The 112,244-nt window shown below is 67.0% G+C and carries 96 protein-coding genes, 1 tRNA gene and 1 pseudogene; 37 read left to right on the forward strand and 61 right to left on the reverse strand.

Annotation, left to right across the window (positions count from 1 at the left end):
• The coding region (locus LT948_RS26035; protein ID WP_232197126.1) for a hypothetical protein at positions 1–121 on the forward strand (121 nt) is incomplete at its 5' end.
• A gap of 139 nt (positions 122–260) precedes the next feature.
• Here LT948_RS26035 and mexS read toward each other — a convergent pair.
• Positions 261–1,280: an oxidoreductase MexS gene (gene mexS, locus LT948_RS26040; RefSeq protein ID WP_023091717.1), complete on the reverse strand. Its 1,020-nt coding sequence runs from the start codon at positions 1,278–1,280 to the stop codon at positions 261–263.
• A 220-nt stretch (positions 1,281–1,500) separates the two neighbouring features.
• On the opposite strand from mexS, the gene mexT reads away from it, so the two are divergent.
• The 4 genes from mexT to oprN all read left to right on the forward strand — a co-directional run bounded on the left by mexT (position 1,501) and on the right by oprN (position 8,515).
• Positions 1,501–2,415, forward strand: a complete 915-nt coding sequence (gene mexT / locus LT948_RS26045; protein ID WP_003089829.1) for a multidrug efflux system transcriptional regulator MexT — start codon at positions 1,501–1,503, stop codon at positions 2,413–2,415.
• Between the two features lie 230 nt (positions 2,416–2,645).
• Positions 2,646–3,890, forward strand: a complete 1,245-nt coding sequence (gene mexE, locus LT948_RS26050) for a multidrug efflux RND transporter periplasmic adaptor subunit MexE (RefSeq protein WP_003103549.1) — start codon at positions 2,646–2,648, stop codon at positions 3,888–3,890.
• 21 nt (positions 3,891–3,911) lie between these two features.
• A complete protein-coding gene (gene mexF, locus LT948_RS26055) occupies positions 3,912–7,100 on the forward strand; it encodes a multidrug efflux RND transporter permease subunit MexF (RefSeq protein WP_003089834.1) in 3,189 nt (1,062 codons plus the stop codon).
• Entirely contained in the window at positions 7,097–8,515 is a 1,419-nt protein-coding gene (gene oprN, locus LT948_RS26060; RefSeq protein WP_003089836.1) for a multidrug efflux RND transporter outer membrane subunit OprN, read from the forward strand. Before mexF ends, oprN begins: the two co-directional genes overlap by 4 nt.
• Positions 8,516–8,669: 154 nt before the next feature.
• On the opposite strand, the gene LT948_RS26065 is transcribed toward oprN, so the two are convergent.
• On the reverse strand, positions 8,670–9,185 hold the full coding sequence (locus LT948_RS26065) for a DinB family protein (protein WP_003089838.1): 516 nt from the start codon (positions 9,183–9,185) through the stop codon (positions 8,670–8,672).
• A 58-nt stretch (positions 9,186–9,243) separates the two neighbouring features.
• On the reverse strand, positions 9,244–10,122 hold the full coding sequence (locus LT948_RS26070) for a LysR substrate-binding domain-containing protein (protein ID WP_003089840.1): 879 nt from the start codon (positions 10,120–10,122) through the stop codon (positions 9,244–9,246).
• Positions 10,123–10,249: 127 nt separating this feature from the next.
• On the opposite strand from LT948_RS26070, the gene LT948_RS26075 reads away from it, so the two are divergent.
• From LT948_RS26075 to LT948_RS26085, 3 genes are read left to right on the forward strand one after another with little or no spacing between them, the layout of a single operon-like run.
• Positions 10,250–10,882: an ankyrin repeat domain-containing protein gene (locus tag LT948_RS26075; protein WP_003109549.1), complete on the forward strand. Its 633-nt coding sequence runs from the start codon at positions 10,250–10,252 to the stop codon at positions 10,880–10,882.
• A 17-nt stretch (positions 10,883–10,899) separates the two neighbouring features.
• A complete protein-coding gene (locus LT948_RS26080; RefSeq protein ID WP_033996163.1) occupies positions 10,900–11,355 on the forward strand; it encodes a nucleoside deaminase in 456 nt (151 codons plus the stop codon).
• Complete coding sequence (locus tag LT948_RS26085) at positions 11,352–12,578, forward strand: CynX/NimT family MFS transporter (protein WP_019486591.1); 1,227 nt, start codon at positions 11,352–11,354, stop codon at positions 12,576–12,578. Before LT948_RS26080 ends, LT948_RS26085 begins: the two co-directional genes overlap by 4 nt.
• 43 nt (positions 12,579–12,621) lie before the next feature.
• Here LT948_RS26085 and LT948_RS26090 read toward each other — a convergent pair whose 3' ends face one another.
• The gene (locus LT948_RS26090) at positions 12,622–12,789 is read right to left on the reverse strand and encodes a hypothetical protein (protein ID WP_003089849.1); all 168 of its coding nucleotides are present in this window, start codon (positions 12,787–12,789) and stop codon (positions 12,622–12,624) included.
• A 103-nt stretch (positions 12,790–12,892) separates the two neighbouring features.
• Positions 12,893–14,233, reverse strand: a complete 1,341-nt coding sequence (locus tag LT948_RS26095; RefSeq protein ID WP_033996162.1) for a leucine-rich repeat-containing protein kinase family protein — start codon at positions 14,231–14,233, stop codon at positions 12,893–12,895.
• A gap of 117 nt (positions 14,234–14,350) precedes the next feature.
• Between LT948_RS26095 and LT948_RS26100 the strand changes: the two genes are divergently transcribed.
• A complete protein-coding gene (locus LT948_RS26100; protein ID WP_003131306.1) occupies positions 14,351–15,604 on the forward strand; it encodes an SMI1/KNR4 family protein in 1,254 nt (417 codons plus the stop codon).
• Between the two features lie 3 nt (positions 15,605–15,607).
• On the opposite strand, the gene LT948_RS26105 is transcribed toward LT948_RS26100, so the two are convergent.
• Positions 15,608–16,225 (reverse strand): immunity protein Imm33 domain-containing protein, encoded by a 618-nt coding sequence (locus LT948_RS26105; RefSeq protein WP_003089860.1) that lies wholly within the window; start codon positions 16,223–16,225, stop codon positions 15,608–15,610.
• 251 nt (positions 16,226–16,476) lie between these two features.
• Complete coding sequence (locus tag LT948_RS26110; RefSeq protein WP_022580469.1) at positions 16,477–17,823, reverse strand: OprD family porin; 1,347 nt, start codon at positions 17,821–17,823, stop codon at positions 16,477–16,479.
• Between the two features lie 362 nt (positions 17,824–18,185).
• On the opposite strand from LT948_RS26110, the gene LT948_RS26115 reads away from it, so the two are divergent.
• The gene (locus LT948_RS26115) at positions 18,186–18,404 is read left to right on the forward strand and encodes a hypothetical protein (RefSeq protein ID WP_033938693.1); all 219 of its coding nucleotides are present in this window, start codon (positions 18,186–18,188) and stop codon (positions 18,402–18,404) included.
• A 157-nt stretch (positions 18,405–18,561) separates the two neighbouring features.
• On the opposite strand, the gene catA is transcribed toward LT948_RS26115, so the two are convergent.
• From catA to LT948_RS26130, 3 genes are read right to left on the reverse strand one after another with little or no spacing between them, the layout of a single operon-like run.
• Positions 18,562–19,494: a catechol 1,2-dioxygenase gene (gene catA, locus LT948_RS26120; protein ID WP_009314156.1), complete on the reverse strand. Its 933-nt coding sequence runs from the start codon at positions 19,492–19,494 to the stop codon at positions 18,562–18,564.
• 44 nt (positions 19,495–19,538) lie between these two features.
• Positions 19,539–19,829, reverse strand: a complete 291-nt coding sequence (catC, locus tag LT948_RS26125) for a muconolactone Delta-isomerase (protein ID WP_003089864.1) — start codon at positions 19,827–19,829, stop codon at positions 19,539–19,541.
• 31 nt (positions 19,830–19,860) lie between these two features.
• Complete coding sequence (locus LT948_RS26130; protein ID WP_003139111.1) at positions 19,861–20,982, reverse strand: muconate cycloisomerase family protein; 1,122 nt, start codon at positions 20,980–20,982, stop codon at positions 19,861–19,863.
• A 161-nt stretch (positions 20,983–21,143) separates the two neighbouring features.
• On the opposite strand from LT948_RS26130, the gene LT948_RS26135 reads away from it, so the two are divergent.
• Positions 21,144–22,016: a LysR family transcriptional regulator gene (locus LT948_RS26135; protein ID WP_003089870.1), complete on the forward strand. Its 873-nt coding sequence runs from the start codon at positions 21,144–21,146 to the stop codon at positions 22,014–22,016.
• Positions 22,017–22,024: 8 nt separating this feature from the next.
• On the opposite strand, the gene LT948_RS26140 is transcribed toward LT948_RS26135, so the two are convergent.
• Positions 22,025–23,026 carry an AraC family transcriptional regulator gene (locus tag LT948_RS26140; protein ID WP_003089872.1) on the reverse strand — a complete coding sequence of 334 codons (1,002 nt, stop codon included), beginning with the start codon at positions 23,024–23,026 and terminating at the stop codon, positions 22,025–22,027.
• Between the two features lie 316 nt (positions 23,027–23,342).
• Here LT948_RS26140 and antA point away from each other — a divergent pair, with 316 nt between their 5' ends.
• Genes antA through antC form a run of 3 tightly spaced genes read left to right on the forward strand, consistent with a single transcriptional unit; the run spans position 23,343 to position 26,266 of the window.
• The gene (gene antA, locus LT948_RS26145) at positions 23,343–24,737 is read left to right on the forward strand and encodes an anthranilate 1,2-dioxygenase large subunit (protein ID WP_033956484.1); all 1,395 of its coding nucleotides are present in this window, start codon (positions 23,343–23,345) and stop codon (positions 24,735–24,737) included.
• Positions 24,734–25,225, forward strand: coding sequence for an anthranilate 1,2-dioxygenase small subunit (gene antB / locus LT948_RS26150; protein ID WP_015502833.1), 492 nt, complete (start codon positions 24,734–24,736; stop codon positions 25,223–25,225). Before antA ends, antB begins: the two co-directional genes overlap by 4 nt.
• Positions 25,226–25,243: 18 nt before the next feature.
• Complete coding sequence (antC, locus tag LT948_RS26155) at positions 25,244–26,266, forward strand: anthranilate 1,2-dioxygenase electron transfer component AntC (RefSeq protein ID WP_015502832.1); 1,023 nt, start codon at positions 25,244–25,246, stop codon at positions 26,264–26,266.
• Between the two features lie 5 nt (positions 26,267–26,271).
• Here the strand turns inward: antC and LT948_RS26160 are convergent, their stop codons facing one another.
• The 8 genes from LT948_RS26160 to LT948_RS26195 form a co-directional block, all read right to left on the reverse strand.
• Positions 26,272–27,033, reverse strand: a complete 762-nt coding sequence (locus LT948_RS26160; RefSeq protein ID WP_003089880.1) for a 1,6-dihydroxycyclohexa-2,4-diene-1-carboxylate dehydrogenase — start codon at positions 27,031–27,033, stop codon at positions 26,272–26,274.
• Positions 27,034–27,058: 25 nt separating this feature from the next.
• On the reverse strand, positions 27,059–28,072 hold the full coding sequence (gene benC, locus LT948_RS26165; protein WP_033954517.1) for a benzoate 1,2-dioxygenase electron transfer component BenC: 1,014 nt from the start codon (positions 28,070–28,072) through the stop codon (positions 27,059–27,061).
• A gap of 33 nt (positions 28,073–28,105) precedes the next feature.
• Positions 28,106–28,594 carry a benzoate 1,2-dioxygenase small subunit gene (benB, locus tag LT948_RS26170; protein WP_003120077.1) on the reverse strand — a complete coding sequence of 163 codons (489 nt, stop codon included), beginning with the start codon at positions 28,592–28,594 and terminating at the stop codon, positions 28,106–28,108.
• The gene (gene benA, locus LT948_RS26175) at positions 28,591–29,958 is read right to left on the reverse strand and encodes a benzoate 1,2-dioxygenase large subunit (protein WP_033954518.1); all 1,368 of its coding nucleotides are present in this window, start codon (positions 29,956–29,958) and stop codon (positions 28,591–28,593) included. Before benA ends, benB begins: the two co-directional genes overlap by 4 nt.
• Positions 29,959–30,074: 116 nt before the next feature.
• The gene (locus LT948_RS26180) at positions 30,075–31,031 is read right to left on the reverse strand and encodes an AraC family transcriptional regulator (protein ID WP_003109534.1); all 957 of its coding nucleotides are present in this window, start codon (positions 31,029–31,031) and stop codon (positions 30,075–30,077) included.
• Positions 31,032–31,237: 206 nt separating this feature from the next.
• Complete coding sequence (locus LT948_RS26185) at positions 31,238–34,393, reverse strand: efflux RND transporter permease subunit (protein WP_003139106.1); 3,156 nt, start codon at positions 34,391–34,393, stop codon at positions 31,238–31,240.
• A 22-nt stretch (positions 34,394–34,415) separates the two neighbouring features.
• A complete protein-coding gene (locus LT948_RS26190) occupies positions 34,416–35,870 on the reverse strand; it encodes an efflux RND transporter periplasmic adaptor subunit (RefSeq protein ID WP_003109532.1) in 1,455 nt (484 codons plus the stop codon).
• Positions 35,871–35,922: 52 nt separating this feature from the next.
• Positions 35,923–37,209, reverse strand: a complete 1,287-nt coding sequence (locus tag LT948_RS26195; RefSeq protein ID WP_003089893.1) for a TolC family protein — start codon at positions 37,207–37,209, stop codon at positions 35,923–35,925.
• Between the two features lie 512 nt (positions 37,210–37,721).
• Here LT948_RS26195 and LT948_RS26200 point away from each other — a divergent pair.
• On the forward strand, positions 37,722–38,396 hold the full coding sequence (locus LT948_RS26200) for a heavy metal response regulator transcription factor (RefSeq protein ID WP_003089900.1): 675 nt from the start codon (positions 37,722–37,724) through the stop codon (positions 38,394–38,396).
• Entirely contained in the window at positions 38,393–39,811 is a 1,419-nt protein-coding gene (locus tag LT948_RS26205) for a sensor histidine kinase (protein WP_023091710.1), read from the forward strand. Before LT948_RS26200 ends, LT948_RS26205 begins: the two co-directional genes overlap by 4 nt.
• Positions 39,812–39,819: 8 nt before the next feature.
• Here the strand turns inward: LT948_RS26205 and LT948_RS26210 are convergent, their stop codons facing one another.
• The 5 genes from LT948_RS26210 to muxA form a co-directional block, all read right to left on the reverse strand.
• Positions 39,820–40,074 carry a hypothetical protein gene (locus LT948_RS26210; RefSeq protein WP_023097545.1) on the reverse strand — a complete coding sequence of 85 codons (255 nt, stop codon included), beginning with the start codon at positions 40,072–40,074 and terminating at the stop codon, positions 39,820–39,822.
• A 112-nt stretch (positions 40,075–40,186) separates the two neighbouring features.
• Positions 40,187–41,686 (reverse strand): multidrug efflux RND transporter outer membrane subunit OpmB, encoded by a 1,500-nt coding sequence (opmB, locus tag LT948_RS26215; RefSeq protein ID WP_023091709.1) that lies wholly within the window; start codon positions 41,684–41,686, stop codon positions 40,187–40,189.
• On the reverse strand, positions 41,683–44,793 hold the full coding sequence (gene muxC, locus LT948_RS26220) for a multidrug efflux RND transporter permease subunit MuxC (protein ID WP_003089914.1): 3,111 nt from the start codon (positions 44,791–44,793) through the stop codon (positions 41,683–41,685). The genes opmB and muxC overlap by 4 nt, the downstream gene beginning before the upstream one ends.
• A complete protein-coding gene (gene muxB / locus LT948_RS26225; RefSeq protein ID WP_003089920.1) occupies positions 44,790–47,921 on the reverse strand; it encodes a multidrug efflux RND transporter permease subunit MuxB in 3,132 nt (1,043 codons plus the stop codon). The genes muxC and muxB overlap by 4 nt, the downstream gene beginning before the upstream one ends.
• Positions 47,918–49,198, reverse strand: coding sequence for a multidrug efflux RND transporter periplasmic adaptor subunit MuxA (gene muxA / locus LT948_RS26230; RefSeq protein WP_003111498.1), 1,281 nt, complete (start codon positions 49,196–49,198; stop codon positions 47,918–47,920). Before muxA ends, muxB begins: the two co-directional genes overlap by 4 nt.
• A 256-nt stretch (positions 49,199–49,454) precedes the next feature.
• Between muxA and LT948_RS26235 the strand changes: the two genes are divergently transcribed.
• The 3 genes from LT948_RS26235 (at position 49,455) to ptaA (ending at position 53,534) form a co-directional block, all read left to right on the forward strand.
• Positions 49,455–50,888, forward strand: coding sequence for a TldD/PmbA family protein (locus LT948_RS26235; RefSeq protein ID WP_073657104.1), 1,434 nt, complete (start codon positions 49,455–49,457; stop codon positions 50,886–50,888).
• The gene (locus LT948_RS26240) at positions 50,888–52,213 is read left to right on the forward strand and encodes a TldD/PmbA family protein (RefSeq protein ID WP_023111720.1); all 1,326 of its coding nucleotides are present in this window, start codon (positions 50,888–50,890) and stop codon (positions 52,211–52,213) included. The genes LT948_RS26235 and LT948_RS26240 overlap by 1 nt, the downstream gene beginning before the upstream one ends.
• 196 nt (positions 52,214–52,409) lie before the next feature.
• The gene (gene ptaA / locus LT948_RS26245) at positions 52,410–53,534 is read left to right on the forward strand and encodes a pyoverdine biosynthesis transaminase PtaA (protein WP_009314147.1); all 1,125 of its coding nucleotides are present in this window, start codon (positions 52,410–52,412) and stop codon (positions 53,532–53,534) included.
• A gap of 149 nt (positions 53,535–53,683) precedes the next feature.
• Here the strand turns inward: ptaA and tpx are convergent, their stop codons facing one another.
• The 3 genes from tpx to LT948_RS26260 all read right to left on the reverse strand — a co-directional run bounded on the left by tpx (position 53,684) and on the right by LT948_RS26260 (position 56,732).
• Positions 53,684–54,181 (reverse strand): thiol peroxidase, encoded by a 498-nt coding sequence (tpx, locus tag LT948_RS26250; protein ID WP_003089950.1) that lies wholly within the window; start codon positions 54,179–54,181, stop codon positions 53,684–53,686.
• A gap of 134 nt (positions 54,182–54,315) precedes the next feature.
• Positions 54,316–55,665, reverse strand: a complete 1,350-nt coding sequence (locus tag LT948_RS26255; protein ID WP_003113324.1) for an alanine/glycine:cation symporter family protein — start codon at positions 55,663–55,665, stop codon at positions 54,316–54,318.
• A 155-nt stretch (positions 55,666–55,820) separates the two neighbouring features.
• Positions 55,821–56,732 (reverse strand): LysR family transcriptional regulator, encoded by a 912-nt coding sequence (locus LT948_RS26260; protein ID WP_003120066.1) that lies wholly within the window; start codon positions 56,730–56,732, stop codon positions 55,821–55,823.
• 118 nt (positions 56,733–56,850) lie between these two features.
• Between LT948_RS26260 and LT948_RS26265 the strand changes: the two genes are divergently transcribed.
• Complete coding sequence (locus LT948_RS26265; protein ID WP_003113326.1) at positions 56,851–57,846, forward strand: aldo/keto reductase; 996 nt, start codon at positions 56,851–56,853, stop codon at positions 57,844–57,846.
• Positions 57,847–58,034: 188 nt separating this feature from the next.
• Here LT948_RS26265 and LT948_RS26270 read toward each other — a convergent pair whose 3' ends face one another.
• From LT948_RS26270 to LT948_RS26310, 9 genes are all read right to left on the reverse strand, one after another.
• Complete coding sequence (locus LT948_RS26270) at positions 58,035–58,970, reverse strand: phosphatidate cytidylyltransferase (protein WP_003089962.1); 936 nt, start codon at positions 58,968–58,970, stop codon at positions 58,035–58,037.
• 1 nt (position 58,971) lies between these two features.
• The gene (locus LT948_RS26275; RefSeq protein ID WP_023091706.1) at positions 58,972–59,601 is read right to left on the reverse strand and encodes a lysophospholipid acyltransferase family protein; all 630 of its coding nucleotides are present in this window, start codon (positions 59,599–59,601) and stop codon (positions 58,972–58,974) included.
• Between the two features lie 11 nt (positions 59,602–59,612).
• Entirely contained in the window at positions 59,613–60,065 is a 453-nt protein-coding gene (locus LT948_RS26280) for a hypothetical protein (protein WP_023091705.1), read from the reverse strand.
• A complete protein-coding gene (locus LT948_RS26285) occupies positions 60,058–61,407 on the reverse strand; it encodes a phosphatase PAP2/dual specificity phosphatase family protein (RefSeq protein WP_023091704.1) in 1,350 nt (449 codons plus the stop codon). The genes LT948_RS26280 and LT948_RS26285 overlap by 8 nt, the downstream gene beginning before the upstream one ends.
• On the reverse strand, positions 61,407–63,167 hold the full coding sequence (locus tag LT948_RS26290; protein WP_023091703.1) for a bifunctional alpha/beta hydrolase/class I SAM-dependent methyltransferase: 1,761 nt from the start codon (positions 63,165–63,167) through the stop codon (positions 61,407–61,409). Before LT948_RS26290 ends, LT948_RS26285 begins: the two co-directional genes overlap by 1 nt.
• Positions 63,168–63,256: 89 nt before the next feature.
• Entirely contained in the window at positions 63,257–63,892 is a 636-nt protein-coding gene (locus LT948_RS26295; RefSeq protein WP_009314143.1) for a CDP-alcohol phosphatidyltransferase family protein, read from the reverse strand.
• A 134-nt stretch (positions 63,893–64,026) separates the two neighbouring features.
• Positions 64,027–67,692, reverse strand: a complete 3,666-nt coding sequence (locus tag LT948_RS26300; protein WP_033996157.1) for a translocation/assembly module TamB domain-containing protein — start codon at positions 67,690–67,692, stop codon at positions 64,027–64,029.
• Positions 67,689–69,428 carry an autotransporter assembly complex protein TamA gene (locus LT948_RS26305; protein ID WP_023091702.1) on the reverse strand — a complete coding sequence of 580 codons (1,740 nt, stop codon included), beginning with the start codon at positions 69,426–69,428 and terminating at the stop codon, positions 67,689–67,691. The genes LT948_RS26300 and LT948_RS26305 overlap by 4 nt, the downstream gene beginning before the upstream one ends.
• A 133-nt stretch (positions 69,429–69,561) precedes the next feature.
• A complete protein-coding gene (locus LT948_RS26310; protein WP_021264878.1) occupies positions 69,562–70,275 on the reverse strand; it encodes a GNAT family N-acetyltransferase in 714 nt (237 codons plus the stop codon).
• Between the two features lie 144 nt (positions 70,276–70,419).
• Between LT948_RS26310 and xthA the strand changes: the two genes are divergently transcribed.
• Positions 70,420–71,232, forward strand: a complete 813-nt coding sequence (gene xthA, locus LT948_RS26315) for an exodeoxyribonuclease III (protein WP_003089983.1) — start codon at positions 70,420–70,422, stop codon at positions 71,230–71,232.
• Positions 71,233–71,341: 109 nt separating this feature from the next.
• Here the strand turns inward: xthA and LT948_RS26320 are convergent, their stop codons facing one another.
• Positions 71,342–71,773: a VOC family protein gene (locus LT948_RS26320; RefSeq protein WP_024946981.1), complete on the reverse strand. Its 432-nt coding sequence runs from the start codon at positions 71,771–71,773 to the stop codon at positions 71,342–71,344.
• Positions 71,774–71,867: 94 nt separating this feature from the next.
• Here LT948_RS26320 and LT948_RS26325 point away from each other — a divergent pair, with 94 nt between their 5' ends.
• The 4 genes from LT948_RS26325 to LT948_RS26340 all read left to right on the forward strand — a co-directional run bounded on the left by LT948_RS26325 (position 71,868) and on the right by LT948_RS26340 (position 75,577).
• Entirely contained in the window at positions 71,868–72,782 is a 915-nt protein-coding gene (locus tag LT948_RS26325) for a LysR family transcriptional regulator (protein WP_079866882.1), read from the forward strand.
• Positions 72,783–72,841: 59 nt separating this feature from the next.
• A complete protein-coding gene (locus LT948_RS26330) occupies positions 72,842–74,236 on the forward strand; it encodes a substrate-binding domain-containing protein (protein WP_073657102.1) in 1,395 nt (464 codons plus the stop codon).
• A 149-nt stretch (positions 74,237–74,385) separates the two neighbouring features.
• Positions 74,386–75,429 carry a TerC family protein gene (locus tag LT948_RS26335; RefSeq protein ID WP_003104462.1) on the forward strand — a complete coding sequence of 348 codons (1,044 nt, stop codon included), beginning with the start codon at positions 74,386–74,388 and terminating at the stop codon, positions 75,427–75,429.
• Positions 75,386–75,577, forward strand: coding sequence for a hypothetical protein (locus LT948_RS26340; RefSeq protein ID WP_003089995.1), 192 nt, complete (start codon positions 75,386–75,388; stop codon positions 75,575–75,577). Before LT948_RS26335 ends, LT948_RS26340 begins: the two co-directional genes overlap by 44 nt.
• Positions 75,578–75,619: 42 nt before the next feature.
• Here the strand turns inward: LT948_RS26340 and LT948_RS26345 are convergent, their stop codons facing one another.
• Positions 75,620–76,849: an acyl-CoA dehydrogenase gene (locus LT948_RS26345; RefSeq protein ID WP_003089998.1), complete on the reverse strand. Its 1,230-nt coding sequence runs from the start codon at positions 76,847–76,849 to the stop codon at positions 75,620–75,622.
• A gap of 173 nt (positions 76,850–77,022) precedes the next feature.
• On the opposite strand from LT948_RS26345, the gene LT948_RS26350 reads away from it, so the two are divergent.
• Positions 77,023–77,955, forward strand: a complete 933-nt coding sequence (locus LT948_RS26350) for a LysR family transcriptional regulator (protein ID WP_003090000.1) — start codon at positions 77,023–77,025, stop codon at positions 77,953–77,955.
• Between the two features lie 117 nt (positions 77,956–78,072).
• Here the strand turns inward: LT948_RS26350 and LT948_RS26355 are convergent, their stop codons facing one another.
• From LT948_RS26355 to LT948_RS26380, 6 genes are all read right to left on the reverse strand, one after another.
• Positions 78,073–79,200: an acyl-CoA dehydrogenase family protein gene (locus LT948_RS26355; protein ID WP_003090001.1), complete on the reverse strand. Its 1,128-nt coding sequence runs from the start codon at positions 79,198–79,200 to the stop codon at positions 78,073–78,075.
• Between the two features lie 28 nt (positions 79,201–79,228).
• Entirely contained in the window at positions 79,229–80,419 is a 1,191-nt protein-coding gene (locus LT948_RS26360) for an acetyl-CoA C-acyltransferase (protein WP_003158541.1), read from the reverse strand.
• A 17-nt stretch (positions 80,420–80,436) separates the two neighbouring features.
• Positions 80,437–81,204 (reverse strand): 3-hydroxyacyl-CoA dehydrogenase, encoded by a 768-nt coding sequence (locus LT948_RS26365; protein WP_003090005.1) that lies wholly within the window; start codon positions 81,202–81,204, stop codon positions 80,437–80,439.
• Between the two features lie 19 nt (positions 81,205–81,223).
• Positions 81,224–82,891: an acyl-CoA synthetase gene (locus LT948_RS26370; protein ID WP_003090007.1), complete on the reverse strand. Its 1,668-nt coding sequence runs from the start codon at positions 82,889–82,891 to the stop codon at positions 81,224–81,226.
• A 176-nt stretch (positions 82,892–83,067) separates the two neighbouring features.
• A complete protein-coding gene (locus tag LT948_RS26375; protein WP_003131253.1) occupies positions 83,068–84,153 on the reverse strand; it encodes an AraC family transcriptional regulator in 1,086 nt (361 codons plus the stop codon).
• A gap of 68 nt (positions 84,154–84,221) precedes the next feature.
• Positions 84,222–85,916, reverse strand: coding sequence for an AMP-binding protein (locus LT948_RS26380; RefSeq protein WP_003139047.1), 1,695 nt, complete (start codon positions 85,914–85,916; stop codon positions 84,222–84,224).
• Between the two features lie 220 nt (positions 85,917–86,136).
• On the opposite strand from LT948_RS26380, the gene LT948_RS26385 reads away from it, so the two are divergent.
• Both LT948_RS26385 and LT948_RS26390 read left to right on the forward strand, forming a co-directional pair.
• Positions 86,137–86,829 carry an MgtC/SapB family protein gene (locus LT948_RS26385; RefSeq protein ID WP_003102512.1) on the forward strand — a complete coding sequence of 231 codons (693 nt, stop codon included), beginning with the start codon at positions 86,137–86,139 and terminating at the stop codon, positions 86,827–86,829.
• Between the two features lie 136 nt (positions 86,830–86,965).
• A complete protein-coding gene (locus LT948_RS26390; protein ID WP_003090016.1) occupies positions 86,966–87,112 on the forward strand; it encodes a PSPA7_2676 family Cys-rich small protein in 147 nt (48 codons plus the stop codon).
• 39 nt (positions 87,113–87,151) lie between these two features.
• Here LT948_RS26390 and LT948_RS26395 read toward each other — a convergent pair whose 3' ends face one another.
• Entirely contained in the window at positions 87,152–87,694 is a 543-nt protein-coding gene (locus LT948_RS26395) for a DUF4946 domain-containing protein (protein ID WP_003090018.1), read from the reverse strand.
• Between the two features lie 318 nt (positions 87,695–88,012).
• On the opposite strand from LT948_RS26395, the gene srfA reads away from it, so the two are divergent.
• On the forward strand, positions 88,013–88,243 hold the full coding sequence (gene srfA / locus LT948_RS26400) for a stress response facilitator SrfA (protein ID WP_003090022.1): 231 nt from the start codon (positions 88,013–88,015) through the stop codon (positions 88,241–88,243).
• Between the two features lie 74 nt (positions 88,244–88,317).
• On the opposite strand, the gene plzR is transcribed toward srfA, so the two are convergent.
• Positions 88,318–88,605, reverse strand: coding sequence for a type 4 pili assembly inhibitor PlzR (gene plzR, locus LT948_RS26405; protein ID WP_003090024.1), 288 nt, complete (start codon positions 88,603–88,605; stop codon positions 88,318–88,320).
• Positions 88,606–88,773: 168 nt separating this feature from the next.
• On the opposite strand from plzR, the gene ctpH reads away from it, so the two are divergent.
• Positions 88,774–90,480 carry a methyl-accepting chemotaxis protein CtpH gene (ctpH, locus tag LT948_RS26410; RefSeq protein ID WP_021264881.1) on the forward strand — a complete coding sequence of 569 codons (1,707 nt, stop codon included), beginning with the start codon at positions 88,774–88,776 and terminating at the stop codon, positions 90,478–90,480.
• Between the two features lie 114 nt (positions 90,481–90,594).
• Here ctpH and LT948_RS26415 read toward each other — a convergent pair whose 3' ends face one another.
• A complete protein-coding gene (locus tag LT948_RS26415; RefSeq protein WP_073657101.1) occupies positions 90,595–91,089 on the reverse strand; it encodes an anti-virulence regulator CigR family protein in 495 nt (164 codons plus the stop codon).
• A 350-nt stretch (positions 91,090–91,439) separates the two neighbouring features.
• Here LT948_RS26415 and LT948_RS26420 point away from each other — a divergent pair, with 350 nt between their 5' ends.
• Positions 91,440–92,927, forward strand: a complete 1,488-nt coding sequence (locus tag LT948_RS26420) for a SulP family inorganic anion transporter (RefSeq protein WP_073657100.1) — start codon at positions 91,440–91,442, stop codon at positions 92,925–92,927.
• A gap of 9 nt (positions 92,928–92,936) precedes the next feature.
• On the opposite strand, the gene LT948_RS26425 is transcribed toward LT948_RS26420, so the two are convergent.
• The 4 genes and pseudogenes from LT948_RS26425 to LT948_RS26445 all read right to left on the reverse strand — a co-directional run bounded on the left by LT948_RS26425 (position 92,937) and on the right by LT948_RS26445 (position 95,901).
• Positions 92,937–93,764, reverse strand: a complete 828-nt coding sequence (locus tag LT948_RS26425; protein ID WP_003090032.1) for a class I SAM-dependent methyltransferase — start codon at positions 93,762–93,764, stop codon at positions 92,937–92,939.
• On the reverse strand, positions 93,754–94,179 hold the full coding sequence (locus tag LT948_RS26430) for a DUF1641 domain-containing protein (protein ID WP_058150137.1): 426 nt from the start codon (positions 94,177–94,179) through the stop codon (positions 93,754–93,756). The genes LT948_RS26425 and LT948_RS26430 overlap by 11 nt, the downstream gene beginning before the upstream one ends.
• A gap of 22 nt (positions 94,180–94,201) precedes the next feature.
• Positions 94,202–95,499, reverse strand: a pseudogene (locus LT948_RS33400) (hypothetical protein); the annotation flags it as partial.
• A 192-nt stretch (positions 95,500–95,691) separates the two neighbouring features.
• Positions 95,692–95,901, reverse strand: a complete 210-nt coding sequence (locus tag LT948_RS26445) for a hypothetical protein (RefSeq protein WP_003090037.1) — start codon at positions 95,899–95,901, stop codon at positions 95,692–95,694.
• A 255-nt stretch (positions 95,902–96,156) separates the two neighbouring features.
• Here LT948_RS26445 and LT948_RS26450 point away from each other — a divergent pair, with 255 nt between their 5' ends.
• Positions 96,157–97,920, forward strand: coding sequence for a cyclic di-GMP phosphodiesterase (locus LT948_RS26450; RefSeq protein WP_033945096.1), 1,764 nt, complete (start codon positions 96,157–96,159; stop codon positions 97,918–97,920).
• Between the two features lie 58 nt (positions 97,921–97,978).
• Here LT948_RS26450 and LT948_RS26455 read toward each other — a convergent pair whose 3' ends face one another.
• From LT948_RS26455 to LT948_RS26475, 5 genes are all read right to left on the reverse strand, one after another.
• A complete protein-coding gene (locus LT948_RS26455) occupies positions 97,979–98,386 on the reverse strand; it encodes a hypothetical protein (RefSeq protein WP_019682186.1) in 408 nt (135 codons plus the stop codon).
• Positions 98,387–98,504: 118 nt separating this feature from the next.
• Positions 98,505–98,846, reverse strand: coding sequence for a hypothetical protein (locus tag LT948_RS26460; protein ID WP_003120049.1), 342 nt, complete (start codon positions 98,844–98,846; stop codon positions 98,505–98,507).
• A gap of 272 nt (positions 98,847–99,118) precedes the next feature.
• Positions 99,119–99,487, reverse strand: coding sequence for a PA-I galactophilic lectin (gene lecA / locus LT948_RS26465; RefSeq protein ID WP_003102492.1), 369 nt, complete (start codon positions 99,485–99,487; stop codon positions 99,119–99,121).
• Between the two features lie 415 nt (positions 99,488–99,902).
• Positions 99,903–99,989: transfer RNA gene (locus LT948_RS26470), tRNA-Leu, on the reverse strand.
• Between the two features lie 113 nt (positions 99,990–100,102).
• Positions 100,103–101,515: an ATP-binding protein gene (locus LT948_RS26475; protein WP_058150133.1), complete on the reverse strand. Its 1,413-nt coding sequence runs from the start codon at positions 101,513–101,515 to the stop codon at positions 100,103–100,105.
• 76 nt (positions 101,516–101,591) lie between these two features.
• Between LT948_RS26475 and LT948_RS26480 the strand changes: the two genes are divergently transcribed.
• Positions 101,592–102,935 (forward strand): HD domain-containing phosphohydrolase, encoded by a 1,344-nt coding sequence (locus tag LT948_RS26480; protein ID WP_034025961.1) that lies wholly within the window; start codon positions 101,592–101,594, stop codon positions 102,933–102,935.
• A gap of 10 nt (positions 102,936–102,945) precedes the next feature.
• Here LT948_RS26480 and LT948_RS26485 read toward each other — a convergent pair whose 3' ends face one another.
• Positions 102,946–104,553 (reverse strand): methyl-accepting chemotaxis protein, encoded by a 1,608-nt coding sequence (locus tag LT948_RS26485; protein ID WP_003090055.1) that lies wholly within the window; start codon positions 104,551–104,553, stop codon positions 102,946–102,948.
• Positions 104,554–104,664: 111 nt separating this feature from the next.
• On the reverse strand, positions 104,665–105,813 hold the full coding sequence (gene alkB1, locus LT948_RS26490; RefSeq protein WP_003108805.1) for an alkane 1-monooxygenase AlkB1: 1,149 nt from the start codon (positions 105,811–105,813) through the stop codon (positions 104,665–104,667).
• 346 nt (positions 105,814–106,159) lie between these two features.
• Between alkB1 and LT948_RS26495 the strand changes: the two genes are divergently transcribed.
• Complete coding sequence (locus LT948_RS26495) at positions 106,160–106,762, forward strand: nitroreductase family protein (RefSeq protein WP_003090061.1); 603 nt, start codon at positions 106,160–106,162, stop codon at positions 106,760–106,762.
• 64 nt (positions 106,763–106,826) lie between these two features.
• Here LT948_RS26495 and LT948_RS26500 read toward each other — a convergent pair whose 3' ends face one another.
• The gene (locus LT948_RS26500; RefSeq protein WP_003090062.1) at positions 106,827–107,726 is read right to left on the reverse strand and encodes a DMT family transporter; all 900 of its coding nucleotides are present in this window, start codon (positions 107,724–107,726) and stop codon (positions 106,827–106,829) included.
• A 132-nt stretch (positions 107,727–107,858) separates the two neighbouring features.
• Between LT948_RS26500 and LT948_RS26505 the strand changes: the two genes are divergently transcribed.
• Together LT948_RS26505 and LT948_RS26510 are read left to right on the forward strand one after the other, a co-directional pair.
• Positions 107,859–108,296, forward strand: a complete 438-nt coding sequence (locus LT948_RS26505) for an Lrp/AsnC family transcriptional regulator (protein WP_003090065.1) — start codon at positions 107,859–107,861, stop codon at positions 108,294–108,296.
• 14 nt (positions 108,297–108,310) lie between these two features.
• Positions 108,311–108,871, forward strand: a complete 561-nt coding sequence (locus LT948_RS26510; protein WP_003090067.1) for a GNAT family N-acetyltransferase — start codon at positions 108,311–108,313, stop codon at positions 108,869–108,871.
• 31 nt (positions 108,872–108,902) lie between these two features.
• On the opposite strand, the gene kynA is transcribed toward LT948_RS26510, so the two are convergent.
• Together kynA and LT948_RS26520 are read right to left on the reverse strand one after the other, a co-directional pair.
• Complete coding sequence (gene kynA / locus LT948_RS26515) at positions 108,903–109,769, reverse strand: tryptophan 2,3-dioxygenase (protein WP_003090069.1); 867 nt, start codon at positions 109,767–109,769, stop codon at positions 108,903–108,905.
• A gap of 325 nt (positions 109,770–110,094) precedes the next feature.
• Entirely contained in the window at positions 110,095–110,685 is a 591-nt protein-coding gene (locus LT948_RS26520; RefSeq protein ID WP_015502810.1) for an NAD(P)H-dependent oxidoreductase, read from the reverse strand.
• Between the two features lie 423 nt (positions 110,686–111,108).
• Here LT948_RS26520 and LT948_RS26525 point away from each other — a divergent pair, with 423 nt between their 5' ends.
• The gene (locus tag LT948_RS26525; protein ID WP_003108795.1) at positions 111,109–112,149 is read left to right on the forward strand and encodes a hypothetical protein; all 1,041 of its coding nucleotides are present in this window, start codon (positions 111,109–111,111) and stop codon (positions 112,147–112,149) included.
• Positions 112,150–112,244: the final 95 nt, after the last annotated feature.

A 112,244-nucleotide genomic window follows, 5' to 3' on the forward strand; every position in this document is an offset into this window, starting at 1 on the left:
CAACGCCCTGACCGCCTACGCCAGCGCCGAGGACCAGCACATCCGCGCCCTCGGCAACTGGCAGACCTCGCGCCTGCGACTGGCGGCGAGCCTCGGTCGCTTGGGGCTTCAAATGATCTGAAGCCGGATTACAGATATTTTCAAGAAGAGTCGAACTGTCCCTTTGCTCTCCTAACGCGCTGGCGACCAGAGCCCAGAGACCTCTGCCCCCCACGAAAAAGCCCGGCTCGATGGCCGGGCTCTTTCGCTGCGGGTGGTCCTCAATCGGCGACGTGGATCACCACCCGGCCACGCTTCGGACAGGTTTCCATGTAGCGATGCGCCTCGACCACCTGGTCGAACTCGAATACCCGGTCGACCACCGGTTTGAGCAGGCGATCGCGGGTCAGTTGCTCGATGTGCGCGAGGGCCTTGCTCACCGACTCGTCGTTGCGTTCCAGGCCCATCTCCGGATGACCGGTGAAATCCATCAGGCAGTGGCGGTAGAACTGCAGGTGCTTCTTGAACGCGGCGCAGGCCGGGAACGCCGACTCGTTGCCGCCGTTGCAGCCATACAGCACCAGCTTGCCGCGGGTGGCGGAGACATCGCCGAGCAGGGTCATCTGCGGGCCGCCCAATTCGTCGAGGATGACATTGACGCCCTTGCCCTCGGTGAAGCGCTCGACTTCCAGGACCAGGTCCTGCTCGTCGGTCACCACCACCTTGTCGGCGCCCTGCTCGCGGAGGAACTCGCGCTCCTCGGCGGACTTGGTGGAAGCGATCACCCGCGCGCCGAGAGCCTTGGCCAACTGGATCGAGACCGGTCCGTACATGCGCGCCGCCTCGGTGATCAGCACGGTCTGCCCGGCCTTCAACCCGGCCAGGTCGACCAGGCCGAAATAGGCCACCAGCAGGCCGGTGTAGTAGACGCTGGCCTCCACCGGGGTGAGTACCTCGGGGTAGACCGCCAGGGCCGCGCGTGGCATCAGCACCACGTCGCCATAGGCCGGATAATGATCGGGGGTATGGGCGGGGAAACTGGCCACGCGGGAACCCAGCGGCAGGTCGCCGACGCCGGCGCCGGCCGCCAGCACCTCGCCGGCCAGCTCGAAGCCGAGACCGGACGGCAGCGCAGCCTGCTCCGGGGCCAGGTTCTGACGCCAGAGCACATCCTTCCAGCTCACGCCGATCGCCTGGACACGCACCAGGACTTCCCCTGCGGCCGGCGCCGGGGTCGGCAGCTCTTCGCATTTGAGGACCTCTGGCGGGCCAAACTGATGAAAACGGATCACTCGGGACATCGCAAACCTCTGCAGTGCATCACGGGGTGAATAACCTCATGGGTTGTGACTGTATCCGCCCATGCCTGACAAAACCACCCGTCGTTATTGATAATGGCTATGCCTGTCAGTGATCCTATGCCCCTCCGGCACCTCGCCAGGCCCCGCCCCGTCTCGCACGCAAGGCTTGACGGCGAGCCCCCGCGGTTGCAGCCTCTAGCCCCTGGAAACGAGGAACGCCATGAACCGAAACGACCTGCGCCGCGTCGATCTGAACCTGCTGATCGTGTTCGAGACTCTGATGCACGAACGCAGCGTGACCCGCGCCGCAGAGAAACTGTTCCTCGGCCAGCCGGCCATCAGCGCCGCGCTGTCGCGCCTGCGCACGCTGTTCGACGACCCGCTGTTCGTCCGTACCGGACGCAGCATGGAGCCCACCGCGCGAGCCCAGGAAATCTTCGCCCACCTGTCGCCGGCGCTGGATTCCATCTCCACCGCCATGAGTCGCGCCAGCGAGTTCGATCCGGCGACCAGCACCGCGGTGTTCCGCATCGGCCTTTCCGACGACGTCGAGTTCGGCCTGCTGCCGCCCCTGCTCCGCCGCCTGCGCGCAGAGGCGCCGGGGATCGTCCTCGTCGTGCGCCGCGCCAACTATCTATTGATGCCGAACCTGCTGGCCTCGGGGGAGATCTCGGTGGGCGTCAGCTACACCGACGAACTGCCGGCCAACGCCAAGCGCAAGACCGTGCGCCGCAGCAAGCCGAAGATCCTCCGCGCCGACTCCGCGCCCGGCCAGCTGACCCTCGACGACTACTGCGCGCGACCGCACGCGCTGGTGTCCTTCGCCGGCGACCTCAGCGGCTTCGTCGACGAGGAACTGGAGAAATTCGGCCGCAAGCGCAAGGTGGTCCTGGCGGTGCCGCAGTTCAACGGCCTCGGCACCCTCCTCGCCGGCACCGACATCATCGCCACCGTGCCCGACTACGCCGCCCAGGCGCTGATCGCCGCCGGCGGCCTGCGCGCCGAGGACCCGCCGTTCGAGACCCGCGCCTTCGAACTGTCGATGGCCTGGCGCGGCGCCCAGGACAACGACCCGGCGGAACGCTGGCTGCGCTCGCGGATCAGCATGTTCATCGGCGATCCGGACAGTCTCTGAGCCCTCCGGCGGCTACCTGCACGAGGCGTCGCAACGGGGAAATCGATCGCGCACCGCGAGCCTGTGGCTTATTCCATCGAAAGCACTGTCCATAACCATCGACTGTTACAGAAAACGAAAAACCATGTATCACTGTTCGTGATAATCAAAATCTCATCGTTCGATTAGTTCCCTGCCGGAGCAGCCCGCAGACTTCGCCAATCCCGAAAAACCGACTGGCGGAGTCAAGCATGGAACAGTCATCCCACTTCTCCTGGCGCTACCCCCTCGCACTCGCGGCCGTACTGGTCCTGAGCGCCTGCGGCAAGGCCCCGGAAACCACCCAAGGCATGGCGGCGCCCAAGGTCAGCGTCGCCGAAGTCATCGAACAACCGCTGAACGAGTGGGACGAATTCACCGGCCGCCTGGAAGCCCCGGAATCGGTGGAGCTGCGCCCGCGGGTATCGGGCTACATCGACCGCGTGGCCTTCCATGAAGGCGCCCTGGTGAAGAAAGGCGACCTGCTGTTCCAGATCGACCCGCGCCCGTTCGAGGCCGAGGTCAAGCGCCTCGAAGCCCAGCTGCAACAGGCCCGCGCGGCCCAGGCGCGGAGCGTCAACGAAGCCCAGCGCGGCGAACGCCTGCGCGCCAGCAACGCGATCTCCGCGGAACTCGCCGACGCCCGCACCACCGCCGCCCAGGAAGCCAAGGCGGCGGTCGCCGCGACCCAGGCGCAACTGGACGCGGCACGCCTGAACCTGAGCTTCACCCGGATCACCGCGCCGATCGATGGTCGCGTCAGCCGCGCCGAGGTCACCGCCGGCAACCTGGTCAACTCCGGGGAGACCCTGCTCACCACCCTGGTCAGCACCGACAAGGTCTACGCCTACTTCGACGCCGACGAGCGCGTGTTCCTCAAGTACGTCGAGCTGGCCCGCCAGGCCGGTCGCGACACGCGCAGCGAGAGCCCGGTGTACCTCGGCCTGAGCAGCGAGGACGGCAACCCGCACCTGGGCCGGCTGGACTTCCTCGACAACCAGGTCAACCCGCGTACCGGCACCATCCGCGGCCGCGCCGTGTTCGACAACGCCAAGGGCGAGTTCACCCCGGGCCTCTACGTGCGCCTGAAGCTGGTCGGCAGCAAGACCTACGCCGCCACCCTGATCAAGGACGAAGCGGTCGGCACCGACCTGGGCAAGAAGTTCGTGCTGGTCCTGGATGGCGACAACAAGACCGTCTACCGCACCGTCGAGATGGGACCGAAGCTGGAGGGCCTGCGCATCGTCCGCAGCGGCCTGAGCAAGGGCGACCGGATCGTCGTGAATGGCCTGCAGCGGGTCCGCCCGGGCATGCAGGTGGATCCGCAGAAGGTCGAGATGGCCAGCGCCGACACCCTGGCCACCCTCGCGCGCCTGCGGCAGTCGGTCGGCGACAGCGAACCACCGAAGGTGGCGGCGTCCAAGGACAACGCCACTCGCAACGAGCCGCGCGGCTGAGCGCGGCGATAGGAAGAACCGATGAATTTCTCCCAATTCTTCATCCAGCGGCCGATCTTCGCCGCGGTGCTGTCGCTGCTGATCCTGATTGGCGGCGCGATCTCCCTGTTCCAGCTACCCATCAGCGAATACCCGGAAGTGGTGCCGCCGACCGTCGTGGTCCGCGCCAACTTCCCCGGCGCCAACCCGAAAGTCATCGGCGAGACCGTCGCCTCTCCCTTGGAACAGGCGATCACCGGGGTGGAGAACATGCTCTACATGTCCTCCCAGTCGACCTCCGACGGCAAGCTGACCCTGACCATCACCTTCGCCCTCGGCACCGACCTGGACAACGCCCAGGTGCAGGTGCAGAACCGCGTCACCCGGACCGAGCCGAAGCTCCCGGAAGAAGTGACCCGGCTCGGCATCACCGTCGACAAGGCCTCGCCCGACCTGACCATGGTCGTGCACCTGACCTCGCCGGATAACCGCTACGACATGCTCTACCTGTCGAACTACGCGGTGCTCAACGTGAAGGACGAACTGGCCCGCCTCGACGGCGTCGGCGACGTCCAGTTGTTCGGCCTCGGCGACTATTCGCTGCGCGTCTGGCTGGACCCGAACAAGGTCGCCTCGCGCAACCTCACCGCCACCGACGTGGTCAACGCCATCCGCGAGCAGAACCGCCAGGTCGCCGCCGGCACCCTGGGCGCGCCGCCGGCGCCGAGCGATACCAGCTTCCAGTTGTCGATCAACACCCAGGGTCGCCTGGTCACCGAGGAAGAGTTCGAGAACATCATCATCCGCGCCGGCGCCAACGGCGAGATCACCCGTCTGCGCGACATCGCCCGGGTCGAGCTGGGCTCCAACCAGTACGCCCTGCGCTCGCTGCTGAACAACAAGCCGGCGGTGGCGATCCCGATCTTCCAGCGTCCCGGCTCGAACGCCATCGAGATCTCCAACCTGGTGCGGGAGAAGATGGCCGAGCTGAAGCACAGCTTCCCGCAAGGCATGGACTACTCCATCGTCTACGACCCGACCATCTTCGTCCGCGGCTCCATCGAGGCGGTGGTGCACACCCTGTTCGAAGCCCTGGTGCTGGTGGTGCTGGTGGTGATCCTGTTCCTGCAGACCTGGCGCGCCTCGATCATCCCGCTGGCCGCGGTGCCGGTGTCGCTGATCGGCACCTTCGCGGTGATGCACATGCTCGGCTTCTCGCTCAACGCGCTGTCGCTGTTCGGCCTGGTGCTGGCCATCGGCATCGTGGTGGACGACGCCATCGTGGTGGTGGAGAACGTCGAGCGCAACATCGGCCTCGGCCTCAAGCCGGTGGAAGCCACCAAGCGTGCCATGCGCGAGGTGACCGGGCCGATCATCGCCACGGCGCTGGTGCTCTGCGCGGTGTTCATCCCGACCGCGTTCATCTCCGGCCTTACCGGGCAGTTCTACCGCCAGTTCGCCCTGACCATCGCGATCTCCACGGTGATCTCGGCGTTCAACTCGCTGACCCTGTCGCCAGCGCTGGCGGCGGTCCTGCTCAAGGGCCACCACGAGCCGAAGGACCGCTTCTCGGTGTTCCTCGACAAGCTCCTCGGCAGTTGGCTGTTCCGTCCGTTCAACCGTTTCTTCGACCGCGCCAGCCATGGCTACGTCGGCACGGTGAACCGGGTCCTGCGCGGCAGCTCGATCGCCCTGCTGGTCTACGGCGGGCTGATGGTGCTGACCTACTTCGGCTTCTCCAGCACCCCGACCGGTTTCGTCCCGCAGCAGGACAAGCAGTACCTGGTGGCCTTCGCCCAGTTGCCCGACGCGGCCAGCCTGGACCGTACCGAGGCGGTGATCAAGCAGATGTCCGAGATCGCCCTGGCGCAGCCCGGCGTGGCGGACTCGGTGGCCTTCCCCGGCCTGTCGATCAACGGCTTCACCAACAGCCCGAACAGCGGCATCGTGTTCACCCCGCTGAAGCCGTTCGACGAGCGCAAGGACCCGAGCCAGTCGGCCGGTGCCATCGCCGCCGCGCTGAACGCCAAGTACGCCGACATCCAGGACGCCTACATCGCGATCTTCCCGCCGCCGCCGGTACAGGGGCTGGGGACCATCGGCGGCTTCCGCCTGCAGATCGAGGACCGTGGCAACCAGGGCTACGAGGAGCTGTTCAAGCAGACCCAGAACATCATCACCAAGGCCCGTGCGCTGCCTGAGCTGGAACCCAGCTCGGTGTTCTCCAGCTACCAGGTCAACGTGCCGCAGATCGACGCCGACATCGACCGCGAGAAGGCCAAGACCCACGGCGTGGCGATCAGCGACATCTTCGACACCCTGCAGGTCTACCTCGGCTCGCTGTACGCGAACGACTTCAACCGCTTCGGCCGTACCTATCAGGTCAACGTCCAGGCCGAGCAGCAGTTCCGCCTCGAACCCGAGCAGATCGGCCAGCTGAAGGTGCGCAACAACCTCGGCGAGATGGTCCCGCTGGCGTCCTTCATCAAGGTCAGCGACACCTCCGGTCCGGACCGTGTGATGCACTACAACGGCTTCATCACCGCCGAACTCAACGGCGCCCCGGCCGCGGGCTACAGCTCCGGCCAGGCGCAGGCGGCGATCGAGAAGCTGCTGAAGGAGGAACTGCCCAACGGCATGACCTACGAGTGGACCGAGCTGACCTACCAGCAGATTCTCGCCGGCAATACCGCGCTGTTCGTCTTCCCGCTCTGCGTGCTGCTGGCCTTCCTCGTGCTGGCCGCCCAGTACGAGAGCTGGAGCCTGCCGCTGGCGGTGATCCTGATCGTGCCGATGACCCTGCTGTCGGCGATCACCGGGGTGATCCTGGCCGGCAGCGACAACAACATCTTCACCCAGATCGGCCTGATCGTTCTGGTGGGGCTGGCGTGCAAGAACGCGATCCTGATCGTCGAGTTCGCCAAGGACAAGCAGGAGGAAGGCATGGACCGCGTCGCCGCGGTGCTGGAAGCCTGCCGCCTGCGCCTGCGGCCGATCCTGATGACGTCCATCGCCTTCATCATGGGCGTGGTGCCGCTGGTGATCTCCACCGGCGCCGGCGCCGAGATGCGCCATGCGATGGGCGTGGCGGTGTTCTCCGGGATGATCGGGGTGACCTTCTTCGGCCTGCTGCTGACGCCGGTGTTCTACGTCCTCATCCGCCGCTTCGTGGAGAACCGCGAAGCGCGCCGCGCCGCCAACGACAAAGGCCTGCCAGAGGTGCATGCATGATTCACGCGCAGTCGATCCGGAGCGGGCTCGCGCCCGCCCTGGGTCTGTTCAGTCTGCTGGCGCTCAGCGCCTGCACGGTGGGTCCGGACTACCGGACCCCCGACACCGCGGCGGCGAAGATCGACGCCACGGCGAGCAAGCCCTACGACCGCAGCCGCTTCGAAAGCCTGTGGTGGAAACAGTTCGACGATCCGACCCTGAACCAGTTGGTCGAACAGTCGCTGAGCGGCAACCGCGACCTGCGCGTGGCCTTCGCCCGCCTGCGCGCCGCCCGCGCCCTGCGCGACGACGTGGCCAACGATCGCTTCCCGGTGGTCACCAGCCGCGCCAGCGCCGACATCGGCAAGGGCCAGCAACCGGGAGTGACCGAGGACCGGGTCAACAGCGAGCGCTACGACCTTGGCCTGGATAGCGCTTGGGAGCTTGACCTGTTCGGGCGCATCCGCCGTCAGCTGGAGTCCAGCGACGCCCTCAGCGAAGCGGCCGAGGCCGACCTGCAGCAACTGCAGGTCAGCCTGATCGCCGAGCTGGTGGACGCCTACGGCCAGCTGCGCGGCGCGCAACTGCGCGAGAAGATTGCCCTGAGCAACCTGGAGAACCAGAAGGAGTCGCGCCAGCTCACCGAGCAACTGCGCGACGCCGGGGTCGGTGCCGAACTCGACGTACTGCGCGCCGATGCGCGCCTGGCGGCCACCGCCGCCAGCGTGCCGCAACTGCAGGCGGAAGCCGAGCGCGCCAGGCACCGTATCGCCACCCTCCTCGGCCAACGGCCGGAAGAGTTGACAGTGGACCTTTCGCCGCGCGACCTGCCGGCGATCACCAAGGCCCTGCCGATCGGCGATCCCGGCGAGCTGCTGCGCCGCCGACCGGACATCCGCGCCGCCGAACGGCGCCTGGCCGCCAGCACCGCCGACGTCGGCGTGGCCACCGCCGACCTGTTCCCGCGGGTCAGCCTCAGCGGCTTCCTCGGCTTCACCGCCGGGCGGGGCTCGCAGATCGGCTCAAGCGCCGCCCGCGCCTGGAGCGTCGGCCCGAGCATCAGTTGGGCCGCCTTCGACCTCGGCAGCGTGCGTGCCCGCCTGCGCGGCGCCAAGGCCGACGCCGACGCCGCGCTGGCCAGCTACGAACAGCAGGTGCTGCTGGCCCTGGAAGAATCGGCGAATGCCTTCAGCGACTATGGCAAGCGCCAGGAGCGCCTGGTCTCGCTGGTCCGCCAGTCGGAAGCCAGCCGCGCCGCCGCGCAACAGGCGGCGATCCGCTACCGCGAAGGCACCACCGATTTCCTGGTGCTGCTGGACGCCGAACGCGAGCAACTCTCCGCCGAAGATGCCCAGGCCCAGGCCGAGGTCGAGCTGTACCGCGGCATCGTGGCGATCTACCGCTCCCTCGGCGGTGGCTGGCAACCCAGCGCCTGAACCGGCTATCCCCCGGCCGATGGAAATCGGCCACTCCAGCCCCGCGATTGCAGCTCCTGGTCGCGGGGCTTTTTTATGCGCAGCGCGGGGGCTCGGTCGAGCCCCACGTCGTTTCTCGGCGATGGCGTAGAGGCTCGGCGGCCATTGCCGCAGGCTATTCCCGCCGCTCCGGCTGCGCGGAGTGGATATACAGGGTGTAGGTATCCGCCGGCCGGGGCGCGCCCGCCAGGTCGAGGGCATGACCGATGGCGCCGCGATGGTAGGTGCCATGGTTGACGATATGGAAGAGGATCTCCTGGCGCGTCATGCCGCCGTCGCGGCCATCGGCGAAGCGGAAGCGCAGCCATTCGCCGCGACGCTCCAGCGGCAGCTCGGCGACATAGCCGGCGAACCAGGCGGCCGAATCCTCCAGCCGGCGACGCAGGACGTCGTAGCCAGGCACCACCTCGCTGTTGGTCTGTTGGTGGGGCGCCGGCTCGCCCAGCAGGCGCGCCCTGAACAGTTCCTCGACGATCGCCATGTGATTGAGCTGTTGCAAGGCGAAGGCCAGCGAGGCCGGGAACGCCTCGGCGTCGATCCGGGCGATGGCATCGAGGGTGCGGCGGTCGGACCAGGCCTTGTAATTGAAGGACTCGACCAGCAGGTCGACTTGCAGGGTGGGTCGGGACATGTGGCGGGCTTCCGTGTCCATTCGCTGAGGGAGCCGGATCATAGCCCGGAGACAGCGCTCAGCGCTCGCCCTGCAACCCTTCCAGGCGTGCATCGCAGAGGTCGCGCAGGCGGTCGCGGAGGGTGCGCCCGGCGCTGTCCAGCTCGGGCCGCGCGTAGAGCGCCAGCTCCAGGCCAGCGATGGGCGGGAAGCCGGCCTGCGCGCCAAGCAGGCGATGCTCGGGCCCGACGCAGCCCAGCGGCAGCAGGCTGACCCCCAGTCCGGCGCCGACCGCGGCCACCAGGCTGGCCAGGCTGGCGCTGGAATAGCCGATGCGCCAGCGACGCCCGATGCTCTCCAGGGCATGGATCATCTCCTGGCGATACAGCGCGCCGACCGGGAACACCACCAGCGGCACCGGCTCCTCCGGCGAACCCTCGCCGAACGGCCGCGCGGCGCTGCCGAACCAGCCCAGCGGCTCGGCCCAGCGTGCATGGCAGTCGCTGTCGGCCCCCCACTGCTTGACCAGCAGCAGGTCCAGCTCGCCGCTGCGATAGAGGCGCAGCAGGTGATGGCTGAGACCGCTCTCGACCTCCAGGCGCAGTCGCGGACGCTCTTCGGTGAAGCGCGTCAGCACCGGCATCAGCACTTCGCCGGCGAGGTCTTCCGGCACGCCGAGGCGCAGCACGCCGTCGCCATGGGCCGGGCTGAGGGCCTCGCTGGCCTCGTCCGAGAGCCGCAGCAGGCGCCGCGCGTAGCCAAGCAGACGCTCGCCTTCCTCGGTCGGCAAAACCTGCCGCTGGCTGCGGTCGAGCAGGCGGCAACCGAGGTTCTGTTCGAGGCGGATGACCTGCTGGCTGACGGTGGACTGGGTCAGGTGCAGGTGTTCGCCGGCGCGGGTGAAGTTGCCGGTGTCGACAACGCTGACGAAGGTACGGAGCAGGACCAGATCGAGCATGCACACTCCCACTGAAAGGCATTCCATCATTTAATTTCAGCATACATGACATCGACGCCATACTTTTCGCCAACGCCTATCGGAGTCCATCGACATGTCCCTGGCCAATCTATGCAGGAGCGGAGCCATGCTGGTCTGCGCAGCATTCAGCGGAGGCGCCGGCGCGAGCGACGCCGGAGCATTGCTCGAAGCCGCGCGTCGCGGCGATACCGCGCAGGTCGCCAGCCTGCTCGAACGCAAGGTCGAGGTCGACGCGCCCAGCGCCGACGGCAGCACCCCGCTGCTGCTGGCCACCGCCAACGACCACCTGGCGGTGGCGCGCCAGTTGATCGAGGCCGGCGCCGACGTCAACCGGCAGAACAGCCGGCTCGACAGCCCGTATCTGCTGGCCGGCGCCGAGGGCCGCCTGGAAATCCTGCGCCTGACCCTGCTCCACGGCGCCGACCTGAAGAGTACCAACCGCTATGGCGGCACCGCGCTGATCCCGGCCTGCGAACGCGGCCATGTGGAAGTGGTGAAGACGCTGCTGCAAGCCGGGGTCGATCCCAACCATGTCAACAAGCTCGGCTGGACCGGGCTGCTCGAGGCGATCCTGCTGAGTGACGGCGGTCCGCGCCACCAGGAGATCGTGCGCCTGCTGATCGACGCCGGCGCCGACGTCAACCTGGCCGATGCCGACGGCGTCAGCCCGCTGGCCCACGCCCGCCAGCGCGGCCAGGGCGGGATCGAGCGGCTGCTGCTGGCCGCCGGCGCCCAATGAAAGCGAAGGAGAAAGACATGTCTGATGAAACCTTCATGCGCGAGGCCATCGCCCTCGCCCGCGCCAACGTCGAGGCCGGCGGCCGCCCGTTCGGCGCCTTGCTGGTGCGCGACGGGCGGGTCCTGGCCCGCGGCGTCAACCAGATCCACGAGACCCACGATCCCAGCGCCCACGCCGAACTGCAGGCGATCCGCCAGGCCAGTCAGGCACTCGGCAGCCCGCGCCTGGACGGTTGCGTGATCTACGCCAGCGGCCATCCCTGCCCGATGTGCCTGGCCGCCATGCATCTCTGCGGCATCCAGGCGGCCTGGTTCGCCTATTCCAACGAGGACGGCGAAGCGTTCGGCCTGTCCACGGCCACGCTCTACGCCGAGATGGCGCGCCCGCCACAGCGGCAGAGCCTGCCGCTACGCGCCCTGCGTCCTGCCGGCGAAGAGGGTCTGTACCGGCAATGGCGGCAACGCCAGGCATGAGCGCGCGAATCCCTTCCGGCGGCCAGGCCGCCACCGGCGTCGGCGCGGCGGAGGTCAGTTGGGTCGGCCTGCTGGTAATCTTCTGCCTCGGCATCAACCTGCGACCGATCCTCACCGGCATCGGCCCGCTGCTCGAGGAAATCACCGCCGGCACCGGTCTCGGCTTCCAGGGCGCGTCGCTGCTGACGGTGTTGCCGGTGCTCTGCATGGGCCTGGTGGCGCTGTTCCTGCCCTGGCTCGGGCGCTGGCTGGCCGAGCACCGCGGCATCGTCTGCGGACTGCTGGCCATCGCCGCGGCCTGCCTCTGGCGCCTGGAACTGGATAGCGGGCTGGCGCTGATCGCCAGCGCCGCGCTGGCCGGCAGCGGCGTGGCGATCATCCAGGCGCTGGTACCGGGCGTGGTCAAGCGCTGGTTCCCGAGGCGGGTCCCGGCGGCGATGGGCCTCTACTCGGCCTCGCTGATGGCCGGCGGCGGAACCGCGGCGGTGCTCAGCCCGCGGATCGCCGAACACTTCTCCAACTGGCAGGCCGGCCTCGGCGCCTGGGCCGTACCGGCCCTGCTGGCGCTGCTGCTGTGGATGTTCGCGCGGCCAAGGGAGGTGCTGCCGAGCGCTGGCGAGGGGCCGGTCCGGCACTTCTTCGGCAATCGCCGTGGCTGGCTGCTGGCGGTGTATTTCGGGTTGATCAACGGCGGCTACACCAGCATGGTGGCCTGGTTGCCGGTGTACTACCGCCAGCTCGGCTGGAGCGCCCAGGACAGCGGCGGGCTGGTCGGGATCATGACCATCTTCCAGGTGCTCGCCGCGCTCAGCGTGCCGCTGCTGATTCGCCGCCGCCTCGACCGCCGGCCCTGGCTGCTGGCCGCGCTGCTGGTCCAGCTCGGCGGCTTCTGCGGCCTGCTGCTGATGCCGCTGCAGCACGCGGCGCTGTGGGTGGCGTTGATCGGCTACGGCCTGGGCGCCTGCTTCGCCCTCAGCCTGACCCTGACCCTCGACCACCTCCACGAGCCGCGTGCGGCGGGAAGCCTGGCGGCCTTCGTGCAGGGCATCGGCTTCATCATCACCGGCATCGTGCCCTACCTGACCGGCTGGCTGCGCGACGCCACCGGCAGCTTCCAGGCCTCCTGGCTGCTGCTCGCGGCGAGCGTGGTGGCGATGTTGCTGGTGACCCTGCGCTTCGCCCCGTCCGGCTATGCCCGGGCCATGGGCGAGACGCGCGACTGAGCGGCGGACCTCCGCGCCCGCCATTGCGGGCGCGGGTGGCGCTTCAGTAATGGGTGGCGATATAGATGCGGTAGCTGATGATGGCCAGCATGCAGATCACCCCGACCCACATGAGGAACAGGCCGAACGGCGTGTCGCGCTTGGTGAAACCCGTGCCGATGAAGAGCATGCCCAGCACGATGATTGCGAAAGTGACGCCGTAGGAATCCATGTTTACCCTCGTTGGCCGCGTTCCTGACATACTTGTCAGTCTAGCTCCAAGCCCGCTAGAACTGCGTTGATATTTATCAGCCTGCGGTCAATCTCGGGCAAATTCATCGAACTTGAGGAAACGCCTGGCTGCGAGCGGCAAGGTCGCGCAAGATCGCCTGGATCTCGCCGAAGTCCGGCCGCTCGCTCACCCGTGGCAGCGCGCAACGTCGCTGCAACTCGACCAGCGCCGCACGTAGCGAGGCCTGCCCCGGCAGCGCCTCACTGCGCTCGAGCAACTCCTCCAGCAGGCAGGCGAAGGCACGCACTTCCAGACGCCGCAGGGCGCCGGCAAGCACGGCGTCGTCCGGGAGGAAGGACGCGGCGCCGAAATCGCCCAGCAGGCAGGCGCCATCCTCGCGCCAGAGGATGTTATGCGCATAGAAGTCGCCATGGCTGATACCGCGTCCATGCAGATGGGCCATCAACCCGGCGAGCGAGGCCGCCAGGCGCAGCGCCGTGGCCAGCTCGAAGCGCAGTCCCGGCGGATAGACGTCGCGGGTACAGGACTCCAGGCTCGGCGGCCCCGCCAGGTTGCGATAGGCGTCGTCGAGCAGCTCCAGCACCAGCCCGTCGCGCCCTTGCGGATGCCCGGCGAGCCGGCCGAGCACCTCGATCAATTGCGCATGGCGCCCCGCCGCCAGGCAGGCGGCCATCTCGCTGGCAGGGGTGCCATCGCTGGTCACTTCGCCCTTGAACAGCTTCAGCGCCACCGTGCGCGTCGAGCCGTCCGGCTGGCGCCAGCCGGCGCGATGGATGATCCCGGAGGCTCCTTCGCCGATCAGCCCTTCCAGGCTCAGCTCGCTCCAGTCCAGCACGGCGATGCCGCTGTCGGCCAGCGCCGGCAGGCGGCACAACGGGTTGCCGGCGTAGGCCAGCCAGGCCAGGCGCGGCAGCGTCGCCAGCCAGGCCGGCAGGCGCTGGAAACGGTTGGCGGCGATCCGCAGCAGTTCCAGGCCTTCGCAAGCGGCCATGCTCTCGGGCAAGGCCTCCAGGCGGTTGCCGGCCAACATCAGCTTCTGCAACGGCCGGCGGCCCAGTTCCTCGGGCAGCGTGGCAATCCGGTTGTCGGTGAGGATCAGCCAGCGCAGCGCTGGCGGCAGGGCTGCGGCCGGCACCCGCTCGATGCGGTTGGACTTGAAGCCGACCATGCTCAGCGCCGGACAGTCGCCCACCGCCGCCGGCAATTCGGCGAAGTCGTTGGCGGAACAGAACAGCACCTTGAGACGATGCAGCCGGCCGAGGTCGTCCGGTAGGCTGTCCAGGGCATTGCCGCTGAGGTTGAGCACCTCCAGGGAGTCGGCCAGTTCGAAGATTTCCCGGGGGAACTCGCGCAGGCCGCAGGACAGGTCCAGGCGCGTGGCGCCGGCCAGTTCGCCGCTGCGCAGTTGCTGCAAGGTGTGCATGGTTCGACGGACTCCGGCCAGGGCGGATGGAAAGCCGCGCATGATAGCCAAGGCGTTGCGGAACGCGCACCCTCGCCGTGCTAGAGTGGCCGCCCCGAATCGACAGGACCACAGAGAATGGAACTCTCCCCCGCCGAACGCCAACTCCTGCTGGCCCATCGCCTGGCCGTGTTCGACGGCTGCGTGGTATACGACGCCCAGCCGCCGGTGTCCGCCGAACACGTCCAGCGTCTTGCCGAAGGCCTGGCCGGACCGATTCCAGAAGACCTGCTACGCCTCTGGCGCACCTGTTTCGGCGGGCGCCTCGGCTATGACCTGGAAGTCGACTACGACGGCCACCGCCACCCGTTCTCTTTCAGCGAACTGTTCTATCCGGACAGCGACGGCTACCACGACCTCTGGGGCTGGATCGAACATGAGCGCGAGCTGGCGGCGGAAGCCGCGGCAGAAGAAGGCCGCGACTGGAACGGCAAGCTGGCCTACCTGCCGTTCGGTGGCTTCGAGTACCTGGAGCGGCTCTACGTCTGCGTCGAACCCGGCCCCGAGCATGGCGCGGTAATCGCCTGGAGCCACGGCCTGCCGCCGGCCTGGGCCGGACGCCTGCACCAGGATTCGCTGACGCGCCTGGCCGACGATGTCGGCGGGCTGTTCCGCCTGTTGTCCTTCGAACAGGATCCGTTCGATGCCGAGAACGCCTGCGGCGTGGCCGACGAGCTACTGGAAGCGCTGGACGCCCTGGAGGCCGCCGGGGAGCCCGGCAAGGCGCTGAAGGGCCGCCTGGAAGTCCTGCTGCGCCAGCGCATCCTCGACTGGCGGCCGGCCCTCGCCGACGGCAGCCTGGCCGCCGAGCCAAGGCTGCGTCAACTGGCCCTGGCCGAAGCTGCGCAAGACGGCGACATCGACCTGCTGCAACGCCTGCGCGATGCCGGCTGCGACTTCGCCGAAACCCTGCGCGGACGCGGCGGCGTGCTGGAGGCCTGCCTCGCCCGCGGGCGCCTGGAGGCCGCCGGATGGCTGCTCGACCAGGGCGTCGCGGTGCACCAGGACAGCCTGCAGATCGGCGCCGCGCACCTCGATGCGGTCCTGGCCGAACGCCTGTTGCGGCTCGGCGCGGTCTCCGACCCGAATACGGTGCTCCTCGCCCTGCAATACGGCGACGCCGACGCCGCGCGGATCATGGCGCGACCGCTGCTGGAGGAGTCGCCGGCGCGGGCCAGCGCCCTGCGTCTGGCCCTCGCCAGCCGCGCCGAGCGCGAGCGCAGCGACGCCAGGCGGGTCAGGTCGGGAAAGATGGGCAGCAACCGCAGTCCCGACGACTACCTGGCCCTGGCCGAGCGCCTGGAGCGCTTCCTCGCCGAGCTGCCAGGCTGAGGCTCAACCCTCCGGTCCCTGCACCTCGATGAAGGAACCGTCGGCCAGCCGCTCGAACGCCCGTCCCGGCGGCGCGTCGAGCAGCGGCAGGATGCTGTCGTCGGCGTTCAGCACCGAGCCCAGGCTGACGTAGGCGGTGGTCCCGGCGGTATTCATGTAGTCGTCCGACTCGTCGCCGGCCATCAGCCGCCAGCCGCTGTCGTTTTCCTCTTCCGGCGCCTCGCGGTAGAGGTAGCCGACCGCCTTCCCCTCGTCTATCACCCGGCGCGTCACGAAGCAGCGCCGGGCATAGCGCGAGATCGGCGTTTCCCGCGGGTCGTGCTCGGTGTTGATGATGTGCCGCGCCTCGAAGACGATGCGCTCGCCCAGCGACAGGTCGCGGATGTATTGCGGATAGTTGTCCAGGCGGCCGCTGAAGGCGCCATCCGCCTCGATGCCCTCGACCGTCACCCAGAGCCGCTCGGCGCGCGGCGCATCGGGGTTGTCGGTATCGAAGGCGAAGATCAGCTTGACGCTTTCCCCGGCGGCGACCCGGTCGATGGTCTCCGCGTCCGGTTTGTAGAAGGTGTAGGGATGGCGGACAGCGATCGCACTGGCGTCCACCAAGGTCCACGAGGCCATGTCGACTCCCGCTTGGCTGGCTACGCGGCGCCCGTAGCCTGGGCTGCCACGGGCACGCCGGTGCCCGGGCGGCATGGGTGGAATGGCGTGGCCGAGGTTCGGGTCGCGGCGCCCACCGGCAGGCCGAAGCCATGCCCGGCCAGGAACCGCCCTTCGGCCCGCCTACCCAGAGGAAAGTAGCAGCGCCGCCGCGCAGCCGCCAGCAACGGGCTGTCGCAGAGCGCCGCCCCGGACGGGGCGGCGGCGCGCCTTCAGAGGACTTGCAGCGGGTATTCGACGATCAGGCGGACTTCGTCGAGGTCCGACTCGAAGCTGTCGGAGCGCACCGTGGCCTGGCGCACGCGGAACGCCAGGTCCTTGGCCGCGCCGCCCTGCACCACGTACTTGACCTCCACGTCGCGTTCCCAGCGGCCCTGGTTGGTCAGCGGGTTGCCGTTGGCGTCGGTGCGCATGTAGACGCTGTTGGCATTCGAATAATCGGCGTCCCAGCCCTTGCCATAGCGGGTCATGAAGCTCAGCCCCGGCACGCCGAAGGCGGCCATGTCGAGGTCGTAGCGGAGCATCAGCGAGCGTTCCTTGGGCGAGTTGAAGTCGCTGTACTGGATCGAGTTGTCCAGGTAGATGGAGTCGGTCTGGCGCAGGTAGTCGAAGTCGTCGTCGCCGTTGTTGCGCTGGTACGACAGCAGCACCTGGTGCGGGCCGTAGGCGAAGCCGCCGCGCACGCTCCAGATGTCGTTGTCGAGTTCGCCCATCACCTGCCTGCCCTGGTCCTTGACCTTGTAGTAGTTGGCGCCGCCGAGCAGGGACAGCTTGTCGTCCAGCGGATAGTTGAAGCTGGTGCCGGCGTAGTACTGGTCCCAGGCGTCCTTCTGGCGGCTGCCGTAGAGGCTGACACTCCAGTGCTCGGTGGCCTGGTAGTCGCCGCCGGCGTAGGCGACCCACGGCGAGTCGATGCGCCGGCCGGTGTAGAAGCTGTAGAAGTCGTCGCTGCCGCTGGTGCTGTTCGGCTGGGTCATCGAGTTCAGCTTGCCGGCCTGCAGGGTCAGGCCCTTCGCCAGGCTGTCGTTGACCAGGGTGAAGCCACGGAAGCTGGAGGGGAACAGCCGGCTGTTGCCGTACTGGATCACCGGGGTTTCCGGGAACACGTCGCCGACCCGCAGCACGGTGCCATACCAACGCAGCTTGACCGCGCCGCCGGCTCGCGAATAGTCGTCCTGCGGCCGCCCCTGGTCGTCATAGGGCAGCAGGTCGACGCTACCGCCGGCGCCGGAACGCCCGCCGCCGCTGTCCAGGCGCACGCCGAGCTGGGCGAAGGCGTCGATGCCGACGCCCAGCGTGCCCTGGGTGAAGCCCGAGGAGAAGTTGGCCATGAAGCCCTGCACCCATTCCTCGGTGTAGCCGCCGCCCGCCGGGCTCGATTGGCCCTTGCGGAAGTCGCGGTTGAAGTAGAAGTTGCGCAGCAGCAGGTTGACCTCGCTGCCCTCGATGAAACCTTCCTTGCTCCGCTCGGCGTTCTCCTCGGCGACGGCCGAGGCCATCACTCCAGCGCCCAGCAGCAGTGGAAGCGTCCACAGTCGTTTCTTTCCATCCCCTTGCATGGCGATTGCTCCAGATCGGTTCATGTCTGTTTTTCTTCTGCGGCCATGCCTTGCGGCGCTGGCTGTGCGTGAACTTCTGGTCGATCGCGCCCCCGCGCAGTCCTGCCGCAACCGGCATTGACCGTGAGGCTGATTCTGGATCCGGGGAAATGACGCAGACATGAGGCGGGGATTACTTTTCCGCAATCTTAACTCGCACTTAATGCGCTTCGCGCAGACTCCTCCGCCATGCAACGGAGCATCGCCGAAGTTATCGGAAACGTAATTTTCCACTCACCCTCGGGTAATCCGTCCGCTCTTACTCTTTGCTCAAACGGGACGAATACCTCGCCCCGGCGACGAGCCAACCCGAGAGGTTTGCCATGAAGATCATCCCGATGCTGCTGGCCGCCCTGCTGGCGACCGGCGCCGGCACTGCCCAGGCTCAGGACGGCAGCGAACGCTCCTGGCAGTACAACGCCGAATTCCGCGCCGCGCAGAAAGAACTGCGCGAGAAGCGCCTGCAGAAGCAACAACTGGAAGCGCAAGCGCAGAAGACCGACCGCAGCAAATGCGCCGAGCGCAAGAACGGCAACGGCTGAGCAGCCTTTCACCGAGCAATACACTTGTCCTTTTTGGGTTGCTCCTTTGGACAAGTCCTGAGGCGCCAGTCATGGCGCCTTTTTTTATCCGCCGTCGCGCCTGGCGGAAGAAGGCGGCATGGTCGCCAGCGACCAGCCGCCCTCCCCGCTCCCCGCCTTACTCCTGCAATGCCCGCGGCCGCTGGCTGCGGCGCTCGGCGGCAGGCGCCGGGCTGGCCTGGAGCTGGAAGTCGAAATCCAGTTCGGCGAAGCGTCCGCCCTCCACGCCGCGGTCGCGGGCCGCGGCGGGGTCGTCGTTGAAGCGCAGGTCGCCGATCAGCCCATCGCGGGTGGCGTAGGCGAAGTCGTCCCACAGGTAGCGGTCGCCCGCCAGGTTGATCTGAGTGGTCAGGTGGCGATGGCCGGGCGCCGAGACGAAGAAGTGGATGTGCGCCGGCCGCTGGCCGTGGCGGCCGAGGCGGTCGAGCAGCTCCTGGGTCGGGCCGTCGCTCGGGCAACCGTAGCCGGAGGGCACGATGCTGCGCGCACGGTAGCGGCCGTCGGCGTCGGTGCGGATGCGCCGGCGCAGGTTGTATTCGGACTGACTGCTGTCGAAGTAGGAATAGGTGCCTTGGGTATTGGCGTGCCAGACGTCGACGATGGCTCCGGCCAGCGGCTGGCCGTCGGGACCGCTGACGCGGCCCTGGAGGAACATCACGGTGCCGGGGTCGCGGCCGTCGTCCATCCGTGCCTCGCCGTCGCTCAGCGGCGCGCCGGCGACGTACAGCGGCCCTTCGATGGTGCGCGGCGTGCCGCCGGTGAGGCCGGCCTCGGCGTCCTGGGCGTCGAGCAGCAGGTCCAGGTAATGCTCCAGGCCCAGCCCGGCGGCCAGCAGGCCGGCCTCCTGGCGGCTGCCCAGGCGGTTCAGGTAATCCACCGCTTTCCAGAATTCGTCGGGCGTGACCTGCATCTCTTCGATCAACTTCGCCGTGTCGTCGAGGATGCGCCGCACCAGGGCCTTGGTGCGCGGATCGCCGCGTTCGTTGAGCTGGCCGCTGGCCTCTTCGAAGAAGCGCTGGACGTCGGCAGTCTGGGAAATCTTCACGGTCATGGCGTTTGCCTCTGCTTGTTGTTGTCGGGCGTGGGAAGGGAATCTCAGCGGTCGTCGGCATGGATCGACGAGGGATGCCGGCAAAGCCCGTCGATCTCGATGTCCATGTAGGGAAACAGCGGCAGCCGGGTCAGGGTGTCGTGCAGCGCCTCGACGCTGGGCAGGTCGAACAGGCTGTAGTTGGCGTAGTGCCCGGCGATCCGCCAGAGGTGCCGCCAGCTGCCCTCGCGCTGGAGGCGCTGGGCCATTTCCTTCTCCTCGGCCTTGAGCCGCTCGGCCTGTTGCGGGTCCATGTCGACGGGCAACTTCACGGTCATCTTCACGTGGAACAGCATCGGTCGTTTCTCCTCTGTCTGCGGAATGGCTTCAGCGCCGGCGGAAGCGCGCCAGGCGCTCCTCGTCGAGCGCCAGGCCGAGACCCGGCGCACGCGGCACGTGCAAGTGGAAATCCTGGTAGCGCGGCGACTCGAGGAGGATGTCCTCGGTCAGCAACAACGGGCCGAACAGTTCGCTGTGCCAGGCCAGGCGGTCGAGGGTGACGAAGGCGTGGGCGGCGGCCAGGGTGCCGATGCCGCCCTCGAGCATGGTCCCGCCGTACAGGCCGATCCCGGCCGCCTCGGCGATCGCCGCGCTACGCAGCACCGCGCGCGGTCCGCCGTTCTTGGCGATCTTCAGGGCGAACACCGGGGCGGCGCCCTCGCGAGCCAGGTGGAAGGCATCCTCGACGCTCTCGATGGCCTCGTCGGCCATGATCGGCGCGCCGCCGCGGCTGCTCAGGCGCGCCAGGCCGATGCGGTTGTGGCGGGCGATGGGCTGTTCGATCAGGGCGATGCCGTTGTCGCCGAGCGTCGCGCAGGCACGCTGGGCAACGCCTTCGTCCCAGGCCTGGTTGACGTCCACCCGCACGCTGGCGCGCTCGCCAAGGGCGCGCTTGATGGCGATCGCGTGGGCCACGTCGGCATCCACCTCACCGGCGCCGATCTTCAGCTTGAAGTGCCGGTGGCGGCGCAGGTCGAGCATCCGCTCGGCTTCCTCGATGTCGCGGCCGGTGTCGCCGCTGGCCAGGGTCCAGGCCACCTCCAGGCTGTCGTGCAGGCGGCCGCCGAGCAGTTCGCTGACGGCCAGGCCGAGGCGCTTGCCATGGGCGTCGAGCAAGGCGGTCTCGACCGCCGAGCGGGCGAAGGTGTTGCCCCTGATATGCCGGTCCAGGCGCTGCATCGCGGCATTCACGTTGTCCGCCGGCTGGCCCAGCAGCAACGGGGCGAAATGCGCGTCGAGATTGCTCTTGATGCTCTCCGGGCTCTCGCTGCCGTAGGCCAGGCCACCGATGGTGGTGGCTTCGCCGAGGCCCTCGATGCCGTCGCTGCAACGCAGGCGGAGGATCACCAGGGTCTGCCGGTTCATGGTGTGCATGGCCAGCTTGTGCGGGCGGATGGTCGGCAGGTCGACGATGATCGACTCGAGGCTTTGGATCACGGCTTGGCTCATTCTCGGGGGTCCACCAGGGTTGCGGTCGGGTTTTCGACGGTTCGCCGCTCAAGGCTCGCTCGATACCGAGCGGGTTTCGCCGTCGTTTCGGCCAAGCATCCATCGCCTTCTTCACTGGGGTCCAATATCATCTTCCTCTCGAACCATACCCTGGAGGTATCATGGAGCTTCGTCACCTGCGCTACTTCCAGGCGCTGGCCCGGACCCTCAACTTCACCCGCGCCGCCGAGCAACTGCACATCGCCCAGCCACCGCTGAGCCGGCAGATCCAGCAACTCGAGGAAATGCTCGGGGTGGCCCTGCTGGAGCGCGGCCGGCCGCTGCGCCTGACCGAAGCCGGGCGCTTCTTCCACGAACAGAGCGCGACGCTCCTGGACCAACTGGAGAGCATCTGCGACAGCACCCGGCGGATCGGCCAGGGCCAGCGCCAGTGGTTCGGCATCGGCTTCGTGCCCTCGGCGCTGTATGGCGTGCTGCCGGAGCTGATCCGCCACCTGCGCGGCGACCCGGAGCTGGAGCTGGGCCTGCTGGAGATGACCACCCTGCAACAGGTCGAGGCGCTGAAGAGCGGGCGCATCGACATCGGTTTCGGACGCATCCGCATCGACGACCCGGCGATCCGCCAGAGCGTGCTCAGCGAAGAGCCGCTGGTCGCCGCCCTGCCCGCCGGGCACCCGTTGCTCGGCCAGCCGCTGAGCCTGGAGCGCCTGTCGCGCGAACCGTTCGTGCTCTACCCCGGCCAGCCGCGACCGAGCTACGCCGACCATGTGCTGGCGCTGTTCGCCACTCACGGCCTGAGCCTGCGCGTGACGCAATGGGCCAACGAAATGCAGACCGCCATCGGCCTGGTCGCCGCCGGACTCGGCGCGACCCTGGTGCCGGCCTCGGTGCAGTTGCAGCACCGCGACGACGTCGCCTACCAGGCCCTGGCCGACGCCTCCCTGACCTCGCCGATCATCGTCAGCCGGCGCCAGGGCGACGGCTCTCCGCACCTGCGGCGCTGCCTGGCGCTGATCGGCCGCGAGGACGCCTGAGTGCCCTCTCAGGAGCGCCGCGCGGCGCGGCGCTGGGTCATGCTCGGGGTTTCCTCGAAGCGCTTGCGGTAGTCCACGGAGAAGCGTCCGAGGTGGCTGAAGCCCCAGCCCAGGGCGATCGTCGAGATGCTGCGGGCGCCGCCGCTGGCGAGGATCTCCTCGCGCACCGCGGCGAGTCGGTAGTGCTTCAGGTAGCTCATCGGCGACACCCCGAAGTAGCGACGGAAGCCCTCGAACAGCTTGAACCGCGAGACTCCGGCGGCGCGTTCCACGTCCTCCAGGCTCAGGGTCTCGCGGGCGTTGGCCTGGAGAAACTCGCGGGCACGCAGCAGGTAGTGCGGCGGGCGCCCGCCAAGGCCCTGCTGCAGGGCCTCGCTGTAGTTGTTCGGCTGGGCCAGGATCAGTCCCTTGATCAGCGCGCGCTCCAGGTCGCTGCTGAAAAACGCCTGGGCGTAGAGTTCGCTGCGCGCCATCTCCTCGCTGATGTGCCGCACGGTGCGCCACCAGGACGCGGAGGCGCCGTCCAGGGCATCCATTTCCGGATCGAAGCGCAAGGGCGTATCGATCGGCCGCTGCAACATCTCCTCCAGGACCTTGCGCATCGCCGTGCGGCCGATCACCACCTGCAACTTGCGGCAGTCCCCGGCGATGCTCAGCTCCTGGCGCTCGTTGGGCGCGATGATCACCCCGCGGCGGACGTCGGAGAGCAGGCGCAGCCCGCCCCGGCACAGCTCCTGCTCGCCGCTGAGCGGCAGGCTCAGGCTGTAGGCGTTGAACGCCGCGGCATCCTCGACGGTGATGGTGACGTCGGTGCCGTAGCCGATGTAGCCGAGGGTGGTGCACATCGACTTCAGCACGTTGCCGTGGTGCTGGAACTGCACCAGTCCCGGGCTCGCCGCTTCGAGCCGGTGCGGCCCGCAGACCTTCGACATCCAGGAACGGGCGGCGGCCAGGTCCAGGTGGTCGGCATGGAGATCGCCACGATCGGCGACGGGATGGCTCCTCATCATGGTTCGGCACTCGACACGGCAAGGCTGGGGGTGCGCTCTGCTGGCGCTCTGTTTTCAGCAAAATGCAAGGCATGTGCCGGCGCAAGGCCGACTCCCCGCATCCTCCACTATCCGGATAGCGTTCGCCGACTTTCCGGACAAAGCGTCCGCCGCAAGCGCCGCTCGAACCCGGAACGAGCCCTCCGCGAGGCCCTCGGCCGCTCCTCGGCGGCCGCACATTTTCGGGATGCGCATCGTCGACTAAGCGGATAGCCCGCCCCCGCTCGTGGCCGTTGAATGGCTCACCCATAACGACAACGCACAAGGGTGAGAACGCATGAACGCTACCCGCAGAAGCCTCGAACAGTGGCGCGACTATGTCGGCGGCTGTCTCGACTTCCGTCCCGAGGAAGGCATCTTCCGCATCGCCCGGGACATGTTCACCGAACCGGAGCTGTTCGACTTGGAGATGGAGCTGATCTTCGAAAAGAACTGGATCTACGCCTGCCACGAAAGCGAACTGGCCAGGCCCCACGACTTCGTCACCCTGCGCGCCGGACGCCAGCCGCTGATCGTCACCCGCGACGGCAACGGCCAGTTGCACGCGCTGGTCAACGCCTGCCAGCATCGCGGCGCGACCCTGGTGCGGGTCGGCAAGGGCAACCAGTCGACCTTCACCTGTCCGTTCCATGCCTGGTGCTACAAGAACGACGGCCGGCTGGTGAAGGTCAAGGCGCCGGGCGAATACCCGGAAGGCTTCGACAAGGCCACCCGCGGCCTGAAGAAAGCGCGCATCCAGAGCTACAAGGGCTTCGTCTTCGTCAGCCTGGACGTCGCCGGCGAGGACGACCTGGTGGACTTCCTCGGCGACGCCCGGGTGTTCCTCGACATGCTGGTGGCGCAGTCTCCCAGCGGCGAGCTGGAAGTGCTGCCCGGCACCTCCACCTACACCTACGAAGGCAACTGGAAGCTGCAGAACGAGAATGGCCTGGACGGCTATCACGTCAGTACCGTGCACTACAACTACGTAGCCACCGTGCAGCACCGCCAGCAGGTCGAGGCCGAGCGCGGCGGCGCGGCCGCCACCCTCGACTACAGCAAGCTCGGCGCCGGCGACGCGGCCACCGACGACGGCTGGTTCTCCTTCGCCAACGGCCACAGCGTGCTCTTCAGCGAGATGCCCAACCCCGCCGTACGCCCCGGCTACGCCAGCGTGATGCCGCGGCTGGTGGCGGAATACGGCCAGGCCCGCGCCGAGTGGATGATGCATCGCCTGCGCAACCTCAATCTCTACCCCAGCCTGTTCGTCATCGACCAGATCAGCTCGCAGCTGCGCATCGTCCGCCCGCTGGCCTGGAACCGTACCGAGATCGTCAGCCAGTGCATCGGCGTCAAGGGCGAGTCGGACGCCGACCGGGAGAACCGGATCCGCCAGTTCGAGGACTTCTTCAACGTCTCCGGGATGGGCACGCCCGACGACCTGGTGGAGTTCCGCGAAGCCCAGCGTGGCTTCCAGGCCCGCCTGGAGCGCTGGAGCGACATCTCCCGCGGCCACGGCAAGTGGCTCGAAGGCGCGACGCCGAACAGCCAGGCGCTGGGTATCGCGCCGCTGCTGACCGGCACCGAGATCACCCATGAAGGCCTCTACGTCAACCAGCACGCGCATTGGCGGCGCTTCCTCCTCGACGGCCTGGAGCGCCTGGCCCTGCGCGCGAAGGAGGTGACCCCATGAACGCCGGACTGCAGTACCGCGTCGAACAGTTCCTCTACCGCCACGCCGAACTCTGCGATGCCCAGGACTGGGACGGCTACCTCGCGCAGTTCGACGAACAGTGCGAGTTCCACCTGCCGCAGTGGGAGTCCGAGCAGCGCTACACCCGCGATCCGAAGCGCGAGATGTCGCTGATCTACTACCCCAGCCGTGCCGGCCTGGAAGACCGGGTGTTCCGTATCCGCACCGGCAAGGCCGCGTCCACCGTGCCGATGCCGCGCACCCTGCACCAGATCGGCAACGTGCGCATCGCCGAGGAAGGCGAGGGCCTGCTGCGAGTGCGGGTCAACTGGCAGACCCTGTTCCAGCGCCTGGACCAGACCGGCAGCTTCTTCGGCCATGCCACCTACCGCCTGAAACCCCATGGCGAGACCTGGCTGATCGCGCGCAAGCACATCGTCCTGCTCAACGACCGGATCGACTCGGTCCTCGACTTCTACCACCTCTGAACGGCGGGCCCCGTCACGATGAATCACAAAGTCGCCCTCAGCTTCGCCGACGGCAAGACCCTGTTCCTGCCCGTCGGCCACGACGACCTGCTCCTCGACGCCGCCCTGCGCCACGGCATCAACCTGCCGCTGGACTGCCGCGAAGGGGTCTGCGGCACCTGCATGGGCCGCTGCGAGGCGGGCAGCTACAGCCTGGACTACGCCGACGAGGACACCCTCTCCGCCGCCGACCTGGAGCAGCGCAAGGTGCTCGCCTGCCAGACCCGGGTGCGCTCCGACGCGGCCTTCTACTTCGACTTCGCCTCGACCCTCTGCCACGCCGCCGCGGCCCAGGCGCACAGCGGCGTGGTGCGCGAACTGCGCCTGCTCTCCGAGGACACCGCGCTGCTCCGCCTCGACGCCGGCGCCGCGGGCCGCCAGTTGGACTTCCTGCCCGGCCAGTACGCGCGGCTGCAAGTACCCGGCAGCGACTGCCGGCGCGCCTACTCCTTCGCCAACCGGCCGAATCCGCAGAACCACCTGCAGTTCCTCATCCGCCTGCTCCCGGGCGGCGCCATGAGCGACTACCTGCGCCAAGGGTGCCGGGTCGGCGACGAGATCCGCTTCGAGGCGCCGCTGGGCACCTTCTACCTGCGTCAGGTGGAGCGCCCGTTGCTGCTGGTGGCCGGCGGCACCGGCCTGTCGGCGTTCCTCGGCATGCTCGACGAACTGGCCGAGCGCGGCTGCGAGCGGCCGGTGCATCTCTACTACGGGGTACGCCGCGCCGCCGATCTCTGCGAATTGCAGCGGATCGCCGGCTACGCCGAGCGGCTTCCCGGCTTCCGCTTCGTCCCGGTGCTCAGCGAGGCGGACGCCGACTGGGACGGCCGGCGCGGCTACCTGCACGAGCATTTCGACTCCGCCCGCCTGCGCGACGAAGCTTTCGACCTCTACCTGTGCGGGCCGCCGCCGATGGTCGAGGCGGTCCGCCAGTGGCTGCGCGAGCGCTCCCTGGAACATCTGCGGCTGTACCTGGAGAAGTTCACCGAAAGCGGCGACTGAAGCGCTCAGCCGAGGTCGCCGCCAGCTACCGGCAGGGTCACGCCGGTGATGTAGGACGCCTCGTCGGAGGCGAGGAAGAGGATCGCCGCGACCTGCTCGTCGATGCTGCCGTAGCGTTTCATCAGGCTGCTGTCGAGGGTCTGCTCGACGATCTGTCGATACCAGCGCCGCTCCTCCTCGCTCTGCGCCGCGGCGTTGCGCGGAATCCTTCGCGGCGGCGCGTCGGTGCCGCCCGGCGCCACCGCGTTGACGCGGATGCCCTGGTCGGCGGTCTCGAACGCCAGGCAGGCGGTCAGCGCGTTCACCCCGCCCTTGGCGGCGCCATAGGGCACCCGGTTGACCCCGCGGGTGGCAACCGACGAGACGTTGACGATCGCCCCGCTACCCTGCCCCAGCATCGCCGGCAGCGCCGCGCGGCAACACCACAAGGTGGGCAGCAGCGAGCGCCGCAGCTCGGCCTCGATCTCGTCCTCGGCGTAGTGCTGGTAGGGCTTCGCCCAGAGGGTGCCGCCGACGTTGTTGACCAGGATGTCCAGCCGGCCGAAACGCTCCAGGGTCCGCTCCAGTGCCCGCTGGCATTCGGCGTAGCGCTCCAGGTCGGCGGTCAGGCACAGGCAGGCGTCGCCGGCCAATTCGTGGACCAGCTCAGAGCGGTCCACCGCCACCACCCGCGCGCCTTCCTCCAGCAGGCGCCGGGCCACGCCCAGGCCGATGCCCTGGGCGGCGCCGCTGACCAGGGCGACCTTGTCGCGGAATCTGTCGTTCATGGGAAGCTCCTTGGCTCGCTCGGGTTCAGGCCGCGCTGGCGGCGAACTTTTCGTAGTAGAAATTCGCCGGGCGCACGCCCTGCTCGCGCAGGTAGCGCTCGACCGCCTCGACCATCGGCGGCGGCCCGCACAGGTAGATGTCGACGTCGCCCTCGTGCAGGTGCTGCGCGGCGATGTGCTCGGTCACGTAGCCCTTGCGCGGATAGTCGCTGTCGGCGCTGGCCACGCAGGCGCTCCAGGTGAAGCTGGGAATCCGTTCGGCGAACGCCTCCAGGCGCTCGAGCCCGACCAGGTCGACGTCGTGGGTCACCCCGTAGACCAGGTGCAGCGGGTGCGCGCTGCCCTGCTCGGCGATCCGTTCGAGCATCGCGGTGAACGGCGCCAGGCCGGTGCCGCCGGCCAGCATCAGCAGTGGCCGGTGAATCTCGCGCAGGTAGAAACTGCCCAGCGGGCCGTCCATCGCCAGGCTGTCGCCGGCCCTGGCCGTGCCACTGAGGAAGCCGCTCATCAGCCCACCGGGGACGTTGCGGATCAGGAAGCTGACCTCGCCGTCCTTCGCCAGCGAGCTGAAGGAGTAGGCGCGGCGCTGCTCGCTGCCGGGCACCTGGAGGTTGACGTACTGCCCGGGCAGGAACGCCAGGCTGGCCAGCGCCTCGCCGCGCAGCGACAGGCCGATGGTGCTCGGCGACAGTTGCCGGACTTCGCTGATGCGCGCCTCGTAGCGCGCCTGGCCGGTCCTGCACAGGGTCGAGGACGCCGGCACGCGCAGCACGCAGTCGCTTTCGGCGCGCATCTGGCAGGTCAGCACGTAGCCGCGGGCGGCTTCCTCGGCGCTGAGGGCATCGTCGATGTAGTCCTGGCCCAGCGCATAGCGCCCGGCCTCGGCCAGGCACTTGCAGGTGCCGCAGGCGCCGTCGCGGCAGTCCAGGGGGATGTTGATGCCCTGGCGGTAGGCCGCGTCGGCCACGGTCTCGCCGGGCGCGGCATGGATGAAGCGGGTCACCCCGTCTTCGAAGTTGAGTGCGATCCGATGGTTCATGGCATGTCCCTCGACAGCCCGCCGGCGCGGGCGTCAGACGTGGTAGACGTCGATCAGCTGGCGAACGTAGTCGTTCTTCAGGATCACTTTCTTGGCCTTGATCAGCGGACTCTCGCCGCGTACGTCGAGGTCGTAGAAGGTGGTGCCGAAGTAGCTGTCCACGGTCTTGTAGCGATAGCTCAGGGTGTGCCAGTTGCAGCGCGCGCGGCAGATGCCGTCGTCCTCACCGAGCAGTTCGATGTTGCTCAGGTTGTGCGAGGTGCGGGTGTCCGGCAGGGTCGCGCTGGAGCGCTCGGTGCGGATGCGGAATACCCGGTCCTCCAGACCGCCGCGGTTGCCGTACCAGATCAGCGAGATTTCCCGCTGCGGGTCCTCGGTGAGCTGGTCGCGGTCGTCCCAGGACGGCATCCAGAAACTGGCGTCCGCGGCGTACAACGCCAGCCAGGCGTCCCAATCCTTGTCGTCGAGATAGCGCGCCTCGCGGTAGAGGAAATCGCGCAGGGCGTCGTAGCCCAGGCTCATGACGCCACCTCCCGCAGCGCCACGCGCTGCGTCCGTTCGCGCTCCAGGGCGGCGAGCAGCGCCTCCTGCCAGTAGCGATGCTGCAATACGAACAGCCCTTCGTCCTCGGTGCGCACGCCGCTCAGGCGCGGCCGCAGGTCGATGGCCGCGGCCGCCGCGTCGGCGCCCTCTATCCAGTGTTCGGCGCCGCGCGACAGGTCGTTCCAGCCGACCACGCTGCCCTGGTAGCCCTGCTGGCAGGAACGGAACTCCTCCAGGTCGTCCGGGGTGGCCATGCCGCTGACGTTGAAGAAGTCCTCGTACTGGCGGATGCGCCGGGCGCGCGCCTCGGCGCTCTCGCCTTTCGGCGCGATGCAGTAGATGGTGATTTCCGTACGGTCCACCGACAGCGGCCGGGCGATGCGGATCTGCGAGCTGAACTGGTCCATCAGGTAGACGTTGGGGTACAGGCAGAGGTTGCGCGAGTTCTCGATCATCCAGTCGGCGCGGGCCTCGCCGAAGTCGCGGGCAAGCTCGGCGCGGCGCTCGAAGGCCGGCCGGTCCTCGGGGTTGGCCCAGCGACTCCAGAGCAGCATGTGGCCATGCTCGAACGAGTAGAAGCCGCCGCCCTGCCGGGCCCAGCCGGCGGCGCTCATGGTCCGCAGCTGGTCCGCGGCGTCGCGCTGCTGGCGCTGGCTCTGGGTCGCCGCGTAGTTCCAGTGCACCGAACTGACGTGGTAGCCGTCGGCGCCGTTCTCGGCGGTAAGCTTCCAGTTGCCTTCGTAGACATAGCTGGAAGAGCCGCGCAGCACTTCGAGGCCTTCCGGCGACTGGTCGACGATCATGTCGATGATCTTCGCCGACTCGCCCAGGTGCTCGGCCAGCGGCCTGACATCGGGGTTGAGGCTGCCGAACAGGAAGCCACGGTAGGACTCGAAGCGCGCCACCCGGGTCAGGTCGTGCGAGCCCTCGCAGTCGAAGCCCTGCGGGTAGCCGGCCTCGGCCGGGTCCTTGACCTTGAGCAGCTTGCCGGAGTTGTTGAAGGTCCAGCCGTGGAACGGACAGGTATAGCTGCTGCGATTGCCGCTCTTGTGCCGGCAGAGCATCGCGCCACGGTGGCTGCAGGCGTTGATGAAGGCGTTGAGCTGGCCGTCGCGGTTGCGCGCGATGACGATCGACTGGCGGCCGATCTGGGTGGTCAGGTAGTCGTTGATTCCGGCAACCTGGCTTTCGTGGGCGAGATAGACCCAGTTGCCCTCGAAGATGTGCTTCATCTCCAGCTCGAACAGGCGTGGGTCGGTGAATATCTCCCGCTTGCAGCGGTAGACGCCGCGCTCGGGGTCTTCCTCGAGCAGAGAACGCAAGTAATCGCTACCCAGGGACATGGCCGGGGCCTCCGTTGTTATTGTTCAGGCCCGGTCAGGTTAGGTAGCGCGTGCTGCTGGGGATATCCGTTGCCTGCGGATCGCTGGCCGATTCCTGCACGCCGTAGCGGTCGGCGCTAGGCGCGCCGGCGCAGGGTTTCCGAAGGCAGCTCGCCGAACTGCCGGCGATATTGCTCGGCGAAGCGGCCGAGGTGGGCGAAACCGAAGTCCAGGGCCAGTTCGGTGAGGTTGCGTACCCGGCAGCCGGGGTCTTCCAGGCAGGCGCGGATGCGCTCCAGGCGCAGCCGGCGAATGTATTGCCGAGGGCTCTCGCCAAGCTGGCGCTCGAACAGCGCGTACAGCGAGCGAGTGCTCATGTGCGCCTGCTCGGCCAGCGCCGCGACCTCGATCTCGCTCTGCAGATGGCGGCGGATGTAGGCATCGAGGCGGGCGAAGACGACCTGCGCATCGCCGGGGTCCTCGCGGCTGACGTTGGTCTTCAGCAGGGTCAGCAGCTTGCTGCCGAGGATCTGCTCGAAGTGGCTGTCGACCCGCGCCAGCCGCTCGCCGGACTCCGCCTCGCGGCAGACCAGGGCGAGCAGGCCGACGAAGCCTTCCAACTGGTCCAGGCGATAGCGATGTTCGAGGAAGCGCACGCCGCGCGCCGGATGGCTCCAGCGCTGCTCGGCGCAGATCGCTTCGAGCAGCGCGCAGGGCAGCTTGACGATGAATTTCTCGCAGTCCGCCGAATAGGTCAGGTCGACCGGATCGTCCGGGTTGATCAGCAACAGCTCGCCCGGCGCCAGGGCGTGTTCCTGCCCGCCGCCGCGCCACAGGCAGTGGCCGCGCAGGAGGATCTGCAGGTGGAAGATGCTTTCCAGCGCCGGCGAGGTGACCCGTACCGCCGCGCCGTAGCTGATCCGGCACAGGTCGAGGCTGGCGAAGGTGCGGTGGTCGAGGCTGGCTTGCGGCCTGCCGGCGGCCGGCAGGCGTATGCAGTGCGTACCGACGTGCCGGTTGACGTAGCCGGACACCGCATAGGGGTCGGCACGTTCGAACACCCGGCTGCGCTCGCTGAGCAAGGAGGCATTCATGGGCAGGACACTCAGGCTGCTATCGTTGTTGTTATCGTCGCGCGGCGCCAAGCGCCGGGCGCGGAACGTCCACCCACACTACGCAAGCCCTCCGCCGGCGACAATCCGGGCCGGCAATCGCGTGCGGTAATCGAACGGAATCCGTCCAACGGCCAACGAAAAAGGGCCGCCAGGGTTTCCCCTGCCGGCCCGCTTGCGCGCCCGCTTCAGCCGGCCGCCGGCGTCTCCTCGCGCGGTCCGGCGTCGCGCCCGTGGGTCCAGCGATAGAGCACCGGCAGCACCAGCAGGGTCAGCATGGTCGAGGACAGGATGCCGCCGATCACCACCGTCGCCAGCGGCCGCTGCACCTCGGCGCCGGTGCCGGTGGCCAGGGCCATCGGCACGAAACCGAGGGACGCCACCAGGGCGGTCATCAGCACCGGACGCAGGCGAGTGATGGCGCCCTCCCACACCGCCTGGTCGAGGCTGCGTCCTTCCTGCAACAGGTTGCGGATGAAGGAGATCATCACCAGGCCGTTGAGCACCGCCACCCCGGACAGGGCGATGAAACCCACCGCCGCCGAGATCGACAGCGGTATCCCGCGCAGCCACAGGGCCAGCACCCCGCCGGTGAGGGCGAAGGGGATGCCGGTGAACACCAGCAGGCCGTCCTTGACGTTGTTGAACATGGCGAAGAGCAAGGTGAACACCAGCAGCAGCGCCACCGGCACCACTACCTGCAAGCGCTTGGCGGCGGACTGCAACTGTTCGAACTGGCCGCCCCAGGTGGTCCAGTAGCCGGCCGGGATCTTCACCCCGTCCTGCAGCTTCTGTTGCGCTTCCAGCACGAACGAGCCGATGTCGCGACCGCGCACGTTGGCGCTGACCACGATGCGCCGCTTGCCGTTCTCCCGGCTGATCTGGTTCGGTCCCGGCGAGAGGTCGAGGCGCGCCACGTCCGACAGCGGGATGAAGTCGATCCGCGCCAGGTTGTTCGGCGGCAGCGGGATCAGCAGGTTGGACAGTGCCGGCAGGTCGGCGCGCAGGGTTTCCGGCAGGCGGATGACGATGTCGAAGCGGCGGTCGCCCTCGAACAGGGTACCGGCATTGCGTCCGCCGAGAGCGGTGGCCACGGTGTCCTGGATGTCGCCGACATTGAGGCCGAAGCGTGCCGCCTTGTCGCGGTCGATGTCCACCGTCAGCACCGGCAGGCCGGTGGTCTGCTCGACCTTCACCTCGGAGGCGCCGTCGATGCCTTGCAGCACCTTGGAGATCTTCTCCGCAGTGTCGTTGAGCACCTGCATGTCGTCGCCGAAGACCTTCACCGCGACGTCGCTGCGCACCCCGGAGATCAGTTCGTTGAAGCGCAACTGGATCGGCTGGGAGAACTCGTAGACGCTGCCCGGCACCTCAAGGGCCGCGGCCTGCAATTCTTCCAGCAGCGCCTCCCGCGACTTCTTCGGGTCCGGCCACTGGCTCTGCGGCTTGAGCATCACGTAGCTGTCGGAGGCGTTCGGCGGCATCAGGTCGGAGGCGATCTCGGCGGTCCCGGTGCGGGCGAAGACCCGCTCGATCTCCGGGAACTTGCCCATCAGCTTCTTCTCCAGGGTCTGCTGCATCTCGACCGACTGGGTCAGGCTGGTGCCCGGCACCCGCAGGCCCTGCATGGCGAAGTCGCCCTCGCTGAGGCTGGGAATGAACTCGCTGCCCATCCGCGAGGCCACCAGCGCGGTGAGCAGGATCGCGCCGAGGGCGCCGCCGACCACCAGCGCGCGGTGTCCGAGCACCCAGCGCAGCGCCGGTTCGTAGGCCAGACGCGCGCGGCGCATGACGAAGTTCTCCTCCTCCTTGACCTTGCCGGTGATGAACAGCGCGATCGCCGCCGGGACGAAGGTCACCGAGAGGATCATCGCGCCAAGCAGCGCGGTGACCACGGTGAACGCCATCGGGTGGAACATCTTCCCCTCGACCCCGGTGAGAGCGAAGATCGGCAGGTACACCACCATGATGATGATCTGGCCGAAGATCAGCGCCCGGCGCGCCTCCCTGGACGCGGCGAAGACCTCGTGGAAACGTTCCGCGCGGGTCAGCTGGCGGCCGTGGTGGGCCTGGGCGTGGGCCAGGCGGCGGATGGCGTTCTCGACGATCACCACGGCGCCGTCGACGATGATGCCGAAGTCCAGCGCGCCGAGGCTCATCAGGTTGGCGCTGACCCTGTTGCCGACCATCCCGGTGAAGGTGAACAGCATCGACAGCGGGATGATGGTGGCGGTGATCAGCGCCGCGCGGATATTGCCGAGGAACAGGAAGAGCACCGCGATCACCAGCGCCGCGCCTTCCACCAGGTTCTTCTTCACCGTGGCCACGGCCTTGTCCACCAGGGTGGTGCGGTCGTAGACGGTGATCGCCTTGACTCCCTTGGGCAGGGTCCGGTTGATCTCCTCCAGGCGCTGGCCGACCGCCTGGGCCACTTCCCGGCTGTTCTCGCCGATCAGCATGAACACCGTGCCGAGCACCACTTCGCGGCCGTTCTCGGTGGCCGCGCCGGTGCGCAGCTCCTTGCCCAGGCCGACCTCGGCGACGTCGCGGATACGGATCGGCACGCCGTCGACGTTGGAAACGATGATCCCGCGGATATCGTCCATGTCCTTGACCTGGCCCGGCGCGCGGATCAGCAACTGCTCGCCGCGCCGCTCGATGTAGCCGGCGCCGACGTTCTCGTTGTTGCGCAGCACGGCGTTCTGCAGGTCGCCGAGGGTCAGCTTGTAGGCCGCGAGCTTCTTCGGATCCGGGGCGATGAGGAATTGCTTGGCGTAGCCGCCGATGGTGTTGATCTCGGCCACGCCCTTCACGTTGCGCAACTGCGGACGGATGATCCAGTCCTGGATGGTGCGCAGGTCGGTGGGCGTGTAGGCGCTGCCGTCCTCCTTGGTCGCACCCTCCTCGGCCTCTACCGTCCACAGGTAGATCTCGCCGAGACCGGTGGAGATCGGCCCGAGGGTCGGCGAGATGTCTTCCGGCAGTTGCTCGCGCGCCGTGCTCAGGCGTTCGTTGACCTGCTGGCGGGCGAAGTAGATGTCGGTGCCTTCCTCGAAGATCACCGTCACCTGGGAAATCCCCGGCCGCGACAGCGAACGGGTTTCCTGCAAACCCGGCAGGCCGGCCATGACGGTCTCCACCGGGTAGGTGATCCGCTGCTCCACTTCCAGCGGCGAGTAGCCGGGGGCGGCGGTATTGATCTGCACCTGGACGTTGGTGATGTCCGGGACCGCGTCGATGGACAGCTTCTGGTAGCTGCCAATGCCGACCCCGGCCATCCCCAGGACCGCCAGCAGGACCAGCCAGCGTTGCTCGATGGCGAATTGGATGATGCGTTCGAACATGCGAAGACTCCTGGAGCGGGACTCAGTGACCGTGTTCCGCCGAGCCCTTGCCCAGTTCGGATTTGAGGATGAAGCTGCCGCTGGCGGCGACCTGGCTGCCAGCGCGCAGGCCCTCGAGGACCTCGACGCGCTGGCCGTCGCTGATGCCCAGCTTGACCGGCTGGACCACGAAGCCGTCGGCCACGCGGACGAACACCACGTCCTCGCCGTCGACGTTCTGCACCGCGCCGTCGGCGACCGTCAGGACTTCCTTGCGGGTCGCCTCGGCCACCTGCACGGAAACGAACAGGCCCGGGCGCCAGGTGCTCTCGGGGTTGCTCAGGGTGACCCGGGCGGTGGCCGCGCGGGTCTGCTCGCCGAGCAGGTCGCCGATGTAGGACACGGTGCCCTCCACCTCGCTATCCAGCGCCTGGGCGAGCACCTTGACCTTACTGCCGACGCGGACCTGGCCGAGCAGTTGCGCGGGCACGTTGAAGGTGGCCCAGACCGAGGACAGGTCGGACAGGGTGAAGACGTTGGCGGTGCCGTCCACCGGCTCGCCCTGGGTCAGGTGCTTTTCCACCAGCACCCCGGCGAACGGCGCGCGCAGCTCGTAGCGGTTGCCGCCCTGCAGGCTGGGATTGCCGCCGAGCGCGGCGATCTTCGCCCGCGCGTTGTTCAGCGCGATCTCGGCTTCCTGCAAACCCTGGCGGGCGAGCAGGAATTCCTGCTCGGCGGAAATGCCCTCCTTCCACAGCTGCTGCTCGCGCTTGTAGGTGCTCTGCGCCAGGCTCAGGCGGCGCTGGGCGGCGGCGAATTCGCTGCGCTGGTCGGACAACTGCGGGCTGCTGATCACCGCCAGCAGCTCGCCCTGCTTCACCGCCTGGCCAAGATTGGCCGGCACGCTGTCGACGATCCCCGGCAGGCGCGGGACGATATGCGCGGTGCGGTCCTCGTTGAAGCGGATCTCGCCGGGCAGCGAGACCACCTGGGCCAGGCTGATCGTCCGCGCCGTATCGAGGGTGATGCCGGCGGCCTCGATCTGCTCGGCATCCAGCTCCAGCTTGCCCTCCTCGCGGGTGAAGGCGAAGTCGTAGCCCTGTTTGCCGGCCATCAGCTTGAGGCGCGCGGTGAAGGCATGCGGCTCGGCGATCCCGGCATTGGCCACCAGGCCATCGCCGCTGGCCTTGAACAGCAGGTCCTCGACCTCGCCGGTGGCACGCTCGACGTCGGCGCCGAGGACCACCTCCTGCGGCGCCAGCGCCTTGCCGCCGCGCTCGACCCAGGCCTTGAGCGGGCTGCCGTCCTCCGGCACCAGCAGTTCCAGGGTCAGGTCGCCCTGGCGCAACAACATGCCGCCGCGCGGTCCGCTGCCCTCGCCCTCGGCGGCCGCTTCGCCGGCGCCGGCCGGCGCCTTGCCGCCCAGCTCCAGGTAGGCGCCGCCGCCCAGGCCGAGCAGTGCCAGTGCGGTCACCGCGATAATCGTCTTCTTGCCCATTCTGTTCTCCCGAACCGTTCGGGGGGCGCGCCGGCGGCCCGCCCCGGAAATCTCACTGGCCGAGGTGGCCGATGTCTTCGCCGAGCAGGCGCTCCATGCTCACCCGCGCCTGTGCCGCGGCGTCCAGCGCGCGCACGTACTGGGCACGGACGCCGACCAGGGTGCGCTGGGCATCGAGCACGTCGAGGAAGTTGAACTTGCCCATCTCGAAGCCGCGGGTCATCGAGTCCAGCGCGCTCTGTGCGCCGGGCAGCAGGTCGCGGCGGACCAGCGCCAGCTCCTGTTCCGAGGTGCGCAACTGGTCGTAGGCCTGTACCGCTTCGCTGCGCAGGCGCAGCAGGGTCGCGCGCTGCAGGTCGCGGGCCTGGTCGACGCGGCTCTGGGCGGCGTAGATGTTGCCCTGGTTGCGGTCGAACAGCGGCAGCGGCATCGACAGGCCGATCAGGTTGACCCGTTCGCCACGTCCGTCGCGGGCGGTCTGGTCGTACTTGCTGCCGATGCTGACCGTCAGGTTGGGGATGCGCTGGCGCTTCTCCAGGTCGACCTGGGCCTCGCCGCGCGCTACCTCCTGGGCCGCCAGGCGCAAGGTCGGCGACTCGTCGAGATGGCGCAGCAAGGCGCCACGGGTGATGCTCGCCGGCACCGCGTCGAGCGCACCGCCGACCCTGGCGAAGCCTGGCTGCGGCTCGTCCCAGGTGCTCGACAGCTGCACATAGGTGCGCTGCTGCTCCAGCTCCGCCTGGCTCAGGTCGAGCTGGGCGTTGTCCGCCAGGACCTGGGCGCGGACCCGTTCCACCGAAGAGATGCTGCCGGCCTTGACCCGTCGGTCGGCGGCCTGCAGCGCGCGCCTGGCCAGGTCCAGGGAGGTCTTCGCCAGGCGCACCCGCTCCTGCGCGGTCAGCGCCGCGTAGTAGGCGCCACGGACCTGGGCGCGTAGTTCGGCGCGACGGACTTCCAGTTGGGTCCAGGCGATCTCGCTGCCGCGTTTCGCCACCTCCACCCGCGCGCCGCGCTTGCCGCCCAGCTCCAGCGGCTGGGCGATGCTGACGCTGGTCTGGCGATTGCCCTGGCGGGTGTCCTCGACGCTCCAGGACAGATCCGGGTTGGGGATCAGCCCGGCCTGCTGCCGCGCGCCGCTGGCGATCTCGGTCTCGCGCCCCACCGCCGCCAGCTCGGGGTTGCTCCGCAGGGCCCGCTCCAACGCCTGCTCGAGGCTGATCGAAGTGCCGTTGAAACTCACCGGCGCCTCGTTCGCCAGGGCCGGCAGGCCCAGGCAGAGTCCCATCAGTAGCCAGCAGGCGCGTTTCCCCGCGCTGGCCAGTGGCCGAAGTATCGGCATGTTCCGCTCCTCGTCTGCTGATCGTCGTCGGCGACGGCGATCCATTACCGGCCCGGAACCACGCAACCGTTCATCGGCGATATCTCGCCGGCGATATTCGAAGTTGCACTTCCGGGATGCGGCAGATGTTAGGTAGCGGGGCTTATCGGCAAGGTGACGGAAGAATTACAAGTCGGTAATGAATATTCTCCACGGACAATTAGCGGTTACACTTCGGCAACCTTCGAAGAGACTGGCAATAGTTGGATGAAACATAGGGACAAAAGCAACATGCGCTTACAAAAGGCATTGCCCCTCACGCCCAGCGGTGCTTGCGCCGCGGACATTTCCAAAGTTTTCAGGCGGACTCCCGGGAGAACTACCCGGTCATTCGATAATTATCATCGAAGCAGCGCAACGATATGAAATTACATTTCCAGGACTCTATCCAGGCAACGCCCGCAATGTAACTTTATAGCAATGCACTTAAACATTTACTTGCAAATGAATCCATACTTTATATAGGGGCGAACATGCGCATCCTTATTATCGAAGATGAAGTCAAGACTGCCGACTACCTGCACCAGGGCCTGACCGAAAGCGGCTACATCGTCGACCGCGCCAACGATGGTATCGACGGCCTGCACATGGCCTTGCAACACCCTTACGAACTGGTGATCCTCGACGTCAACCTGCCCGGCATCGACGGCTGGGACCTGCTCCGCCGCCTGCGCGAACGCAGCAGCGCGCGGGTGATGATGCTCACCGGGCATGGCAGGCTGACCGACAAGGTGCGCGGCCTCGATCTCGGCGCCGACGACTTCATGGTCAAGCCGTTCCAGTTCCCCGAACTGCTGGCGCGGGTCCGCTCGCTGCTGCGCCGCCACGACCAGGCACCGATGCAGGACGTCCTGCGGGTCGCCGACCTGGAGCTGGACGCCAGCCGCCACCGGGCCTTCCGCGGCCGGGTGCGGATCAACCTGACGACCAAGGAGTTCGCCCTGCTGCACCTGCTGATGCGGCGCAACGGCGACGTCATCACCCGGACGCAGATCATCTCGCTGATCTGGGACATGAACTTCGACAACGACTCCAACGTGGTGGAAGTCGCCATCTGCCGCCTGCGGGCGAAGATCGACGACGGCTTCGACCTCAAGCTGATCCATACCATTCGCGGCGTCGGCTACGTCCTGGAAGCGCGCCGATGACGCCACCAGGCCGACTGTCGCTGCGCCTGGCCCTGCTGGTCGGCGCCCTCGGCGCGCTGCTGGCCCTGGCGCTCGGCGCGATGGCGCACTGGAACCTCGGCCGCGAGCTGGAAGCCCGCGAGCGGGAAAACCTGCAATTGAAGCTGGAGCAGATCCGCCACAGCCTGGAAGACGATCTCGACCTGCGCAGCGACCCGGCCGTACAGGCGCATGCCCTGCAGGACCAACTGGTGGCCCACAGCGGCCTGCACCTGAGCATTCTCGACAGCCGCAGCGGCCAGCCGCTGATGAGCTTCGGCGACCAGGCCGCGGCCAGCGTCGCGGCCAACCGCGCGCTTCTCGCCCGCTTGCAGGCGGACGCCCGCCAGCCGGTGTTCCAGAGCTGGAGCACCGGCAACGACCAGCGCCTGCTGAGCATCGGCGCTTCCATGCGCATGAAGAACGGCACCCCGGTACAGGTGTTGCTGAGCAGCGAGCGCAACGCCGACGAGCGCCTGCTCGACGGTTTCCTCCGCGCCACCCTGCTGGCCCTGCCCTTCCTCCTGCCATTGATCGCCCTGGCCGCCTGGTGGGTGGTGCGTGCCGGCCTCGAACCGTTGAACCGCTTCCGCCGGGTGGCCGCCCAGGTCAGCCCGCAGGATCTCTCCTACCGCATCCCCGAGCAGAACCTGCCGCGCGAGCTGGACAGCCTGGCCCGCAGCTTCAACCACATGCTCGGCCGCCTCGAGGATGGCGTACGCCAGCTCTCGCAGTTCTCCGACGACCTGGCCCACGAACTGCGCGCGCCGATCTGCAACCTGCTGGTGCGCAACCAGGTGCTGCTCAGCCAGCATCGCGACAGCGCGGCATACCGCGAAGCCCTGGAGTCCAATGCCGAGGAACTGGAGCGGCTGTCGCGGATCGTCACCGACATGCTGTTCCTGGTGCAGGTGGACAACCCGGCGATCCAGGCCCAGTTCGGCTGCGTCGCCCTGCACGAGCAGGCGGCCAAGGTCATCGACCTGTACGAGATGGTCGCCGAGGACAAGGGCGTCGAACTGCGCCTGTCCGGCAGCGGCTTCGCCCACGGCGACAACCTGATGATCCAGCGCGCCATTTCCAACCTGGTGTCCAACGCCGTGCGCCACACCCCGCAAGGCGGGCGCATCGACGTGCGGATCGGGGAGCGCGCGGGGCACACCGAGGTGAGGGTCAGCAACGACGGCCCGGGCATCCCACCGGAGTACCTGCCGCACCTGTTCGAGCGCTTCTACCGCCGCGCCGGACGCCAGACTGGAGCCCAGGCCGGCACCGGCCTGGGACTGGCCATCGTGCAATCGATCATGGCCTACCACGGCGGCCGCGCCGAAGCGGAAAGCGTACCGCAGCAGAAGACCCACCTGCGCCTGCTGTTCCCTGCGACGGGCGCTGCCTGACGCCGGTTTCAGCAACCGGCGCGGCGCCGCCACAGCCGGTACTCGCCGCAGAAACCGGCGAGGAACAGCGTCAGGCCGAGCGCCAGCAGGGTCCAGGGCGTCCGCAGCGGGGCGCGCTGGAGCGGCGGATCGCCGTGCAGCAGGACGAAGCATTGCAGCAGCGCCCAGAACATCGCGGCGACGCCGCCAAGCATGGCCAGGCGGCACAACCAGCCGAGCCAATAGCCTCGGCGCGAGGGCTTTTCCGGAAACTTCCCCGACACGTATTCACCTCCACATCCGCCGCCGCACTCTAGCCGAGACGCGGACGGCGGTGTGTCATGCAAGCGCAATAGCGGGGAAAGGCATTCGTCAGGAACAGGCAGCGAGAAGAACTCAGGGCGAAGGCGGCAGGCCCTCCTCGACCCGGCCGAGCCGCTCGTCGGTCCGCTCGATGTCGGCGCTGTCCCAGCCGCCGCCCATTGCCGCGATCAACTGGACGCTGGCGGTCAGGCGGCTGCCGAGCAGGGTCAGCACGGTGCGTTCGTTGCTCAGCGCGGTGGCCTGGTTGGTGACCACGTCGGTGTAGTCGACGGTGCCGGCCTTGTACTGGTTCTCGGCCAGGCGCAGTGCCTCGCGGGCCGACTCCAGGGCTTCGCGCTGCACCCCGCTCTCCTCGTCGAGGACGCTCAATTGCACCAGGTAGTCCTCCACCTCGCGGAAACCGTCGAGCACGGTCTGCCGGTAGGTCGCCACGGTCTGGTCGTAGGTCGCCTCGGCCTGGTCCACCTGGGAGCCGATCAGGCCGCCGTCGAACAGGGTCATGGCGAACTGCGGGCCGATCGACCAGAAGCGGTTCGGCGTGCTGATCCAGTTGCTCAGGCTGCCGCTGCGGTAGCCGCCGGCGGCGCTCAGGGTGAGGTCGGGGAAATAGGCGGCCTTGGCCACGCCGATCTGGGCATTGGCGGAAATCACCTTGCGTTCCGCCGAGGCGATGTCCGGCCGTCGTTCGAGCAATTGCGACGGCACCACTGCCGGCAGGTCCGGCAGCTTCGGCACGCTCGCCACCGGCGGCAGGTTGAATTGCGCCGGCGGCAGGCCGACCAGCACGGCGATGGCGTGCTCCAGCTGGGCGCGCTGGTACTTCAGGTCGATGGCCTGGGCCTGGGTGCTTTTCAGCTGGGTGCGGGCCTGGGCCACGTCGGCCCTGGTGACGATGCCGGCGCGGTATTTGTTCTCGGCCACCTTCAGCGAACGCTCGTAGGCCGTCACCGTGTCGTTGAGCAGGCGGATCTGTTCGTCCATCACCCGCAGTTGCAGGTAGTTCTGCGCCAGTTGCGACTGCTGGCTGAGGCGCACCGCGGCGAGGTCGGCGGCGCTGGCATGCAGGCTCGCCTGGTTGGCCTCCAGTTGCCGGCGCAGCTTGCCCCAGAGGTCGACCTCCCAGCTGACGCCGAGGCTGGTCGAGTAACTGTTGCTGATCGCACCGGAACCACCGCCGCTGCTCACAGTGGAGCCGTCGGGAAGGCGCACGGTGCTGTCGCCGCCGCCCTGGCCGCTGCGGGTCTTGCCCACGTTGCCGGTGATCGACGGGAAGAACGCGGCCCGCGCGCCGCGCACCAGCGCCTCGGCCTGGCGGAACTGCGCCACCGACTGGGCCAGGGTCTGGTTGGAACGTTCCAGGTGCATCTGCAGGTCGTTCAGGGTCTGGTCGCCGTACAGCTCCCACCAGGCGCCGCGCTGGAACACGTCGCGCGGCTCGGCGCGGCGCCAGCCTTCGGCTTCCTTGAATTCGGCGGGCACCGCCAGGTCCGGTCGCTGGTAGTCGGGGCCGATGGAGCAGCCGCCGAGGGCGGCGACCAGGGCCAGGGCGAGCAACGAGGGGGTGTGTTTCATAGGGGTGTCTCCAGCGCACCGTCCGTGCGTACGCCGCGTTTCTGGTTGACCCAGTGGCGCAGGCGATCGAGATAGAGGTAGACCACCGGGGTGGTGTACAGGGTCAGCAACTGGCTGCCGATCAGCCCGCCGACGATGGTGATGCCCAGCGGCCGGCGCAGCGCGGCGTCGCCGCCGATGCCGAAGATCAGCGGCAAGGCGCCGAGCAAGGCGGCCAGGGTGGTCATCATGATCGGCCGGAAGCGCATCATGCAGGCCTCGAGGATCGCCTCGCGCGGGCTCAGGCCGTGGTTGCGCTCGGCCTCCAGGGCGAAGTCGATCATCATGATCGCGTTCTTCTTGACGATGCCGATCAGCAGGATGATGCCGATCAGCGCGATCAGGCTCAGCTCGCTGCGGCAGAGGATCAGCGCGAGCAGCGCGCCGACCCCGGCCGAAGGCAGGGTCGAGAGGATGGTCAGCGGGTGCACGTAGCTCTCGTAGAGGATGCCGAGGACGATGTACACCGCCAGCAGCGCCAGGAGGATCAGCCAGGGCATCTGGTTCTGCGTGTCCTGCACCGCGCCGGCGTTGCCCTCGAAGCTGGTCTGCACGTCCACCGGGATGTGCAGCGGCTCCAGGGCCTGCATGATGGCCTCGCGGGTCGGGCCGATCTGCGCGCCCGGCGCCAGGTTGAAGGACAGCGTGGTGGCGGCGAACTGGCCCTGGTGGTTGACCTCCAGCGGTGCCCGGCTCGGTTCGTAGTGGCTGAACGCGGACAGCGGCACGCGCTGGCCGTCGTTGCCGATCACCTGGACCTGGCGGAGGATCTCCGGGCTCTGCTGGTACTGCTGGTCGACCTCCATCACCACCCGGTACTGGTTCAGCGGGTTGAAGATGGTCGACACCTGGCGCTGGCCGAAGGAATCGTTGAGCACCGCGTCGACCATTTCCACGTTGATCCCCAGGGTCGCCGCACGGTCGCGGTCGATCACCAGGCGGGTCTGCACGCCCTTGTCCTGGGAGTCGCTGTTGACGTCCACCAGCTGCGGCAGCTTGCGCATCGCCGCCTCGACCTTCGGCGCCCATTCGCGGAGCAGGGTCAGGTCGTCGCTGCGCAGGGTGAATTCGTACTGCGCGTTGCTGTCGCGGCCGCCCAGGCGCACGTCCTGGCCGGCATTGAGATAGAGCGCCGCGCCGGGCACCTTGGCGATCCGCTCGCGCAGCCGGGTGAGGACCTTCTCCACCGGGTCGCGTTCGCCGATCGGCTTGAGGGTGACGAAGAACGAACCGGTGTTGCTCGACTGCCAGCGGCCGCCGCCGATGAAGCCGACCACGTTTTCCACCGCCGGATCGGAAGAGAGGATCTTGCGGTACTCGCCCATCTTCGCGCTCAGGGACTGGAACGAGATGCTCTGGTCGGCCACCGCGTAGCCGCGCAGGCGCCCGGAGTCCTGCTGCGGGAGGAAGCCCTTGGGCACCACCACGAACAACCAGAGGTTCATGGCGATGCAGGCCAGCATGATCACCACCATCAGCCGCGAGTGCTCCAGCGCCCAGCCCAGGCTGGCGCGGTAGCGCAGCATGAAGGCGGCGAAGAAGCGATCGCTGCGCCGCGCCAGGGAGGCGCCCTCGGGCCGTTTCAGCGGACGCAGCAGACGCGCGCAGAGCATCGGCGTGAGGGTCAGGGATACCACCAGGGACACCAGGATCGCCGCCGAGAGAGTCACCGCGAACTCGCGGAACAACCGCCCGGTGAGGCCGCCCATGAGCAGCAGCGGGATGAACACCGCGACCAGCGAGAGCGTCATCGACAACACGGTGAAACCGACCTGGCGGGCGCCGGTGATCGCCGCCTGGATCGGCGGATCGCCCTCCTCGATGCGTCGGGCGATGTTCTCCACCACCACGATGGCGTCGTCCACCACGAAGCCGGTGGCGATGATCAGCGCCATCAGCGACAGGTTGTTCAGGCTGAAGTCGCACAGGTACATGACCGCAAAGGTGCCGATCAGCGAGACCGGCACCGCCAGGCTGGGGATCAGCGTGGCGCGGCCGTTGCGTAGGAACAGGAAGACCACCAGGATCACCAGCGCCACCGAGATCAGCAGGGTCAGCTCGGCCTCTTCCAGCGACGCACGGATCGACGGGCTGCGATCATCCATCACGTTCAGCTTGACCTGCGGCCCGAGCAGTTCCTGCAATACCGGCAGTTGCGCGTGGATGGCGTCGGTGGCCTCGATGATGTTGGCGCCGGGCTGGCGGGTGACGATCAGCAGCACCGCCGGCAGGTCGTCGGAAAAGCCGGCGTTGCGCACGTCCTCCACCGAGTCGCTGACCTTGGCCACGTCGCCGAGGCGCACCGCGGCGCCGTTGTCGGCGTTGTAGTGGATCACCAGCGGCTCGTACTCGCGGGCCTTGCGCAACTGGTCGTTGGCGTCCACCTGCCAGTGCTTGTCGTCCTTCTCGACGGCGCCCTTGGGGCCGTTGCTGTTGGCCGCGGCGATGGCCGTGCGCACGCTGTCCAGGGACAGCCCGTACTGGCTCATGGCATCCGGGTTGAGGTCGACCCGCACCGCCGGCAGCGAGCTGCCGCCGATGCTCACCTGCCCTACCCCCTGCACCTGCGACAGCTTCGGCGCCAGCACGGTCGAGGCGAGGTCGTACATCTCGCCGCGACTCTGGGTCTCCGAGGTCAGGGTGAGAACCATGATCGGCATGTCCGAGGGGTTGGCCTTGCGGTAGCTGGGATTGTTCGGCATGCCGCTGGGCAGCAGGCTCATCGCGCCGTTGATCGCCGCCTGCACCTCGCGGGCGGCGCCGTCGATGTCCTTCTCCAGGTCGAACACGAGCACCACGGTGGTCGAGCCCAGCGAACTGCTGGAGGTCATCTCGCTGATCCCGGCGATCCGTCCCAGCGAGCGCTCCAGCGGCGTGGCCACCGACGAGGCCATGGTTTCCGGGCTGGCGCCCGGCAGGCTGGCGCTGACCACGATGGCCGGAAAATCGACGTTGGGCAGCGGCGCCACCGGCAGCAGACCGAACGACAGGGTGCCGGCGAGCAGCAACGCCAGGGTCAGCAGCGTGGTGGCGACCGGGCGGCGGATGAAGGGCGTGGACAGGCTCATCGCCCGGCATCCCCGTCGAACCCGGCCTCGGTGTTCAGGTCCAGCCCGCGCTGCTTGCGCCAGGCCGCCCAGCGACGGGCCAGGCGGTCGAAGTAGAGATAGATCACCGGGGTGGTGAACAGGGTCAGGACCTGGCTCAGCAGCAGGCCACCGACCATGGTGATGCCCAGCGGCTGGCGCAGCTCGGCGCCGGCGCCGCCGGCGAGCATCAGCGGCAGCGCGCCGAGCAGCGCGGCCATGGTGGTCATCAGGATCGGCCGGAAGCGCAGCAGGCAGGCCTGGTAGATCGCCTCATGGGGCGGCTTGCCTTCGTTGCGCTCGGCGTCGAGGGCGAAGTCGATCATCATGATCGCGTTCTTCTTGACGATGCCGATCAGCAGGATGATGCCGATGATCGCCACGATGCCGATCTCCTGCCCCGCCAGCATCAGCGCCAACAGCGCGCCGACCCCGGCCGAGGGCAGGGTCGAGAGGATGGTCACCGGATGGATGAAGCTCTCGTAGAGGATGCCCAGGACGATGTACATGGTCACCACCGAGGCGAGGATCAGCAGCAGCGTGTTCGACAGCGAGGCCTCGAAGGCCAGCGCCGCGCCGCGGAAGCTGCCCTGCATGCTCAGCGGCAGCTCCAGGCTGGCCTCGACGCCACGGATCGCCTCGACCGCCTCGCCCAGGGAGTAACCCTTGGCCAGGTTGAACGACAGGGTCGCCGAGGGGAACTGGGCGATATGGTTGATCGCCAGCAGGGTATGCCGCTCCTCCACCTTCGCCAGGCTCGACAGGCGCACCTGGGTGCCGTCGCTGGACGGCACGTAGAGCTGCTCCAGGGCCTGCGGGCCGAGCTGGAACTGCGGCGCCACCTCCAGCACCACGCGGTACTGGGTGGCCTGGGTGAAGATGGTCGAGATCAGCCGCTGGCCGAAGGCGTTGTAGAGCACGCTGTCGATGTCGGAGAGCTTCACGCCGAGGCGCGAGGCGGTGTCGCGGTCGATGTTCAGGTAGGCCTGCAAGCCCTTGTCCTGCCAGTCGCTGGCGACGTCGGCGAGCTGCGGCAACTCCTGCAGCCGCGCCACCAGCTTCGGTACCCACTCGGCGAGCACGTCCGGGTCGGCGTCCTGCAAGGTGAACTGGTACTGGGTGCGGGCGACCCGGTCCTCGATGGTCAGGTCCTGCACCGGCTGCATGTACAGCTTGATCCCGGGCAGGTGGTCGAGTTCGGGCTGCAGGCGCTGGATCACTTCGCTGGCGGTGACGTCGCGCTCGCTGTGCGGCTTGAGGTTGATCAGCAGGCGGCCGGTGTTGAGGGTCGGGTTGCTGCCGTCGACGCCGATGTAGGAGGACAGGCTGGCCACCGCCGGGTCCTTCAGCACCACCTCGGCGAGGGCGCGCTGGCGCTCGGACATGGCCTGGAAGGAGATCGACTGCGGCGCTTCGGCGACGCCCTGGATCACCCCGGTGTCCTGCACCGGGAAGAAGCCCTTGGGCATGGCCAGGTAGAGCAGCGCGGTCAGCGCCAGGGTGGCGATGGCCACCAGCAGGGTCAGCGGCTGGTGCCGCAGGACCACCCGCAGGGCCTTGGCGTATTGTGCGATCAGGCCATCGATGACCCGCCCCGCGGCGCGCGCGAAGCGGCCCTGCTGGTCCTCGTCGATGTGGCGCAGCAGCTTGGCGCTGAGCATCGGCGTAAGGGTCAGGGAGACGAAGCCGGAAATCAGGATCGCCACCGCCAGGGTGATGGCGAACTCGCGGAACAGCCGCCCGGCGACGTCGCCCATGAACAGCAGCGGGATCAGCACGGCGATCAGCGAGAAGGTCAGCGAGATGATGGTGAAGCCGATCTGCTTCGAGCCCTTGAGCGCCGCTTCCAGCGGCGAGTCGCCCTGCTCCAGGTAGCGGGCGATGTTCTCCACCATGACGATCGCGTCGTCGACCACGAAGCCGGTGGCGATGGTCAGCGCCATCAGGGTCAGGTTGTTGATCGAGAAGCCGGACAGGTACATCACGCCGAAGGTGCCGATCAGCGACAGCGGCACGGCGAAGCTGGGAATCAGGGTGGCGTAGACGTTGCGCAGGAACAGGAAGGTGACCATCACCACCAGCGCCACCGCCAGCGCCAGCTCGAACTGCACGTCCTTGACCGAGGCGCGGATGGTGGTGGTGCGGTCGGTCAGCACCTGCACGTCGAGATTGCCCGGCAGGGTCGATTGCAGCTGCGGCAGCAGCGCCTTGATCCGGTCGACCACCTCGATCACGTTGGCCCCCGGCTGGCGCTGGATGTTCAGCACCACCGCCGGCAGGTTGTTGGCCCAGGCGGCCAGGCGCACGTTCTCGGCGTCGTCCTCGACGCTGGCGACGTCGCGGATGCGCAGCGGCGAGCCGTTCTTGTAGGCGATGATCAGGTCGCGGTAGGCGTCGGCCGAGCGCAACTGGTCGTTGGCGTCCAGGGTCGAGGCACGGGTCGGGCCGTCGAAGCTGCCCTTGGGGCCGTTGAGGTTGTTGCTGGTCACCGTGCTGCGCAGGTCCTCCAGGCTCAGCCCCGCCGCCGCCAGCGCCGTCGGGTTGGCGCGCACCCGCACCGCCGGACGCTGGCCGCCGCTGATGCTGACCAGGCCGACCCCGGAGATCTGCGAGATCTTCTGTGCCAGGCGGGTATCCACCAGGTCCTGGATCTGCGGCAGCGGCATGCCGTCGGACATCACCGCCAGGGTCAGGATCGGCGCGTCCGCCGGGTTCACCTTGCTGAACACCGGCTGGTTCGGCAGGTCGTTGGGCAGCAGGCTCTGCGCGGCGTTGATCGCCGCCTGGACTTCCTGCTCGGCGACATCGAGGTTGCTCTGCAGGCTGAATTGCAGGGTGATCACCGAGGCGCCGCCGGAACTGCTGGAAGACATCTCGTTGAGTCCCGGAATCTGCCCGAGCTGGTTCTCCAGCGGCGCGGTGATCGACGAGGTCATGATCTCCGGGCTGGCGCCAGGGTACAGGGTGACCACCTGGATGGTCGGGTAGTCCACTTCCGGCAACGCCGAGATCGGCAGGAAGCGGTAGGCGATCAGGCCCGAGAGCAGGATCGCCACCATCAGCAGGGTGGTCGCGACCGGCCGCAGGATGAACGGGCGGGACGGGTTCATTCAGCGCTCCCGCTACCCACCGAGTCGCCCTGGAGGCCGCTGGGGCGGCCAGTCTGCGGTTTCTGCGGCTCGCCCTCGAGGACCTGCGGGGAGGCCTCGGCGACACGCACTTCCATACCGTCGCGCAGGCGGTCGGTGCCTTCCACCACCACCTGCTCGCCGGCCTTCAGGCCGCTTTCCACCACCACCCGCTCGTTCTCGCTGGTGCCGATGGCGACGCTGCGCTGGCTGACCTTGTTGTCGGCGCCGACCACGTACACATAGATGCCGTTGGTGCCGCGCTGCACAGCGTTGGCCGGAATGGTCAGCACGCCCTTGAGGGTCTGCGCCAGCAGGCGCACGTTGACGAACTGGTTGGGGAACAGCTTGCCGTCGGCGTTCTCGAAGCGTGCCTTGAGCTTGACCGTGCCGGTGGTGGTGTCGATCTGGTTGTCCAGGGTGGTCAGGGTGCCTTCGGCGAGAACCTTGTCCTGGTTGCGGTCCAGCGCGGTGACCGCCAGCTTGCCGGGGCCGTTCATCTGCTCGACGACGGTGCCGATCTGCTGCTGCGGCAGGCTGAACACCACCGAGATCGGCTTGACCTGGGTGATCACCACCAGCGGCGTGGTATCGCCGCTGGTGACCAGGTTGCCGATGTCCACCTGGCGCAGGCCGAGGCGCCCGGAAATCGGTGCGCGGACCTCGGTGAAGGTCAGGTTGAGGCGGGCGTCGTCGACCTGGCCCTGGTTGGTACGGATGGTGCCCTGCAACTGGCGGACCTGGGCTTCCTGGGTATCCAGGGTCTGCTTGGCGATCGAGTCCTCGGCGTACAGCCCCTTGTAGCGCTGCAGGTCGATCTCGGCGTTCTTCAGTTGCGCCTGGTTCTGCATCAGCGTGCCCTCGGCCTGGGCCAGCGCCGCCTTGTAGGTACGCGGGTCGACCACCGCCAGCAGGTCGCCGGCCTTGACCTCCTGCCCCTCCTGGAACAGCACCTTGACCAGCTCGCCGTTGACCCGCGGCTTGACGTTCACCGTGTTGAAGGCGGTGACGGTGCCAAGCGCGTTGAAATGCAGCGCCAGGTCGCCCTGCTCCACCCTGGCCACGCCGACGGTGAGCGCGTTGGCCTTGGGCAGCGCGGCGCCCGGCTTGCCGCCGCGACCGGGTCGCCCGTCGGAGGACGGTGCCGAGGCGGGCGCCGCCAGCCACATCACCAGGCCGATCACGGCGGCGAAGGCCAGGGCGGTGATCAGCCACGGGCGCAGGGTACGGAACTTGGATTTACCGGTCGTTGGAGTCATGGTTCTTCTTCAGGCTTAGAACGGAGGCGCTTTTTCCAGGCTGCACGATAAGCATTGCGGGGGCCCAGGCAAAGCCTCTTTACCCGCTATTTACCCTTGCTTTACCGATAGTTAGGCATTCCGCCCGCATGCTTCGGCGAGCCACCCGCAGCCTGGCACCAGGCTATGACAACAAACGGCTTGCTCCGTTACGGGCGAAGGCTTGAAATAGAGCGTCCTGCACTCGCCCACTCCGCAATCGGCCAGGGACGCACAGATGATCGACCCGTTGAAACACCGCTTCGCGGCGCTCCGCAGTCGCGCCGAATTCCACTCCTTGCGCTACGTCCAGCGTAGCGGCGAGTACCTCTCGGTGCGCCGCAACGTCAGCGAACCGCCGCACTTCAGCCAGGACCGCGGCGCCATGCTCTGCGTACGGCTGAACGGCGTGGAAGCCTACGCCGCCACCAACGATCTCTCCGCGGCCGGCCTGCAGGCCGCCCTGGAGCAGGCCGAACGGCAAGCCGAGCGGATCGCCCGGCACGCCCTGTTCGACGTCCGCGGATTGCCGCCGGCAAGCGGCCGCTCGCAGTATCGCTCGCCGAACCAGGACGCCCCTTTCCCCTCCCTCGCCGAGTGCTACGAACTGCTCGCCGAGGAGTCCGCCAAGGTGCCGCGCGACGAGCGCCTGGTGAACTGGAGCGTATTCCTCGAAGTCAGCCGCCAGGAACAGCTCTACCTGAACAGCGCCGGCGCCGAGCAATACCAGGAGCAGCGCTTCGTCTATCCCGGCGCCAGCGTCACCGCCTACGACGGCCATGACAGCCAGACCCGCAGTTTCGGCGGCCACCATGCCGGCCAGCAGGGCGGCGCCGAAGTGATCGAGCGCCTCGGCCTGGTCGGCGCCGCGCCGCGCATCGCCGACCAGGCCCTGCAACTGCTGGCGGCGCCGAACACCCCGAGCGGCCGTTGCGACCTGCTGCTGATGCCGGACCAGATGATCCTGCAGATCCACGAGTCGATCGGCCACCCGCTGGAGCTGGATCGCATCCTCGGCGACGAGCGCAACTACGCCGGTACCAGCTTCATCAAGACCGAGGACTTCGGTCGCTACCAGTACGGCTCCAGCCTGCTCAACGTCAGCTTCGACCCGGAAATCCCCGAGGAACTGGCCAGCTACCGCCAGGACGACGACGGCAGCCCCGCGCGCAAGGAATACCTGATCCGCGAAGGCCGCCTGCTGCGCCCGCTCGGCGGCGCCCTGTCGCAACACCGCAGCGGCCTGGAGGGCGTCGCCAACAGCCGCGCCAGCAGTTGGAACCGCGCGCCCATCGACCGCATGGCCAATCTCAACCTGGAGCCCGGCGACAAGAGCTTCGCGCAGCTGGTGGGCGGTATCGAGCGCGGGGTGCTGATGTCCTACAACCGCTCCTGGTCGATCGACGACGCACGCAACAAGTTCCAGTTCGGCTGCGAATGGGGCCAGTTGATCGAGGACGGCGAACTCAAGGGCGTGGTGAAGAACCCCAACTACCGAGGCATCTCCGCGCAGTTCTGGCGCAACCTCAGCGCGGTGGGCGACGCCGGCACCTTCGAGGTGCTCGGCACGCCCTACTGCGGCAAGGGCGAGCCGAACCAGGTGATCCGTGTCGGCCATGCCTCGCCGGCCTGCGTATTCAGCGATGTGGACGTATTCGGGGGAGACGCCTGATGCACCAGAGACAGCATTTCGAAGCCCTCGCCGAGGACCTGCGCCGGCATCTGGCCGAGGGCGAGGACTTCACCCTCTGGTACAGCGCCGAGGACTCCGAGTTCATCCGCTTCAACCGGGCGCGGGTGCGCCAGGCCGGCCGGGTGCGCCAGGCCAGCGCGCTGCTCCGGCTGATCCGCGACGAACGCCAGGCGAGCCTCGACCTGACGCTCTCCGGCGCGCCGGAAGAAGACCGCCAGCGTCTGGCCGAAGGCCTTCGGCAACTGCGCCAGAGCCTGGCCTGGATTCCCGCCGATCCCTATCTGCTGCTCGACACCACGGCCTGGCAGCGAGAGAACCAGGACCTCAGCGCAGCGCCCGACAGCGGCGCGCTGCTGGCCAGCCTCGAACGCCAGGCGCGCGACCTCGACCTGGTCGGCATCTATGCCGCCGGACCGCTGTTCCGTGGCTTCGCCAACTCCTGGGGCGCCTTCGGCTGGCATGCCGGCAGCAGCTTCAACTTCGACTGGAGCCTGTTCCACGGCAACGGCCAGGCGGTGAAGGCCGACTACGCCGGCCAGCGCTGGGACGACGAAGCCTTCGCCCGGCGCTTCGAACAGGCCCGGGAGCAGCTCGGCCACCTGGGCAAGCCGCTGCGCCAGTTGCGCCCCGGCGACTACCGCGCCTACCTGGCGCCGGCGGCGCTCGAAGAAGTCATGCAGATGCTCTGCTGGGGCGGTTTCTCCGCGCGCGCCCTGGCTACCGGCGAAAGCCCCCTGCAACGCCTGCAGAACGGCGACGCCCTGCTCAGCCCGCTGCTGAACCTCGCCGAGCGCCCTGCCACCTCGCCCTCCCCGGCATTCAGCGCGGAAGGCTCGCCGCGCGCCGAGGTCGAACTGGTCGGCAACGGCCGCCTGAGCGGACGCCTGGTGAGTTCGCGCAGCGCCCGCGAATATGGCCTGGTAGCCAATGGCGCCGGGGCCAACGAGGCGCCCACGGCGCTGGACATGGCCGGCGGCAGCCTGGAGCAGGCGCGCATCCTCGAGGCCCTGGATACCGGCCTGTACATCGGCAACCTGTGGTACCTGAACTACTCGGACATGCCCGCCGCACGCCTGACCGGAATGACCCGCTTCGCCACCTTCTGGGTGGAGAACGGCCAGATCCGGGCGCCGGTCAGCACCATGCGCTTCGACGACAGCCTGTACAGCTTCCTCGGCGCCCACCTGGAAGACCTCAGCCACGAGCGCGAACTGCGCCTGTCCAGCAATACCTACGGCGAACGCCAGACCGACTCGATGCACCTGCCGGGCGCGTTGACCGGGCGCTTCACCCTCACGCTCTGAGCCCGCGCGGCGCTCCCCGGCGGTTCGCCGCCCGGGAGCGCCGCGTGCGCAATCCGAAGAATACCCGCCGATATTCTGGCGCCATTATCACGCCACCATAAACGGACCGGCTCCCTCCTCGTTCTCCACTCTGGTGACACACGCCCGAGAGGAACCCACCGCACGCATATCCCATTCGGTACACGGAGGTGAAGCTATGCCCGCTTTGAGTCGTCGTTCGTTCGTGACCCTGACCGCCCTGGCCTCCAGCAGCATCCTGCTGAGCCCGCGAGCCTTCGCCGGGAGCGGCGCGACAAGCGCCGCCGGGAAGCCGCAAGAGACCTTCCTGGATTTCAACGAAAGCCCCTACGGCCCCTCCGCCAAGGCCAGGGCCGCCATGCAGCAGGCGGCCGCGCTCTGCGGCCGCTACGACTACGACGCGCAGGACGCCCTGGTCGGCCTGTTCGCCAAGCAGAACGGCATCCCCGCCGAATGCGTGCATGCCTACTGCGGCTCGCGCCAGCCGCTGCAATACGCCGTCGCGGCGTTCACCGGCAAGGAGCGCAGACTGGTCATGGCCGATCCCTCCTACGACTCCGTGGTCGGCGCCGCCCAGGTCCAGGGGGCGAAGGTCGCTGCCGTGCCGCTGGACGCCGAGGCGGCCCACGACATCGAGCGCATGCTCGCCGCCGCGCAACGCGACGCCGGGCTGATCTATATCTGCAACCCGAACAACCCGACCGGCACCCTCACCCCGCACGAGCGGATCGTCAGGGCGATCGAACGCAAGCCCGAGCGCAGCGTGGTGCTGGTCGACGAGGCGTATATCCATTTTTCCGACGCACCCAGCGTCGTTGGCCTGGCCGTCCAGCGCCAGGATGTGCTGGTCCTGCGTACCTTCTCAAAACTCTACGGGATGGCCGGCGCCCGGCTCGGCCTGGCCATCGGGCATCCGCAGCTGCTGGCGCGGCTGGAGCGCTTCGGCGGCCACAACGTGGTGCCCTCGCCGACCGCCCACGCCGGGCTGGAAAGCCTGCGTGACGACGATCTGGTGCCACGGCGCAAGCAGCAGAACGCAGAGGTCCGCGAGCGCACCATCGCCTGGCTGCGCCAGCAGGGCTTCCGCTGCACCGCCTCGCAGTCCAACTGTTTCATGGTGGATATGCGCCGTCCCGCCGAGCTGGTCATCGCCGAACTGGAGAAACAGCGGGTGCACGTCGGCCGCCCGTGGGCCTCCTGGCCCAACTGGGTCCGTGTGACGGTAGGCAGCGAGGAAGAGATGCAGGCGTTCCGGAGCGCCTTCGCCAGCGTCAGCCGGCGCCACCAGGTCGCCATGCGCTAGCGCTGCGTCTCTGCGACGCAGGGCGGATGACCGCGCTGCGATTATCCGCCCTGCTCATGGCCCGAGGCGAGCAGCCAAGGGAATCGGGTTCGCCCGTTACCAGCCAGCCTGGCCGACGGTCATGGGACGAAGCGGGTTGGCCGTGGGGCTCAGAGAGCCGCCAGGGCCGCCGCGTAGTTCGGCTCGTCGGCGATTTCGCCGACCAGTTCGCTGTGCAGCACCTTGTTCTGCTCGTCGAGCACCACCACGGCGCGCGCGGCCAGGCCGGCCAGCGGGCCGCTGGCGATGGCCACGCCATAGTTCTCGAGGAACTCGCGACCGCGCAGGGTCGACAGGTTGACTACGTTCTCCAGGCCTTCGGCGCCGCAGAAGCGCTTCTGCGCGAACGGCAGGTCGGCGGAGATGCACAGCACCACGGTGTTGGCCAGCTTGCCGGCCTCGACGTTGAACTTGCGCACCGAGGTGGCGCAGGTCGGGGTGTCGACGCTGGGGAAGATGTTCAGCACCTTGCGCTTGCCGGCGAAGTTTTCCAGGGTCACGTCGGCGAGGTCGCCGCCGACCAGGCTGAAGGCCGGAGCCTGGGCGCCTTTCTGCGGGAGCTGGCCATCGACGTTGACCGGGTTGCCCTTGAGAGTCACTTGAGCCATTGCGTTGATCCTTCTAGTCAGTGAGAAGCCGCCGGCCCTGTGGCCGGCGGCGGAAGCATTCGGGGCCGGCGACGATGCTAGCACGCTTTACCCGAGCGAAAACCTCGGGTTTGAGCGTCGCCGTCCCCCGAGGCTCAACTCCTGGCCTTGGCGAAATACTCCCGGGTCAGGCGGAACACCACCGGACTCAGCAGCAGCAAGGCGATCAGGTTGGGAATCGCCATCAGCGCGTTGAGGGTATCCGCCACCAGCCAGGCGAAGTCCAGCTGGGTCATGGCGCCGAACGGAATCGCCAGGGTCCAGACGATCCGGAACGGCAGGATCGCCCGGGTGCCCGCCAGGTACTCCCAGCAGCGCTCGCCGTAGTAGCTCCAGCCGAGGATGGTGGTATAGGCGAACACCACCAGGGCCAGCGACAGGATGTAGTGGCCGACGCCCGGCATCGCCGCCTCGAACGCCGCCGAGGACAGCGCCGCGCCGCTGGCGCCGCTGGTCCAGACGCCCGAGGTGATGATCGCCAGGCCGGTCAGGCTGCAGATGATCAGGGTATCGATGAAGGTGCCGAGCATACCGATCAGGCCCGAACGCACCGCGCTATGGGTCGTGCCGGCGGCCTGGGCGATGCCGGCGGTGCCGAGGCCGGCCTCGTTGGAGAAGATCCCGCGTGCGACACCGAAACGGATTGCCGCCATCACCGCTGCGCCGGCGAAGCCGCCGGTGGCGGCGATCGGCGTGAAGGCGTGGGTGAAGATCAGTTGGAACGCGCCGGGAATCGCCTCGGCATGGACCACCAGGACGATCACCGAGGCGACGATGTAGCCGACGCACATGAAGGGCACCAGGGCTTCGGCGACCTTGCCGATACGGCGGATGCCGCCAAGGATCACCAGCCCGGTGACGAGCATGGTGGCGACCCCGGTGACCCAGTCGGGCACGCCGAAGGAAACCTCCAGGGCATCGGCCATGCTGTTGACCTGGACCATGTTGCCGATACCGAAGCCGGCGAGCCCGCCGAACAGCGCGAAGGCCGCGCCGAGCCAGGCCCAGCGCTTGCCCAGACCGTTCTTGATGGCATACATCGGACCGCCGACGTGTTCGTTGCGCTCATCCTTCTCGCGGTAGTGCACCGCCAGCACCACTTCGGAGAACTTGGTGGCCATTCCCACCAGCGCGGTGCACCACATCCAGAACAGCGCGCCCGGGCCGCCGAGGAAGATCGCCGTGGCCACCCCGGCGATGTTGCCGGTACCGACGGTGGCCGCCAGGCAGGTCATCAGCGCCTGGAACGGGCTGATCTCGCCGCTGCTCTCGTCATCCTTGCTACGCCCCTGCCAGAGCAGGCGAAAGCCGACTCCCAGGCGCACCAGGGGCATGAACTTCAACCCCAGCATCAGGTACAGGCCGGTGCCGAGAATCAGCACCAGCATCAACGGCCCCCAGACCACGCCGTTCAGGTCGACCACCCACTTCTGCAAGCTTTCCATCAGCGATCCTTATTCTTGTTCGAATGAATGCGGCCTGGCGGCAGCGGGCATCCGGAACTCGGACGAACATCCCTGCTCGACAGGCCAAGGCTGCCGATCCTAACGAGGTTCTCTCGGCGAAATCGAGAAAAATCTTCGCCCGGAAAGCCTGCGTCTCATTGCGTCTCGCCGGCCGCCTGGCGACCGAACAGTTCCACCAGCCAGTCGACGAACACCCTCACCCGCGGCGACAACTGGCGCTGCGAGGGATACACGGCATGCAGCGGCAGCGATGGCGGCAACCATTCTCCGAGCACTTGTCGGAGGCTACCGTCGGCCAGGCCGGCGGCGACGTGATAGTGCGGCGCCTGGATCAGCCCGAGCCCGGCCCGGCAGGCGGCGACGTAGGCATCGGCGTTGTTGACGCTGACCCGGCTGCGCATCGGCAACGTGCGCAGACGCCCGTCGACGCTGAACTCGAAGTCGAAGGTACGCCCGCTGGAAGGCGACTGGTAGTTCACCGCGAGGTGCCCGCCGAGCTCGGCGAGCTGCCGCGGATGGCCATGACGCTCCAGGTAGGCGGCGCTGGCGCAGGTGACCTGCGGCAGGTCGGCCAGGTGCCGGCCGACCAGGCTGGAATCGTGCAGTTCGCCGACCCGCAGCACGCAGTCCGCGCCCTCGCGCAGCAGGTCGACCAGGCGATCGTTGCTGCTCAACTGCAGCTCCAGTTCCGGGTAGCGCTCGCAGAACTCCGGCAGGAACGGAATCACCCGCATCCGCCCCAGTGCGCCCGGCAGGTCGACCCGCAAGCGCCCGCGCGGGTTGTTCAGGACGCGTGGAAAGCAGCTTTCCGCCTCCTCCAGGTCCGCCAGCAGGCGCACGCAACGCTCGTAGTAGGCCTGCCCGTCGAGGGTCAGGCTGACCTGGCGGGTGGTGCGCTGCAGCAACTGCACGCCAAGGTGCGCCTCCAGTTGCTGGATCGCCTGGGTCACGCTGGCGCGCGGCAGCTCCAGGCTGTCCGCGGCCTTGCCGAAGGCGCCCAGCTCGACGATGCGGGTGAAGGCCTGCATGGCCTGGAAACGATCCATCGGACGTCCTCGATTATTTGGAAAATACGAATGGTAAAACCGTAATTATGGGCTTTATCCAGGCCAATGCGGAGCGAAGAATGACGGCGTTTTCCTTCCCTCCCGCGAGGCTCGACACATGAAAACCCGTCAACTCGGCCACAACGGCCCTTCCGTCTCCGCCATCGGCCTCGGCTGCATGGGCATGACCGACTTCTACACCACCGGCGGCGACCGCCAGGAGGCCATCGCCACCCTGCATCGCGCCGTGGAACTCGGGCTGAACTTCTTCGATACCGCCGACATGTACGGCCCGCACAGCAACGAGGAACTGCTCGGCGAGGCCCTGCGCGGCAAACGCGAGCAGGTGTTCCTGGCCAGCAAGTTCGGCATCGTCCGCGACCCTGCCAATCCCCGGGCGCGCGGCGTCGACGGCAGCCCGGCGTATATCCGCCGCGCCATCGAAGGCAGCCTGAAGCGCCTCGGTACCGACCGCCTGGACCTTTACTATCAGCACCGCATGGACCCGCAGGTGCCCATCGAGGACAGCGTCGGCGCCCTCGCCGACCTGGTGAAGGCCGGCAAGATCCGCCACATCGGCCTCAGCGAAGCCTCGGCGGAAACCCTCGAACGTGCCCATCGGGTGCACCCGATCAGCGCGTTGCAGAGCGAGTACTCGCTGTGGACCCGCGATCCGGAGGACACCGGGGTGCTCGCCGCCTGCCGTCGCCTGGGCATCGCCTTCGTCCCCTACAGCCCGCTGGGCCGAGGTTTCCTTACCGGCACCCTGAAGCGCCCGGAAGACTTCGCCGCCGACGATTACCGTCGTTTCAGCCCGCGCTTCCAGGGCGAGAACTTCGCGAAGAACCTGAAGCTGGTGGACAAGGTCGGCGAACTGGCCGCGGCCAAGGGCGTGAAACCCTCGCAACTGGCGCTGGCCTGGGTGCTGGCGCAGGGCGATGACCTGATCCCGATTCCCGGCACCAAGCAGCGGCGCTACCTGGAGGAGAACGTCGCCGCGACGGAACTGCGCCTGAGCGCGGCGGAACTGGCCGAGCTGGATGCGATCTTCCCCGCCGAGGCGGTCGCCGGCAGTCGCTATAGCGAGGAAGGCATGCGCCTGGTCAATCTCTGAGACAGTGAAGCTGCGGTCACGTCCCCGTATGCCGGAGCCTGGTTGTAGGGCGAATCACCGCTTGCGGTTATCCGCCGCTTATCCGGGGTTTCGGCGGATACCGCCTGTGGCGGTATCCGCCCTACGGGTCTCTATCGCTGGCAATTTCCTGGCTGCCTACACGGCGGGGAAACGGCGACGGGCGAACCTCAGGGCGTCCACCAGTAGCGCACCACGTGGAAGAAGATCGGCGCGGCGAAGCACACCGAGTCCAGGCGGTCGAGCATGCCACCGTGACCTTCGATCATGTGCCCCCAGTCCTTGACCCCGCGGTCGCGCTTGATCGCCGACATCACCAGGCCGCCGAAGAAGCCCAGCAGGTTGATCAGCAGCGCGATCAGCGCCGCCTGCCAGAGGTTGAACGGGGTGATCCACCACAGCGAGGCGCCGATGGCGGTGGCCAGGGCGATGCCGCCGACGAAGCCTTCGACGGTCTTCGACGGCGACAGGTTGGGAGCGATCTTGCGCTTGCCGAACAGCTTGCCGCAGATGTACTGCATCACGTCGGAGAGCTGCACGACGATCACCAGGTAGGCGATCAGCAGCAGGTTGCGCCCCTCGAAGCCGGGGATGTCGAGGGTCAGCAGCGCCGGCACGAAGGAGATACAGAACACCGCCAGCATCAGGCCCCACTGCACTTTCGAGGCGCGCTCGAGGAAGTGCTTGGTGTCGCCGCCCAGCGAGGCGAGGATCGGCAACAGCAGGAACACGTACACCGGGATGAAGATCGAGAACATGCTGTACCAGTCGATGTAGATCAGCAGGTACTGCATCGGCAGCACGAAGTAGAACGCCGCCACCAGCGCCGGGTAGTCGCTGCGCCGGGTCGGGGTGAGGGTGATGAACTCGCGCAGGGCGTAGAACGACACGCCATAGAACAGCAGGATCACCGCCGCCTGGCCGAGCCAGAAGGCGAAACCGATCACCAGGACCATCGCCCACCAGGCGTTGATCCGCGCGTTCAGGTTGTCGATCACCGCGTTCGGGCCGGGACCGGCGCGCCACTTGAGGACGAAGCCGACCAGCGAGGCGAGCAGCAGCAGCGCGCCGATCCCGCCGAAGAGCATCCAGGTCTGTTCGTTCATCTCAGGCCTCCTCTTCCGGCGCCAGGTCCAGCAGGGCCATGCGCGCTCGTTCGAGGAACGCCTCCTTGCCTTCTTCCGCCGTGGCGACCAGCGGCTTGCCGAAGCTCAGGGTGCAGAGCAGCGGCAACGGCAGCATGCGGCCCTTGGGCATGACCCGGTTGAGGTTGGCCAGCCAGACCGGCACCAGCTCGACCTCCGGGTGGGCCAGGGACAGGTGGTAGATACCGCTCTTGAATGGCAACAGCTTGACCTCGTCGTCCAGGTTGCGGGTGCCCTCGGGGAAGATGATCAGCGAGTCGCCGCCGTCCAGGGCGCGGTCGAGGGGTTCGAGCGGATTGGCATTGGCCTCGCTGCGCTGGCGGTCGACCAGCACGCCGTTGAACACCTTGTTGATCACGTAGCTGCGCAGGCCGGCCTTGTTCCAGTAGTCGGCGCCCGCCACCGGCCGGGTACGCCGCCGCACCTCCGGCGGCAACGAGGCCCAGAGCAGGACGAAGTCGCCATGGCTGCTGTGGTTGGCGTAATAGATGCGTTGCTTGGGGATCGGCGTGGTGCCCAGCCAGAGGCTGCGCAAGCCGGTGATGGCGCGGGCGCCGGCGATGATGCCATAGGCGACGACTGATTCGAGCATGGGAAGACTCTTCAGGTTTGAGCGTTGAATAGAGGGATCGACAACAGGCACGACAAGGCCAGCAGGAACTGGGCGCCACAGGCCAGCGCCTGCCAGCGTAGCAGGCGCAGGGCGCCGCGGCTGCGCTGGTTCCAGGTGCGCTCCGCGGCGTCCGCGCGGGCCAGGCCGAGGTCGGCCAGGGCCCGGTCCAGGTCTTGGGTCTGCGCTTCCAGCCTGTCGCCGACGCGGCTGAAACGTTCGAATAGTTCGGCGTCCAGGGCCACTCGCAGCGCCCAGTACTTCTGCCACAGGCCGAGCATGGCGATCGCCAGCATCGCCTCAGCGAAATAGCGCCAGCCGATGCCCTGCACGGCCTGGTACAGGCCCAGCCCGATGGCCAGCAGGGTCAGTGCGGCGGACAGCCGGTCAAGCTCGCGGCCACGGCGCAGCAGCGCCGCCACCAGGGCCAGGGATTGCTCAGGCATGGCGCACCTCGCCCAGTTCCGCCGATGGCTCCGGCACGCTCCCGCTCAGCGCCGCGAGGGTCCGCCGCTGGGCCTCGCCCAGCAGCACTTGCGGTCGCGCCCGGCGTAACACCGCCACGGCCGACTCGACGTCCGCCGCGCGGCCGCTGAGCAGCAGCCAGGCGGCGACCAGCGTGGCGCTGCGCGAATAGCCCAGGGCACAGGCCACCAGCAGCGGCCCTTGCGCCAGCAGTTCGTCGATCAGCGCGGCGGCGCGCCGGCAGTCCCCGACGTCCGGCGCGACCAGGTCGAGCAACGGCAGGCTGCGATAGGCCAGCCCCTGCGGCTCGCAGGAAAGTTCGGCGGTAGCGTCGAGCAATGCGCGGAAGCGGCCGTCGGCCAGTTCCGCGGACGACGGCAGGCGCCCCAGCCAGAGGCCCGGCAGCACCTCGTCCGGCTGCGGCCGGCGACGGGTCCAGAGCCAGGCATTGATCCGCGCGGCAAGCAGATATGGCGCCAGCAGCCAACGCGCGGCGGCGCTCAGGCGGCCAGTGCTGCCCTTCTGGAAGCCGGCGGCGCCGAACAGCAGGTAGTTCAGCGCCACCAGCGCCAGCGCCAGCGCCGGCCAGCACAGCCACAACGCCGCACCACCGACGGCAAAGGCGACGGCGGCGCAGGCCAGCGCGCCGAGGCCGTAGCGAGCAGCCAGCCGCCGCCGTTGCCGGTCGCGGCTCAGGCTGGCGCGGGCGAACGGCGCGGGCTGCGCCTGCGGCCACAGCCAGACGCACAGCCAGCCGGCCAGCGCACCGGTGGGCACGTCGATGAAATGGTGCTGCCAGGTGGTCAGCACCGACAGCCCGATCAGCGCGAACCAGCCATGCAGCAGCCAGCGCCAGGCGCCGCTGGCGTAGCGCGCGTAGCAGACCCAGAGCACTACCAGCAGGGCGATGTGCAGCGACGGTGCCTGGTTGTACGGTTTGTCGAACCCCATCAGCACGTCGAACAGCCAGCCGAACACGCCGCCCAGTTCCGGCCGTTCGAAGGTGAAGCGCAGGGGGAACAGCAGGAAGCAGGTCACCGACAGCACCTGGGCGCTGAGCAGGCGCAGGCAGTGGGTGTCCAGCTCGCGCTTGTCTCGCGGCAACAACAGCGACAGGCCGTAGAGCAGGTCGATCGACCAGTACGGCAGGATGGTCCAGGGCCACAGCGGCATCCCGCGTTCCCAGTCGAAGACCAGGCTGCCGACGTCGCCGCGCTGGCTGGTCAACCAGTTGGCCAGGCCATAGCTGGCGAAGAAGAACGGGCCGAGGAACAGCAGCCAGAGCACCGCCCGCTTCAGTACCCCCGGCTCGCGCGGCGCCATCAGCGGGCGACCTTCTGCGCCAGCGATACGCTGAAGATGCCCCACTGGTCGACCCGCTGGGTGATCTTGCGGAAGCCGGCGGCGGCCACCAGTTGGTCCATTTCCGCCTGGGTCCGGCGCCGCATCACCCAGGCCTGGCCCTGGCGGTGGCTGGTCAGCGCGCGGGCGATCAGTTCCAGCTGCGGGTGCCAGGGCTGTCCGGTGTAGACCAGGTAGCCGCCCTCCTCCAACGCCTCGCCGAGGCCGGCGAGGGAGTCGCCGACCATGCGGTTGTCGGCGAACAGCTCGTAGAGCCCGGAAACCACCCCGAGGCTCGGCTTCGGTTGCAGCGCCGCCAGGTCGGCGCGATCGAAGGCGTCGCCCTTGACGAAGCGGGCGATGCCGGCGAGGCCCTTGCTTTCGATCAGGGCGCTGCCGTCACGCACGTTGATCTCGCTGTAGTCGCGCAGGAGGATGCTTTCCGGCAGCGGCTCGACGCCTTGCAGGGCTTCGAGGATGTAGCGGCCGTGGCCGGCGGCGATGTCGACGATGCGCACCTCGCGCTGCTCCTCGCGCAACCGCTGCATGGCCAGGCGCAGCAGATCCTCGGCGTGCAGCTTGCGCTGGCGGATGCCGCGCCAGCCGATGGAGTCCAGGTAGTTGCGGTCGATCAGGCGACCCAGCGGGCCGCTGCCGCTGGGCTGGTTGCGGTAGACATAGTCGAGGGTGCTGCCGGAATCGAAACCGGTGTCGAAGCCCAGCTTGACCCCGTCCGACCACAGGCTGCCCAGGCGCAGGCCGGCACGGGTGGCGCGCCAGTAGAGATCGCGCGGCGAGTTCTTCGGCAACGGCGCGGCCAGCGCCTCGGCCTCGGCGCAGGTATGACCCAGGCGGTCGGCATCGAGCAGGCTCGGTCGTTCTGGGACCGTGGCGAATGCCTCGAGGAGGAAGCGCCGGGCACGGCCGACGGCCAGGTGACGATCGCGCTCGCCAAGGGTGTCGTGGAAGAAGCCGGGCAGGATGTGCTTTTCCTTGCGCAGGCTGCCGAGACGCTCGAAGAAGCGCTCCTGCGGCGCACGATGGACGACGAAGTCGGCCCCGGAAATCAGCAGTTGGGTGGGAATCTGGATCGCCTGTGCGTCCGCTACCACCCGCTCGGCAGCTTCGTAGAGGCCGAGCAGGACGTTCACCGAGATCGCCTTGGCGATCAGCGGGTCGCTGTCGTAGGAGGCGATCCGCTGCGGGTCGTGACTGAGGAAGCGTGCCTTGACATAGCTGTTGACGAAGAAATTGCCGCGCCACAGGCGCATCAGTTTCAGCCCGCTGCGGGCGAACGGCACGTAGAGCTTGACCTGGAACGCCGGCGAAGCCAGCACCAGTGCGCGCACCTTCGGCGCGTAGTCGTGGGCCCAGGTGGCAACCAGCACCGCGCCGACGCTCTGCGCCACCACCGCCATCCGCTCTTCGGCGATACCGTGGACGGCCTGGATATGGTCGACGAAGGTCTGTACGTCGCGCACGCTGGTGGCGAAGCTCGGGCTATCGCCGCGGGCGCCTGGCGAGAGGCCGTGGCCACGGGCGTCCCAGGCGAAGAAGTCGTGTTCCGGCAGGTCGAGTTCGTCGACCAGGTGGGCGATCCGCCCGGAGTGCTCATGGCCGCGGTGGAACAGCAGCACCGCCTGGCGCGTGCCGTCCGGCGCCGGGCGGCTGGCCGGCCAGTGGCGGTAGAAGAGTTCTACCCCGTCGTGGGTGGTGAAACGCAATTCCTGTACGTCGCGCATGTGATGTCCCTATGTCGTTGCCCCGGCCGGGAACCCGGCGGGATTGCTTCCTGCGGGCGCCCACCTCCATGGCGTTCGCCCATTCCCGCTCAGGCCTGGTCGTCGCGGCCCCGCCGACTCGCGGCCAGCTCGGCCAGGCCCTGGCGCACACGGTTGCCGATGGTCAGCAGCAGCAGGGCCGCGATCAGCAACATCAGCCAGTCGATCCAGGCCAGCGGCAACAGGCCGCTGGCCACCCCGGCGCCGATCACGCCGAAACACAGCGCCCGGTCGCTCTTGCCCATCGGGCCGTCGTAGCGGCGCGAAGCGCCGACCATGGTGCCCAGCGCACCGGCATATTCGCTGATCACCGCCAGCAGCACCACCAGCACCACCCACAGCGGATTGACTCCCGGCAACAGGGCGAACGGCAGGTACAGGCCGCTGTCGGCGATCACGTCGGTGAGTTCGTTGAGGTAGGCGCCCAAGTCGGATTTCTGGCCGAACTCGCGGGCGAGCATGCCGTCCACCGCGTTCAGCGCCATGCGCAGGAACATCCACAGCGGAACGAGGGCGAACAGCCAGAGATGGCTGGCGAAACCGGCGACCAGCGCGCCGACCAGCAGCGACAGCAGGCAGGCCGCCAGGGTCACCTGGTTGGCAGTGATGCCGCGCTGGTAGAGGCGCTGCACGCCGGGACGAAGAAGATTCTGAAAGCGCGGTTTGAGTTGATAGACGGAAATCATGTCAGCCAGTCCTTGTGCCGAGTTGCTTCGGGCACCGACCTGGCGGTCGGCGCCCGCTCCATTCTACGACGTCGATGCGCCGCTAAAAGTGACACACTTTTATGCGTTACGCATGGCCCGTATCAGCGCATCCGTCAGAAATCGCGCTTGAAGAACAGGTCCAGCGAACTGGCCAGGCCGCTCGCCGCTTCGAGATAGAGGCGTTTGGTCAACTGGTAGCGCAAGGCGATGGTATTTGCCGGTTCGAACACTCCAACACCATAGCGCAGGCTGAGCTTGTCGGTGATATTCCCGCTGGCGACCACGCTGGTGCTGTTGCCGGTGCCCTCGGTGTCCAGCTGGAAGTCCTGGATGCCGAGCTGCTTGGCGATTTCCCCGGTGAGCGGTGCGCTACCCGCCAGGCCCAGGGCCAGGGCCGCCTCGCCGAGCATGTTGCTGTCTTCGCCGGTGCTCATCGGCCGCCCCAGCACCAGGTAGGACAGCGCCTGCTCCTGGCTCATCGCCGGTTCGGAGAATACCGCGCTGGTCGGCTGCTCGGCGCTGCCGGTCAGGCGCAGGCCGGCGACCACATCGTCGACCCGGCGGATCGCCTCGATATCCAGGTACGGCTGGTCGATCGGTCCGGCGAAGAACAGCCGCGCCCTACGGATCGTCAGGCGCTGGCCGTAGGCACGATAGCGGCCCTTGTTCAGGTTCAGCTCGCCGCGGGTATCCAGGTTGTCGCCGATGTGCAGGTGGCCGGCCAGTTCGGCGCTGAGGCCGAAGCCGGAGAACGCCAGCTTGTCCTGGCCGACCTCGACATCGATGTCCATCTTCATCTTCAGCGGCTGCTGCTCGGGCTGCTCGGAGCCGACGATCACCGCGTCGTCGGAGACCTTGACCGTCGATGGCGGCAACTGGCGGATGGTGATGTCGCCACGCGGCACCAGGACCTTGCCGGAGATCGCCAGCTCCTGGCCGGCCATGCCGATCTTCAGGTCCGGTTCAACCTCCAGTTGCGCATAGGGATCGACCACCACCGGCAGGCGGTTGCCACGAATGTTCAGGGCGACGTTCAGCGCCTCGCCCCAGCTCAGGTTGCCGGACAGGCTGCCCTGGCCGTACCTGCCGCTGCGCCAGCCGCCGCCGAGTTCCAGGCTTTCGCCAGCGATGCGAGCGTCGAGGGAAAGGTTCTCGAAGCTGGTCGGCAGCTCGCCGCCGCCGATGTTGCCGTCGCTCAGCGTCACCCGTCCGTCGACCCGCGGCGCCAGCAGGCCGCCGGACAGCCGGCCGCTGCCGTTCAGCCTGCCTTGCAGTTTCTCCACCATCGGCACGAACGGGCGCGCCACCGACAGGTCGAGGCCGGCCAGGCTGAACTCGCCGCTCAGCGGCTTGCTCGCCGGGCGCGGGTCGATCTGCGCCTGCACCCGCAACTCGCCGAGCTTCGGTCCGCGGAAGTCGAGGGAGGTATCGACGCGGTTGGGCGCCAGCCGGCTCTCCAGGCGCAGGCTGTCGTAGCCGACGTCGACCCACTGGCCCTGGTCGCGCAGGCGCAGCGTACCGCTGCCGGCGTCCAGGCTGACCACGCCGCTCGGGCCGCGGGCCGGAACGTCCAGTTGCAGGTCGCCGTTCAGCTTGCCCTGCCAGGCGAAATCCTCGGGGAACCATTGCTTCAGGCTGTCCAGCGGGAAGTCGCGCAAGGTGTAGCGCAGCCGCGGCTCGGGCAGCAGGCGCTGCTCGCCGCCGCAGAGGCTGGCGGCGCCGGATACCCAGCAATGTGCGCCGAAATTGACCTTGCCGTCGGCCAACCGCTCCAGGCGCGCCGGCTGCTGTAGCTTCCAGTCCTGGCCGCCGCTGCTCAACTCGCCGCGCGCCAGGCGACCGCGCCAGTTGCCGCGCTCCAGTTGCCCGTCGAAGGCCAGGCCGAGCTTGAGCAAGGCACCTTGCAGGTCCAGTTCCAGTTGTTGGCGGCGTTGGTCGCCGCGGGCATTGGCCTTGAACAGGCCGAGATCAGTTTCGCCGCTGCGCAGGCCGGAAGCGACCAGTGCCAGGGTGCCGTTCTGCCGGGCATCGAGGTTCGCCTGCAGGTCGAGGCCGGCGATGCGCTGCTCGGCGTAGGCGATCTGCTGTCCCTTGAGGTTCAGCCTGCCTTGCGGCGCCGCGAGGCTGCCAGCCAGGTCGAGGCGTCCGTCGAGGCGACCGAAGAGTTGCGGCCAAAGCTGGCCGAGACGGTTCAGGGCGATGTCCAGGCGGCCTTGCAGGCGCTGGTCGAGCGCCCCGCTGCCCTGCACCTTGTTATCCCCCAGGCGCAGGTCGAGGTTGCCCAGCGTCCAGCGCTGCCCCTCGCCTTCGGCGCGCGCCTGGAATAGCGCCGGCTGGCCGCGCAGGCGGCCCTTGACGTCGAGATCCACGCCCAACGCCAGCCGCTCGTCGCGAACACTTCCCTGGCTGCGCAAGGGACCGGCCAGTGAACCCGGCAGCTCGGCGACCCAGTACGCCGGGTTCAGTTCGCTGAGCTGCAGGGCGGTATCCCAAGCCACGCCATTGTCGAAACGCAACGTCACCCGGCCCTCGGCCTGGCCTTGCCCGGCGCGGAGCTGCAGCGACGGCAGGTTGAGCTGGACGAGGTCGCCGGACACCGGACTGGCCAGCGTGAAGTCGCCCGCCGGACCGCTCGCCGCCGCGCTGAAATTGCCCAGGTAGCGCTGGTCCTGGTAATGCACTTCCGCCTTGAAGGTCTTCAGCGTCACCGGCGGCGGCTCCGCCAGCGGATACAGGCGCAGCCAGGGGAAATCCTTCCAGTCCAGGGTCGCGTCGGCGGCCAGGCTTTCGCGCCAGTCCAGGCGTCCGACCAGCTCCAGGCGCTGCTCGCCGCCAGCGTCCAGGCGCAGTTGGCGGATATCCGCGCCCTGGGCGTCGATCCGCCCGTCCAGGCTCAACGCCACCGCCCCGCCCTCGCCCGGCAGGCTGGCGCCGCCGCGGATCAGGTAACCGCTCTTGAGATCGCCGCCGGCATCGAGCTGGATGGCATTCAGGGTCAAGGTGTCCGGTAGTCCGGCCGCACCCTTGAAACCGTCGGCGCGGATCAGCAATCGTGCCGGCAGGTTTTCCGCCAGCGCCTGCAACTGTCCTTCCAGGCTGCCGTCCAGGTAACCGCTGCTGCGGCCTTTCAGGGTCAGCGCCTGCTGCAGCTCACCGCCGACCTGGACGGCCAGCTTCCACGGCTTGCCTTCGGGAGCGGGCAGGCCGAGCGTGGCTTCGGCCTGCAAGGGCCAGTCGCCGCTCGGCTGCAAGCGCCCCTGGAGCGCCAGGTCCAGGCCGAAGCCCCGCGCCGTCAGCGAGTCGATGTGCAGGCCGTCGGCCAGCCAATGGGCCGCCAGCTTGAGTTCGGCGACCTGCTGGTTGCCGTCGAGCAGGAAGCTGCCGACCGCCACTTCGCCGAGTTCGATGCTCAGCGGCAGTTTCAGCGTCGGCAGGCTGATCGGCCCGCTGTCGGCGCTGTCGCCGCTCGGCGGCAGGTCCAGCGCGACCCGTTCGGCGGCCACCCGCTGCAAGCACAGGCGCAGCCCCGCCAGGCAGGCCGGCGACCAGCGCAGTTCAGGCCGTTCGACGACCAGTTGCGTACCGTCCTGCGCCCAGGACAGCCGCTGTGCCTGCCAGGCGCCACCGAGGCGACCCTCGAAGCCGCTGACCTGCAGGCCCGGCACGCGGCCGAGCAGCCAGGCGCTGCCGGCCTGGGTGCCGAGCAGCGCAGCGAGTCCCAGGAGCAGCGCGAGGAGCAGCCCGACGATGGCCAGCAAGGTGATCTTCAGCGCCTTCACAGTTCTGGCCCCATGGAGAAGTGCAGGCGGAAACCGCCGTCGTCGTCGAGCGCATGGGCCAGGTCGAGGCGCAACGGGCCGACCGGCGAGACCCAGCGCACGCCGAAGCCGACCCCGGTCTTGATCGACGGGAAGTCCAGCGAGTTGAAGGCGTTGCCCTGGTCGACGAAGGTCGCCAGGCGCCAGCGCTCGGCCAGCGGATATTGATACTCGACGCTGCCGGCGATCATGTAGCGGCCGCCGATCTTGTCGCCATCGGAATTCTCCGGCGACAGCGTCCGGTAGTCGTAGCCGCGCACGCTCTGGTCACCGCCGGCGAAGAAGCGCAGCGAGGGCGGGATCGACTTGTAGTCGTTGGTGGCGATTCCGCCTACCTGCAGGCGGCCGAGCAGGCGATGGCCGCCGGCGAAGCTGGTCAGGCCCTTGGCCATGGCGTCGACATGGAGTACGTCGGCGTCGGCCAGCAGGCCTTCCTTCGCCCCCTTGACGTTGAACTGCAGGCGGTAGCCATGGCTGGGGTCGACCTTGTTGTCGGTCTCCAGCAGCGAGTAGCCGATCCCCGGCATCAGGAAGCTGCTCAGCCCGGAGTCGTCGCCCAGCTTGTACTCCTCGCGCATCCAGTTCAGCGAAACCACCCGCTGCCAGCCATCGGGCTGCTTGCTGTGCCATTCGCCGCCAAGGGTCAGCAGCTTGCTCTCGGTGTCGACCAGGTCTTCGAACTGGTAGCCGCTGGTGAAGCGCAGCTTGTCGGTGAGCGGCGGATCGAGGGGAATCTCGTACCAGGCGCCGACGTTCTGCCGTGGTGCGGAGATTTCCGACTCGAATCCCAGGCTATGCCCTTCGGCATTCACCCAATGGCGGGTCCAGTTGAACCTCGCGCGCGCCCCGACGTCGGTCGAGAAGCCGAGGCCGACGCCCATGGTCCGGGGCTTGCGCGCCTCCAGCCGGACCGCTACCGGGATCGCCTGGCGCGCGCCGTCGGCCTGCGCCTGGGTCGGCGCGGCGTCGACCCGCACGCCCTCGAAGTAGCCGCTGGATTGCAGGTTCTGGTTGAGTTCGGCGATCAGTTCGGAGTCATAGGGTTGGCCGGCCTTGAACGGCACCATGCGGCGCAACAGTTCTTCCTCGATGATCGAGTCGCCGTCGAAGCTCACCTTGCCGAAGGTGTAGCGCTGGCCGCTGTCGTAGACCAGGTCGATGTCGGCGATGCCGGCGCGCGGATCGATGCTCAGGCGCTGGGTGCTGAAGCGGCCCTGGAAGAAGCCGTAGCGCGAGGCCTGGTTCTGGATCAGCCGCTTGGCGTCCTCGTAGACACCCTGGTTCAGCTTCGCGCCCGGTTTCAGCTGCTTGACCGACGGCAAGCGGAAGCTCTCCAGGCTGGCGGCCTCGCCGAGCACCTGGATGTTCACCTGGCGCAGGCGCACGGGCTCGCCGGGCACTACCTTGAGCGTGAGCTTCGGCGGCTTGCCATCCTTCACCTCGCTGTCGATCTGCGCCTGGAAGTAGCCGAGCGCCTGGGCCGCCTTTTCCGCCTGCGCCTCGGCATTGCGGCGGAAACGTTGCAACGCCGCCTCGTCCCGCTCGCCGAGGCTACCCACGTAGGCCTCGATATTGGCCTTCAGGGCGGCATTGGCGGGGGTGACGCGCACGCTAAGCTGGCTCTCCGCGAAGGCGGCCGTACTCAGGCACAGCAGCCCGGCCAGCGGGAACCGGAACAATCCTTGAGTCAGTCTCATGGCGCGGATGCTACGCAGGCGGGTGGCGCGCGTCCAGATTTGCGCGGACGCCGCCGACCACCTCCTGACATTCGGGTTTTATGACGCCAAGCGCCTGACAGGCATGGCTTTTCTCGCGCGTCCGGGGGAACGCTCAGGTCGCCGCCGGCGTCTCGCCAGGATGCAGGAGGACGTGCTCGCGCACCGCTCCCAGCGTCACCTCGCCGATCTCGCGGTAGCCGTGCCGCTGGTAGAAGTCCAGGTAGCGCGCATTGCCGGTATCCAGGACCAGCCCCTGCGAAGCGGAGTCCTCGGCGCACCAGCGCTGCACGGCCGCCAGCAACTGCTCGCCGATCTGCCTGCCCTGGTATTCGGGATGCACGCCGAGCATCGGCAACTGGTGGTGGGGGCCGACCGGCAGGCAGGCCTGCACCGCCCGGTGGTAATCCAGGTAGCGCCGGGTCGCGGCCAGGCCGACGCTGAACAGCATGCGCAGGCGCCAGCTCCAGCTCTCGGTGATATCCAGGCGCCGCTGCGGCGGCGTGATCAGGGCCGCCGCGACCAGCCGATCGTCGATGAACAGGCCGATGGCCGGCAACTCTTCGCCCAGATGGCGCTCGACCATCTCCCGGACGCACGCACGCACGCGCTGGTCGTAGCCGGCGCGCTGCGCATCCATCAGGTAGGCGAAGGTCGGTTCGTGGCGGTAGGCGTGGTAGAAAAGCGAGCGGACTTCGCGGCTATAGCCGTCGTCGAGCAGACGGACATCGGTGACCTGATCAGGCATGGAACGCATTCCTTGTCGGCCGCAGGAGCGGCGACACGCACGCTTCGCCACGGCGATTGGTCGAGCGGATGGCCTGGCCATCCCCGTCCGCGGCAGACCACAGGGCCGGCAAGGCGCCAAGCCACACAGCCATCGGGTACCCGGCGGACACTAGCACAGCGCCTCCAGGGTCGCCAGGCATCCCCCGGCTGGGCTAGCATTCCTGTTTTTGCCAGGACGCCCACCATGAAAATCGTCTCTTTCAATATCAACGGTCTGCGCGCCCGGCCGCACCAGTTGGCGGCGCTGATCGAGCGGCACCAGCCCGACGTGATCGGGCTGCAGGAAACCAAGGTCGCCGACGACCAGTTTCCCCAGGCCGAGATCGAGGCGCTCGGCTACCACGTCCACTACCACGGGCAGAAAGGCCACTACGGCGTCGCCCTGCTCTCCCGCCAGGCGCCCCTGGAACTGCACCGCGGCTTCCCGAGCGACGGCGAGGAGTCCCAGCGGCGCTTCATCTGGGGCACCTTCAGCGACGCCCAGGGCAACCCGATCACCGTGATGAACGGTTACTTCCCGCAAGGCGAGAACCGCGAGCATCCAACCAAGTTCCCGGCCAAGCAGCGCTTCTACGCCGATCTCCAGTCGCTGCTGGAGAACAGCTTCAAGCCCGAGCAGGCCCTGGTGGTGATGGGCGACATCAATATCTCGCCGGAGGACTGCGACATCGGCATCGGCGAGGAAAACCGCAAGCGCTGGCTGAAGACCGGCAAGTGCAGCTTCCTGCCGGAAGAGCGCGAATGGCTGGCTACCTTGAAGAACTGGGGCCTGGTCGACAGCTTCCGGGCCCTGAATCCGGAGGTAAACGACCGCTTCAGCTGGTTCGACTACCGCAGCCGTGGCTTCGAGGACACCCCCAAGCGCGGCCTGCGCATCGATGTGATCCTGGCCAGCCGGGTGCTGCAGTCGCGCTTCAAGGACGCCGGCATCGACTACGACCTGCGCGGCATGGAGAAACCCTCCGATCACGCCCCGATCTGGCTGGAACTGGCCTGAGACCCAGCCTAAGGAAAAGGCTCATCCCCGGATGAGCCTTCAGGCGGTCGCTGCCTGGCCTGGGCGATCTCGCCGACGCCACCCGCCTATCCGGCGCGCGACCTTTCCCTCAGGCAGGATTGTCCACACACGGCCCCTTCAGCTCCACTCGATTGCCATCCGGATCGAAGAAGTACAGCGACCAGCCGTCGCCCTCGGCACCGAAGCGGATTTCCGCGGGAACCTGCGGGACCAGGCCGAACCCCTCGAGATGGGCGATCAGCGCGGCCTCGTCGAACGGCTCGATGCGCACGCAGAAATGATCGACGTTGCGCCCTTCCCCACCCGGCGCCGCACCGCCCTCCCGGCCGAGCGACCCGGACACCGCGACCAGGTCGAGCATCGACGTGCCCAGGCGCAGATGGGCCAGCTCCAGGTCGTCGCGCCACTTCACCACCACGCAACCGAGGACATCGCGATAGAACGCGATGCTGCGTTCCAGGTCGCGGACCCGCAGGACGATGTGATCGAGACGTTCGACGACGAAGGGTTGCATGGTCATTCACCTCTAGGACCGTGGACTATGGCGAGACTTTAGCCAGCACACCTCGGGTTGATAATGCTTTAATCCCTGATTCATTGATTACTGATAGTGAATTATCCCCGTGGATCACCTCACCGCCCTCAAGGTCTTCCGCGCCGTGGCCGCGAATGGCGGCTTCGCCGCCGCGGCCCGGCAGATGAATCTCTCGCCGGCCGCCGTGAGCAAGAACGTCGCCGAGCTGGAAGCGCACCTCAAGGTGCGCCTGATCAATCGCACCACCCGCAGCATGAGCCTGACCGAGGCCGGCGAAGTCTACTGGCAGCGCCTGGAGCGCATCCTCGACGACCTTGAGGCCGCCGACGCCGCGCTCACTTCGATGCAGCAGGGCCCCAGCGGCCTGCTGCGGGTCAGCGCCCCGCTGACCCTCGCCCTCACCTGCCTGACCCCGGCCATTCCGGCTTTTCTCCAGCGTTATCCGGACCTGCGCCTGGAACTGCTCCTGCAGGACGGCCGCCAGGACCTGATCGCCGAAGGCATCGACCTGGCCCTGCGCGGTAGCGACCGGGTTGCGGACTCCGGCCTGGTCGCCCGCCCGCTGCTGATCCTGGAGCACGTGCTCTGCGCGGCGCCGGCCTACCTCGGTCAGCATGGCCAGCCGCTGCGGCCGGAGGCCCTGCGCGAACACGAGTGCATCCGCTTCAGCCTCTCTGGCCATGCCGACCGCTGGACCTTCCGCAAGGAACGCGAGTGCATAGCAGTGCCTATCGCCGGGCGTTACCGGGTGTCCTCCAGCCTGGCGGTGCGCGATGCCCTGCTCGCCGGCTTCGGCTTGAGTCTGATCCCACGGCTGTACGTACAGGCGGAACTGGCCGAAGGCCGCCTGGTTGAATTGCTGGCCGGCTGGAAGGCCGACGAGACGGCGATCCACGCGGTCTATCCATCGCGCCAACTGGCCGGCAAGACCCGGGTGTTTCTCGACTTCCTGACCGAGACAATGGCGCAGGGCCATGATTCCCCAACGCTGTAACCTTAGCGTCACCCGTCTGACTTAATCTCGCCGGCAAATTCCCTTCCCCATAGAAGACGATGCCCGCGATGCCACACCGCCAGCGCGCCAGTGACAAAGACCTCTGGAGCCGTACCCTGAGCCTGGTTTTCCTCGGATTCCTCTGTTACGCCTTCCCCTGGTCGGTATTCGCCGCCCCCTTGCCGATCCCCTCGGACGACACGCCGGCGCTGCGCATCCAGGGTTCCAACACCATCGGCGCGAAGCTCCTGCCGGCCCTGGTCGAGGGCCTGATGGAAGAGGAAGGCCTGGAGGATATCCGCCGTACCCCCGGAGAACGGGAAAACGAACTCCATCTGCTCGGCAAGAGCCGCGACGGCCGCCTGGTGAGGGTGGAGCTATCCGCCCACGGTTCGAGCACCGGCTTCGCCGCCCTCCTCGAACGCCACGCCGAACTCGCCGCGGCCTCGCGCCCCGTCAAGGACAGCGAAGTTCGCGCCCTGGCCGGCTTCGGCGACCTGCGCAGCCCATATGCCGAGCAGGTGATCGCCATCGACGGACTGGCGATCATCCTGCATCCGGACAACCCGCTGGCCTCGCTGGACACCGCGCAACTGGCGGCGGTGTTCGCCGGCGAGGTGCGTACCTGGGAAGAACTGGGCGGCAAGGGCGGCGCCATCCGCCTGTACGCTCGCGACGAGCAGTCCGGCACCTACGACACCTTCAAGGAACTGGTGCTGGCCAGTCACGGCAAGAGCCTGGCCAGCGACGCCCGCCGCTTCGAATCCAACGATCGGCTGGCGGCCGCGGTGAGCGCCGATCCGCACGCCATCGGCTTCGTCGGCATCGCGTCGGTGGGCCGGGCCCGCGCCTTGGCCATCGCCGACGGCGAATCGCTGCCGATGGCGCCCCAGGAAAGCCTGATCGCCACCGAGGACTACCCGCTGTCGCGCCGCCTGTTCCTCTACCTGAAGCCCGGCGAGAAGAACCCCTGGGCCCAGGCCCTGGTACGTTTCGCCCAGGGCCCGCGCGGCCAGGCAATCGTCACCCGCAGCGGCTTCGTCGCGCAGAAGATCCAGGCGGTGCAGATCGCACCGCGCCCGCAGATGCCCGCCGAATACCGCAAGCTCGCGGAACAGGCGCGGCGCCTGACGGTGAACTTCCGCTTCCAGGAAGGCAGCGCGCTGCTCGACAACAAGGCACTGCTCGACGTACAGCGTTTGCTGGACTACCTGCGGCAAAATCGGAAGTTGCAGGAGCGCACCGTGCTGGTGGGCTTCGGCGATCCCAAGTCCGACGCCGAGCGTTCGGTCCTGCTTTCGCGTCTGCGCGCCATGGCCGTGCGCCGCGAACTGGCCCGCGGCGGCGTGAGTTTCCGCGAGATCGCCGGCTTCGGCGACGAGTTGCCGGTCGCCAGCAACGACCAGGAACTGGGCCGACAGAAGAACCGGCGGGTGGAAGTCTGGGTCTACTGAACGCTGTAGCACTTTGTAACCTCGCCGTTTTGCCGGCGCCCGGAGCCTGGTTTATTTTTTCCGAGTGACTGCGGGCCCCTCTGACGGTAAGCAATTGCCGCCATGTCGGAGTCACATGACCATCCGACAATTCGAAGCGAGGGGGCCCAATGGCAGCTCTGCATGCATTTCTCACCGAACCGTTCCTCGGTACGGCTACCTGGTTCTGGCTGGCCTTCCTGGCCATCGTCATCGTTCTCCTGGTCCTCGACCTCGGCGTGCTGCAACGCGACCACCACGAAATCGGCGTGCGCGAAAGCCTGCTGCTGTCCGCCGGCTACTTCGCCTGCGGCCTGGCCTTCGGCGGCTGGGTCTGGTACGCCTTCGGCCCCACCAGCGCGGTGGAGTACTACACCGGCTTCCTGGTCGAACAGTCGCTATCGATGGACAACGTGTTCGTCATGGCGATGATCTTCAGTTTCTTCGGCATCCCCCGCCGCTACCAGCACCAGGTGCTGTTCTGGGGCATCCTCGGCGCCATCGTCCTGCGGGCGATCATGATCGGCCTGGGCGCCGCGCTGGTGAAGGAATTCGACTGGATCATGTACGTGTTCGGCGCCTTCCTGCTGTTCAGCGGCGTGAAGATGCTGTTCAACAAGCACGAGGAAGAACCCGACCTGGAGCACAACCCGGTGCTGCGCTTCCTGCGCAAGCACATGCGGGTGACCAAGGAACTGCACGAGCATCACTTCTTCGTCCGCCTGCCGGACGCCAGCGGCAAGCTGGTGCGCTACGCCACCCCGCTGTTCTTCGCCCTGGTGCTGATCGAGCTGGCCGACCTGGTGTTCGCGGTGGACAGCGTGCCGGCGATCTTCGCCATCACCCAGGACCCGTTCATCGTCTACACCTCGAACATCTTCGCCATCCTCGGCCTGCGCGCCCTGTACTTCTCGCTGGCGGCGATGATCCACCGCTTCGTCTACCTGAAATACGCCCTGGCCCTGGTTCTGGTGTTCATCGGTGCGAAGATCATGCTCCACGGTGTGATCGGCAAGATTCCCGCCGGCCTCTCGCTTGGCGTAACCTTCGGCCTGCTGGCGGGCGGTATCCTGCTCTCCCTGCTGAAGACCCGCACGCCGAAAGCCACCGTCGAGGACAAGGCCGAACCGAATGCCGAACACGCTCTGGATCGAACGTCTGGACACCCACGCTGAACCTTTCTGGCGGGTCCGCCTCGGCACGCGTGGGATCTGCTTCCGCAACGAGCGGGCGGCCCGCGAGTTCGCCGCCCTGCTGCACAGCCGTCGCGCGTGGCAGCTGGAACGCAACGCCGAGGAAAAAGGGGCAGACTCCCCGGAATGAAAAAGGCCCGCACCCGCGGGCCTTTCCCCTATACCACAGCCGTCAGCGGCTGCTGCGCAGCATCTCCCTGGGCACGTACTTGCCCAGCTCGAACTTGCCGATCGCCGCGCGGTGCACCTCGTCCGGACCGTCGGCCAGGCGCAGGGTGCGCTGCATGGCGTACCAGTAGGCCAGCGGGAAGTCGTTGGAAACCCCGGCGCCACCGTGCATCTGGATCGCCCGGTCGATCACCTTCAACGCCACGTTGGGCGCCACCACCTTGATCTGGGCGATTTCGCTCTGGGCGATCTTGTTGCCCACGGTATCCATCATGTAGGCGGCCTGCAGGGTCAGCAGGCGCGCCATGTTGATCTCCATCCGCGAGTCGGCGATGTGGTCGATGTTGCCGCCCAGGCGCGCCAGCGGCTTGCCGAACGCGGTACGGCTGACCGCGCGCTTGCACATCAGTTCGAGGGCGCGCTCGGCCATGCCGATGGAGCGCATGCAGTGGTGGATGCGGCCCGGGCCGAGGCGCCCCTGGGCGATCTCGAAACCGCGGCCCTCGCCGAGGATGACGTTCTCGTAGGGCACCCGCACGTTCTCGAACAGCACTTCGGCATGGCCATGCGGCGCGTCGTCGTAGCCGAACACCGGCAGCGGACGGAGGATCTTCACCCCGGGGGTGTCGACCGGTACCAGGATCATCGAGTGCTGCTGGTGGCGCGGCGCGTCCGGGTTGGTCAGGCCCATGAAGATCAGGATCTTGCAGCGCGGATCGCAGGCGCCGGAGGTCCACCACTTGCGTCCGTTGATCACCCAGTCGTCGCCCTGGCGCTCGGCGCGCGCCTCCATGTTGGTGGCGTCGGACGAGGCCACGCCCGGTTCGGTCATGGCGAAGGCCGAGCGGATCTCGCCGCTCAGCAGCGGTTCCAGCCAGGTGCGCTTCTGCTCCTCGCTGCCGTAGCGCACCAGCACCTCCATGTTGCCGGTATCCGGCGCGGCGCAGTTGAAGGGTTCCGGCCCGATCAGCGAACGGCCCATGATTTCCGCCAGCGGCGCGTATTCGTGGTTGGCCAGCCCGGCACCGTACTCGGACTCGGGCAGGAACAGGTTCCACAGCCCTTCGGCCTTGGCCTTGGCCTTCAGCTCTTCCATGATCGCCGTCGGCTGCCAGCGGTCGCCCTCGGCGACCTGGCGCTCGAACACGGCCTCGGCGGGATAGACATGCGCTTCCATGAACGCGCTGACGCGTTCACGCAGCTCCTGGACCTTGGGGGAATAGGCGAAATCCATGGGGGATACCTTCTGACGGGTTGGCAGGCGAGGCATCGGACAAAGGCGCTGGTAACGATGCCGGAACAGGGCTTAAGATTTGCCCAGTCTATTTTTTCCGTCCATGAACATTCATGATCCATATGGGGGTCATCCAAGCCCCCAATAACAAGAAAAGTCGCGGAGCCAGTGCCATGAACCTGAACAAAGTCGACCTGAACCTGTTCATCGTGTTCGATGCGATCTATACCGAAGCCAACCTGACCCGCGCCGGGCAGATCGTCGGCATCACCCAGCCAGCCGTATCCAACGCCCTTTCCCGCCTGCGCGAGACCTTCAACGACCCGCTGTTCGTGCGCACCGCCCAGGGCATGGTGCCGACCCCGATGGCGCAGAACATCATCGGCCCGGTGCGCAACGCGCTGCAGTTGCTGCGGGTTTCGGTGCAGGAGAGCCGCAGCTTCGATCCGCAGCAGGCGAACAAGACCTACCGCATCAGCATGACCGACCTCACCGAAGCGGTCATCCTCCCCCCGCTGTTCCAGCGCTTGCGCCGCCTGGCGCCGAACGTGCATATCGAGAGCTTCCTCGCCAAGCGCCGCGAAACCACCAAGGAACTCGCCGCCGGCCGCCTCGACTTCGCCGTCGACGCGCCGCTGAACACCGATCCCCAGGTGCGCCACGTCAAGCTGATGGAGGACCGCTACGTCTGCGCCATGCGCCGCGGCCACCCACTGGCGGGCAAGCCGAAGCTGGCCCTGGACGATTACCTGGGCCTGACCCACATCCATATTTCCAGCCGCCGCAGCGGCCTCGGCTACATCGACCTGGCGCTGGGCAAGATGGGCATCCAGCGCAAGATCGCGCTGCGCTCGCAGCACTACCTGATGGCCTCCACGGTGGTCCAGCAGACCGACATGGCGATGACCGTGCCGGAACGCTTCGCCCGTCACCACGACCTGCACTACGCGGTGCTGCCGGTGAGCGACGTGCCGAAACTGGAAACCCACCTGTACTGGCACGAGAGCACTGACCAGGACCCGGCCAACCGCTGGATGCGCGAACAGATCATCGAGCTGTGCCAGCAGGTCACCGCGCGCGAGAACAAGGCGGCACAGCCGGCGTGAGCGCCTGCCAAGGGGCGTAAGGCGAACGAGGCCACAGTCGTTTGCTTCCGAGGTGCCTCAGCGCGCCCTCTCCCTGAAGGGAGAAGGCGCCGTTGCGGAAACGACGGATAGTCGCCGCTACAGGCTGCGCGCGATCACCAGGCGCTGCACGTCGCTGGTGCCCTCGTAGATCTGGCAGACCCGCACGTCCCGATAGATGCGTTCCACCGGGAAGTCCTTGAGGTAGCCATAGCCACCGAGGGTCTGGATCGCCGCAGAGCAGACTTCCTCGGCCATTTCCGAGGCGAACAGCTTGGCCATCGAGGCTTCGGTCAGACACGGCAGGCCGGCTTCGCGCAGGCTGGCGGCGTGGTGGACCATCTGCCGCGCCACGGCGATGCGGGTAGCCATGTCGGCCAGGCGGAAGGCCACTGCCTGGTGCTCGATGATCGGCTTGCCGAAGGTTTCCCGCTCGTGGGCGTAGTCGCGTGCCGCCTCGAACGCCGCGCGCGCCATGCCGACCGCCTGGGCGGCGATGCCGATGCGGCCGCCTTCGAGGTTGGCCAGGGCGATGCGGTAGCCCTCGCCCTCCTCGCCCAGGCGCAGCGTGGCCGGGATACGCAGGTCGTTGAAGGCCAGCTGGCAGGTGTCCGAGGCGTGCTGGCCGAGCTTGTCCTCGATCCGCACCACCTCGTAGCCGGGCGTGTCGGTGGGCACGATGAACGCGCTGATGCCGCGCTTTCCGGCATCCGGATCGGTGACCGCGAAGACGATCACCATCCCCGCGTGGCTGCCCGAAGTGATGAACTGCTTGGCACCGTTCAGCACGTAGTGGTCACCGTCGCGGCGGGCGCGGGTCTTCAGGAAGCTCGCGTCGGAACCGGCCTGCGGCTCGGTCAGGGCGAAGGCGCCGAGCATCGAACCCTGGGCCAGCGGACGGAGGAAGCGCTCCTTCTGCTCGGCGCTGCCGAACTTGTGGATCGGCATGCAGCCGACCGAGTTGTGCACGCTCATGATGGTCGAGCAGGCGCCGTCGCCAGCGGCGATCTCCTCGAGGGCCATGGCGTAGGCCAGGTGCCCGGTCTGCGCGCCGCCCCACTCCTCGGGCACCAGCATGCCGAGGAAGCCGAGGTCGGCCATCTCGCGAATCGCCTCGGCCGGAAAACGGTGCTCGCGGTCCCAGTCGGCGGCGAACGGTTTCAGCCGTTCCTGGGCGAACTGCCGCGCCATGTCACGGATCTGGATCTCTTCTTCGCAGGGAATCATCGCGGGTTCCTCTTCTTCACTGCCTGCATCAGTGCAAGCGCTCGACGGCGATCGCGGTCGCCTCGCCGCCGCCGATGCAGACCGCCGCCACGCCGCGTTCCAGGTCGTACTGCTGCAGGGCGTTGAGCAGGGTCACGACGATCCGTGCGCCGGACGCGCCGATCGGGTGGCCCAGCGCACAGGCGCCGCCGTGGACGTTGAGGCGTTCGTGGGACAGGTCGAGGTCGCGCATCGCCGCCATGCCGACCACGGCGAAGGCTTCGTTGACCTCGAACAGGTCGACCTCGCCCAGCGACCAGCCGGTACGCTGCATCAGGCGCTTCACCGCACCGACCGGCGCGGTGGGGAACAGGTTCGGCGCGTCGGCGAACGAAGCATGCCCACGGATCGCCGCCAACGGCGCGAGCCCGCGTCGCTCGGCCTCGGAAAGGCGCATCAGGACCAGCGCGGCGGCACCGTCGGAAATCGAACTGGAGTTGGCCGCGGTTACCGTGCCGCCTTCGCGGAACGCCGGCTTCAGGGTCGGGATCTTGTCCAGCCGGGCCTTCGGCGGCTGCTCGTCGCTATCCACCAGGCGCTCGGTCTTGCCGGCGGTGACCGTCAGCGGCACGATCTCGGCCTGGAAGCGTCCGTCGCGCATGGCTTGCTGCGCGCGGGTCAGCGAGGCCACGGCGAACTCGTCCTGTGCTTCGCGGGTGAAGCCGTAGGCCTCGGCGCAGTCCTCGGCGAAGGTGCCCATCAGGCGGCCCTTGTCGTAGGCGTCTTCGAGGCCGTCGAGGAACATGTGGTCGAGCACCTTGCCGTGGCCCATGCGGTAGCCGCTACGGGCGCGCTCCAGCAGGTAGGGCGCGTTGGACATGCTTTCCATGCCCCCGGCCAGCGCGACCCCGGCGCTGCCGGCGAGCAACGTGTCGTGGGCGAGCATCAGCGCCTTCATGCCCGAGCCGCACATCTTGTTCAGCGTCGAGCACGGCGTGCCGCGCGCCAGCCCGGCGCCAAGCACCGCCTGGCGCGCCGGCGCCTGGCCCTGGCCGGCGGCGAGCACGCAGCCGAGCACGGCCTCGTCCACTTCGTCGGCTTGCAGGCGCGCCCGCTCCACCGCGGCGCGCACCGCCGCGGCGCCGAGGGTAGCGGCGTTGACGTCCTTGAAGTCGCCGAGGAAGCCGCCCATCGGGGTGCGGACGGCGCTGACGATGACGATCGGATCTTCGCGGGTCATGGGATCTTCCTCCTGTATTAGCGGGCGGCCATGCGGATGGCGCCGTCGAGGCGAATCACTTCGCCGTTGAGCATGCTGTTCTCGATGATCTGCCGGACCAGCGCGGCGTATTCGTCCGGACGCCCCAGGCGCGGCGGGAACGGCACGCTGGCGCCGAGGGAGTCGCGCACCTCCTGGGGCATGCCGGCCATCATCGGTGTCTCGAAGATGCCCGGGGCGATGGTCATCACTCGGATGCCGAAGCGCGCCAGCTCGCGGGCGATGGGCAGGGTCATGCCGACCACCCCGCTCTTCGAGGCGGAATAGGCGGCCTGGCCAATCTGCCCGTCGAACGCCGCCACCGAGGCGGTATTGACGATCACCCCGCGCTCGCCGCCCTCGTCCGGCTGGCCCTGGGACATGGCCTCGGCGGCCAGGCGCAGCATGTTGAAGCTGCCCACCAGGTTGATGTCGATGACCCGGCGGAAACTCTCCAGGGCATGGATGCCATTGCGTCCGAGGACCTTCTCGGCCGGCGCCACGCCCGCGCAATTGGCCAGGCCATGGAGGCCGCCGAAGGCCTCCAGTGCAGTGGCCACGGCCTGGCGGCCGTCGGCCTCGCTGGCGATGTCGGCCCTGACGAAGCGCGCCTGGGCGCCAAGCTCGGCGGCCTTGGCCGCGCCGGCCTCGGCGTTGATGTCGGCCAGCACCACCTTGCCGCCCTGCTCCACCAGCATCTTCGCGGTGGCGGCGCCGAGCCCGGAGCTACCGCCGGTGACCAGGAACACTCGATTTTCGATACGCACGTCGTTTTCTCCTGCTGAATCAGTTCGCGGCGGCCGCCTGTGGGGCCGCCTCGCGTTGCCGGGCGATCTCCTGGTTGCGCAGGAGAAAGCGCTGGATCTTGCCGCTGGGGGTCTTCGGCAGTTCCTCGAGGAACTCGATCTCCCGCGGGTAGGCGTGCGCCGACAGGCGCTGGCGCACGTATCGCTGCAGTTCGTCCGCCAGTTCCGGCGTCGGCCGGTGGCCGGCGCAGAGCACGACGAAGGCCTTGACCAGTTCGGTGCGCTCCGGGTCGGGCTTGCCGATCACCGCCGCCTCCATCACTGCCGGGTGTTCGATCAGCGCGCTCTCCACATCGAACGGGCCGACCCGGTAGCCAGAGGTGGTAATGACGTCGTCGGCGCGGCCGACGAAGCTGATGCTGCCGTCTTCGTTGAGTTCGACGGTATCGCCGCTCAGGTAGTAGTCGCCGACGAAGGCTGCGGTTTCCAGGCCCTGGTAGCCGGGGAACCACATCAGCGGCGAACGCCGCCGGTCGAGGGCGAGGATGCCCGGCTGGCCGGGCGGCAGTTCGTTGAGATCGTCGTCCAGCACTACCACCCGGTGCCCGGGACAGGCGAATCCGGCGGCGCCGACCCGCACCGGATGCGCCAGGGCATGGTGGTTGCACAGCACCATGCCCAGCTCGGTCTGCCCGTAATGGTCGTGGATGGTGGTGCCGAGCCTGTCGGCGAACCAGCGGATCACCTCCGGCGTCAACGGCTCGCCGGCGCTGCTGACCGCGCGCAGGCGCCCCTTCAGCGCAGTTTCCGCGGCCGCGCCGGCGGCCATCAGCAGGCGATAGGCGGTGGGCGATCCGGCGAGGTTGGTGATGCCGTAGTCACGGATGATCCGGCAGGTGCTTTCTACGCTGAACGGCCCTTCGTAGAAGGTGGTCGGATGGCCCATGGCGAGGGGACCGGCGACAGCGTAGTAGAGGCCGTAGGCCCAGCCCGGATCGGCGAGGTTCCAGAAGGCGTCCTCGGGGCGCAGGTCCACCGCCTCGCGCAGGTAGCCGACGAAGGCGAGGATCGCCTTGAGCGGCACCGGCACCGGTTTGGCCAGGCCGGTGGTGCCGGAGGTGAACATCATCAGGAACGGATCCTCGCCGCTGCGCGGAACCGGCTCGAATTCGGCCGGATAGCGCTCCAGCTCGGCCCAGAAGCTGAAATCGCCGCGACGGATGCCCTGCCCCTTCGGTCCGCCGACGGTGACGGCCAGAGGCGGATCGGCGAGTTCGTCGAGCTTGTCGCGGTTGGCCGCATCGGTGACCAGCACCTTGCTGCCGGCGGTCGCCACGCGGTGTTCGATGGCCTTCGGGCCGAAGGCGGTGAACAGCGGCTGGTACACCGCGCCCAGGCGCCAGGCGCCGAGGATGGTGACCAGCAGCTCGGGCGTGCGCGGCAACAGGCCGGCGACGCAATCGCCCGGGCGTACGCCCTGGGCCTGGAGGAAATTGGCGAAACGTCCGGAGAGCGCTTTCAGCTCGCTGAAGGTATAGCTGGCGCGACTGCCATCCTTGCCCTCCCAGAACAACGCGATCCGACCCGGCAGGGCATGCCGGTCGCAGCATTCGACGCAGGCGTTGAGCGCCTGGAGCGTGCCGGAAAGCGTGGCGGCGGCGGTCCGCTGCAAGTCGAACCCGGCGGCAGTGGTGGCGTAGTCGCGCATTGCAGGACTCCTCGGCTTGTTTTTGTATGGAGTAGCCGGAATCTTCACGCCGTGGCTGGCGCGGGGCAATGTCGAAAGGCTTCAATCTGCCTGAGCGGTTTGGACAATCCGGGCTGGCTGCCTGTCCCCCCGAACCGTTCGCGACATACCGCGGATGATGCTGCGCGGCATTCGCCCTATCGACGGCCGAGCGTTTCGGACAAGACGCCTGACGACTCGGCCGACGCGGTTTCCGCCGCGACCTGCGCCCGGTACTGCCCGGGGGTCGAGCCGGTCCACTTCTTGAACGCCTTGTGGAACGCGCTGCCATCGGCGAAGCCCAGCTCCAGCGCCAGTTCGGCGAAATTCGCCGCGCCGGCGTCCAGCCGCGCGATGGCCAGGTCGCGGCGGACCTGGTCCTTCAGCGCCTGGTAGCTCTGCCCTTCCAGGGACAGCTTGCGGCGCAGGGTCGAGGGCGCCATGAAGAAATGCCCGGCGAGCGCGTCCGCGTCCGGCCAGCGTCCCGGCCGCAGGCTGCGCAGGTAGGCCTTGATCCGCGCCGCCAGGCTCTGCGGATCGCGATAGCGGACCAGGATGTTGGCCGGCGCGCCGAGCAGGAAGCGCCGCAGCTCCCGCTTGTCGCGGCGGACCGGCAGAGCCAGGCAGTCGGCATTGAACAGCAGGCGGCTGAGGGGACGGGAGAAACGCAGGTTGTCGCTGAACATCACCCGGTAGTCCTCGATGTAGTCCGGCTGCGGACAGCGCAGGTCGATGGCCAGGATCGGGATGCGCCGGCCGACCAGCCAGCAGGCCAGGCCATGGGTGATCATCCACAGGGTGAAGTAGGACAGCGCTCGCCCGTACCGGCCCGGCGCCTCGTCGAGGACGATTTCCGCCAGGCCGCCGCGGCGCTGCAGGCGCGGCTGGAAGTCGTCGAACTGCAGGCAGAGGAATCGCAGGATGCCGGTCAGCGCCGGTTCCAGGGTCTGCTCGTGGATCGCGCAGCGGCTCATGAAAGCGAAGCTGCCACTCTTCAGGCGCCGCGCGTCCATGCCGAAGAACTCGTCGTCCATGCGCCGAGCCAGATCCAGCCAGAGCCGCGAATAGGCGTGCGAGGTGACCCGCGCGTAGGGTTTGCCGAGCAACTGCGGATCGATACCGGCGGCCTGGAGGACCTCCCCCTCCTCGCCGCCCTGCCGGCGCCACTCCACCAGCGCCTCGCCGACCAGGCGCACCGAGATGGTGCCCTTGGTGCTCGCCTGAGTCTCGCCGTCGTTCTTCACCCGTCCCTCTCGCCTCGCTGCGCGCCGCCCGCCACCTTAGCGCAGGAGCGGGGCGCGGCTCCATCCTCTCAATCGCGCCCCTGGCGCAGCGCGAGTAGGCGAATCTCTTCGATGCTGATCTCGCGCATGCGGAACTTCTGGATCTTGCCGGTAACGGTCATCGGGAACTCGTCGACGAACCTGAAGTGGCGCGGGATCTTGAAGTGAGCGATACGCGCCTTGCAGAACGCCCGCAACTGTTCGTCATCGGCGTGGTGGCCCGGATGCAGCTTGATCCAGGCGACGATTTCCTCGCCATAGCGCTCGTCGGGGATGCCGATCACCTGCACGTCGGCCACCGCCGGGTGAGTGAAGAAGAACTCCTCCAGTTCGCGCGGATAGATGTTCTCGCCGCCGCGGATGATCATGTCCTTGCTGCGCCCGACGATCCGCACGTAGCCGTCGTCGTCCATCACCGCCAGGTCGCCGGTGTGCATCCAGCGCGCCGGGTCGATGGCCTCGGCGGTGGCCTGGGGGTCGTTCCAGTAGCCGAGCATCACACTGTAGCCGCGGGTGCACAGCTCGCCGATCTCGCCGCGCGGCACCACCCTGCCCGTCTGGTCGACGATCTTGCTCTCCAGCCTCGGCTGGGTGCGTCCGACAGTGGTCACGCGCAGTTCCAGGCCATCGTCCGGACCGGTCTGCAGCGACACCGGGCTGGTCTCGGTCATGCCGTAGGCGATCTGCACCTCGGCCATGTGCATGTCGCCAATGACCCGCCGCATCACCTCGATCGGGCAGGTGGCGCCGGCCATGATTCCGGTGCGCAGGCTGGAAAGGTCGAATTCGCGGCGGCGCGGATGATCCAGCTCGGCGATGAACATGGTCGGTACCCCGTACAGCGCGGTGGCGCGCTCCTCGGCCACGGCCAGCAGGGTCGCCTCGGCGTCGAAGCTGGGCGCCGGGTAGATCATGGTCGAGCCGTGGGTGACGCAGCCGAGGTTGCCCATCACCATGCCGAAGCAGTGATACAGCGGCACCGGGATCACCAGGCGGTCTTCCGCGCCGAGTCCGAGGCTTTCGCCGACCATGTAGCCGTTGTTGAGGATGTTGTAGTGGCTGAGGGTGGCGCCCTTGGGGAAGCCGGTGGTACCGGAGGTGTACTGGATGTTGATCGGCTCGTCGAACTGCAGCGAGGCCTGGCGCTGGCGCAGTTCCTCGGCGCCTACCGCGGCGGCCAGCCCCGGCAGGCCCTGCCAGTGCAGGAAGCCCGCCGGCGCCCGCTCGGCCAGGCTGATCACGCCGCGCAGCTCCGGCAGGCGCTCGCTGGCCAGTTCGCCCGGACGCGCCCGCGCCAGCTCCGGCAGCAGGTCGCCGAGCATCGCGTGGTAGTCGCTGGTCTTGAAGGCGTCGGCGCAGATCAGCCAGCTGCAACCGGACTGCTTGAGAGCGTATTCCAGCTCGCTGCTGCGGTATGCCGGGTTGATGTTCACCAGGACCGCACCGACCTTGGCGCTGGCGAACTGGGTAATGCACCATTCGGCGCAGTTCGGCGCCCAGATCCCCAGGCGCTCGCCGGGGCGCAGGCCCAGGGCGATGAAGGCGCGGGCGTAGGTATCGACCCGCTCCGCCAGTTGCCGCCAGCTGTAGCGCAGGCGTTGATGCCGCACCACCAGCGCCTCGCGCTCGGCATGATGCGCGACGGTGGCATCGAAGGCGTCGCCGACGGTGGTCGCCAGCAAGGCGACATCCTGGCGACCCGAGGTATAGCTCGGCTGATTCATGGCTTTCCCTTGTTGTGGTTGTTCTGGGAATGTCGCTGAACCGTCGTCCTGCGCCGCCAGGGCGCTACGACGGACACCGGCGAGCGGTGTCGGTGAAGTCGAAGAGCATGTTTACGTTAACGTAAAGGTAAACGCAAGAGGCTTGTCCGCCCAGGGCCGTCGGCTCCGGCGCGGCCCAACGGAACGGCGTAGAATGGGCGGTTTTTCACAGGAGCACAGCATGACCCCGGAAATCGCCATCGGCCTGGTGACGGCCCTCGGCCTCGGTGCGCTGGTCGGTCTCGAGCGGCAATGGCGACAACGCTCTTCCGGCATGGCCACCCACGCGATGGTCGCACTCGGTGCGGCCAGCTTCTCGATCCTGCCGCTGTTGCTCGACAACGAGGTCAGCGTGACCCGCATGGCGGCCCAGGTAGTCAGCGGCATCGGTTTTCTCGGCGCCGGCGTGATCATGCGCGACGGCCTCAGCGTACGCGGCCTGAGCACTGCGGCGAGCATCTGGAGCACCGGCGCGATCGGCGTACTGGCCGGCAGCGGTTTCATCCTGGCGGCCTGCATGACGACCGCGCTGATCGTCATCGCCAACCTGTTCCTGCCCGCTCTCGGCCGGGTGGTGGACCGCCACACCTCGGGCGAGGCCGAGCAGGAGCGCTTCTACCAGATCAGCGTGTCCTGCGAGGCGCGCAACGAAGCGCTGGTGCGCATGCAGTTGCTGCAACGCATGGGCGACAACCGCCTGAACCTGCAGAGCCTGGAAAGCCACGCGCTGAAAGGCAGCGGCAACGTGGAAGTGAACGCCGTGGTGTTCACCCTGCACAAGGAGGATTCGCTGGTGGAACAGATGGTCGGCGAGCTGTGCCTGGCACCGCAGGTCACCGCCGCCAGTTGGGTGATGAATCCCGCCGCGGAATGATCCGGCGAATTTAGGTTGCCCATTCTAGACGCTTCGCCGCAGGCTTTTCCCACCTCCAGACAAGAACAAGCCGGAGTGAACCACACCACCACTGCCTGTTTCGTGGACGGGGCGAGCCGCCCCGCGGGGAGGAGTCATGCGCTTGCGTTGTTTCTTGCGAGGTTGCCGCTGGGACGAAGGTAGCCTGGTCACGGTAGGCCCCGACCTGATGCTGCGCCAACGTTGCCGGCGTTGCGGCGCCCATCGCTATCTCAGCGTCGAGGCGCCGCCCGAGGAAGCCTGAGCGACGCCGGTCGCGTCCAGGCGTCGAGCGGCTGGCCCTTCAGCGCAGGACCAGGCTGGCCCGGGTGCGCAGGTAGCTCTGCCGGTAGACCACGCTGTTGGCCGGACTGGCGGTATATACCAGGGAGTACATCGCGCGCTGTCCCAGGGCCATCGCCACGATCTGGGTCAGCAGCACCTCGTTGCCCTGGCTGATCCGGCAGTGGGTCTCCAGCGATGCCAGGCCGCCGAGGTTCGAGCGGATCGGTGTGGTGCAGCGCGAGCCCAGCCCGGCCTTGCGGTAGCCCGATTGGACGACATCGAAGACACTCTGGAACTGGCCGTCGATCTCCACCGACTCCTCTTCCATCATCTTCAGGCTGAGCAACTCGATGCTGGCTTCCTTCTCACCTCCCGGCCCGAGCTTGGTCGCCAGTTGCCGGGAGCCCAGTTGCTCCACGTCGCTGGCCTCGGGTGGGATGCTCTCGGTGATCACCTGCCAGCCGGCCGGCCAGTCGACCTCGGGCTGATAGCCACTGCTGGCGCAACCCGCCACAAGCCCCGCCACTACCACCAGCGCCAAGCCGGACGCCTTGCTTCTCATAGCATTTCCTTACTCGCAAAACCCATCGGAGGGAAAGGTCGAACCTGTCGCCATGGCGCCGTCCGCGCAGTCTCCGAGCCCATGGCGACAAGGTTCCCAGCTTACCGGAGAGACGGCGAGCGCCAAGGCGCAAGCCTGAACAAGCTAGCCGACTTGGCGAGGAACGCACAAATTTCATCGGCTGGCGTACAGGTATGGGACATCGGTACCAATAGCGAAGTCGCGCAATCCGTCAGTTTTTTTTGAATTTTTGCCATTGGAAAAAGTCTGTTCAGCGCAGCGTTTTTCCAAGTCCCATCCGGCCCGCAAGGAGACCCCATGGCTGAACCCCAGGACAAGTACACCCGGCGCACAGGTAGGACCTGGGCGGACGACCAGGCGACCTACAACCGTCTGCGCGAAGAAGCCGACGCCGCTCGCCAGAAGCTGCGCGAAAGCGGCTACAGCGGCGCCGAGTACGACCAGTTGCGTCAAGCCGCCTTCGATCTCAACCGCAAGGCCAACCAGTACTGGGAGCAGATGCTCAGCGACCTGCGCCAGGAAGACTGATCAGCGCCACGCCGGGAGACTGCCGCTCTCGGCCCGCACACCCCCTCCACTCTTTGCGTGCTCCTGGCGTCGGCTCATTCGGGCGCATCCGGGTATTGCACCTCGTCCAGCAGGCGAAACCCCACGCTGTCGGCGTCCAGCGCGCCGAGCAGCTCGATCTGTCGATCGATGTCCTGGTTGATATTGGCCAATTGGCCGATGAAGGCATTGGCCGCCTGGCGGGTGCCAGGGTCGGAGCTGCGCGACAGCTCGAAGCCGAGCTGGGTCAGGGCGGCAGCCAGGTGAGCGAGATTGCGCACACTCAACGAGTGCAACTGGCGGGAAACGGCCTGTTCATCCTGAACGGTGGGAGGGACATCCATGAGTCAGATCCTTCGACTGGCACAATGTGACATTCGTCACAGAGATTAACCGAAGCCCCGCAGAACATCCATGCCAGCTATTTCCCTTCGTCGGCTCTGGCCCGGCCCCTGCGTCGTCCTCAAGTTGTCAGATCCGCTGTCGATACTCTGCGAGCCGGAACACGCGCCATGCCCGCCTCGCCGGGCCACAGGGACGTCCTCGGCTGCCTCGTCGCAGCCTGCGTGCCGGTCCAACCTGGCAATCCATCGAGGCGTTCCATGCTGCAACAATCCCTACGTGCGCAAATCCTTGTCCTGCTCGGCGGCAGCCTGGCGGCGCTGCTACTCATAGCCCTGGCCTGCTTCGGCTCGCTGACCGGCGACGTACGCGCCTACCGCGAGCTGCTCGGCGGCCCCGTGCGGGCGGCGCAACTGATCGACGAGGCCAACCTGCAATTCCGCGGCCAGGTCCAGGAATGGAAGAACGTCCTGCTGCGCGGACGCCAGGCAGAGGCCCAGACGAAATACTGGAGCCAGTTCGAGGCCCAGGAAGGAGCGGTGCAGGACATCCTCGGGCGCCTGGGCAGCGTGGCCGAAGGCGAGTTGAAGGATCGTGTCGAGCGCCTGCGCGAAGAGCACCGGCGACTCGGTACGGCTTACCGACAAGGCAGGCAACGGTTCCTCGAGGCGGGCGCCGACCCTATCGCCGGCGACCAGGCGGTGACCGGCATCGACCGCGCCACCACCGCGCAGATGCAGGCCTTGCGTGACGAACTGCACCAGGCCAGTGATCTCCGTTCCGCCGCCATCAGCGCGGAGGCCCGGCGCACCATGCTGCTCGGCAGCCTGGTGCTGATCGGCGCCAGTCTGGCCGTCGCCCTGCTCAGCCTGTGGCTGGTCAATCGCAACCTGGTACGTCCGGTGCAACGCCTGATCGAGCACATCGCCCAGCTCAGCCATGGCGACTTCGGCGAGCGCATCGAGATCCGGCGCAAGGACGAACTCGGCAAGCTGGCCCTGGCCGCCAACACGCTGCGCGACTTCCTGGTGGACATCTTCGAGCGGCTGCGGCGCAGTACCCGCGACCTAGACAGCGCCAGCGGCTCGCTGAACGCGATCGCCAGCCTGATGGCGGCCGGTACCCGCGAGCAGTTCAGCCGCACCGACCAGGTCGCCACGGCGATGCAGGAAATGTCCGCCACCGCCCAGGAAGTGGCGCGCTACGCCGGCGACGCGGCCAAAGCCGCCGACGAGGCGGACGATTCCGCCCAGCGCGGCGAAGACGTGATGGAAGAAACGATTCGCAGCATCGGCGAGATGCGCAAGGAGATCGACCATACGGTGGAGGTCATCCGCCAATTGGAAAGCGATAGCGGCAGGATCGGCAAGGTCCTCGACGTGATCCGCGGCATTGCCGAGCAGACCAACCTGCTCGCCCTCAACGCGGCCATCGAAGCCGCCCGCGCCGGCGATGCCGGCCGTGGCTTCGCGGTGGTCGCCGACGAGGTCCGCACCCTGGCGCAGCGCACCGCCGAGTCCATCGCCGAGATCCACCAGATCATCGATACCGTGCAGAACGGCGCGGTGAATGCCGCGCGCGCCATCGAAAGCGGGCAGTCGCGCAGCGAGGCCGGTGCCGAGCAGGTTGCCAACGCCGGCGCCATGCTGCGCCAGATCACCGCCTCGGTCGAATCGATCCGCGACATGAACCGCCAGATCGCTACCGCCGCCGAGGAACAGACCGCCGTGGCCGAGGACATTTCCCGCAACCTCACGGAAATCGCCTCGATCGCCTCCAGCAACCAGGAACAGGTGGAGCAGACCGAAGCCGCCAGCCGTGATCTCCACAACCTCTCCGCGCAACTGGGCGATGCCCTGCAACGCCTGCGGGCCTGACCTGGGGTAAGAAAAGGACTTCCACGAGGTAGGGCGGACAAGCGCAACACGGTTATCCGCCACTCCAACGGGGCCTGGCGGATAGCGCCTATGGCGCTACCCGCCCTGGCCCGCTCAGTCGAGAGCGTTGTCCAGCACCTCGTAGATCAGCCCGGTCGCCACCGCCACCAGCAGCAGGTCGGTGCCGGCCTGCATCCACTCGTAGCCGTCGTAGTGCGGCAGCCGGCCTAGCAGGCGGCCGTCGAGTTTCCTGGCGATGCCAGGCGGCAGCGGCTTGCCGCGCGCCAGGTTCTTCTGGATGCCGGGCGGCAGGGCCGGCCCCGGATTCCAGTAGCCGCGGTTGTCGCCGAGGATCACCCGTACCCCGCCGACGTCGATACGCGGTCCCGAGTCCCAGTTGCCGCCGCCGTTGCCCTTCTGGCCGGCGCCGCCGCCCTTGTTGCCGGGGCCGCCCTGGTTGCCTTTGTTGCCCTTGTCAGCCTTTCCGCCGTCCATCTGGTTGCCATGCGGATTGCCCTTGCCATTGCCCGGGTCGGCCAGGACGGCAGGCGTACCGCCGAGCAGAGACAGGCTCATGACCAGCGCCAGCACAGAACGAGTGTTGAACATGATGATCTTCTCTCCATGCAAGGACGATCCCTCGATAGCTTAGAACCGTTTCGCCTGTTTGATTCAGCGCCACCGATTGCGCCCCCAGAGAATGTCCGGAGTAGAGCTTGGTCGGGCCTATCGAATCGGCTATGCTGCCGCTCCCTGCAAGCGACTACCCGCTACTCCCCGATGACCTGGCTGCCCACTCCGCCATAGCCATGCCTGCCCCTTCCGGCAACGGTCCGAGCGACCGCGGCCAGCGTTCGTTCGCCTGAACGCCTGTCGTCATCCCTTGTTTTTTCAATGCCATCCCACGGCCCGCACCGTCTACCGACGGCACGGGCCGCACCTCGTCCCTGGATATCCCGATGCTACAGACGCTGAAACAGAACTGGTTCTCCAATATTCGCGGCGATCTGCTCGCCGGCCTGGTCGTCGCCCTGGCGCTGATCCCCGAGGCCATCGCCTTCTCCATCATCGCCGGGGTCGACCCGAAGATCGGCCTGTACGCCTCCTTCAGCATGGCGGTGGTGATCGCCTTCGCCGGCGGCCGTCCGGGAATGATCTCCGCCGCGACCGGCGCCATGGCGCTGCTGATGGTCAACCTGGTGAAGGACCACGGCCTGCAATACCTGCTGGCGGCGACCCTGCTCTGCGGCGTGCTGCAGATACTCGCCGGCTACCTGCGCCTGGGCTCGCTGATGCGCTTCGTCTCGCGCTCGGTGGTGACCGGTTTCGTCAATGCCCTGGCGATCCTCATCTTCATGGCCCAGCTACCCGAACTCACCGATGTCGGCTGGCCGGTCTACGCGATGACCGCCGCGGGCCTGGCGATCGTCTACGGCTTCCCGCACCTGCCACGGATCGGCCGGCTGCTGCCCTCTCCGCTGGTATGCATCCTGGTCCTCACCGGCATATCCATCTACCTGGGCCTGGACATCCGCACCGTCGGCGACATGGGACAGTTGCCCGACAACCTGCCGCTGTTCCTCTGGCCGGACGTGCCGCTGAACCTCGACACCCTGCTGATCGTCCTGCCCTACTCCGCCGCCCTGGCGGTGGTCGGCCTTCTGGAGTCGCTGATGACCGCCACCATCGTCGACGAGATGACCGACACCGGCAGCGACAAGAACCGCGAATGCAAGGGCCAGGGGCTGGCGAACATCGCCACCGGCCTGCTCGGCGGCATGGCTGGCTGCGCGATGATCGGCCAGTCGGTGATCAATGTTAAATCCGGCGGGCGCAGCCGGCTCTCGACCCTGGTGGCCGGCGTCGCGCTGCTGCTGATGGTGGTGTTCCTCAGCGACTGGGTCGGGCGGATTCCCATGGCGGCCCTGGTGGCGGTGATGATCATGGTGTCCATCGGTACCTTCCGCTGGGAGTCGATCCGCAACCTGAAGCGCTACCCGCTATCGACCAACCTGGTCATGCTGGTGACGGTCGGCGTGGTCCTCGCCACCCACAACCTGGCCTTCGGCGTGGTCGCCGGCGTTCTTCTGGCCTCGCTGTTCTTCGCCAACAAGATCGGGCACTACCTCGATATCGACAGCGAACGCTCCGCCGACGGCACCCGCCGCCACTACCAGGTGAGCGGGCAGGTGTTCTTCGCGTCGTCCGGCAGGTTCGTCGCTGCCTTCGACCTGAAAGAGACGCTGGAGCATGTGCTCATCGACCTGCGCCACGCCCATCTGTGGGACGTCACCGCCGTCGCGGCACTGGACAAGGTGGTCCTGGGCTTTCGCCAGCGCGGCGTGCAGGTCGACGTGCTGGGCCTGAACGCCGCCAGCGCGACCCTGGTCGATCGCTTCGGCGCCTACGACAAGCCGGGCGCAGTGGACATTCTCTCCGATCACTGAAACGCCCGTTCAGCGGCCGAGACTGGCGACGATGAATACTCGGCGGAACGGGAACAGCGTTCGTCCATCCAGTTCCCGTGGATAGTGACGGTGCAGCAGTTCCAGGTAACGGTCGAGGAAGCGCCGACGCGCCTCCTCGTCCAGTTCGCCGAGCACCGGACGCAAGGCGGAGACCTTGATCCAATCGAAGATCGGGTCGTTGCCGTCCACCACTTGCAGGTACTCGGTCTCCCAGATGTCCAGCTCCGCCGTCAGCGGTGCCAGTAGCCGGTAGTAGTTGTCCAGCGACAGCACATTGCGCCGATGCAGCCGGTAGCGCAACGCGGGGCTGCCCAGCGATGCACCGCCGGGGCCCGCACTGTCCAGCGCATCGAGCATCAGGCGATACCAGGAAGCATCGCGCCAGTTCGGCATGTGCGCCGCCAGGCAGCCTCCCGGAGCCAGTTGCCCCAGCAGGCGTGGCAGCAGCTTGCCGTGATCTTCGAGAAAGTGCAGTACCGCCGCTGCGAACAGCAGGCTGGCAGGGCGCTCGGCGCACCAGTGGCGCAGGTTGGCGCGTTCCCAACTGGCCTTGATCGGCAAGCGCGCGGCCTCCTCGAGCATCTCCACGGAGCTGTCCACGCCGTGCAGTTCGGCCAGCGGCCAGCGGCGGGCGAGCAATTCGGTGGCGATGCCGGTTCCGCAGCCAAGATCGTAGATCCGTTCCGGACAGCACAGCTCGATATGGTCCAGCAACTCGACCACCGGCCGCTGGCGCAAACGGGCGAACTGCATGTAGGCGGAAGGGTTCCAACGCGCCTCTAGATCCGCACGATCTCGGAGAAGGTCATGCACCATGGACAACCTCCTGCTCCGCGGCGAGTTGGCACCCCAGGCTGCGCAAGCTACCCAGCACGAGAGCCAGCCCGCGCCGGGTATCGGCGTCGCGCAACAACCGCAGCAGGTCTTTCAGGCTTGGCGGCTGCTCTCGGAGCAGCTCCGCCTTGGCCACGCGTACCGCGTTACCGACTGACCAACCGACACTGGTGACCTGCTCGAAGAGCTGCGCCAGCCTGTCCACCATGGCCGGGTCCAGCAGATCGACGATATCCGAAAGCAGTGACAGCAGATCCACCAGGTTGTCCAGGCGGTGGCCCTCGATCAGCGGCTGCAACTTGACGGCCAGGGCCTGGAGACTCTCGCGGGTCTGCTCGGGAAACAGGGTGGTATCGGCCTGCGCCTGCGACGCGTATGGCTGCTGATGGCTATCCATGTCGGCTCCTCCCCGTGCGGGGTCAAAGCATTCCACGGGCTACGGCCCAGTACAGGCCGCGATTGAAACCCTGGCGCAACAACCCGCCAAGCTTGGTCGGCGGGGTCGGCTTTACGTCGTGCCGATAGTCGTACCAGAGCGGCATTCCGGCGTTCAGGCCCATCTGCGCGACAGCCTGGACTCGTCCATCGTAGATCGCGCAGGGCTTACCGAGACGAATCTCGGCAGCGATGTTGCTGGCGACTACCGGCGCCTGGTTGTGACAGGCCCCACCGGCCTTGCTCACCGGCAGATCGACGGTATCGCCCAGGGTATACACCCGGTCGACGCCATACACCTGCAAGGTTTCATGGTTCGTCGGCAACCAGCCTTCGTCGGCGGCGGCCTGGGACAGGCCGCACTCCCTGACCGCATCCACGGCGTGGATCGGCGGTGTCGCCATGAGCAAGTCGAACGGCTGCTCGTCGCCCTCCTCCGAATAGGCGATGCGCCGNCCTGGGACAGGCCGCACTCCCTGACCGCATCCACGGCGTGGATCGGCGGTGTCGCCATGAGCAAGTCGAACGGCTGCTCGTCGCCCTCCTCCGAATAGGCGATGCGCCGCTCCGGGTCGACCCTGGCCAGGGTAAAACCGCGCTGGAAACGGATGCCGCGTTGCTCGAACAGGCTCGGCAGGATTTCGCAGGTCGGTCGTTGCAGGAACAGACAGTTGCGCAGCAACTGGGCCGTGGTGGGATAGGTGTAGACGATCTCGACACGTTCGCGGACACCCCGGCGGCGCAAGTAGTCGTCGAGCATCAGGGTCGTCTCCACAGGCGCGATCCCGCACTGGTGGGGCACATTCGGCGTCCTCGGGAAGCTCACCGTGATGAATACCCGCCCCGACTCCAGGCTCGCCAGCCGCTCGGCCAACCGACGGGCCGGCTGGTACTGGTAGAAATGGTCGCCAGCCTCTTTCAGCCCCTCGATACGTTCCGGAGCCGGCACGCAACCCGTGGCGATCACCAGGTAGTCGTAGCCATGGCGCCTGCCGCTGCGGGTCTGCAGTTCCTGGCGGGGGAAATCGAAACGGTCGACCCGGTCGAGCTGGAACATCACTTCCGGCCGCAGCAGCGAGCGCTGCGGTCGTTTCAGATCTTCGAGGAAGAATTGCTCGAAGGCGACGTACATGAAGGCCGGCTTGTAGTAGTGATCCGGCGAGTCGGAAATCAGCAGTACCTGCACCTCACCGCCGAGTATCTCCGGGTAGAGCCGGACGACCAGCAGGTTGGCGAGCATAGTGCCGCCCACTCCGCCCCCGACGATGACGATTCGTTGCATGACTTCTCCTTAACCCTGAGGAAGCCATGGGTATATCTAGATGAACCGGGGGATTAGGCAAGCACGGCTTCGCCACGGAAACAGGACAAATCCGGAAACCTCACCCAGTTCAAGCGCTTGCCTGCGAAGACCCGCCGCCTACCAGAACTGGCAGGGTAGAACGACGGGAATACAGCGCTGCCTCGCTGACGCCTAGCGCCTCGTTCGGGCGAGGGCCCGGAACGTATCGAACGCCAGCACCAGCACGAGCATCGGCATGAGCAACGGGACGAAGGCGGACATGGCGTCCTGGTAAGGCCGCCCCAGCCACCACAGGTAGAGGCTGGCTCCGCCGATCAGCAGGATGACGAGAAGGATGACGAACTTGCAGAGGCGCGAGGCGAAGGAGAACGTATCGGACATGTCTTTTCTCGGTGGAAGCATGTGCGACTGTTTTAGCGAGCGGTGGTGCCGGTCGATATAGGAAACGTCCGATTGGCAGGTAATCGGTTTCGCAGAGCTGGCGTCGGCGTCGAAGGCCCTACCGGCATGACCGCGATCAACCCCCATGCCCTTTCATCGCTGCAATCTGGGAAAGAGCCCGCGCTCCACGAAATAAAGGCACAATGACATCATTGATTGCCGATGCCCGACATCGCAGTAGCCCAGGAGTCCAGCATGGCAACCCCACCCTATCCCGCGAACGAGCATTCCAGGCAAGCCTACGTCGACCAACTCGGATTGCTGGAAGAAGGTGCGGACGAGGTATTCGAGGAAATCCTCGCCGCCGCTACGTCCTACTTCCAGACGCCCATCGCGCTCATTTCCATCCTCGACCACCAGCGCCAGTGGTTTCGCGCGAGCATCGGCCTCGATACCCGGCAGACGCCGCGACGGGATTCGTTCTGCGCCTACGCGATCCTGGGCAAGGGAGTCTTCGAGGTGGCCGACGCCACCCTCGACCCGCGCTTCCGGGACAATCCCTATGTGCAAGGCGAACCGCGCATCCGCTTCTACGCCGGGGCTCCGCTGGCCACCGCGGAGGGTCTCAACCTCGGCAGCCTCTGCGTCATCGACCGGGAACCACGCGGGCCGCTGTCCGAGCGCGACATCGCCATGCTCGAGCATTTCGCCCGCCTGGTGATGGCCCGTATCCATACGCTGCGCTCGACCAACTACATCGACGAGCCAACCGGCCTGTACAACCGTCTCCGCCTGCAGGAGGACGTTTCCCTGCGCCTGCAGCGCGACGGCGCCCTCACCGTGATCGCCGCCGACCTCCTGCCCCTCGCCCTGCTGAATACCATCATCCGTACGCTGGGCTATCCCTTTTCCAACGACCTCATGCTCGAGGCGCGCGACCGCATCCGCGCGGCACTGCCGGATTTCACCCTCTACAAGATCAGCCCGACGCGCTTCGGACTGCTCCTGCCACGGCAGCAACAGGAAGAAACCGAGTCGGTCTGCCTCCGCTTGCTGCGGGCCTTCGAAAGCCCCGTCGTATGTCGCGGGATCCCGATCAAGGCCATCGTGGGACTCGGCGTACTACCGCTTGCCGACGATCCCCTCGACGGCGACCAGGACTGGCTGCGCCTGGTGGTCAGCGCGGCCGACGACGCCCGCGACCGCGGTGTCGGCTGGGCCCGCTACAACCCGCCGCTGGACCAGGCCCAGCAGCGCGCCTTCACATTGCTGACCTCGCTGTCCCAGGCGATCGGAACCGAAGAAGGCTTCCATCTGGTGTATCAGCCGAAAATCGACCTGCCGACAGGCAGGTGCACGGGCGTGGAAGCGCTGCTGCGCTGGCGGCACCCGCAACTCGGCTTCGTCAGCCCCGCCGAATTCGTGCCCCTGGCGGAGAAAACCGCACTGATGCGCCCCCTCAGCGACTGGGTGCTGCGCCATGCCATGGCCCAGCTGGCGCAATGGAACGCACGGAACATCCCGCTCAGGCTGGCGATCAACGTATCGGCATCGGACATGGAAGACAGCAGCTTCCTGGAAGAGGCCGTCAGACTCGCCAAAACCTACGACATCGACCTTTCCGCCCTCGAGCTGGAATTCACCGAAAGCGTCCTCATCCGCGACGCCTCGGCGGTCGGCTCGGTGCTGCTGCGTGCCCGGGAGCTTGGCATGGGCATCGCCGTGGACGACTTCGGCACCGGCTACAGCAACTGGACCTACCTGCGCGACCTGCCGGTCACCGCCATCAAGCTCGATCAATCATTCACCCGCGACCTCGCCGGCTCGCCGAAGGCGCAGAGCGTCACCCAGGCGGTGATCGGCCTGGCCAGCCAGTTGGGTTATCGGGTGGTCGCGGAAGGCATCGAGACCCACGACACCTTCCACCTGCTGCAGGCCTGGGGCTGCCACGAGGGCCAGGGCTATCTGATCGCCCAGCCGATGCTGCCGGAGCAACTGGAGGACTGGCTGCGGCGCTAGCCGACGCAGGCACGTGGAATGGGCCGTACCAGCATGCTCGCCAGCCTCGGCGCGTCGATCAGGGACTGGCGAGCAAGGCCCAGACCAGATAGATCGAGTAAAGGGTCAGGAGTATCAGTGCCGACAGCACCGCCCTGCTGGCATGGCGCGCAGCCACCCAGCGGGAGTTGCGCCCGCAGCGCCAGACCACGACGAGGCTGAGGCACAGGTAGGCCAGCCTCACCAGCTCGACACCGATCATTCCCCACAAGGTCAGGGCCACCGCATGTTCGCCGGGAGCTTCCTGCATCAGCGGATCGACAATGGCCACCATCGCCTGCCTGGCGGCGACACTGAGCAATAAGAAACCCGCAGCGAAGAACAGCCAGAATGCCTTCCACAGCGGCTGCCCACCGGAAAGGAAACCTCTCGCAGTCAGCTTCTCGTCGGCCAGGTCGGCCTCTGGGGTCTTGTATGGGTGCTCCATGCCCTGAGTCCTCCCTGCAAACGGGCACCCTAGCACATCCCGATCCGCTCGCCTTCTTCAGCGGGCGGCAGACCGTCCGTTGCGCCTCGCGATGTTTCCAGCGCTCGGCCGAGCGTCTCTAGCGCGGGCAGGAGACCTGCGTGCCTTCCACCTTGCGGATGTGATCGCGATAGGAGCCGGAAACCAGGATCGATTGCGTGCCGCCCTTCTCGCTGAGAATGCCATCGCAACTGTAATCGCAGCCAGCCTCGATGCTGAGGCATACGTCCTGTCCCTCGAAACGGTACAGGTTGGCAGGCCACCCCGTGCAATCGTACAGGCCTGCGCCAGGGCATTCGACGGCCTCGAGTCTTCCGGCAACGACGATGGTCGAACCTGCCATGTCCTTGAGTTCCTCCGCGGCGCCAGCGGCAATGGAGAAGAGAGCGGGAAATACAACCAGGGAAAGTCGGCAGGGCATCGGCTTCGGTACTGTCTACTATGTGGACGGAATTCTGAATCGGGTCAGGAATCGATATTCCCGTTCAGACCGAAGCGTGTTGAAGCAGTTCCCCGCCCCCACTCGGTCGGTTTCCCACGACCGCGGCAGCCCCAGGAGTTCGATACCCTTGTCATTGGTAGTCGCAACTGCGAAGCGCTGCCTGTCCGTTCATAACGGCCACACGGGCAACTTCACTTTATTTGTATTTAAAAAAAGAGCCCATTCGGGCCCTTTTTTTCAGAGACAAGTTATCAGGACTGATCCTTTCCAATATTGACGCTGAACGAGCCGGAGTTGTTGCCATAGGTTCCGGGCACGTCGTTGTAGATAAGAGTGATGGCGCCCTGGACATTATTGGGTGCAACCCAACGGAACAACCCGGTATTGACCGGAATGGTTCCGCTGTTGCCAATCTTCATGACCAGTGCGCCACAAAACGCATCGTGGCAGATCAGCCCTTGGTCCGGATGCTCCCGATCGCCCTGCGGCCCCCATTTCTGGGTAGGTCCGTAACTGGCCCAACCGGCGGCGACGATGGTAATGACATCGCCCGGATTGTAGATAATCGACGTTACCTGCCCTGCTTCGTTATTAGCCAGAACCTCACCTTTCCAAGCCATGATTGATCTCCGATATATGAATTCCTGTTCATAAACGAAAGAGGCGAAAAACCCTGATTCGCGATCCTTCCCTGTCAGCAAAGCACAGCAGCGAGAAAGTACCGCCTATCAATTCATGCAGGAGAAAACACAATAATTCCGCCAGTGAATTGAATATATTCGGAAAGGAAATTAAAAAGCAGGAGCAGAAGATAACGACAAAAAAACAAACTTCCAAAGACAACTACTTCAAACTGAACAAACACTCCCGCTCGCCAGCCAGGGCGAACCCTATACGGAGCCGTACTAGAATGAAACGCCTCCAAGGCCGAGGAGGGAAAGAAGGCAACGTCGACTCGTTGACTGCCGCGCGATTGCGGGCCAGAAGAAAATCGGGGAAGGAGCGCAGAAGTCGGCTGAACGCCAGGAAACACGATGGTGCCCGGAGCCGGGGTCGAACCGGCACGGGGTTACCCCCGAGGGATTTTAAGTCCCTTGCGTCTACCGATTTCGCCATCCGGGCAGGATCTCGCTTCAAGTGAGCCGGCAATGGGAACCAAACCGGCATCCCAACCTGAGACCCACCCCAAACGGTAGATAAATCATTGTCTTACGTTACCTTAAGCGGCGCAACAGTTAATTTCCGTGGGCTCCGCCCAGGTTGCCAGGCGATTCCAGGGGAAGCACGATCCGGAAAGCGCTGCCGACTCCCGGCTGGCTGCGTACCTCGATGGTGCCGCCGTGTTTCTGGACGATGCCGTAGGAGAGCGACAACCCCAGGCCGGTCCCCTTGCCTACCGGCTTGGTGGTGAAGAACGGATCGAAGATGCGCGGCAGGATCTCGGGGGAGATGCCCTGCCCCGAGTCTTCCACCTCGATCCAGGCATGCTCCACGGTATGCCCCGTGCGAATCACGATGCGACCCCGCTCCGGCCCCATCGCCTGGGCTGCGTTCATCACCAGGTTCATCACCACCTGGTTGACCTGCGACGGCAGGCACTTCACCTCGGGCAGATCGCCGTATTCGCGGACCACGTCGGCCCGGTACTTCAGTTCGCTGGCGACGATATTGAGGGTCGACTCGATCCCCTGGTGCAGATCGGTCCACTGCCAGTCGTCCTCGGCGTCGACGCGGGAGAAGTTCTTCAGGTCCTGGACGATCTTGCGCACCCGCCCTATTCCCTCCCTGGATTCGCGCAGCAACACAGCGACATCCTCCTTGACGAAGGCCAGTTCGACCCGCTCGCCGAGCTGCTCCAGGCGTCTTGCCAGCGCCTCGTCGCGGATCGCGGGGCGAGCCTCTTCATAGGCTTCAAGTACCTCCAGCAAACGCCTGACGTGCTCCTCCAGGGTGGTGTAGTTGGAGGAAACGTAGCTGATGGGGTTATTGATCTCATGGGCGACGCCGGCGGCCAGGTGGCCGATCGAGGCAAGCTTCTCCGTCTGCACCAGTTGGCTTTCCAGCTCCTTGCGCTCGCCGATCTCTTTCTCCAGCGCCTCCTTGGCCTGGCCGACTTCCTGGGTGATCTCCTGGATGGCAGCCTCCATCCGGCTCATCTGCAATTGGAGGTGAGCCGTCACGTTCCACTTGGCGCTGAGATTGCCGGCCATCTGGCGGACCTCCTGTCCCTGCAAAGGCAGGCCGAGGAGCAGCAGGCGCTCTTCCGCGGCCCACGGCGCCAATAGCGGAAAATCGGCGGGAGGCGCATGCACCACGACCTGCAAGCGGGAGTCGAGACGCCAGAACCGCTCGAGAACGGGAATATCCGCGCCTACCGACGACATCCCGAGAAACACCACGGCATACGGCGCATCGGCCTGGAGGGCCGAGCGTATCCGCCCCAAGGCCTCCTCGGCGCTTCCCGCCGTATCCACCTGGTAGCCCCGCTCAGGCGCCACGGGAGGCGATTCGGCCTCTCGGGTTCCCTGCAACAACCCGCATACACGGTCTCGATCCGCCTGCCGCTCATCGATCACCAGCAAGCGCCGGTTCCTGATGGGTAACGCCTCCATGATCCGCACCTCCGCTCGCCCTGTCGCCGCGTGCATGCCCCTCGTCCAGGCCAGACTCGGACTATGCTTGCCTGAAGCACTCAGGCAAAACTCACCCGGTGGACAGACACTCATGAACGATAGCGCACCTCCTTCCAACGAGACGGAGATCCGCTTCAGCGTACTGCTGGTCGACGACGAGCCGCTGATCCTCAGCAGCCTGCGCCGGCTGCTACGCAACCAGCCCTACGACCTGTTGCTGGCGGAAAGCGGCGAACAGGCCCTGCAACTGCTGGAAAGCCGGCCCGTGGACCTGGTGGTGTCCGACGCCCGCATGCCGAACATGGACGGTGCCGCCCTGCTCGCGGAAATCCATCGCCGCTTCCCGGAAACCATTCGCATCCTGCTCACCGGCCATGCCGACCTGCCGACCATCGCCAAGGCCATCAACGAAGGGCGCATCCACCATTACCTGAGCAAGCCGTGGAACGACGACGAGTTGCTGCTGACCCTGCGCCAGTCGCTCGAATACCTGTATTCCGAGCGCGAGCGGCGGCGCCTGGAGCGACTTACCCAGGAGCAGAACGACCGCCTCCAGCAACTCAACGCCACGCTGGAAAAGCGCGTTCAGGCGCGCACCGCCGAACTGCAGCAGACCGCCGACATGCTCGACCTCGCCTATGAGGAGCTAAAGCGTAGCTACGTGGTCGGCACCGAGGTCTTCTCGCTGCTGGTCAACCAGCGCCTGCCCAAGGACAAGCAGACCAACCAGCAGATCATCGAACTGGTCCGCGCCTGCTGTGCCAGCGGTCTCGTCGACGAATCGGATGGTCGCGACCTGGCGATGGCCGCGGCGCTCTACAACATCGGCAAGCTGAGCTGGAACGACACCCTGCTCCGCTCGCCCTCGGACCTGCTCTATCACCACGACCGCGATCGTTTCCGCGGCTACCCGGAACTCAGCGAGTCGCTGCTGATGTCGCTGGAGCCGATGCAGGACGCCGCCCGCCTGATTCGCCATCACCAGGAGCACTGGGACGGCAGCGGCTATCCGGACCACCTCAAGGGCGAGTCCATCCCCCTAGGCTCGCGCCTCTTGAAGCTGGCGGTGGATTTCGTCGAGTTGCAGCGTGGGCTGATCCTCGAACGGCGCATGAATCGCGACGAAGCGCTGATCTACATCCGCAAGTACGCCGGCCGGCTGTACGACCCCGAGCTGATCGAACCGTTCATCCAAGTCTGCGCGACGACCCTTGCCGACGTCACCCTGGCCGATCCGCAAGTCCGTGCCCATGGCACCCGCGATCTGGTTCCGGGCATGGTGCTGGCGCGCAACCTCACCGCCAACAACGGCATGCTGCTGCTCAACGCGGGCAAGATCCTGAACCTGGCGCTGATCGAGAAGCTGATCGCCTTCGAAGCGATCGAAGGCGCACGCTACACGCTGTTCGTGCGCCTCCCGGAGTCGGCGACCTAGGCGGCTCCCGTCAGATCTTGAAGCGCTCTACCGACGAGCGCATGGTCGCCGCAACCTCGTTCAGGCGCCTGGCGGTGGCGGCCATCTCGTGCATCGCCTGGGTGTTCTGCTGCGAACGCTGGGCGATGAGCTCCACGCGCTGGGCGATTTCATCGCTGGCGCGCGACTGTTCGCGGATGGTCTGGGAAATTTCGTCGACCACCGACGCGGCATGACGGGTTCCATCGAGGATCTCGTTGATCGACACCCCTGCCTGGCGGGCGAACGACACCCCCTCGTTGACCCGGCTCACGCCGGCCTCCATGCTGTTGATCGCTTGCCCCGTGCTGGCGCGGATGCGCTCGATCATCGCGGTGATCTCCTGGGTCGACTGGGTGGTCCGCGCCGCCAGCCCGCGCACCTCGTCGGCGACCACGGCGAAACCGCGCCCGGCCTCTCCGGCCCGCGCCGCCTCGATGGCGGCGTTCAATGCCAGCAGGTTGGTCTGCTCGGCGATCCCCTTGATCACCTGGATGATCGAATGGATCTCGTCCGACGACTGGCCGAGAGCGGTGATGCTGGTGGAGGACTGGTTGACCACGTCGGCGATGCGGCTCATCCCTTCCACCACGTTGAGGATCACCTGTCCGCCACTGCTGGCCAGCTCCTCGGACTTGGCCGAGATCACCCTGGCGTTGTCGGCGTGGTCGGAAATCTGCGAGATATTGGTGATCATCTCTTCCATGCTCGCAGCCATGCTGGTGGCGCTGTCGGCCTGTTGGCTGGCGCCGTGGACGATCGACTGCGAGGTCTGGCCGATGGACTGGGAGGTGTCGTGGAGCTCTTCGCTTTCCTGGCGGATGATGGTGATCATCTGCCGCAGGTTCTCCTGCATCTCGCCCAACGCCCGCTGCAACTGGCCGGCCTCGTCATTGCTGTCGACGCCGATCGGCTCCTGCAGGTTGCCCTGGGCGATCACCCGGGCCGATGAGACCAGTTTGCGCAGCGGCTGCAGGACGGCGCGCAGCAACTGGCGACAGAGCTGTCCGAGGACCAGGCAGGCGACCAGGATGCCGCCCGCGAGCATCCAGGCGGAATAGCGCATGCTGTCTTCGCGCGCCCGGTTGGTCTGCTCGACGTGTTTCTCGATCAGGCTGCTGAGCGCTTCGTTGCGCCCTTCCAGATCCTTGAAGGCCTGGACGAACTGCGGCAGCTCGGCCCGCGCCGCCACGGGATCGAGCAACGCCTTGCCGACGATGCTCTCGGCGGCGCCGATGTAGGCTTCCAGGTCGGGCCGCAACTCGACCAGCGCCTGGTGGATGGCGTCGTTGAGAGGCAGCCCCTGGTTCTGCTCGACTACCTTGCGAAACCACTGACTGTGCTCCTGCAGGTCCTCGCGGACCTGCTCGGCCGCCGCGCCGTCGCCGGGCTGGACCACGAACGCCGCCAGGACGTCGGCGCGCAAGGCGTCGTGCATCATGTCGCCTTCCATGTGGTTGCGCAGCGCATTGACGCTCAGCTCGTTCTCCGTCAGCGCCTTGCCCAACCGCAATTGCCCCCAGAAGCCGACCCCGCCGAGCAGCACCACAGCCACGATGCCGATGGCGCCCGAAGCGAGGATCCTCTGCCGAATGTTCATCCCTGGGCTCCTTTCCATGCGAGATATCGCTAAGGATAGCCAACCCCCGGCAAGGCGGAATTACCCGAACGAAGAGCTATCCGGGCACGGAGCGGGAGGCATCGGCGATGCTCAGGAGGCCGCCGGCCGCTCGCTCTGTTCGGCCGTCAACTGGAACTCTTCGCCCGCATAGTAGGCCCGTACCTTGGGATCCATGACCGCCCGCCACAGCGGCGGGATCAGCGCCAGCACCACCATCCCGGCGTAACCGCTGGGCATCTGCGGGCTATCGTCATAATGGCGGAGGGCCTGGTAGGGGCGTTTGGCGAAGGCATGATGGTCGGAATGCCGTTGCAGATGGAACAGGACCAGGTTGGTGAAGACGAAGTTGCTGTTCCAGGAGTGGGTATGGTTGGTCCGCTCGTAGCGCCCGTCCTCGCCCTTCCGCCGATGCAGGCCGTAGTGCTCGACGTAGTTGATGATTTCCAGCAGGGTCACCGCGACGAACGCCTGGCCAAGGAAGAAAACCATCCCCAGCCAGCCGAACGCCCAACCGAAACCGACCAGCAACGCCAGGCTCAGCAGGTACCACCAGATCAGTTCGTTCTGCCAGCCGAACACCGGCAGGCACTTCTTGCGCAGCCGCACCGCTTCGAGGCGCCAGGCGTTGAGGAAGTTGTACTTGTAGGCATGCGGCAGGAACTGGTAGACCGACTGGCCGAAACGCGCCGACGAAGCGTCCTCCGGGGTGGACACATGCACATGGTGGCCGCGCACATGCTCGACCTTGAACCCCGCGTAGCACACGGCGGCCAGCAGGATGCCACCGGCAGCCTGCTCCAACGCCGAGTCCTTGTGGATCAGCTCATGGGCGACGACGATCCCCACCGCTCCCATCACCGTGCCCATCGAGAGGATCCAGCCCAACCGGCCGAGCCAGCCCCATTCCTGGAAAGCGACGAACACGCCAGCGGCCCAGACCAGCGTGCCGATGAGCACCGGCACCGTGGCCAGGGTCAGCAATACGTAGTAGCCCTGGCCGAGCAACTGCGGCGTCTGGGTTTCCTCGTCTGGGTTGGCCGGGTCACGGCCGAACAGCATGTCCAGCAATGGCCCGATGCCGAATACCGCAATCACCAGGGAAAATGCCCAGAAGGCCGGTTGCGCGCTGTCCTGGGCCATCCAGTAGTTGAACGGCATGGACAACGCCAGCAGCAGCCAGAGCCAATAGGCGTACTTCTTGATGGCCAGCATGGTGGTGGGAGAGAAATTTTCAAACATCGTGCGCTCCAGTTTTTGTCCGACAATCCTACAATCGAACCATCACCGAGCCGGGCCGCCGGGTCACCATCACTAAAGGTTGGCCGCCTCCCTGGCCTCCACCCTGCTTGACCTGAATCAACGGCCAGGTTCTCGCGGGTTTATGCCCATCGACTTTCTCGATATTCCGATTTCATCCGTACTCGCCATCCCTCGCTGTCGGCCTCGCTGGACTGCTGATACCCGGCTTTCCTGGGGAAACAGGACATCCATCGCATCAGTCGATAGGAATCACCGGTTATTTCCCATTGATCTCATCGAGGCCGTCGCTAATATCGAATCCAACTTCCAAACAAGGAGCCTCACGATGTCTGACGCATTCCTCTCCTCCATCAAGAACCGCCGCACCATCTACGCCCTGGACAAGCAACTGCCTATCTCCCAGGAGAAAGTCGTCGAACTGGTCAAGGAGGCCGTCTCGCACAGCCCTTCCGCATTCAACTCGCAGACCTCGCGGGTGGTCGTGCTGTTCGGCGCCGAGCACGAGCAGTTCTGGAACATCGCCAAGGACGAGTTGAAGAAGATCGTTCCCGCCGACGCCTTCGCCGCCACCGAAACCAAGCTCAACTCCTTCGCTGCCGGTGCCGGCACCGTACTGTTCTTCGAAGACCAGACGGTAGTGCGCCAGCTTCAGGAGCAGTTCGCCCTCTACGCCGACAACTTCCCGGTGTGGTCGGAGCAGGCCAGCGGCATGGCCCAGTTCGCGGTCTGGACCGTCCTCGCCGAGCACAAGGTCGGCGCCAGCCTGCAGCACTACAACCCGCTGGTAGATGCCCAGACCCACAAGACCTGGAACCTGCCGGAAAGCTGGAAGCTGCGCGCACAGATGCCTTTCGGCGCCATCGCCGCCCCGGCGGGCGAGAAAGCCTTCATCGCCGAAAGCGAACGCTTCAAGGTTTTCGGCAACTGATCGGCCGAGATCGCTGTAGAAAAGCCCCGCCCCCGTCGCGGGGCTTTTTCTTTTCCCCGCCGCCTCAGCCGCGCCGCACTGCCGGCCCCGGCAGGCGCACGCTCCACCCCTGCTGCATGCCCGCCGCGGCAAGCAGGATGGCGGCCACGCCAAGCCACTGCGCCAGGCTCAGGCGATGTTCGAAGACCAGCCAGTCCACCAGGATCGCCGCGACCGGATAGATGAAGGACAACGCACCGGTCAGCGCCGTCGGCAATTTCTGAATGGCGCCGTAGAGCAGCACGTACATCAGCCCGGTATGGACGATTCCCAGGGTCGCCAGGCTGGCCCAGGGAGCAACGCCCCGGGGCAGTTCGGCAAGGTTCGCCAGCGGTGCGAGCATCAGCACGCCAGTGCCCACCTGGATCAACGCGATAAGATGCGGCGGCGTGCCTTGCAGGCGCTTCACGATCAGCGCGGCAAAGGCATACAGCAGCGCGGCAGCGAGCGCCAGGAGGATACCGAACAGGTAGTCCCCGCGCGGGGCGTCGCTGTCGCCGTGGGCGCTGACGATCGCCAGCATGCCGGCGAACGAAAGCCCCAGCCAGCCCAGCTTGCGCGCCGTGACCTTCTCGCCGAGAAACGCCGCGCCTAGCCCCACCAGCATGAACGGCTGGACGTTGTAGACCGCGGTACCGATGGCGATCGAAGCCCGTGAGTAGGACGCGAACAGCAACACCCAGTTGCCGACGATGAACACCCCGCTGAGGAGCGCCAGCAGGAACGCCTCGCGCCCCAGGCTGCCGCGGCGCAGGAAGCCCAGCACGGCACAGGCGACCAGCAGGGCGGCGAAACCGAATACGCAGCGCCAGAACACCACGTCCAGCACGGGCTGCCCGGAGAGCAGCACCAGCCAGCCAATGGTGCCGCAGATCAGCATGGCCGAAGTCATTTCCAGCGTACCGCGACGGATCGGATCGTTCATGAGCGCTCTCCCGCAAGACAGGCCTATGATTATCCAAAGCCGTCTTCCAGCCCTCCATCGCATTACTCAGGCAAAAAACCGTGACGACCTTTTTTATCAGGGCTATTTTGAAAAAAAACTTTCGAGGCCGACATGACCGACGACATCGACCAACGCCTGATCAACGCCCTCATGGCTGACTCGCGACTGTCCCTCAAGGCCCTCGCCCAGGTCAGCGGACTATCGGCCCCGAGCGTCGCCGAACGCCTGCGCAAACTGGAAGAACGCGGCGTGATCCGCGGCTACACCCTGGATGTCGACCCCCGCTGTTTCGGCTACCAGTTCCAGGCGATCGTGCGCATCCGCCCCCTGCCCGGCAAGCTGCACGAGGTCGAGCGACAGATCCAGGACATCGCCGAGTTCACCGAGTGCGACAAGGTCACCGGTGACGACTGCTTCATCGCCCGCCTCCAGGTCCGTTCGATGGAACAGCTCGACACGCTGCTGGACAGGATCAACGGCTACGCGGAAACCAACACCGCCATCGTCAAGAAGTCCCCGGTTAAACGCCGGCTCCCCCCGATGACCTGAGCGAGGCACTCCGCATGCCCACACCCGGCACGGGTTCCGTCCCGGACCTGCAACTCGTCCCGTTCCAGCTGGAACACTTCCCCACCCTGCAACGCTGGTTCGCCACGGAAAAGGAGCTGGTGCAATGGGCCGGCCCCGCCCTGCGGCATCCGCTGAGCCTCGAGCAGATGCATGAAGACCTCGCGGAAAGCCGCCGGCAACCGCCGCTGCGCCTGCTCTGGAGCGCTTGCCTGGATGGCCAGGTCATCGGCCATTGCCAGTTGCTGTTCGACCGCCGCAACGGCGTCGTCCGCCTGGCTCGCATAGCCCTGGCGCCAAACGCGCGCGGCCAGGGCCTGGGGCTGCCGATGCTGGAGGCGCTGCTCGCCGAGGCTTTCGCCGACGCCGACATCGAGCGCGTTGAATTGAACGTGTACGACTGGAACGCTGCCGCCCGTCATCTCTATCGACGCGCGGGGTTCCGCGAAGAAGGCTTGCGCCGCTCCGCCACCCGGGTCGGCCGGGAACGCTGGAATGTCGTTCTCATGGGGCTTTTGCGGCAAGAGTGGGCGGCGGGAGGCGCCGGCAACGACTGAGGCGCAGGCGGATGCTGCGCCTCATCCGGTACTACAGGTTGGAACGGAGCCGCCACAGTTCGGGGAAGAGGATGGTATCGAGCATGCTGCGCAGATACCCCACTCCCTCGGTTCCGCCCGTGCCGGGTTTGAAACCGATGATGCGCTCCACCGTGGTCACGTGACGGAAGCGCCACTGGCGGAACGAATCCTCCAGGTCGATCAGTTTTTCCGCCAACTGATACAGGTCCCAGTAGCGCTCCGGCGCCTGGTAGACCTGTCGCCACGCCGCCTCCACCGAGGCCTCGTAACAGGTGCCGGCCGCCGCGTCCCGGACGAGCCGCTCCTGGCTTACCGGCAGCCCCTGGGCGGCCATCAGGCGGATCGCTTCGTCGTATAGCGACGGCGTATGCAGGGCCTGCTCCAAGGCTGCCAGCAGCTCGGCGCGGTGAGCATGGGGCTTGAGCAGGGTGGCGTTCTTGTTGCCGAGGATGAATTCGATCTCGCGGTACTGGTAGGACTGGAAACCGGAAGACTGGCCCAGGTACGGGCGGATGGTGTTGTACTCGGTCGGCGTCATGGTGGCCAGCACCGCCCAGGCGTGTACCAGCTGGTCGAAGATCCGCGAGACCCTGGCGAGCATTTTCAGCGCCGGACCGAGCTTGCCTGACTTGACGTGCTCCCGGGCGGCCCGCAGTTCGTGGAGCATCAGCTTCATCCATAGCTCCGAGGTCTGGTGCTGGATGATGAACAGCATTTCGTTGTGGTCGGGCGAAAGCGGGAACTGGGCGTCCAGGACCTTGTCCAGCTTCAGGTAATCGCCGTAGCTCATCGCATGGGTGAAGTCCAGGGCGGCGTTATGCCACTCAGCCTCTCCGTCCGTTTCTCCCTGGGCCTGGGAGTGAGGGCAAGGACACATGTGAATCTCCTGAATTCGGCGGCAGGCGTCGGAAGTCGATGAGCGACCTGCCGGCAACGTTGTCGGGGGGTGGCTTCGACGCGGTCGAAGCGCGCTCATTTTACGATGCGCCCATTCGAATATTCGTGCAAAGCATCCTTTCCTCCCCGTCCCCGATGAAATCTAATTCGACGGATCGATGGAAAAATCGAATTTCGGATCACTCGCGGGTCGTGGCCGACAAAAGCCCGGATAGCGGATCCGTGACCGTTAGGCCTCGTCCCGAGAGCCTGGATTTCGATCCGCCACTCCATCCAGCGAAGCGACACGAGGCCCGCCGTCGAACTCAGCCGGCGCGCCCGAACACCCTGTCCAGGTGCGCCTGGTAGGCAGCGACGGCAGCCGGGACGTCCGGGCGCTTCATCACATCCACCGCGAGGAACGTCGGCAGGCCGGACATGCCGAGGAACTGGTTGGCCTTGTGGAAGGGGAAATACACCGCATCCACGCCTTTCCCTTCGAAGAAGTCGCTCGGATCGTCGAACGCCTGCCGTGGTGCATTCCAGGTCGCCGAGATCATGTAGCGCTTGCCCTGCACCAGACCGCCGCTGCCATATTTCTGCGTGCTGTCGGAGCGGGTACGGCCGTCGTTGGCATAGAGGCTGCCATGACCGGCCGTGAAGACTTCGTCGATGTAGCGCTTCACCGTCCATGGCGCGCCCATCCACCAGCCGGGCATCTGGTAGATCACCACGTCGGCCCAGAGGAACTTGTCCACCTCCGTCGGGATGTCATAGCCACCGTCGATGAAGGTCTGGCGCAGGTCGAAGCCACGGCGGTCCAGATGGGCCAGGGCGGTTTCGTGCAGGGTCTGGTTGAGGCGACCGTCGGAATGGGCGAAACGCTTTCCGCCGTTGAGCAGGAGAATGTTTTTCATGGTGTTCCGTACATGCTGGAACCGCAGCGGAGATGCCTGCCGATCCCGGGTTGAAGAGAGCGGCAGGTTAGATAGGCGCAGGGAACGGAAAAAGTCGTACGGCGGTAAAACAGATTTGATCCGCACTCACGAATCGCCAGAAGAGCTGGGATGCGCGTCTTCATTGCGCTCCCACGCAGCCAGCCCTCGATGACCGGCACGAACTCTACCCGCAGCGAGCCATCACCAACGCAGTACGCACTGGCTCGCCAGCATTCGAACGCATGTGAGTACCCAGGATTGCAGCAACAGGCTGTGACGCGCTCGACTCAAACGCTCCTTCCTACGCGCGGGACGAACGCTCCTTGGGAATCCGCAAGGAGTAGATTAGGATTCTTCCCGCACTCGCCTTAAGTCATTGGCCCGTATAGATAAGGATATCTCATGAAAACCATCGCTCGGCGTCTGAGCCCCTTCGCGATCCTGCTCCCGGCAAGCCTGTTGTCAGCCTGCGCCTCCCTAGGCAACGCCGGACTCGGCGGCTCCCAGCAGAATCCCACCAACCAGCTCCTGAACATGATCGATGAGGCTACCCGCGAAGGCATGTCCGTGGTGCTGGTACCGGCGCTCATGCCCAACAAGAGCGTGACGGACCTCTCCAGCTACTCGCATCGGGTCATATTCAAGAACAAGGACGTGCCTGGGATCGCCTACATGCAGGCCTTTGCCAACAACGACCTGGAGAAGATCAAGGAAGCCGTCTATCTGTGGGACTTCCTCGAGGTCAACATCGTCCCGCCGGGAACCTACCTGCTGTCCGGAGGGATCGACTACAAGATCGACAGCACCCTTGCCCAGATCAAGGCGCCAAAGGGGCAGCCGGCTGCCAGCCCACTTGGTTCGGTGAACCTGTCCGCCGTGCTGTATCGCCGGTTCGTGAAGGAGAACTACTGGCGCGACGCCTCCTATGCAGACAAAACCTACACACAGAATGTCTGCAGCGCCGTGCACATGGCCTCCGGCCAATGCGTGGGCTGGACCGAGCAGCAATACAGCCAGCGGGAAATGGTCTCGGATGCCGGTTGGGCCGAAGGCACGAAGATCGAGGATGTCCCCTCCATCAAGCTGCAAGCGCAGATACCCGACGCCTATGCCCCGCTGTCCTTCACCATTCAGCCTGGGCAGATCCTGCTCAGCGATCGGTTCCACTTGAAGACCCCGGCCGTGAGCTATGACAGGAAGACCTGCAAGGCCGTGGACACGCAAAACATCAAGTGCACCTTGCAGGATCTCCAGGTCTTCATGAGGCCAGCGCCCATGGAGCTGACGAAAAGGTTCATCGATCGCGAGCAGCCAAGGCTTGATGAAACGGGCCGCCAGGTGCTCGCGCGGATCCAGCCGATGAAAACCGAGATACTCGGCGAAGCAGGCATGGAAGACCTGACCTGGGGCCTGCCGGTTTCCTTGAAACGCAAGGCAAGATGAAACGGGCCCTCCGCCAAGCGCCTTCCGCTCGCGGTCGCCACAACGGTTGATCGATAGAGGCCCGGAAGGCAGGCGGCAGGACAGACCGGCTCGGC

Origin of the sequence: Pseudomonas sp. CP-1 (assembly GCF_021213715.1) — a bacterium.
GTDB classification, from domain to species: Bacteria; Pseudomonadota; Gammaproteobacteria; order Pseudomonadales; family Pseudomonadaceae; genus Pseudomonas; species Pseudomonas aeruginosa.

What these genes read in the sequence shown, in the direction of transcription:
- mexS (WP_023091717.1), bottom strand. Translation starts at nt 1,280, where the DNA reads ATGTCCCGAGTGATCCGTTTTCATCAGTTTGGCCCGCCAGAGGTCCTC.
- mexT (WP_003089829.1), top strand. Translation starts at nt 1,501, where the DNA reads ATGAACCGAAACGACCTGCGCCGCGTCGATCTGAACCTGCTGATCGTG.
- mexE (WP_003103549.1), top strand. Translation starts at nt 2,646, where the DNA reads ATGGAACAGTCATCCCACTTCTCCTGGCGCTACCCCCTCGCACTCGCG.
- mexF (WP_003089834.1), top strand. Translation starts at nt 3,912, where the DNA reads ATGAATTTCTCCCAATTCTTCATCCAGCGGCCGATCTTCGCCGCGGTG.
- oprN (WP_003089836.1), top strand. Translation starts at nt 7,097, where the DNA reads ATGATTCACGCGCAGTCGATCCGGAGCGGGCTCGCGCCCGCCCTGGGT.
- LT948_RS26065 (WP_003089838.1), bottom strand. Translation starts at nt 9,185, where the DNA reads ATGTCCCGACCCACCCTGCAAGTCGACCTGCTGGTCGAGTCCTTCAAT.
- LT948_RS26070 (WP_003089840.1), bottom strand. Translation starts at nt 10,122, where the DNA reads ATGCTCGATCTGGTCCTGCTCCGTACCTTCGTCAGCGTTGTCGACACC.
- LT948_RS26075 (WP_003109549.1), top strand. Translation starts at nt 10,250, where the DNA reads ATGCTGGTCTGCGCAGCATTCAGCGGAGGCGCCGGCGCGAGCGACGCC.
- LT948_RS26080 (WP_033996163.1), top strand. Translation starts at nt 10,900, where the DNA reads ATGTCTGATGAAACCTTCATGCGCGAGGCCATCGCCCTCGCCCGCGCC.
- LT948_RS26085 (WP_019486591.1), top strand. Translation starts at nt 11,352, where the DNA reads ATGAGCGCGCGAATCCCTTCCGGCGGCCAGGCCGCCACCGGCGTCGGC.
- LT948_RS26090 (WP_003089849.1), bottom strand. Translation starts at nt 12,789, where the DNA reads ATGGATTCCTACGGCGTCACTTTCGCAATCATCGTGCTGGGCATGCTC.
- LT948_RS26095 (WP_033996162.1), bottom strand. Translation starts at nt 14,233, where the DNA reads ATGCACACCTTGCAGCAACTGCGCAGCGGCGAACTGGCCGGCGCCACG.
- LT948_RS26100 (WP_003131306.1), top strand. Translation starts at nt 14,351, where the DNA reads ATGGAACTCTCCCCCGCCGAACGCCAACTCCTGCTGGCCCATCGCCTG.
- LT948_RS26105 (WP_003089860.1), bottom strand. Translation starts at nt 16,225, where the DNA reads ATGGCCTCGTGGACCTTGGTGGACGCCAGTGCGATCGCTGTCCGCCAT.
- LT948_RS26110 (WP_022580469.1), bottom strand. Translation starts at nt 17,823, where the DNA reads ATGCAAGGGGATGGAAAGAAACGACTGTGGACGCTTCCACTGCTGCTG.
- LT948_RS26115 (WP_033938693.1), top strand. Translation starts at nt 18,186, where the DNA reads ATGAAGATCATCCCGATGCTGCTGGCCGCCCTGCTGGCGACCGGCGCC.
- catA (WP_009314156.1), bottom strand. Translation starts at nt 19,494, where the DNA reads ATGACCGTGAAGATTTCCCAGACTGCCGACGTCCAGCGCTTCTTCGAA.
- catC (WP_003089864.1), bottom strand. Translation starts at nt 19,829, where the DNA reads ATGCTGTTCCACGTGAAGATGACCGTGAAGTTGCCCGTCGACATGGAC.
- LT948_RS26130 (WP_003139111.1), bottom strand. Translation starts at nt 20,982, where the DNA reads ATGAGCCAAGCCGTGATCCAAAGCCTCGAGTCGATCATCGTCGACCTG.
- LT948_RS26135 (WP_003089870.1), top strand. Translation starts at nt 21,144, where the DNA reads ATGGAGCTTCGTCACCTGCGCTACTTCCAGGCGCTGGCCCGGACCCTC.
- LT948_RS26140 (WP_003089872.1), bottom strand. Translation starts at nt 23,026, where the DNA reads ATGATGAGGAGCCATCCCGTCGCCGATCGTGGCGATCTCCATGCCGAC.
- antA (WP_033956484.1), top strand. Translation starts at nt 23,343, where the DNA reads ATGAACGCTACCCGCAGAAGCCTCGAACAGTGGCGCGACTATGTCGGC.
- antB (WP_015502833.1), top strand. Translation starts at nt 24,734, where the DNA reads ATGAACGCCGGACTGCAGTACCGCGTCGAACAGTTCCTCTACCGCCAC.
- antC (WP_015502832.1), top strand. Translation starts at nt 25,244, where the DNA reads ATGAATCACAAAGTCGCCCTCAGCTTCGCCGACGGCAAGACCCTGTTC.
- LT948_RS26160 (WP_003089880.1), bottom strand. Translation starts at nt 27,033, where the DNA reads ATGAACGACAGATTCCGCGACAAGGTCGCCCTGGTCAGCGGCGCCGCC.
- benC (WP_033954517.1), bottom strand. Translation starts at nt 28,072, where the DNA reads ATGAACCATCGGATCGCACTCAACTTCGAAGACGGGGTGACCCGCTTC.
- benB (WP_003120077.1), bottom strand. Translation starts at nt 28,594, where the DNA reads ATGAGCCTGGGCTACGACGCCCTGCGCGATTTCCTCTACCGCGAGGCG.
- benA (WP_033954518.1), bottom strand. Translation starts at nt 29,958, where the DNA reads ATGTCCCTGGGTAGCGATTACTTGCGTTCTCTGCTCGAGGAAGACCCC.
- LT948_RS26180 (WP_003109534.1), bottom strand. Translation starts at nt 31,031, where the DNA reads ATGAATGCCTCCTTGCTCAGCGAGCGCAGCCGGGTGTTCGAACGTGCC.
- LT948_RS26185 (WP_003139106.1), bottom strand. Translation starts at nt 34,393, where the DNA reads ATGTTCGAACGCATCATCCAATTCGCCATCGAGCAACGCTGGCTGGTC.
- LT948_RS26190 (WP_003109532.1), bottom strand. Translation starts at nt 35,870, where the DNA reads ATGGGCAAGAAGACGATTATCGCGGTGACCGCACTGGCACTGCTCGGC.
- LT948_RS26195 (WP_003089893.1), bottom strand. Translation starts at nt 37,209, where the DNA reads ATGCCGATACTTCGGCCACTGGCCAGCGCGGGGAAACGCGCCTGCTGG.
- LT948_RS26200 (WP_003089900.1), top strand. Translation starts at nt 37,722, where the DNA reads ATGCGCATCCTTATTATCGAAGATGAAGTCAAGACTGCCGACTACCTG.
- LT948_RS26205 (WP_023091710.1), top strand. Translation starts at nt 38,393, where the DNA reads ATGACGCCACCAGGCCGACTGTCGCTGCGCCTGGCCCTGCTGGTCGGC.
- opmB (WP_023091709.1), bottom strand. Translation starts at nt 41,686, where the DNA reads ATGAAACACACCCCCTCGTTGCTCGCCCTGGCCCTGGTCGCCGCCCTC.
- muxC (WP_003089914.1), bottom strand. Translation starts at nt 44,793, where the DNA reads ATGAGCCTGTCCACGCCCTTCATCCGCCGCCCGGTCGCCACCACGCTG.
- muxB (WP_003089920.1), bottom strand. Translation starts at nt 47,921, where the DNA reads ATGAACCCGTCCCGCCCGTTCATCCTGCGGCCGGTCGCGACCACCCTG.
- muxA (WP_003111498.1), bottom strand. Translation starts at nt 49,198, where the DNA reads ATGACTCCAACGACCGGTAAATCCAAGTTCCGTACCCTGCGCCCGTGG.
- LT948_RS26235 (WP_073657104.1), top strand. Translation starts at nt 49,455, where the DNA reads ATGATCGACCCGTTGAAACACCGCTTCGCGGCGCTCCGCAGTCGCGCC.
- LT948_RS26240 (WP_023111720.1), top strand. Translation starts at nt 50,888, where the DNA reads ATGCACCAGAGACAGCATTTCGAAGCCCTCGCCGAGGACCTGCGCCGG.
- ptaA (WP_009314147.1), top strand. Translation starts at nt 52,410, where the DNA reads ATGCCCGCTTTGAGTCGTCGTTCGTTCGTGACCCTGACCGCCCTGGCC.
- tpx (WP_003089950.1), bottom strand. Translation starts at nt 54,181, where the DNA reads ATGGCTCAAGTGACTCTCAAGGGCAACCCGGTCAACGTCGATGGCCAG.
- LT948_RS26255 (WP_003113324.1), bottom strand. Translation starts at nt 55,665, where the DNA reads ATGGAAAGCTTGCAGAAGTGGGTGGTCGACCTGAACGGCGTGGTCTGG.
- LT948_RS26260 (WP_003120066.1), bottom strand. Translation starts at nt 56,732, where the DNA reads ATGGATCGTTTCCAGGCCATGCAGGCCTTCACCCGCATCGTCGAGCTG.
- LT948_RS26265 (WP_003113326.1), top strand. Translation starts at nt 56,851, where the DNA reads ATGAAAACCCGTCAACTCGGCCACAACGGCCCTTCCGTCTCCGCCATC.
- LT948_RS26270 (WP_003089962.1), bottom strand. Translation starts at nt 58,970, where the DNA reads ATGAACGAACAGACCTGGATGCTCTTCGGCGGGATCGGCGCGCTGCTG.
- LT948_RS26275 (WP_023091706.1), bottom strand. Translation starts at nt 59,601, where the DNA reads ATGCTCGAATCAGTCGTCGCCTATGGCATCATCGCCGGCGCCCGCGCC.
- LT948_RS26280 (WP_023091705.1), bottom strand. Translation starts at nt 60,065, where the DNA reads ATGCCTGAGCAATCCCTGGCCCTGGTGGCGGCGCTGCTGCGCCGTGGC.
- LT948_RS26285 (WP_023091704.1), bottom strand. Translation starts at nt 61,407, where the DNA reads ATGGCGCCGCGCGAGCCGGGGGTACTGAAGCGGGCGGTGCTCTGGCTG.
- LT948_RS26290 (WP_023091703.1), bottom strand. Translation starts at nt 63,167, where the DNA reads ATGCGCGACGTACAGGAATTGCGTTTCACCACCCACGACGGGGTAGAA.
- LT948_RS26295 (WP_009314143.1), bottom strand. Translation starts at nt 63,892, where the DNA reads ATGATTTCCGTCTATCAACTCAAACCGCGCTTTCAGAATCTTCTTCGT.
- LT948_RS26305 (WP_023091702.1), bottom strand. Translation starts at nt 69,428, where the DNA reads ATGAGACTGACTCAAGGATTGTTCCGGTTCCCGCTGGCCGGGCTGCTG.
- LT948_RS26310 (WP_021264878.1), bottom strand. Translation starts at nt 70,275, where the DNA reads ATGGCCAGGCCATCCGCTCGACCAATCGCCGTGGCGAAGCGTGCGTGT.
- xthA (WP_003089983.1), top strand. Translation starts at nt 70,420, where the DNA reads ATGAAAATCGTCTCTTTCAATATCAACGGTCTGCGCGCCCGGCCGCAC.
- LT948_RS26320 (WP_024946981.1), bottom strand. Translation starts at nt 71,773, where the DNA reads ATGACCATGCAACCCTTCGTCGTCGAACGTCTCGATCACATCGTCCTG.
- LT948_RS26330 (WP_073657102.1), top strand. Translation starts at nt 72,842, where the DNA reads ATGCCCGCGATGCCACACCGCCAGCGCGCCAGTGACAAAGACCTCTGG.
- LT948_RS26335 (WP_003104462.1), top strand. Translation starts at nt 74,386, where the DNA reads ATGGCAGCTCTGCATGCATTTCTCACCGAACCGTTCCTCGGTACGGCT.
- LT948_RS26340 (WP_003089995.1), top strand. Translation starts at nt 75,386, where the DNA reads ATGCCGAACACGCTCTGGATCGAACGTCTGGACACCCACGCTGAACCT.
- LT948_RS26345 (WP_003089998.1), bottom strand. Translation starts at nt 76,849, where the DNA reads ATGGATTTCGCCTATTCCCCCAAGGTCCAGGAGCTGCGTGAACGCGTC.
- LT948_RS26350 (WP_003090000.1), top strand. Translation starts at nt 77,023, where the DNA reads ATGAACCTGAACAAAGTCGACCTGAACCTGTTCATCGTGTTCGATGCG.
- LT948_RS26355 (WP_003090001.1), bottom strand. Translation starts at nt 79,200, where the DNA reads ATGATTCCCTGCGAAGAAGAGATCCAGATCCGTGACATGGCGCGGCAG.
- LT948_RS26360 (WP_003158541.1), bottom strand. Translation starts at nt 80,419, where the DNA reads ATGACCCGCGAAGATCCGATCGTCATCGTCAGCGCCGTCCGCACCCCG.
- LT948_RS26370 (WP_003090007.1), bottom strand. Translation starts at nt 82,891, where the DNA reads ATGCGCGACTACGCCACCACTGCCGCCGGGTTCGACTTGCAGCGGACC.
- LT948_RS26380 (WP_003139047.1), bottom strand. Translation starts at nt 85,916, where the DNA reads ATGAATCAGCCGAGCTATACCTCGGGTCGCCAGGATGTCGCCTTGCTG.
- LT948_RS26385 (WP_003102512.1), top strand. Translation starts at nt 86,137, where the DNA reads ATGACCCCGGAAATCGCCATCGGCCTGGTGACGGCCCTCGGCCTCGGT.
- LT948_RS26390 (WP_003090016.1), top strand. Translation starts at nt 86,966, where the DNA reads ATGCGCTTGCGTTGTTTCTTGCGAGGTTGCCGCTGGGACGAAGGTAGC.
- LT948_RS26395 (WP_003090018.1), bottom strand. Translation starts at nt 87,694, where the DNA reads ATGAGAAGCAAGGCGTCCGGCTTGGCGCTGGTGGTAGTGGCGGGGCTT.
- srfA (WP_003090022.1), top strand. Translation starts at nt 88,013, where the DNA reads ATGGCTGAACCCCAGGACAAGTACACCCGGCGCACAGGTAGGACCTGG.
- plzR (WP_003090024.1), bottom strand. Translation starts at nt 88,605, where the DNA reads ATGGATGTCCCTCCCACCGTTCAGGATGAACAGGCCGTTTCCCGCCAG.
- ctpH (WP_021264881.1), top strand. Translation starts at nt 88,774, where the DNA reads ATGCCCGCCTCGCCGGGCCACAGGGACGTCCTCGGCTGCCTCGTCGCA.
- LT948_RS26415 (WP_073657101.1), bottom strand. Translation starts at nt 91,089, where the DNA reads ATGTTCAACACTCGTTCTGTGCTGGCGCTGGTCATGAGCCTGTCTCTG.
- LT948_RS26420 (WP_073657100.1), top strand. Translation starts at nt 91,440, where the DNA reads ATGCTACAGACGCTGAAACAGAACTGGTTCTCCAATATTCGCGGCGAT.
- LT948_RS26425 (WP_003090032.1), bottom strand. Translation starts at nt 93,764, where the DNA reads ATGGTGCATGACCTTCTCCGAGATCGTGCGGATCTAGAGGCGCGTTGG.
- LT948_RS26430 (WP_058150137.1), bottom strand. Translation starts at nt 94,179, where the DNA reads ATGGATAGCCATCAGCAGCCATACGCGTCGCAGGCGCAGGCCGATACC.
- LT948_RS26445 (WP_003090037.1), bottom strand. Translation starts at nt 95,901, where the DNA reads ATGTCCGATACGTTCTCCTTCGCCTCGCGCCTCTGCAAGTTCGTCATC.
- LT948_RS26450 (WP_033945096.1), top strand. Translation starts at nt 96,157, where the DNA reads ATGGCAACCCCACCCTATCCCGCGAACGAGCATTCCAGGCAAGCCTAC.
- LT948_RS26455 (WP_019682186.1), bottom strand. Translation starts at nt 98,386, where the DNA reads ATGGAGCACCCATACAAGACCCCAGAGGCCGACCTGGCCGACGAGAAG.
- LT948_RS26460 (WP_003120049.1), bottom strand. Translation starts at nt 98,846, where the DNA reads ATGCCCTGCCGACTTTCCCTGGTTGTATTTCCCGCTCTCTTCTCCATT.
- lecA (WP_003102492.1), bottom strand. Translation starts at nt 99,487, where the DNA reads ATGGCTTGGAAAGGTGAGGTTCTGGCTAATAACGAAGCAGGGCAGGTA.
- LT948_RS26475 (WP_058150133.1), bottom strand. Translation starts at nt 101,515, where the DNA reads ATGCACGCGGCGACAGGGCGAGCGGAGGTGCGGATCATGGAGGCGTTA.
- LT948_RS26480 (WP_034025961.1), top strand. Translation starts at nt 101,592, where the DNA reads ATGAACGATAGCGCACCTCCTTCCAACGAGACGGAGATCCGCTTCAGC.
- LT948_RS26485 (WP_003090055.1), bottom strand. Translation starts at nt 104,553, where the DNA reads ATGAACATTCGGCAGAGGATCCTCGCTTCGGGCGCCATCGGCATCGTG.
- alkB1 (WP_003108805.1), bottom strand. Translation starts at nt 105,813, where the DNA reads ATGTTTGAAAATTTCTCTCCCACCACCATGCTGGCCATCAAGAAGTAC.
- LT948_RS26495 (WP_003090061.1), top strand. Translation starts at nt 106,160, where the DNA reads ATGTCTGACGCATTCCTCTCCTCCATCAAGAACCGCCGCACCATCTAC.
- LT948_RS26500 (WP_003090062.1), bottom strand. Translation starts at nt 107,726, where the DNA reads ATGAACGATCCGATCCGTCGCGGTACGCTGGAAATGACTTCGGCCATG.
- LT948_RS26505 (WP_003090065.1), top strand. Translation starts at nt 107,859, where the DNA reads ATGACCGACGACATCGACCAACGCCTGATCAACGCCCTCATGGCTGAC.
- LT948_RS26510 (WP_003090067.1), top strand. Translation starts at nt 108,311, where the DNA reads ATGCCCACACCCGGCACGGGTTCCGTCCCGGACCTGCAACTCGTCCCG.
- kynA (WP_003090069.1), bottom strand. Translation starts at nt 109,769, where the DNA reads ATGTGTCCTTGCCCTCACTCCCAGGCCCAGGGAGAAACGGACGGAGAG.
- LT948_RS26520 (WP_015502810.1), bottom strand. Translation starts at nt 110,685, where the DNA reads ATGAAAAACATTCTCCTGCTCAACGGCGGAAAGCGTTTCGCCCATTCC.
- LT948_RS26525 (WP_003108795.1), top strand. Translation starts at nt 111,109, where the DNA reads ATGAAAACCATCGCTCGGCGTCTGAGCCCCTTCGCGATCCTGCTCCCG.